The organism is Psychrobacter sp. PSi21, from assembly GCF_054960615.1.
The window spans coordinates 57672-173014 of sequence record NZ_JBHNYR010000004.1 but is presented as its reverse complement, the minus strand read 5'-3'; the positions used below and the strand labels follow the sequence as shown (position 1 = coordinate 173014).

At 47.7% G+C, this 115343-nt stretch carries 96 protein-coding genes, 1 other RNA gene and 1 pseudogene (2 of these 98 cut by a window edge); 55 read left to right on the top strand and 43 right to left on the bottom strand.

Going from position 1 to position 115343, the window contains the following annotated elements; genetic code table 11:
- The 4 genes from ACFI32_RS04380 to ACFI32_RS04365 form a co-directional block, all read right to left on the bottom strand.
- Positions 1-273 carry the 5' portion of a di-heme oxidoredictase family protein gene (locus ACFI32_RS04380; RefSeq protein WP_462625282.1) on the bottom strand. It extends 1200 nt beyond the left edge of the window, so only the first 273 of its 1473 coding nucleotides appear in the window; the start codon lies at positions 271-273; its stop codon lies off the left edge, out of view.
- Positions 274-438: 165 nt separating this feature from the next.
- Positions 439-2088 carry an RCC1 domain-containing protein gene (locus ACFI32_RS04375; RefSeq protein ID WP_462625281.1) on the bottom strand — a complete coding sequence of 550 codons (1650 nt, stop codon included), beginning with the start codon at positions 2086-2088 and terminating at the stop codon, positions 439-441.
- A 372-nt stretch (positions 2089-2460) separates the two neighbouring features.
- Positions 2461-3675, bottom strand: a complete 1215-nt coding sequence (gene corA, locus ACFI32_RS04370; protein WP_462625280.1) for a magnesium/cobalt transporter CorA — start codon at positions 3673-3675, stop codon at positions 2461-2463.
- Between the two features lie 78 nt (positions 3676-3753).
- The gene (locus ACFI32_RS04365; RefSeq protein ID WP_462625279.1) at positions 3754-4143 is read right to left on the bottom strand and encodes a DUF2237 family protein; all 390 of its coding nucleotides are present in this window, start codon (positions 4141-4143) and stop codon (positions 3754-3756) included.
- Positions 4144-4694: 551 nt separating this feature from the next.
- Between ACFI32_RS04365 and ACFI32_RS04360 the strand changes: the two genes are divergently transcribed.
- The 12 genes from ACFI32_RS04360 (at position 4695) to ACFI32_RS04305 (ending at position 20325) form a co-directional block, all read left to right on the top strand.
- On the top strand, positions 4695-6014 hold the full coding sequence (locus tag ACFI32_RS04360) for an ATP phosphoribosyltransferase regulatory subunit (protein WP_462625278.1): 1320 nt from the start codon (positions 4695-4697) through the stop codon (positions 6012-6014).
- A gap of 89 nt (positions 6015-6103) precedes the next feature.
- On the top strand, positions 6104-7393 hold the full coding sequence (locus ACFI32_RS04355; RefSeq protein WP_462625277.1) for an adenylosuccinate synthase: 1290 nt from the start codon (positions 6104-6106) through the stop codon (positions 7391-7393).
- 283 nt (positions 7394-7676) lie between these two features.
- Positions 7677-8108, top strand: a complete 432-nt coding sequence (gene ndk, locus ACFI32_RS04350; RefSeq protein ID WP_462625276.1) for a nucleoside-diphosphate kinase — start codon at positions 7677-7679, stop codon at positions 8106-8108.
- Between the two features lie 350 nt (positions 8109-8458).
- Positions 8459-9694, top strand: coding sequence for a dual-specificity RNA methyltransferase RlmN (rlmN, locus tag ACFI32_RS04345; RefSeq protein ID WP_462625274.1), 1236 nt, complete (start codon positions 8459-8461; stop codon positions 9692-9694).
- A 179-nt stretch (positions 9695-9873) separates the two neighbouring features.
- Positions 9874-10821, top strand: coding sequence for a type IV pilus biogenesis/stability protein PilW (pilW, locus tag ACFI32_RS04340; protein WP_462625273.1), 948 nt, complete (start codon positions 9874-9876; stop codon positions 10819-10821).
- Entirely contained in the window at positions 10812-11636 is an 825-nt protein-coding gene (locus ACFI32_RS04335; protein WP_462625272.1) for a helix-turn-helix domain-containing protein, read from the top strand. The genes pilW and ACFI32_RS04335 overlap by 10 nt, the downstream gene beginning before the upstream one ends.
- A gap of 192 nt (positions 11637-11828) precedes the next feature.
- Entirely contained in the window at positions 11829-12944 is a 1116-nt protein-coding gene (gene ispG, locus ACFI32_RS04330) for a flavodoxin-dependent (E)-4-hydroxy-3-methylbut-2-enyl-diphosphate synthase (RefSeq protein ID WP_462625271.1), read from the top strand.
- An 88-nt stretch (positions 12945-13032) separates the two neighbouring features.
- Positions 13033-14313 carry a histidine--tRNA ligase gene (gene hisS / locus ACFI32_RS04325; protein WP_462625270.1) on the top strand — a complete coding sequence of 427 codons (1281 nt, stop codon included), beginning with the start codon at positions 13033-13035 and terminating at the stop codon, positions 14311-14313.
- Between the two features lie 117 nt (positions 14314-14430).
- The gene (locus ACFI32_RS04320; RefSeq protein WP_462625269.1) at positions 14431-15219 is read left to right on the top strand and encodes a YfgM family protein; all 789 of its coding nucleotides are present in this window, start codon (positions 14431-14433) and stop codon (positions 15217-15219) included.
- A 96-nt stretch (positions 15220-15315) separates the two neighbouring features.
- The gene (gene bamB / locus ACFI32_RS04315) at positions 15316-16509 is read left to right on the top strand and encodes an outer membrane protein assembly factor BamB (RefSeq protein ID WP_462625268.1); all 1194 of its coding nucleotides are present in this window, start codon (positions 15316-15318) and stop codon (positions 16507-16509) included.
- 272 nt (positions 16510-16781) lie between these two features.
- Positions 16782-18224 carry a ribosome biogenesis GTPase Der gene (gene der, locus ACFI32_RS04310; RefSeq protein ID WP_462625267.1) on the top strand — a complete coding sequence of 481 codons (1443 nt, stop codon included), beginning with the start codon at positions 16782-16784 and terminating at the stop codon, positions 18222-18224.
- A gap of 178 nt (positions 18225-18402) precedes the next feature.
- The gene (locus ACFI32_RS04305) at positions 18403-20325 is read left to right on the top strand and encodes a sensor histidine kinase (RefSeq protein WP_462625266.1); all 1923 of its coding nucleotides are present in this window, start codon (positions 18403-18405) and stop codon (positions 20323-20325) included.
- A 122-nt stretch (positions 20326-20447) separates the two neighbouring features.
- Here ACFI32_RS04305 and ACFI32_RS04300 read toward each other — a convergent pair.
- The 4 genes and pseudogenes from ACFI32_RS04300 to ACFI32_RS04285 all read right to left on the bottom strand — a co-directional run.
- Positions 20448-20831 (bottom strand): annotated as a pseudogene (locus ACFI32_RS04300) (transposase family protein); the annotation flags it as partial.
- 8 nt (positions 20832-20839) lie between these two features.
- On the bottom strand, positions 20840-21280 hold the full coding sequence (locus tag ACFI32_RS04295) for a transposase family protein (protein ID WP_462625265.1): 441 nt from the start codon (positions 21278-21280) through the stop codon (positions 20840-20842).
- 67 nt (positions 21281-21347) lie between these two features.
- Positions 21348-22517 (bottom strand): D-alanyl-D-alanine carboxypeptidase family protein, encoded by a 1170-nt coding sequence (locus ACFI32_RS04290; protein WP_462625264.1) that lies wholly within the window; start codon positions 22515-22517, stop codon positions 21348-21350.
- Between the two features lie 360 nt (positions 22518-22877).
- Entirely contained in the window at positions 22878-23321 is a 444-nt protein-coding gene (locus ACFI32_RS04285; protein ID WP_462625263.1) for an MCR_0457 family protein, read from the bottom strand.
- 515 nt (positions 23322-23836) lie between these two features.
- On the opposite strand from ACFI32_RS04285, the gene surE reads away from it, so the two are divergent.
- The 15 genes from surE (at position 23837) to radA (ending at position 38455) form a co-directional block, all read left to right on the top strand.
- Positions 23837-24685, top strand: a complete 849-nt coding sequence (gene surE / locus ACFI32_RS04280; protein WP_462625262.1) for a 5'/3'-nucleotidase SurE — start codon at positions 23837-23839, stop codon at positions 24683-24685.
- Between the two features lie 81 nt (positions 24686-24766).
- Positions 24767-25522 (top strand): LysM peptidoglycan-binding domain-containing M23 family metallopeptidase, encoded by a 756-nt coding sequence (locus ACFI32_RS04275; RefSeq protein WP_462625261.1) that lies wholly within the window; start codon positions 24767-24769, stop codon positions 25520-25522.
- 284 nt (positions 25523-25806) lie between these two features.
- On the top strand, positions 25807-27054 hold the full coding sequence (locus ACFI32_RS04270) for an NAD(P)/FAD-dependent oxidoreductase (RefSeq protein WP_462625260.1): 1248 nt from the start codon (positions 25807-25809) through the stop codon (positions 27052-27054).
- A gap of 98 nt (positions 27055-27152) precedes the next feature.
- The gene (locus tag ACFI32_RS04265) at positions 27153-27491 is read left to right on the top strand and encodes a RidA family protein (RefSeq protein ID WP_462625315.1); all 339 of its coding nucleotides are present in this window, start codon (positions 27153-27155) and stop codon (positions 27489-27491) included.
- A 313-nt stretch (positions 27492-27804) separates the two neighbouring features.
- Positions 27805-28407: a 6-pyruvoyl trahydropterin synthase family protein gene (locus tag ACFI32_RS04260; protein ID WP_462625259.1), complete on the top strand. Its 603-nt coding sequence runs from the start codon at positions 27805-27807 to the stop codon at positions 28405-28407.
- The gene (gene tsaE, locus ACFI32_RS04255) at positions 28400-28894 is read left to right on the top strand and encodes a tRNA (adenosine(37)-N6)-threonylcarbamoyltransferase complex ATPase subunit type 1 TsaE (protein ID WP_462625258.1); all 495 of its coding nucleotides are present in this window, start codon (positions 28400-28402) and stop codon (positions 28892-28894) included. Before ACFI32_RS04260 ends, tsaE begins: the two co-directional genes overlap by 8 nt.
- A 58-nt stretch (positions 28895-28952) precedes the next feature.
- On the top strand, positions 28953-30629 hold the full coding sequence (gene mutL, locus ACFI32_RS04250) for a DNA mismatch repair endonuclease MutL (RefSeq protein ID WP_462625257.1): 1677 nt from the start codon (positions 28953-28955) through the stop codon (positions 30627-30629).
- Between the two features lie 30 nt (positions 30630-30659).
- On the top strand, positions 30660-31790 hold the full coding sequence (gene miaA, locus ACFI32_RS04245; RefSeq protein ID WP_462625256.1) for a tRNA (adenosine(37)-N6)-dimethylallyltransferase MiaA: 1131 nt from the start codon (positions 30660-30662) through the stop codon (positions 31788-31790).
- Between the two features lie 357 nt (positions 31791-32147).
- Positions 32148-32684 (top strand): RNA chaperone Hfq, encoded by a 537-nt coding sequence (hfq, locus tag ACFI32_RS04240; RefSeq protein ID WP_462625255.1) that lies wholly within the window; start codon positions 32148-32150, stop codon positions 32682-32684.
- A 186-nt stretch (positions 32685-32870) separates the two neighbouring features.
- The gene (locus ACFI32_RS04235) at positions 32871-33863 is read left to right on the top strand and encodes a KpsF/GutQ family sugar-phosphate isomerase (protein WP_462625254.1); all 993 of its coding nucleotides are present in this window, start codon (positions 32871-32873) and stop codon (positions 33861-33863) included.
- A 128-nt stretch (positions 33864-33991) separates the two neighbouring features.
- On the top strand, positions 33992-34552 hold the full coding sequence (locus ACFI32_RS04230) for a KdsC family phosphatase (protein WP_462625253.1): 561 nt from the start codon (positions 33992-33994) through the stop codon (positions 34550-34552).
- A complete protein-coding gene (gene lptC / locus ACFI32_RS04225) occupies positions 34549-35142 on the top strand; it encodes an LPS export ABC transporter periplasmic protein LptC (protein ID WP_462625252.1) in 594 nt (197 codons plus the stop codon). Before ACFI32_RS04230 ends, lptC begins: the two co-directional genes overlap by 4 nt.
- 191 nt (positions 35143-35333) lie before the next feature.
- On the top strand, positions 35334-35816 hold the full coding sequence (lptA, locus tag ACFI32_RS04220) for a lipopolysaccharide transport periplasmic protein LptA (protein WP_462625314.1): 483 nt from the start codon (positions 35334-35336) through the stop codon (positions 35814-35816).
- 178 nt (positions 35817-35994) lie between these two features.
- Positions 35995-36705 carry an LPS export ABC transporter ATP-binding protein gene (lptB, locus tag ACFI32_RS04215; RefSeq protein ID WP_462625313.1) on the top strand — a complete coding sequence of 237 codons (711 nt, stop codon included), beginning with the start codon at positions 35995-35997 and terminating at the stop codon, positions 36703-36705.
- Positions 36706-37012: 307 nt separating this feature from the next.
- Positions 37013-38455, top strand: coding sequence for a DNA repair protein RadA (gene radA, locus ACFI32_RS04210; protein ID WP_462625251.1), 1443 nt, complete (start codon positions 37013-37015; stop codon positions 38453-38455).
- A 133-nt stretch (positions 38456-38588) separates the two neighbouring features.
- Here the strand turns inward: radA and ACFI32_RS04205 are convergent, their stop codons facing one another.
- Together ACFI32_RS04205 and rodA are read right to left on the bottom strand one after the other, a co-directional pair.
- On the bottom strand, positions 38589-39203 hold the full coding sequence (locus tag ACFI32_RS04205; RefSeq protein ID WP_462625250.1) for a septal ring lytic transglycosylase RlpA family protein: 615 nt from the start codon (positions 39201-39203) through the stop codon (positions 38589-38591).
- Positions 39204-39962: 759 nt separating this feature from the next.
- On the bottom strand, positions 39963-41105 hold the full coding sequence (gene rodA, locus ACFI32_RS04200; protein WP_462625249.1) for a rod shape-determining protein RodA: 1143 nt from the start codon (positions 41103-41105) through the stop codon (positions 39963-39965).
- Positions 41106-41503: 398 nt separating this feature from the next.
- Here rodA and ACFI32_RS04195 point away from each other — a divergent pair, with 398 nt between their 5' ends.
- Both ACFI32_RS04195 and ACFI32_RS04190 read left to right on the top strand, forming a co-directional pair.
- The gene (locus ACFI32_RS04195) at positions 41504-42424 is read left to right on the top strand and encodes a D-Ala-D-Ala carboxypeptidase family metallohydrolase (protein WP_462625248.1); all 921 of its coding nucleotides are present in this window, start codon (positions 41504-41506) and stop codon (positions 42422-42424) included.
- A gap of 341 nt (positions 42425-42765) precedes the next feature.
- Entirely contained in the window at positions 42766-43272 is a 507-nt protein-coding gene (locus ACFI32_RS04190) for a hypothetical protein (RefSeq protein ID WP_462625247.1), read from the top strand.
- Positions 43273-43360: 88 nt separating this feature from the next.
- Here the strand turns inward: ACFI32_RS04190 and ACFI32_RS04185 are convergent, their stop codons facing one another.
- The 3 genes from ACFI32_RS04185 to ACFI32_RS04175 form a co-directional block, all read right to left on the bottom strand.
- Entirely contained in the window at positions 43361-44905 is a 1545-nt protein-coding gene (locus tag ACFI32_RS04185; RefSeq protein ID WP_462625246.1) for a M16 family metallopeptidase, read from the bottom strand.
- A gap of 61 nt (positions 44906-44966) precedes the next feature.
- Positions 44967-46451 (bottom strand): M16 family metallopeptidase, encoded by a 1485-nt coding sequence (locus tag ACFI32_RS04180; protein WP_462625245.1) that lies wholly within the window; start codon positions 46449-46451, stop codon positions 44967-44969.
- A gap of 184 nt (positions 46452-46635) precedes the next feature.
- On the bottom strand, positions 46636-46797 hold the full coding sequence (locus tag ACFI32_RS04175) for a hypothetical protein (protein WP_462625244.1): 162 nt from the start codon (positions 46795-46797) through the stop codon (positions 46636-46638).
- Between the two features lie 654 nt (positions 46798-47451).
- Between ACFI32_RS04175 and ftsY the strand changes: the two genes are divergently transcribed.
- Together ftsY and ACFI32_RS04165 are read left to right on the top strand one after the other, a co-directional pair.
- Positions 47452-48519 carry a signal recognition particle-docking protein FtsY gene (ftsY, locus tag ACFI32_RS04170; protein ID WP_462625312.1) on the top strand — a complete coding sequence of 356 codons (1068 nt, stop codon included), beginning with the start codon at positions 47452-47454 and terminating at the stop codon, positions 48517-48519.
- Positions 48520-48561: 42 nt separating this feature from the next.
- A complete protein-coding gene (locus ACFI32_RS04165; RefSeq protein ID WP_462625243.1) occupies positions 48562-49146 on the top strand; it encodes a methylated-DNA--[protein]-cysteine S-methyltransferase in 585 nt (194 codons plus the stop codon).
- A 258-nt stretch (positions 49147-49404) separates the two neighbouring features.
- Here the strand turns inward: ACFI32_RS04165 and feoB are convergent, their stop codons facing one another.
- The 3 genes from feoB to ACFI32_RS04150 form a co-directional block, all read right to left on the bottom strand.
- Positions 49405-51324 carry a ferrous iron transport protein B gene (gene feoB, locus ACFI32_RS04160; RefSeq protein WP_462625242.1) on the bottom strand — a complete coding sequence of 640 codons (1920 nt, stop codon included), beginning with the start codon at positions 51322-51324 and terminating at the stop codon, positions 49405-49407.
- Between the two features lie 100 nt (positions 51325-51424).
- Entirely contained in the window at positions 51425-51763 is a 339-nt protein-coding gene (locus ACFI32_RS04155; RefSeq protein WP_462625241.1) for a FeoA family protein, read from the bottom strand.
- Positions 51764-51966: 203 nt separating this feature from the next.
- Positions 51967-52716: a YebC/PmpR family DNA-binding transcriptional regulator gene (locus ACFI32_RS04150; RefSeq protein WP_462625240.1), complete on the bottom strand. Its 750-nt coding sequence runs from the start codon at positions 52714-52716 to the stop codon at positions 51967-51969.
- Positions 52717-53096: 380 nt separating this feature from the next.
- Here ACFI32_RS04150 and ACFI32_RS04145 point away from each other — a divergent pair, with 380 nt between their 5' ends.
- Positions 53097-53927, top strand: a complete 831-nt coding sequence (locus ACFI32_RS04145; RefSeq protein ID WP_462625239.1) for an ion transporter — start codon at positions 53097-53099, stop codon at positions 53925-53927.
- A gap of 31 nt (positions 53928-53958) precedes the next feature.
- On the opposite strand, the gene ACFI32_RS04140 is transcribed toward ACFI32_RS04145, so the two are convergent.
- Positions 53959-55260, bottom strand: a complete 1302-nt coding sequence (locus tag ACFI32_RS04140; protein ID WP_462625238.1) for an ABC1 kinase family protein — start codon at positions 55258-55260, stop codon at positions 53959-53961.
- Positions 55261-55365: 105 nt separating this feature from the next.
- Complete coding sequence (aroQ, locus tag ACFI32_RS04135) at positions 55366-55878, bottom strand: type II 3-dehydroquinate dehydratase (RefSeq protein WP_462625237.1); 513 nt, start codon at positions 55876-55878, stop codon at positions 55366-55368.
- A 578-nt stretch (positions 55879-56456) separates the two neighbouring features.
- Between aroQ and ACFI32_RS04130 the strand changes: the two genes are divergently transcribed.
- Together ACFI32_RS04130 and ACFI32_RS04125 are read left to right on the top strand one after the other, a co-directional pair.
- On the top strand, positions 56457-56672 hold the full coding sequence (locus tag ACFI32_RS04130) for a cold-shock protein (protein WP_462625236.1): 216 nt from the start codon (positions 56457-56459) through the stop codon (positions 56670-56672).
- A 213-nt stretch (positions 56673-56885) separates the two neighbouring features.
- Complete coding sequence (locus ACFI32_RS04125) at positions 56886-58073, top strand: DEAD/DEAH box helicase (protein ID WP_462625235.1); 1188 nt, start codon at positions 56886-56888, stop codon at positions 58071-58073.
- A 110-nt stretch (positions 58074-58183) separates the two neighbouring features.
- On the opposite strand, the gene ACFI32_RS04120 is transcribed toward ACFI32_RS04125, so the two are convergent.
- The 7 genes from ACFI32_RS04120 to ilvA all read right to left on the bottom strand — a co-directional run bounded on the left by ACFI32_RS04120 (position 58184) and on the right by ilvA (position 64306).
- Positions 58184-59071 carry a sulfite exporter TauE/SafE family protein gene (locus ACFI32_RS04120; protein ID WP_462625234.1) on the bottom strand — a complete coding sequence of 296 codons (888 nt, stop codon included), beginning with the start codon at positions 59069-59071 and terminating at the stop codon, positions 58184-58186.
- A gap of 104 nt (positions 59072-59175) precedes the next feature.
- On the bottom strand, positions 59176-59379 hold the full coding sequence (ccoS, locus tag ACFI32_RS04115; RefSeq protein ID WP_462625233.1) for a cbb3-type cytochrome oxidase assembly protein CcoS: 204 nt from the start codon (positions 59377-59379) through the stop codon (positions 59176-59178).
- A gap of 98 nt (positions 59380-59477) precedes the next feature.
- Positions 59478-60263 carry a YdcF family protein gene (locus ACFI32_RS04110; protein ID WP_462625232.1) on the bottom strand — a complete coding sequence of 262 codons (786 nt, stop codon included), beginning with the start codon at positions 60261-60263 and terminating at the stop codon, positions 59478-59480.
- Positions 60229-61341, bottom strand: coding sequence for a UDP-N-acetylmuramate dehydrogenase (murB, locus tag ACFI32_RS04105; RefSeq protein ID WP_462625231.1), 1113 nt, complete (start codon positions 61339-61341; stop codon positions 60229-60231). Before murB ends, ACFI32_RS04110 begins: the two co-directional genes overlap by 35 nt.
- Positions 61342-61493: 152 nt before the next feature.
- Positions 61494-62012, bottom strand: a complete 519-nt coding sequence (locus tag ACFI32_RS04100; RefSeq protein WP_462625230.1) for a low molecular weight protein-tyrosine-phosphatase — start codon at positions 62010-62012, stop codon at positions 61494-61496.
- A gap of 207 nt (positions 62013-62219) precedes the next feature.
- Complete coding sequence (locus ACFI32_RS04095; RefSeq protein WP_462625229.1) at positions 62220-62633, bottom strand: RNA-binding S4 domain-containing protein; 414 nt, start codon at positions 62631-62633, stop codon at positions 62220-62222.
- Between the two features lie 119 nt (positions 62634-62752).
- A complete protein-coding gene (gene ilvA / locus ACFI32_RS04090) occupies positions 62753-64306 on the bottom strand; it encodes a threonine ammonia-lyase, biosynthetic (protein WP_462625228.1) in 1554 nt (517 codons plus the stop codon).
- A gap of 246 nt (positions 64307-64552) precedes the next feature.
- Here ilvA and rpiA point away from each other — a divergent pair, with 246 nt between their 5' ends.
- Positions 64553-65215: a ribose-5-phosphate isomerase RpiA gene (rpiA, locus tag ACFI32_RS04085; RefSeq protein WP_462625227.1), complete on the top strand. Its 663-nt coding sequence runs from the start codon at positions 64553-64555 to the stop codon at positions 65213-65215.
- 132 nt (positions 65216-65347) lie between these two features.
- On the opposite strand, the gene argF is transcribed toward rpiA, so the two are convergent.
- The 3 genes from argF to dnaB all read right to left on the bottom strand — a co-directional run bounded on the left by argF (position 65348) and on the right by dnaB (position 69119).
- A complete protein-coding gene (argF, locus tag ACFI32_RS04080; protein ID WP_462625226.1) occupies positions 65348-66265 on the bottom strand; it encodes an ornithine carbamoyltransferase in 918 nt (305 codons plus the stop codon).
- Positions 66266-66419: 154 nt separating this feature from the next.
- Positions 66420-67526: an alanine racemase gene (gene alr, locus ACFI32_RS04075; protein ID WP_462625225.1), complete on the bottom strand. Its 1107-nt coding sequence runs from the start codon at positions 67524-67526 to the stop codon at positions 66420-66422.
- Positions 67527-67718: 192 nt separating this feature from the next.
- Positions 67719-69119: a replicative DNA helicase gene (gene dnaB, locus ACFI32_RS04070; protein ID WP_462625224.1), complete on the bottom strand. Its 1401-nt coding sequence runs from the start codon at positions 69117-69119 to the stop codon at positions 67719-67721.
- A gap of 387 nt (positions 69120-69506) precedes the next feature.
- Here dnaB and pdxA point away from each other — a divergent pair, with 387 nt between their 5' ends.
- From pdxA to ACFI32_RS04055, 3 genes are all read left to right on the top strand, one after another.
- Positions 69507-70616 (top strand): 4-hydroxythreonine-4-phosphate dehydrogenase PdxA, encoded by a 1110-nt coding sequence (gene pdxA, locus ACFI32_RS04065; protein WP_462625223.1) that lies wholly within the window; start codon positions 69507-69509, stop codon positions 70614-70616.
- Positions 70617-70833: 217 nt separating this feature from the next.
- Positions 70834-71718, top strand: coding sequence for a 16S rRNA (adenine(1518)-N(6)/adenine(1519)-N(6))-dimethyltransferase RsmA (gene rsmA / locus ACFI32_RS04060; RefSeq protein ID WP_462625222.1), 885 nt, complete (start codon positions 70834-70836; stop codon positions 71716-71718).
- A 59-nt stretch (positions 71719-71777) separates the two neighbouring features.
- On the top strand, positions 71778-72614 hold the full coding sequence (locus ACFI32_RS04055) for a symmetrical bis(5'-nucleosyl)-tetraphosphatase (RefSeq protein WP_462625221.1): 837 nt from the start codon (positions 71778-71780) through the stop codon (positions 72612-72614).
- A gap of 86 nt (positions 72615-72700) precedes the next feature.
- Here ACFI32_RS04055 and ACFI32_RS04050 read toward each other — a convergent pair whose 3' ends face one another.
- The 8 genes from ACFI32_RS04050 to ACFI32_RS04015 form a co-directional block, all read right to left on the bottom strand.
- Positions 72701-75169: a site-specific recombinase gene (locus ACFI32_RS04050; RefSeq protein WP_462625220.1), complete on the bottom strand. Its 2469-nt coding sequence runs from the start codon at positions 75167-75169 to the stop codon at positions 72701-72703.
- Between the two features lie 233 nt (positions 75170-75402).
- On the bottom strand, positions 75403-77187 hold the full coding sequence (locus ACFI32_RS04045; RefSeq protein WP_462625219.1) for an acyl-CoA dehydrogenase C-terminal domain-containing protein: 1785 nt from the start codon (positions 77185-77187) through the stop codon (positions 75403-75405).
- Between the two features lie 380 nt (positions 77188-77567).
- Positions 77568-79361 (bottom strand): acyl-CoA dehydrogenase C-terminal domain-containing protein, encoded by a 1794-nt coding sequence (locus tag ACFI32_RS04040; protein ID WP_462625218.1) that lies wholly within the window; start codon positions 79359-79361, stop codon positions 77568-77570.
- Positions 79362-79719: 358 nt separating this feature from the next.
- Entirely contained in the window at positions 79720-81417 is a 1698-nt protein-coding gene (locus tag ACFI32_RS04035; protein ID WP_462625217.1) for a putative bifunctional diguanylate cyclase/phosphodiesterase, read from the bottom strand.
- A gap of 69 nt (positions 81418-81486) precedes the next feature.
- A complete protein-coding gene (locus tag ACFI32_RS04030; RefSeq protein ID WP_462625216.1) occupies positions 81487-82368 on the bottom strand; it encodes a 16S rRNA (uracil(1498)-N(3))-methyltransferase in 882 nt (293 codons plus the stop codon).
- Between the two features lie 326 nt (positions 82369-82694).
- Positions 82695-83546 carry a methylenetetrahydrofolate reductase gene (locus ACFI32_RS04025; RefSeq protein WP_462625311.1) on the bottom strand — a complete coding sequence of 284 codons (852 nt, stop codon included), beginning with the start codon at positions 83544-83546 and terminating at the stop codon, positions 82695-82697.
- Between the two features lie 26 nt (positions 83547-83572).
- Positions 83573-84997: an adenosylhomocysteinase gene (gene ahcY / locus ACFI32_RS04020; protein ID WP_462625215.1), complete on the bottom strand. Its 1425-nt coding sequence runs from the start codon at positions 84995-84997 to the stop codon at positions 83573-83575.
- Positions 84998-85259: 262 nt separating this feature from the next.
- Positions 85260-87170 carry a TonB-dependent receptor domain-containing protein gene (locus ACFI32_RS04015; RefSeq protein WP_462625214.1) on the bottom strand — a complete coding sequence of 637 codons (1911 nt, stop codon included), beginning with the start codon at positions 87168-87170 and terminating at the stop codon, positions 85260-85262.
- A 323-nt stretch (positions 87171-87493) separates the two neighbouring features.
- On the opposite strand from ACFI32_RS04015, the gene ACFI32_RS04010 reads away from it, so the two are divergent.
- Entirely contained in the window at positions 87494-89431 is a 1938-nt protein-coding gene (locus tag ACFI32_RS04010) for a mechanosensitive ion channel family protein (RefSeq protein ID WP_462625213.1), read from the top strand.
- Positions 89432-89517: 86 nt separating this feature from the next.
- Here ACFI32_RS04010 and ACFI32_RS04005 read toward each other — a convergent pair whose 3' ends face one another.
- From ACFI32_RS04005 to ACFI32_RS03990, 4 genes are all read right to left on the bottom strand, one after another.
- Positions 89518-90249: a Smr/MutS family protein gene (locus ACFI32_RS04005; protein ID WP_462625212.1), complete on the bottom strand. Its 732-nt coding sequence runs from the start codon at positions 90247-90249 to the stop codon at positions 89518-89520.
- A gap of 83 nt (positions 90250-90332) precedes the next feature.
- Positions 90333-91214, bottom strand: a complete 882-nt coding sequence (gene trpC / locus ACFI32_RS04000; RefSeq protein WP_462625211.1) for an indole-3-glycerol phosphate synthase TrpC — start codon at positions 91212-91214, stop codon at positions 90333-90335.
- Positions 91215-91253: 39 nt separating this feature from the next.
- A complete protein-coding gene (gene trpD / locus ACFI32_RS03995) occupies positions 91254-92375 on the bottom strand; it encodes an anthranilate phosphoribosyltransferase (protein ID WP_462625210.1) in 1122 nt (373 codons plus the stop codon).
- Between the two features lie 85 nt (positions 92376-92460).
- A complete protein-coding gene (locus ACFI32_RS03990; protein WP_462625209.1) occupies positions 92461-93084 on the bottom strand; it encodes an anthranilate synthase component II in 624 nt (207 codons plus the stop codon).
- A gap of 593 nt (positions 93085-93677) precedes the next feature.
- Between ACFI32_RS03990 and glnA the strand changes: the two genes are divergently transcribed.
- Together glnA and ACFI32_RS03980 are read left to right on the top strand one after the other, a co-directional pair.
- Positions 93678-95087, top strand: a complete 1410-nt coding sequence (gene glnA, locus ACFI32_RS03985) for a type I glutamate--ammonia ligase (protein ID WP_462625208.1) — start codon at positions 93678-93680, stop codon at positions 95085-95087.
- Positions 95088-95342: 255 nt separating this feature from the next.
- Positions 95343-96059 (top strand): DUF4124 domain-containing protein, encoded by a 717-nt coding sequence (locus ACFI32_RS03980; protein WP_462625207.1) that lies wholly within the window; start codon positions 95343-95345, stop codon positions 96057-96059.
- Between the two features lie 120 nt (positions 96060-96179).
- On the opposite strand, the gene ACFI32_RS03975 is transcribed toward ACFI32_RS03980, so the two are convergent.
- Positions 96180-96896 (bottom strand): SIMPL domain-containing protein, encoded by a 717-nt coding sequence (locus ACFI32_RS03975; RefSeq protein ID WP_462625206.1) that lies wholly within the window; start codon positions 96894-96896, stop codon positions 96180-96182.
- Positions 96897-97371: 475 nt separating this feature from the next.
- Here ACFI32_RS03975 and ffs point away from each other — a divergent pair.
- From ffs to ACFI32_RS03920, 11 genes are all read left to right on the top strand, one after another.
- Positions 97372-97468, top strand: an RNA gene (gene ffs, locus ACFI32_RS03970) — signal recognition particle sRNA small type.
- Between the two features lie 221 nt (positions 97469-97689).
- Positions 97690-98286, top strand: a complete 597-nt coding sequence (locus ACFI32_RS03965) for a LemA family protein (protein ID WP_462625205.1) — start codon at positions 97690-97692, stop codon at positions 98284-98286.
- A gap of 46 nt (positions 98287-98332) precedes the next feature.
- Positions 98333-101086, top strand: a complete 2754-nt coding sequence (locus tag ACFI32_RS03960; protein ID WP_462625204.1) for a M48 family metalloprotease — start codon at positions 98333-98335, stop codon at positions 101084-101086.
- Between the two features lie 83 nt (positions 101087-101169).
- On the top strand, positions 101170-102048 hold the full coding sequence (locus ACFI32_RS03955) for a hypothetical protein (protein WP_462625203.1): 879 nt from the start codon (positions 101170-101172) through the stop codon (positions 102046-102048).
- 93 nt (positions 102049-102141) lie between these two features.
- Positions 102142-103245 (top strand): 3-phosphoserine/phosphohydroxythreonine transaminase, encoded by a 1104-nt coding sequence (gene serC / locus ACFI32_RS03950; protein WP_462625202.1) that lies wholly within the window; start codon positions 102142-102144, stop codon positions 103243-103245.
- 190 nt (positions 103246-103435) lie between these two features.
- The gene (locus ACFI32_RS03945; RefSeq protein ID WP_462625201.1) at positions 103436-104356 is read left to right on the top strand and encodes a LysM peptidoglycan-binding domain-containing protein; all 921 of its coding nucleotides are present in this window, start codon (positions 103436-103438) and stop codon (positions 104354-104356) included.
- Between the two features lie 319 nt (positions 104357-104675).
- Positions 104676-106496 (top strand): extracellular solute-binding protein, encoded by a 1821-nt coding sequence (locus tag ACFI32_RS03940; RefSeq protein ID WP_462625310.1) that lies wholly within the window; start codon positions 104676-104678, stop codon positions 106494-106496.
- Positions 106497-106582: 86 nt separating this feature from the next.
- Positions 106583-107362, top strand: a complete 780-nt coding sequence (gene gloB / locus ACFI32_RS03935; RefSeq protein WP_462625200.1) for a hydroxyacylglutathione hydrolase — start codon at positions 106583-106585, stop codon at positions 107360-107362.
- Positions 107363-107439: 77 nt separating this feature from the next.
- Positions 107440-108510 (top strand): microcin C ABC transporter permease YejB, encoded by a 1071-nt coding sequence (yejB, locus tag ACFI32_RS03930; RefSeq protein ID WP_462625199.1) that lies wholly within the window; start codon positions 107440-107442, stop codon positions 108508-108510.
- Entirely contained in the window at positions 108510-109526 is a 1017-nt protein-coding gene (locus ACFI32_RS03925) for an ABC transporter permease (protein ID WP_462625198.1), read from the top strand. Before yejB ends, ACFI32_RS03925 begins: the two co-directional genes overlap by 1 nt.
- Before the next feature lies 1 nt (position 109527).
- Positions 109528-111180 (top strand): ABC transporter ATP-binding protein, encoded by a 1653-nt coding sequence (locus tag ACFI32_RS03920; protein ID WP_462625197.1) that lies wholly within the window; start codon positions 109528-109530, stop codon positions 111178-111180.
- A gap of 114 nt (positions 111181-111294) precedes the next feature.
- Here ACFI32_RS03920 and folE read toward each other — a convergent pair whose 3' ends face one another.
- The gene (gene folE / locus ACFI32_RS03915; protein ID WP_462625196.1) at positions 111295-111891 is read right to left on the bottom strand and encodes a GTP cyclohydrolase I FolE; all 597 of its coding nucleotides are present in this window, start codon (positions 111889-111891) and stop codon (positions 111295-111297) included.
- A 325-nt stretch (positions 111892-112216) separates the two neighbouring features.
- Here folE and ACFI32_RS03910 point away from each other — a divergent pair, with 325 nt between their 5' ends.
- Positions 112217-113023, top strand: a complete 807-nt coding sequence (locus ACFI32_RS03910; protein WP_462625195.1) for an enoyl-ACP reductase FabI — start codon at positions 112217-112219, stop codon at positions 113021-113023.
- Between the two features lie 146 nt (positions 113024-113169).
- A complete protein-coding gene (locus tag ACFI32_RS03905) occupies positions 113170-113856 on the top strand; it encodes a YoaK family protein (protein WP_462625194.1) in 687 nt (228 codons plus the stop codon).
- Positions 113857-113958: 102 nt separating this feature from the next.
- Here the strand turns inward: ACFI32_RS03905 and ACFI32_RS03900 are convergent, their stop codons facing one another.
- Entirely contained in the window at positions 113959-114120 is a 162-nt protein-coding gene (locus ACFI32_RS03900; RefSeq protein WP_462625193.1) for a hypothetical protein, read from the bottom strand.
- 463 nt (positions 114121-114583) lie between these two features.
- On the opposite strand from ACFI32_RS03900, the gene ACFI32_RS03895 reads away from it, so the two are divergent.
- A protein-coding gene (locus tag ACFI32_RS03895) for an SLC13 family permease (protein WP_462625192.1) crosses the window boundary here: on the top strand, positions 114584-115343 show its 5' portion. Its footprint extends 662 nt past the window's final position; only the first 760 of its 1422 coding nucleotides appear in the window; it begins with the start codon at positions 114584-114586; its stop codon lies off the right edge, out of view.

Sequence of the window (115343 nt, the reverse complement as noted above, 5' to 3'; positions counted from 1 at the left end):
TAAAAAAGGCCGCGTGATATCGGCATCAATCGTCGCACTACCGCCAGCAGGAGACCAGTTGGTATCGGTCGGGTCATCTGTAGGATCAGGTATCGTTGGAACGGTCGGGTCGCTTGGATTGGGTACAGGACTGGTAGCCGTCTCATCTGAGCCGCCGCAACCAGTCAATATCGTACTTAAGCTTAGGAGTGCAGGGCATATTATACGAGTAGCAGGCATTGGTTTTGCAGGTTGTACTGGCAAAGTGCGCATGGTGTTAAAGGGTGAGAACATGGGGTTACCTAAGGATGGGTTACCTAAAAAACGTAGTGGACAGCCACAGTTATCTTGATCACCAATTACAAAGGCGGAATGGTCAAATCCGCCTTTGTATTGGGATATTACAAGCTAAGCAAAGCGGCCAAAAATAATGATAGTGTGAGGTATGGCCAAGCTTGATTATTGCTCCGCTGCTTGGCTTGGCAAATCAATAGGAATGGGCGTGTTATACATCCATATATTTGCAGCATCTTGACTGCCCAACGAGCCCTCAAAGCTCCAGCCCCAAGTGTACAATTGATCATTATGGTCTTGCGCAATAAAGTGCAATGCGCCCATTGCGATATTGTCAATATTGATCAGATTGGGCAGCTTGTCCGTCGGCTCATTTAAATCTTCATATACGGTGTTGCCAGCACTGTTGGTTTCTCCAAACATGCCCCAAGGGTAGAGCTTACCGTTAGTGAGTAAGACGTAGCTGGTATTGCCGTTGGCATAGATCTGCTGTACTTCTTTATCCTCAAACCATGGCAGCTTAGTGGGTGAGGTCACGGTGCTGTCCCAGACCTGAGTACTGCCAGCAGGCGGCGTTGCCTCATAACCAACTTGGCTTTGGGCGTTAAGACCCCAGCCGTATACTGAGTGGTGGTTGGTCAGTGCCAAGACATGATCACGTCCGGCGGCAATTTGTATGACCTTTTCATCATCGGTATTTGCCGCATCCGTACTTGCTTGAGTAGCAAGGCTATCTGTCACTGGCGCGATAACAGTGATCCGTACAGGCGTGGCCGTCACATTGTCACAGTCTTCAGAAGTTTTGCAGGCAGTACCGCGCCCAAGGTTGGCATAGTCATCGGTGCCCCAGCCCCAAACTTGCCCTTTATCATCGAGTGCATAAGAGCTATCAGAGCTTGCCGCTACTTGAATGATGCGGCCCACGTTATCGGCTTCTGAGAAGTCAACTTGTACGGGTACATTGCTACTGTCCGTTGTCCCATCTCCCAATTGACCCATTGAGTTTTTACCAAACGCCCAAACCGTGCCATCCTCTGTCAGTACAAGGTTGTGCCTGTAACCTGCGGCAATCATCACCGCATTGTCAATGTTATCGACTGCGCCAATGTCCAGAATACAATCATCGGTACGCACGCAGCTGCTGTGTCCAAGCGACCCACGTCCCAACTGTCCAGATCGATCATCGCCCCAGCTATAGACGCGTCCGTCCTCGGAAATAGCCAGTGAGTGATTTTGGTTAAAGCTAAGGCTGGCAAATGTGGTCTGCGCGGTATTGACAAGTGTCGGCGTGTTGGGGTGCTGCGGATTGAGGGCGTTGTCTAAGACCCGCGACGTGGCAGTGCCAATGCCTGATTGCCCAGACTTGTTGCGACCCCAGCTGTACAAATGTCCTTCTCTGAGCGCACCAGTATGCGCGTTACCTGCCGCTATCTTATCGCCTAAATACAAGGTTTTACTGACGTTCAAAAGATTGCCAGTAGTATCTGCTGCTGTTAGCGTGATCTTATTGTTGCCTGCTTTTAAGAAAATCTGATCTTCAAAATGTCCAGTACTGTCGAGCGGTATGTCGCGCGGCGCCTCATCGTTTAGCTGATAAGTGAGTGACGCAACACCACCATCATCTTCTACCATCCCAGCAATAGATACGGACGATATGGCAGTATGTCCGTTGGTAAAATTGTCGCCCGTGGTCAGTAGGGGCGGCGTGACATCAGGTAACGTGGTGGTGGTTGAGTCAGTATCATTACCGCAAGCGGTCAATAACATGGTCGTGGTAGCAAGTAAAAGAGCCTGAGTCAGACGGGAAAAGCGCATAAATACCTCAAGGGAGAATGATGATGAACACGATCGTGGCACCGCGAGTGTAAAAGACGAGTAACAATAAATGATAATAGTATTACAAATAAGACTCATTATCAATAAATAAGTAAAAATGACCGCTGCTAGAATGGCCATAGTGAAAACAGCATGATGAGCGCCGCCAGTGTAGTAGCGGCGCATTTTAGGTGGGACAAAGAGGGGGAGGTTTGATTATTTGTTAGTATCCATCACGGATACTCTATTGCACCAAATCAGTGTGTTGATGGTTTGTTGCCTTAATTTGGTGCAAAAATATCCATTTTAGGGCAAGGGGATGAATAGCCAACGAAGCCAACAGATAAAAAATAACGTCAACATCAATGACCACTACAACCAATGCGATTTTTTAAACTTGTAATACAAGTAGCTACACAGCACCGCGATCAATATCAAAATGACAAAGTAAGAATAACGCCAATGCAGCTCTGGCATAAAGTCAAAGTTCATGCCATAAATACCTGCCACAGCCGTAGGGACAGCCAAAATACCCGCCCATGCGGCAAGCTTACGCACCACTTCGTTTTGACCCATATTGACCATTGCCATATAGGTGTCCATCGCCACGCTCAGCATCTCGTTGATACCATTGACTGCATCAAGTGCACGCAGCAGGTGATCATTGACGTCGCGAAAGTAGGGCTTCGCTGCGTAAGGAAAAGAGGAGACCAAGTCGTTCTTTTTGTGATTGATAAAAAAGTTACAGATGTCTTGTACGGGCAGGATGACGGCGCGCATATGAACCAGCTGCGACTTGAGTTCGTACAGGTTTTTGAGGGTGTGTTTGCTAAACTCGTAGGTAAAAATATTGCGCTCTTGCTCACGCAAATAGCTGCCCAAGCGGTCGGTGATCGGAATATAGTTATCGACGATAAAATCCAAAATCGCGTGCAAGATAAAAATGGGCCCCATCCGCAGCTTTTCAGGGCGGCGATGGCAATGCTCGCGCACAGGTGCGTAGGAGTTTGACGGCCCAGTACGAATGGTAATGAGGTAGTTTTTACCCATAAAAATGGCGGTGGTGCCATAGCGAATCAGATTACCCTCAAGTTTTGCCGTTCGTACCACCAAAAAGATGGTGTCGTTATTGTAGTTTTCTACCTTGGCACGCTGATGATCGCCAAAGGCATCCTCAATCGCCAATTCGTGGAGGTCAAAGGCACTTTGCACCTCAGAGATGGTCTGAAAACTTGGGTCGTACAGCCCCAGCCAGATAAACTGATTGTTATTGGTCAGTGCTTTACTGACATCATCGAGCGCGACGGCATTGAGCTGCTTACCCGTTTTGCGCGAATAGGCATAGCAGTTGACCACCTCATTGGGATTGGATTGCTCAATATCCTCATAACGTTCGGACTCAGGGTCGTAGATGGTCATGGTCTCAAGCGTATTTTCAGGTGATGAGTCCGCATCACCATAGATATAGCTGTCAAGGTCGTTCAGATAAGCGTGCTCTTCGATAGTATCTTCGGTGAGATGATCGGTATTAGAATCAGGGACGATACGTGTGGTTGTTTTTATGGTGTGGTCGTCATCGCGGCTCATGCGTACATCCTTACCCTAAATCAAAGAGTGGTGATAATATATGTGGTGACAGACACATCACCATCAGATCGTGCTGATTTATAGCGCGTAGCGCTTCAATGTATCGATATCGACGAGCGTCAGCAGGCTCTCGTGACAGGCTTCAAGCTTGAGCGGCGGTGCCATATCAAAGTCCAAGGCTTCAACCCAGCGTAGCGCACAGATGCACCAGTAATCCCCTGGCTGCAGGCCTGCGAAATTATATTCTGGCAGCGGGGTGATCAAATCATTGCCGCGACTGGCCGAAAAGTTCAAAAACTCGCTGGTCATCTTGGCGCAGACAGTATGTTGTCCCACATCGCGATGACCAGTATGGCAAAAGCCATTGCGGTAGTAGCCCGTGAGCGGGTCAAAGCAGCAGCTGGCAAGTGCAGTGCCCAGTACATTGGCTTGGTTGTTTTCGGGACTTGGGTGATAGTCAGATGGCATAAACCCTCCAAAAATAAGCGGCATAAAAAAACAAACAAGCAGGAGCGTTTGTCTGTTTTGTGATAAAAAAGAACAGCCTAGCTATGGTCTGATAACGCGGTCTGATTGCGCCTGTATCGCCAGTGCCGAGCTGATGCGCTAGTGTACCATGAGTTAGGGGACTTATTATCACCCAGAAACGGTTAATCAGCACATCTGTCGTATAGACAAATTCGCCGTAAAAACCGCCCTCTGTATCGTGAAAACTCAGCGAATTGTACGCTGATAAACCCGACTAAATTGTGACTAGGAGAAACGTAATGGCTATGCTAAACTGAGGCGTAAAGTGCCTTGAACACTGATCATATTAATGTAGTCGCAATAACAGTCGCGCCATCATTCTAACCCATACTTATTTGTCTGCCCTTTTGGGTTACCTAATATTTTTGATGATAATTGGGTCTATGATGTTGTGTGTTAAAAACCTGCTGCGTCTACTATTATTGTAATTGTCATTATCCTCTTATCATGCCGCGTTTTTTGGTAAGCGATACGCCAAACAAGGATTTATTGTGTCTGCCAGTTCTGATTCTGCTACGCTCGCCCCTTCATCGACCACCCTTTCTGCCACTCAGCCGCAGGCGCATAGCGACTCACATGAGCACTCTCAGAGCAGTTCTGCGTCCAGTCGTTTGCCTTATTTGAGCAATTTTGCCGCTGAGGTTGCCAACAGTTGGCTGCTGCCAGATGGGGTGGTCGATGTGTTGTTTGAAGACGCGCAAAAACAAGAAGTCCTGCGCCATCAGTTGACCCAGCAGCTCATCACTCATGGCTACCAGTTGGTATGCCCGCCGATGATTGAGTATACCGAATCGCTGCTCAGCGAAGCATCAGAAGACCTTAAGCGTCAAACCTTCAAAATCATCGACCAGCTGACGGGTCGCTTGATGGGTGTGCGCGCGGATATTACCCCGCAGATTTTGCGTATTGATGCGCACCATGGTGGTGAGGGCATCGCACGCTACTGCTATGCAGGCCATGTGATTCATACCTTGCCCTCAGGGTTATTTGGTTCACGCACGCCGCTACAGCTGGGTGCAGAGATTTTTGGTTGTGCATCACTGAGCGCTGATATCGAGCTGGTTGATGTGTTATTTGGTATGATTGGTAGCTTACAGATGAGCGCGGTGCTGCACATTGACTTGGGTCATGTGGCGATATTCAAGCGCTTGTCAGTGCTTGCAGAATTGACGGATAACGACACTGAGCAGTTGATGCATCTGTATGCCAACAAAAACTTGCCAGAGCTAAAACGTGTCTGCCAGACGTTACCGATGGGCGGTGATTTTTATGCGTTAGCCCGTCATGGTCATGACATGAGTCAGCTGCTTGCTACGCTATCAGAAAAAGCGCAGCAAGATACGCTGATTGCGACAGCCGTTGATGAATTACAGCGCTTAAAAACCCATTTAGAGCAGCAGTGGCAGTGCCAAGTGAGTATTGATGTGACTGAGCTGTCAGGTTATCACTATCACACTGGCATTATTTTCAACGGCTATATCAATAACGAAACCCAGCCTTTGGTACGTGGTGGTCGTTTTGATGGTATGCAGCGCTATAGCGAGACGCCGCGTGAGGCGACTGGCTTTAGTATGGATGTCAGTCGCTTGTTGGCGCACATTCAGCTGGTTGCCCCTATGGTGGTCTTGGTTGACCACGCATCTGCAGCCTCAGCAAATACGGAACAGCAGCAGAGTCTGCACGCGCAAGTGGCGCTGCTGCGTCAGCAAGGCTATCGCGTAACCATGCCGCTTGACGACAGCGATCAGCCAGCTGGCATGACGCACCGATTGTCTCTGACAGATGGACTATGGCACCTGCAGGCCATCTAATTCGCCGTTAGGCCATTTACTTTTTTCATATTAGTCGACACGGTTGACTATATCGTACACACCTCAATACACAATGGTAAGGATTAAACATGGGTAAGAATGTCGTAGTTTTAGGTAGTCAATGGGGCGATGAAGGCAAAGGTAAAATCGTCGATTTGCTTACTGAAAAGGCATCAGCGGTTGCGCGTTTTCAAGGCGGTCACAATGCTGGTCACACCCTAGTTGTGGATGGCAAAACCACCGTCTTGCACCTTATCCCCTCTGGTATCTTGCGTGAAGGCGTCAAATGCTTTATTGGTAACGGTGTGGTACTGGCTCCTGATGCCCTATTAAAAGAGATGAAAGAGCTTGAGGCCAATCAAGTACCAGTTCGTGAGCGCTTGCGCATTTCACCAAACTGCCCGCTTATCATGCCTTATCACGTGGCACTCGACCAAGCTCGTGAAGCCAAGCGCGGCACTGGCAAAATCGGCACCACTGGTCGCGGCATTGGCCCTGCCTATGAAGACAAAGTAGCCCGCCGTGCGATCAAGCTTGCTGACTTGTTCCGTAACGATTTAGAAGAAAAGCTACGCAACCTGATTGGATACCACAACTTCCAGTTGACTGAGTACTACAAGGTTGAAGGCGTTGATTTTGACGAAACGTACAAGCTATGCCAAGAGTGGAAAGCTGAGATCACAGGCATGGTGACTGATGTGACCGAAGAGCTTGACCAGTTGCGCCGCGAAGGCAAAAACCTGATGTTTGAAGGTGCGCAGGGTACTTTGCTTGATATCGATCACGGTACGTATCCTTTTGTCACCAGCTCAAGCACCACCGCTGGCGGCGTATCAACGGGTACTGGTATTGGCCCATTGTACTTAGATTACGTTCTTGGTATCACCAAAGCCTATACCACTCGTGTTGGTAGCGGCCCGTTCCCAACAGAGTTGTTTGATGATGTGGGCGCACATTTGGCCAAAGTTGGTCACGAGTTTGGCGCAACCACAGGCCGTGCACGTCGCTGCGGTTGGTTTGATGCTGAAGCGCTACGCCGCGCGGTGGTACTCAACTCACTATCAGGCATCTGCTTGACCAAGCTTGATGTACTAGACGGCCTTGATGAAATTCGCATCGGTGTCGGCTATGATTTGCCTGAAACCGAGTGTGAAGGCGCGCATGATGCTGAGTTTTATGAAACCGTAACGCCAAAATACGAAACATTGGCAGGCTGGACTGAGTCGACTGTAGGCGTGACCAAGTATGATGATTTGCCTGAAAATGCCAAAATCTACATCAAGCGTATCGAAGCATTGATCGATTGCCCAGTAGATATCATTTCAACTGGCCCAGATCGCGAAGAAACCATCGTATTGCGCGACCCATATGATGCATAATTGATCACCCTGTAGTGTGACGCGTATGACAAATAACCCCAGTGCTGAGCAGTGGGGTTTTTGTCTATCCGCGTGGTGGCTTATGATGCTGGCTGACGGTTACCTTTTCGTTGCCTGTATTGTCAAATTACCGCTATCATTTATGGGCTTAATCATTATAATAGGCAGCAAGCACGCGCTGACCCTCTTATGTGTTAATAATCAAGCATATCGGCTGGGCCATGTCTGCGTGGTGAGCACCAACAATACCATTTTATTTTAATTTTTTTATTAGGAGCTTTACATGGCTAACGAACGTACGCTATCGATCATCAAACCTGACGCTGTTGCTGGCAACCACATCGGCGCCATCTATGACCGTTTCGAAAAAGCGGGTTTGACCATTGTTGGCGCAAAAATGCTACAACTGGACGACGAAAAAGCGGGCGGTTTTTACGCTGAGCACGCTGAGCGTCCATTTTACAACGACCTAAAAGCCTTTATGACTTCAGGCCCAGTATTGGTATCAGTACTTGAAGGTGACAACGCTATCGCGAAGCACCGCGAAATTATGGGCGCGACCAACCCAAAAGAAGCGGCTGAAGGCACTATCCGTGCTGATTTTGCGAGTAGCATCGACGAAAACGCGGTTCATGGTTCAGACTCAGCAGAGTCAGCACAGCGTGAAATCAGCTACTTCTTCAATGACGACGAAGTATGCGCTCGTACGCGCTAATGCCAGTATGATTGCCAGCCGATAACGCGGATGTGCTTTCACGCTTAGTATTGCCAAACGGCTTATATCCAATCGGGTATAAGCCGTTTGAGTTATAATAAAAATGGTTTTGGTACAAATCAGATTTGACGCCTGTGGTTGCCAGCTGGGGTTGTCGATTGAAATTTGCCCCATCTCACCTCATGATATGTAAGTGGCTATGCTAATAATAGCCTCGATACCAAACCACACGTTAGCAAGCCCTTATCAGCCCGCTGTGGTTACCGAGCACCAACACCTCGTGCTGATAGCGGCTTGCTTATGTTTTATGGGTTTTAAACCCCTCATTTTATGCCAATAGGTCACCGATTATGTCCACTGTTCAAACTGCCTCTCAGCCAACATCATCGCCTGCCAAGCGCGGTAATATTGCGCTTGTTGATGAAGCCCAAGCCAAAACCAACTTATTGGGGATGACGCCTGCGCAGCTGGCCGAATATTTCAAGAGTATTGGTGAAAAGCCGTTTCGAGCGACCCAAGTGATCAAGTGGATTTATCAGCATGGGGTGACAGACTTTGCGCAAATGACCAATTTGAGCAAATCACTGCGTGACAAGTTGACCACGCATGCGCATGTGACGCCGCCAAAAGTATTGCACCGCAAGTTTAGCGATGATGGCACGCGTAAATGGGTGTTTGAAGTTACTGGCGGTTCATTGGTTGAGACGGTGTTGATCCCCGCTGATGACAGCAAATCCAATGGCCGTAAAACCTTGTGTATCTCATCGCAAGTCGGCTGCGCGCTAGATTGTAGTTTTTGCAGTACCGGTAAGCAAGGCTTTGAGCGTGATCTCAGTGCCGCTGAGATATTGGGGCAGCTTTGGGTGGCCAATGCGTCTTATATGACCGATGAAAATGACAGCCTAGCGCATGTCGATCACAGTACATGGGAAAACCAAGTCACCAATGTGGTGATGATGGGTATGGGTGAGCCGCTGCTTAACTATCGTCCCGTGGTCAGTGCCATGGAGCTGATGCTAAGCGATCATGCTTATGGCTTGTCCAAGCGCCGCGTGACCTTATCTACCTCAGGTGTCGTGCCTAAAATGTATGATCTAGCAAAAGAAATCGATGTTGCATTGGCCATCTCATTGCATGCGCCAAATGACGCGCTGCGTGATGAGCTGGTGCCCATCAACAAAAAATATCCGCTAGATGAATTGATGGCAGCCGCCAGAAATTATGTTTATGACATCAATCCGCGCCACAAAAAACACGTTACCATCGAGTATGTGATGCTGGATGGTGTTAATGACAGCGACGAGCATGCCAAGCAGCTGGTGGCCTTGCTTGATGATCTGCCAAGTAAAATCAACTTAATTCCATTCAATCCTTTTCCGCATGCACCTTATGATAAGTCGAGCAACAACCGAATCCATGCCTTTAGCAACATCTTAAGTCAGGCAGGCTTTGTGTGTACCATTCGTCAGACGCGCGGTGATGACATCGATGCCGCTTGTGGACAGCTGGTGGGGCAGGTGGCTGATCGCACCAGACGCTCCGCCGCGTGGCAAAAAAGCATTCAAGAGCGTCAGGCCAGTGAGTAGGTTGTAGCAGCACTGAGATCAATCGTGAGCAATAGAGCGGTCATTACTGTCATTTTTATGTCTGGGTGGTAACAGAAATGTAGCCGAGTCAACTAAATTGTACTTAAAGGGGTCAAATCTATTAAACTGAGGGCTCGTTGAAACATGTACTGAATCACAGTTTTATGATGGCGGCTATAATGACTTCTAAACACTCTTATCAGATGAACTATCAACAAGATCATACCACCCACTTACCACACCTGTCTCAAAGTTGCGGCACCATAGCACGTGGCACTCATGGCGCGCGTAAAGGCCTGCTGCTGGCAGGTTTATTGACCAGCACTTTATTGGTCGGCTGTCAAACCGTGCCTGCCAATGACTTATCAAATATTGGCGCCTATCAAGGTTCATCATCGCCGCGCAGCGACCGTGCTCCCGACAAACAAGAGGTGGCACGCGTTCGTACGTCACTAGCCGCGCAGTACATCCGCCAAAACAAGCTTGATACCGCGCAGCAGCAGCTAGAAAAAGCGTTTGCTGCTGATAGCCGATATGCGCCAGCCTATGATATGATGGGCGTTTTGTTGCAAAAAGAAGGCAGCAAGGTCAACTTAGACAAAGCTGATAGCTACTTTAAAAAAGCCATCGCATTTGATCCTGAGTTTGAGCAAGCACGTAACAACTATGGCGTATATTTGTCGCAAATGAAGCGTTACCGCGAGGCGGCGGCGCAGTTTGAGATTGCAGGGTCAGCGCTGGGGTATGATGGACGTATTGGCGCTCTTGAAAACCTAGGCCGCACCTATCTAAAGCTTGACAATAGTCCTGCCGCTATCAAAGCCTTTGTGCGTGCGCTTGAGGGTAACCGCAATAGCTTGATTGCCCATATTGAGCTGGTGGATTTGTTGCTTGAGCAAAAGCGGATATTGCAAGCGCAAAACCTTTATGATGAAACCCTAATGCTCATCCGAGGGCAAGGCACCAGTCCGCGTATACTGTTACAAGGTATCAGACTGGCGGCCGCGCAAAACGATCAGCGTAGCCAGCAGCAGCTCTCGCAGCAATTGTTATCAGCATATCCTCTGAGCAGGGAAGCGAAACAACTAAAAACTTGGCTCAAAAATCCAGAGGCCCCATGGAAATGACCACGCCGCCAGCAGATAAGTCCACAAGCGAGCTAGGATCTTTTGGCAGTATGCTACAACAGGCACGTACCTCGCAGCAGATCAGTATTGACGAGGCGGCAGATGAGTTGTTCATTCTAAAGCGCCATCTACAAGCGCTGGAAACAGAAGATTTTGCGGCATTACCTCAGCATGTGTTTGCGCGTGGCTTTGCCATCAACTACGCCAAGTTTCTGCAGCTTGATACCGATCAGGTTGCTGAGCGTTTTGATGCCGCTTATCCTGACGCGCTCAAACCTAGCGCCGCGTCCGCCATAACCTTGCCGATGGCGCCAGTCGGCAGCTTGTCACGCAGCAGCGGTCGCCGTCTTCGTATCAACCCGTTTTTGATCGTGGCACTTATCGCGCTTGTGGCGCTGGCTGTATTTTTATTTAATATGGTCAATCAAGCCAGCAAAGACAACCAAGCTGACCTATCATCCCCAGAGGTTGTCAGTCTATCAGAGCAGGAACAAGGAGCCGCGCTGAGCAGCCAAGGCAGTAGTATCGGCGCTGCTGGGTCAGCGCTTAATTTGGATGCTGCTGAGACGGCTGAAGACGCGGCACTTGATATTAGTATCAATGATGCGGTGACGCTAACCGTTAAAGATGCAGAAGGTGACACACTATTGGCAGGCGATCAAAATCGTGGTGATTATCGCTTAAAGGGTACGCCACCGTTTGATATTACCATTGCAGATATCGATAAGGTAACGCTACAGCTGAACCAAGAAACGGTGTCTTTGGCGCAATATGCCACCGATGATAAGCAAGCCACGTTTAGCTTAGCGCCGTAACTGCTATTGAAGCAGCCTTATATACTTTTAAGGTACATTGACCACGCTGCAGATAAAGCTGCAATTTTTTACTGTTTTATGCAGCTAGGTTCACTATCATATGCGCATGACTGCGCTTATCGTCAGTCTTAATGATGGCTCAGATTACCGTTATTTATTATGTGTCCGCCTTTGGTTGGATAAGGATTTTATATGTCAACACCATCGCCTATTAAACGTCGTCCTACAAAAAAAATATATGTTGGTGATGTCGCGATCGGTGGCGATGCTCCGATTAGCGTACAGAGCATGACCAACACCGATACTTGTGATGTGGCCGCGACCGTCGCCCAGATCGAGCGCTGCGTTGAAGCTGGCGCTGACTTTATGCGCGTCTCTACGCCCACGATGGATACGGTTGACGCGTTTGGCGAGATTCGTAAACGTGTTAGCGTACCATTGGTGGCCGATGTGCATTTTGATCACAAAATCGCGCTCGCTGTGGCAGAAGCGGGCGCAGACTGCTTGCGTATCAACCCAGGTAACATTGGTAGTGATGCCAAAGTACGCGAAGTTGTGGCTTGCGCCCGCCATCATAATATTCCGATTCGTATTGGGGTCAATGCAGGTTCGCTCGAAAAAGACATTCAGCGCAAATACGGTGAGCCAACTGGCGAAGCCATGCTTGAATCTGCCATGCGTCATATCGACATCTTAGAGCGTTTAAACTTTGATCAATACAAAGTCTCTGTCAAAGCCAGTAACGTCTTTTTGACCTTGGACGCTTACCGCTTGCTGTCTGCCCAGATTGATAATCCGCTGCATTTAGGGGTGACTGAAGCAGGGGTATACCGTACAGGTACGGTCAAATCAGCCATTGCCCTTGGTGGTTTATTATTAGATGGTATCGGTGATACCATGCGTATCTCATTGGCCGCCGAGCCTGAAGAAGAGATCAAAATTGGCTTTGATATTCTAAAGTCGCTCAACATTCGCTCTAATGGCGTAAATTTTATTGCTTGTCCGAGCTGTTCCCGTCAAGAATTTGATGTGATTCGGGTGATGACCGCACTTGAATCTCGTCTTGAAGACGTGCGCGAGCCAATGGATTTGTCAGTGATTGGCTGCAAGGTTAATGGTCCCGGTGAAGCCAAAGAATCCGATATCGGTATTGTGGGCGCAGCACCAAAGTCATTGGTTTACCGTATGGGTCAAAAAAGCCATCTGATCGACACCGACAAGTTGGTTGATGAAATCGAAGCAATGGTACGCGCCCATGCCGATGATTTGGCAAAACAGCGCGAGAATGAGATCATTCGCGTCAAGTAACTCGTAGGGTTTGTCATTGCAAGACAGTCAGCACTATACCCAAAAAAACAACAACCATTGCGCCACTATGTGAGGATAAAAGCAAATCATGATTAAAGCGATCAAAGGGTTTAACGATATTTTACCAAGTCAATCGGCCGCATGGCTGCATCTTGAGTCGATTTTGGCGGATGTGCTGGGCAGATATGGTTTTGAGCATATTCGTCTGCCTATTGTCGAGCAGACTGATTTGTTTGCCCGTGCGATTGGCGGCGCGACGGACATTGTTGAAAAAGAGATGTATAGCTTTGCTGACAAATCAGAGCCACCAACGCCATTGACTTTGCGTCCAGAAGGAACGGCAGGGGCAGTGCGCGCTGTGATTGAGCATAATTTGCTACGCGGTGATACGCCCAAGCTGTGGTACATCGGCCCTATGTTTCGCTATGAGCGTCCGCAAAAGGGACGCTATCGTCAGTTTCATCAGCTGGGTGTTGAGAGCTTTGGCAGTGCGCTCCCTGATGCGGATGCAGAGCTGATCGCCATGACTGCGTTGATGTGGCAAGCGCTGGGGCTGCAAGATGAGCTTTGCTTGGAGCTTAACAGCTTAGGCGAGATTGATGAGCGCCGTGCGTACCGTGATGCGCTAGTAACTTATTTGACAGACAAGCAAGCGCAGCTTGATGATGACAGCAAACGCCGCTTGACCACCAACCCTTTGCGCATCCTTGATAGCAAAGATGCCAGTACGCAGGCGCTGTTAGCTGATGCGCCAAAGTTGGCTGACTTTTTGGGCGAAGACAGCCGTGCTCATTTTGAGCAGGTACAGGCCTATCTGACCGCACTGGGTATTGACTATGAGATCAACCCGCACTTGGTGCGTGGTTTGGATTATTATAATAAAACCGTTTTTGAGTGGGTGACCGACAAGCTTGGTAGCCAAGCAACGGTCTGTGCTGGTGGGCGCTATGATGGCCTGATCGGTCAGCTTAAATCAACGGGCAAAGACAAACCTGCCAAATCAGAGCCAGCCATTGGCTTTGCCATGGGGCTTGAGCGCCTGCTGTTGTTGATTGAAGCGGTCGCGCCGTTTGCTGAAACCAGTGCTTGCGACGTGTTTGTGGTGGCACATCCTGATGTTTATGATGCGGGCATGCGTTATGCGCAAACGCTGCGTTATAATCGCACTGATTTGCGCGTTAAAATGGCTAGCGCCACCAGTCTCAAAGCGCAAATGAAAAAAGCGGACAAATCGGGCGCTGCCTTGACCGTTATTTTGGCGCAGCAAGAGCTGGCGGATAACACCATCAGTATCAAAGACATGCGAAATGGTGAGCAGCAAACGGTCGCTCAAGATTGGCTGCTAGATACGGCTAATTTTTCAGTGTAACGCGGTCATTGGTGCATCAATAGCGCCAGCTTCATTGCATAGAGGGTATAAGCAGTGACGCTGGCCAGTTTTATCAACCGTACATTTTTAATCACTCGTTTTATCAGGTAAACAACCATGGTTCAGACTCCTAATTCGCCGCCAGCAGACAACTCGATGCAAGCGCTCAAGCAGTATGGCGGCTACATCGTCACCGCCATCATAGTGGCATTGGCAGGTTACTTTGGCTGGACATACTGGCAAGAAAACCATGCGCGTGTGGACACCGTTGCCGCCGATCATTATGCAGATATTCAAAAGCTTAATGAAGAAGTCAGCTTGGCCGCGCAAAACCCAGATCTTGAAGCCGATGCCAAAGCGGCACTAGAAACCAGTCGCACTGAGCTAAACCAAGATATTGATACACTGGTACAGACCCATGGTGACTCTGTTTATGCGTGGCAAGCATTGATGATCAAGGCACGTCAGCAGGCTGATAATAATGATTTTGAAGCCGCAGCAGCGACGCTCAAACAAGCCTTAGCAGTTGATTTAGGTGATGCAGGATTGAGCGCCATTACCCGTTTACGCTATGCTGAAGTGTTACTGGCATCAGGGGATGCAGATGCCGCCCTAGCTGAAGCCAACAACGACTTGCCAAGCTCGTTTGAAGCCAGTCAGCAAGAGCTGATGGGTGATATTTATATGGCTCAAGAAGACAAAGATGCCGCTATCCAAGCTTACAATAACGCTTGGGAGTTGCTGCGCGATCGTCAAGAGTCACGTGCAGTCTTGGCGCTAAAAATGGAAAGCTTAGGCATTGTGGCAGAACCTATCGAAGCGGAATCACCGTTGATACAAGCCGCTCCAGCGCCTGAGCAGCCAGTAGTGGAAGTTGCTGACACCCCTGAGTCAGCAGCACAATAAATCCACAAACGCGCATATTTATAACAATAATGTCACCCTATAGTGTCCATGTGATTCTATTAATGACTGTACACTTATTCGTAGTGAGAACTAATAATGACCCCATCTATTCGCCAAACCAAAACCGTTAAAGCGGCACTCATGAATGTGGCCGTATTGGCACTCATGAGCACCGCTGTTGTTGGCTGTAACCGCGGCATCAAACCTGTGGTCAATGATCCTGTTAAATTGGTACAAATCGCTCAGCCGATCAGCGTGCTGCAACCGGTGTTTAGTGTGGATATGGGCAACAAAAAAGCCAGTCGCAAAGATCCATTGGACCTGCGCGTTGGTTACGACAATGGTCAAATCGTCACCGCATCACGTGGCGGTGATTTGACAGGCTTTGACGGCAATGGTAATAGCTTGTGGTCGATCAATGTGGGTGATCAAATTACAGGCGGTGTCGCCGTCGATGCATTCAGTCATACGGCGATTGTCTCTACGCGTGACGGAAAAGTGTTGGCTATCGACACGGAGACCGGTGCCAAGCGCTGGCAACAGCAACTGTCAGGTACGGTACTCACACCCGCTCTAATCAGCAATAACCGCGTTATCTTATCTGCCAATGATGGCTTCTTACATGGTTTGTCATTACAAACGGGTCAGTCAGTATGGCAATTTGCCACTCAAGTACCTGCTATTAGTGTGCGAGGTAGCGCCGCACCGACTCTGCTTGATGACAAAACGGTGCTGCTCGCTACCGCTGATGGCCGCTTACATGCCATCACCACAGACAGCGGATTGCCGCAGTGGTCACGCCGCGTCGGTGTGGGTATGGGCAGTAGCGAAGTAGAACGGATGAGCGACGTAGATGGTCAGCCTATTGTGGACAACAACCAGCTGTTTGCAGTCAGTTATAGCGGTCAGCTGCTTGGGATTGATTTGGCATCGCGGCAAGTGATGTTTATGAATGAACTTGCCAGCTTGAAGGCGCTCGCGGTGAACAATCAGCAGGTGATTGGTACCAGCCTAGATGGCAATGTAGTGGCTTATAATCGCCGTAATGGCCAAGTGATTTGGGAAAGTGATGAGCTTGCCTACCGTCATTTGACCAACCCTGTGATGATTGGTAGCTATATTGCTGTGGGCGATTTTGATGGCGTGATCCATGTCTTTGATCCAGCAACGGGCAACATTGTCAGCCGCGTTCAAAGTAACGGGTCGCTCAGCAGTTTGCAGGCTCAAGGTAACTTACTCATGAGCCAAAGCGAGTCAGGCCACGTTAATATCTGGCAGCTGGCACGCTAGTTCTGCTGCCATGTTTTAAATCGACTGGGTTAAACGGTTAACAGCCACTTTTTACTCAGGGTACTGACGCGTACCATTGGTTTAATACCTTGTGCTGGCGCTGAGTTTCGCGTAATCTATGCGCCCTTATCTATCATGTGTTATCGGCGGCCAAGCATCTCGTTGTTGCCGATAGCTTGCGATATCTGTATTATTATTTTTATTATCATTCATTTAAGTTTGCGGTCATAAACAGCGCTGTTGTTGCCATTGTCCGTCACTGAGAGTAACGCATGAGTATCAAACCAGTGGTTGCCTTGATTGGTCGCCCAAACGTTGGCAAATCTACCTTGTTCAACCAGTTCACCAAAAGCCGACAAGCACTGGTTGCTGACCTGTCGGGTTTGACCCGAGATCGTCAGTATGGCGACGCAGAGTATGAAGGTAAGTCCTTTATTGTGGTAGACACTGGCGGCATTGGCGAGGCAGATGACGGTAGCGGTGACATCGACGACTATATGTCAGAGCAGTCGCATACGGCTATACATGAAGCAGATATTATCGTATTTGTAGTCGATGCACGTGTGGGCATGATCGGAGCAGATGCTGAGATCGGCAAATTTTTACACACCTTGGGCAAACCAGTCTACGTGGTTGCCAACAAAGTCGATGGCGTTCATGACTCAGCGCCAGCGGAGTTTTATGCGCTGGGACTGGGTGAGCCGTTCCCTATGGCTGCCAGTCACGGCCGCGGTGTGGGCAACTTGTTAGAAGCATTGACCGCTGATATGCCTGAGCAAGAAGCCTCTCATGAGCCTGATGGCTTAAAGCTGGCCATCATCGGTCGTCCTAATGTTGGTAAGTCTACACTGGTGAATCGCTTATTGGGCGAGGATCGTGTGGTGGTGTTCGACATGCCAGGAACGACGCGTGATAGTATTTATATTCCTTATAAGCGTGATGGCAAAAACTATGTGTTGATTGATACTGCTGGGGTGCGCCGTCGTGGCCGTATCGATGAAAAGGTCGAAAAATTCTCGGTTATCAAAACCTTGCAAGCGATTAAAGACTCAAACGTAACAGTGATCGTCATTGATGCTCAAGAAGGTATTGTGGATCAAGACTTGCACATGATAGGTTACGCGCTTGATGCTGGTCGTGCGTTGGTGGTTGCGATCAACAAGTGGGATGGTCTCAGTGATGTGCAAAAAGATGCCGTGAAGTTTGAGATGGAGCGCCGCTTTAGTTTTATACCATATGTCAAAGTGCACCTGATTTCAGCACTGCATGGCACAGGTGTGGGCAATCTGTATCCGTCGATCTTGCGCGCCTATCAGTCATCAATGTTTGAGGTCTCGACCAACCGCTTAACCCAAATCTTGCAAGACGCGGTTACTGCCAATCCGCCGCCAGCGGTATCTGGACGCCGAATCAAGCTGCGTTATGCTCACATTGGTGGTCATAACCCGCCAGTGATTGTGATACATGGTAACCAGACAGGCTCGTTGCCAAAAAGTTATCAGCGTTATTTGGAAAACCAGTTTCGTGGCGTGTTTAAGCTTGAAGGTACACCGCTGAATGTGGTCTTTAAGCTTAATGAAAACCCATATGCCAATCGTAACAGTACCCCAACCAAAGCCAAAGCACAGCAGCTGCGCCAGCGCAAACGTGTTCGCGACTTTAAAAAGGGTGACAAAAAAGCCTCACAGCGTCCGCCTAAAAAAGGTACAAAATAACATTGAGTTTTTCCTGTGAAATATCACTATTTATGGGCGCTATATTTCTGAAAATCCTGTATTTTTATAATGAATGGTCACGATAGCGGTCATTCATTATAAATAACCACGCAACTGTCCCGCAGTACATTTTTATCATGTAATATAGATCGACGTTACTTTTATTCAGTTACATGACATGCGTAAATACTCTAACAAAACCATTGCCACCTTTATTCAGCACTCTATCATCAGAACGGTGGTAGTGGCGGCCATGGTCGTCTCTTTACTGTCTTTTATTTACGGCTTCGTTCATCATTATCAAGAAAAACGTCTGCATATCCAGCAGCTTGCTGAGTTATTGGCACAAAATGCTGCGACACCAAATGGTGCGGATCTGGTCGCGGCGCAAGTGAATATGCTTCTAGACAGCGACCCCAGCATTCAAAGTATTGTTTTTTACAGTACTAATTATCCAGTCGCTACCTTTGATCAAGCCAGTATCGAGCAAACCAATAACGATTGGTACAATGCCTTACTGGCGCAGACCGTCAGCTTTAACCGTGCCGTGACCAGTCGAGAGTCACCAGAGCGCTCAGAAATTGGTACAGGAGATGCTATTGAGACCGCTCAGACGGCAGAAGTATCAGAGGTATCAGATCAAGCAACGCTACTGGGCTATATCAATATCACATTAGATATTAATACCATGCGTTTACAGTGGTTGCGTCGTGATTTGCTTTTGTGGTTGTTGACACTGACGCTGGGTATTGCGCTGGTTTGGTCGGTGCTGCGTCAGCTGAACTGGCCCTCGAAAGACATCACTGAGCTGACTAAAGTGTGCGAGATGGTCAGTACTGATCCGAGTATCAAACAATTGCCCGTCATTCAGCAGCGTTTTGAGTTCCAAGATTTAAGGCAAATTCGATTTGCTTTTATTGAGCTATTTAACCGTTTGGCGGCGGCTGATAGGAAAATTGCTGAGTTTGCCGAGCTAGAACAAACGCTGCGTGATAAAGATATCTCGCTGGATATTCAGCGACATAACTTTCAAAGTATGATTACCCATGAATTAAAAACGTCACTAAATGCCATCTCAGGTGGTCTGCAACTGCTGAATACCCAATACCTTAATGCAGAGCAAAAAGACATACTGGCGATTATTCAAAAGGGCAGTCATCACTTAGATACCACTCTTGAGCAAATCATTCAATTGAATAAAATAGAAAAAGGCCAAGTTGGGGTGCATATCAGTACCTTTAGCCCGCTACAGTTGCTTTCAGATCTCTTTACGGAGTTTGAGCCGATTGCCAAACAAAAAGAGCTGGAGCTCAGTCATCGGGTGCATCATACCGATTATGAGCTACGTGGTGATGTGAATAAAATCAAGCAAGTTCTGAGCACGTTAATAGAAAATGCGATCAAATTTACCCAAGTGGGTCAAATCACAGTTGACTCGCAGCTGAGCCATTTCAATGAGAGTGTTCGGTGGCAGCTGAAAGTGATTGATACAGGTATTGGCATTGATAGTAAGTATCTTGATGATATCTTCACCCCATTTTTTCAGGTCGATCCGAGCCGCACTCGTGAATATGAAGGTGCTGGAGTTGGGCTGCCTGTGGTCAAACAACTGTTACAATTACTCAATGCGTCCATCAAAGTTAACAGCAACTTCGGCTCAGGTAGTGAGTTTATGGTGATCATGCCATTACAAAACACCTATTACGCGGTAGAGCAGCAACAAAAACTGCTCTCAGAGCTTAGAGTCAGTTATTATTATAACCGTGATGACGTAGAGATGGTGGCGATGCTGCGAAATATTGGAGCGCATGTGGTTAGCCAGCAGTATCAAAAAGCGACGTTATCCATCACCCATATTGATATCATGATGATTGCAGCAGATATCCGTATAGAAAAGGCGATCCAGATTGCACGTCATATACGTGAGCATGAGGGTGATCAGCGCGCCATTATCGTTTATTGGTATCCACCGCACAAAACCGCTATGGCCAATGATTTTGAGTATATGCTCAAAGCAGTTGGTGTGGATTATTGCCAGCCTACGATCAGTGATAGTGATGCACTGTACTCATTGCTACAACAATGGCTGGGCTGGGTATAAGGCTTAGCGGTTATGTTATGGTGACCAGTAATTCATAATAAAAAACGCATCACTCCATAAGCGTGATGCGTTTTTTGCGATAAGTAATTTTTGCGTGGTATTCAATAGACCTCTTGCAAAAGTCATAGGTTAAGCTCGGAATTAACGATACCAGCAAACAGCTTCATTCTAAGATCATAGCGCTGACGACGGTTGCGATATTTATGAGCCACGATTTTGAACAACTTAATTAAGCCTATTTTGTGTTCAACCACAATACGGAACCTTGCCAGATAGTGATTGACCTGTTTGCATATCTCCAGTAACTGACCACCACGAGGTTTCTTAAATGGCGTGAAAGTTTGGTTATGTAGTTTTGCTAACCCCTGATAACCACTATCGGCTAATAGCTTAGCGTCAAAAGGCAACCAGTCAGCATAAGTATCTCTATAGAGCTTAAAATCGTGGATCGACCCTTTGGATGTTTGCACATCTAATATCAAGCCTGTTTGCCAATGAACAATAACCTGCGCTTTTAAGGTATGTTGTTTTTTCTTACCGCTATAGTAGTCTCTTTGGTTTTTTTTGGACGCTCAATTGGGGTTTCGGTCGCATCAACGATGACGACGCTCCAATTGATGTTCTCATCGATGCGACTAGGCAGTTTTTTGGGCAATTCAAACTGGTCGGTGTCAATCAGTATGTCCTCTACTTTACGAATGATACGGCTAGCTGAAGATTCATGAATACCAAAGTCCATACTGATATGATAAAGCGTGCGGTATTCACGCCAATAAGTCAGGGCTAGTAGTATCTGCTCCTTAAGACTAAGTACGCTTGGTCTGCCTGATTTAGTCTTTTGAGACTCATGCGCTTGCATGGCCTCAAGCATGTCATAAAAGGTGGCTTTATGAATGCCTGTATAGCGTTTAAAACCAGCGTCACTTTTTTTGAGTAGCTTATCTATGTTTGGCATATCTATTAAGTAAGTAGCGTTCAATAATATAAGTTGCGTCTTCCAACTACTTTTGCAAGAGGTCTAATCAAGCAAAGAATCCTTGTACCCAGCGCACGACATGTTGCCAAGCGCGATTAAAAAAACCAGATTGTGCCACATCGTCAGTGGCCACAATAGGCACGGCAGCTACGGCCTGACCATCGATTACTGCCATCATCTGTCCAATCTTCTGCCCTTTTTTAATCGGTGCTTCAATACTGTCAGGTACATCTACCACGGTAGTGATCTTATTTTTTTGGGCTTTGGTAGTCAGTACCTGCAAATGATCAGCGGTCGCCAGTGCAACCTCTTTATCTTCCCCAAGCCAGACTGGCAGCTTACTGACAAACTGTCCAGTAGGGGCTTTGGTAACCGTGGTAAAATGACCAAAACCCCAGTTTAGTAAGGCGCGCGACTGATCGGCGCGTGCTTGTGCACTTTTGGTACCCATAATCACCGATATCAGGCGCATCCCATCGCGATCACTAGACGCCACCAAGCAATAACCAGCTGCATTGGTATGGCCTGTTTTTAGGCCATCTACAGTTGGGTCTGTGGCAAGTAGTGCATTACGGTTACCTTGTGTGATGCCATTAAAAGTGAATGATTTTTCAGAATAAAGGTCATAATACTGGCCACTATTTTTGATAATCGCACGTGCCAATATGGCCAAATCACGAGCAGAGGCCTGATGACCTTCAGCGGGCATGCCTGTGGCGTTAACAAAGTGCGACTGCGTCATCCCCAGCTGCTTGGCCTGCTCATTCATGAGTGCTGCAAAAGAGGTTTCGCTTCCTGCGATATGCTCAGCCATCGCTTTCGAGGCGTCGTTGCCTGACTGAATGATGATGCCACGTAGCATATCGATAGCGCTGGCATTGGTATTGACTGGTACATACATACACGACTGAGTGCTGCTACCGCGGCACCATGCGTTTTCACTCATCAATATCGGTTCATCTTCTTTGAGATCCCCTGATGCCAAACGCTGCTCAATGATGTAGCTGGTCATCATTTTTGTCAGTGACGCAGGCGGTAGCGCTTGGTCGGCATTTTTTTGCGCTAAAATTTCCCCAGTATTATAGTCCATCAAGACATAAGCTTTGTTGTCTAGTTCTGGAGGTTGGGTGGCTGCATGGCTCACCATGGTACATACAGACACCATGATGCCAACAGTTAATGGCATTATATTTCGCTTCATACGTGTTACGCTCATAAATATACACCACATCATAAAAATCAATATATCTGGTTACTGGATAAGAGAGGGTACTTCTACACTCAATATCCAATCTAAAAAATAGATGTCTTATACCAAGGGCGATACCAGTCGCACTGCAGGTAAATAAGGCCTCAATCGCGCCCGCCAGAATAATCTAAAATATAACAGGCAGCAACAGACGATACAACCTGCGGTATTTGTCAATGGTAATCAGATACAAAAAAACTTACCGTGCCAGTGCGATAGAGGCGCGGTAAGTTGTTGTGTAGATACTTGTGTTCAGATTGAGGACATGCTCTAGGTATTGATAGTGACTGTGTTCAGTGTCTCCTCATCAATGCTTGTCAGCACTGTTTAAAATTCTGCGTTGGCTAAGTCTTCACATAACGCTTTATTATCTTGCTTGGAAAATCCCATTGTCCAGCTGCGAATACTTTGTAGAATCTGTCGATAATCTTGCTGAGTTGAGAGGTATTGAATGGCTGCTTTTGGGTCATCTAAAGAGGGCATTAATTCATGTAGTTGTACATTATATGATTTGTAAAAGCGCTGTTTTTGGTTGTTACTGAGCATAGGTGGACAAATTTCAGACAATACCTGCATAACTGCGATTTCGTGTTTGGTAATATTCATGCCAGACATATCAAGTGGAATGGTCGTTGGCGTTGTACTGGTACTGTTCGCGGCACTGGCTGTTTGAGACAATAACGCGATAGAGGTCATCAACCCAGCAAGGCCTACTTTGGATGCTGTTTTTGTTACAACAGAAACTATAGCTAATATCGATTGATTCTTCATTCGGTATCACACCCGCTTTGCATAATTTAATGAGGTTATGGTAATAGGAAAAAAAATAAAAGTCACATGATATATCGCTTGATGTGTAGATATCTTGTGACCTGAGCCTGCTGTATAGCAACATAACTGCTGTATCAGCAAGCAAGTTACTTGAGCCTTAAGCAAGCAAACCACATTGTTACGCATATTGTTGATTCTTGTAACAACACTATGCCCTACATGGTCTGAGTTTATGGAAGTAAGGCATTGGGGTATAATCGCTTTGACGTAGCGTTACTACAATAGATCACTGTCATCACATTATTGTGACTGACGGTGATGATCTTCCTTAAGCTTGAGGCGGTTTTTTGTTAATAGCTACCACCCAAAACACAACAACAGATTGAGGTAGCCATATAAAAATAAGTGTTATCAACGCAATACTGGCTGCCAATATAGGTTTATTATAACAATGATTGGCAATGAAAAAACACAGAACTAGATGAACGGTTTAGGAATATTGAGGCTCAATAACTATGAATTTTTTGATCAGTAATGATGATGGGGTGCATGCACCAGGACTACTGGCATTATATGAGGCACTTTCTACTATCGGCGCGGTGTACGTCGTCGCGCCTGAGACAGAGCAAAGTGGCTGCGCCAGCGCACTGCACATTTCTCAGCCGCTATACGTACAGAAGCTGGCCTCAGGATTTGTGGCAGTCAATGGCTCCCCTGCAGATTGTGTCTACTTAGCGCTACATGAGCTGTATCGTGATATCAGCTTTGATTGTGTCATTACAGGGATCAATGCGGGCGCAAACCTTGGTCAAGATGTGATGTACTCTGGTACGTTTGGTGCGGCGCTGACCGCGCAGCTGTTTGGCATACCAGCCATTGCCAGCTCACTGGTTGGTGGCGTGATCAAAGGTGACGGCCAAGATCAACTGGACGGCTATACAATTGCTGCTGATGAAATTGCCAAACTGATTAGCGAAACCGACATATTAGAAAAAATCAAACAACTGCCGTATCATGTGCTCAATATCAATGTCCCAAACGTGCAGATGGGTGCTATCAAAGGTCGCAAAATGACTCGTTTAGGCCACAATCGTTTGGCGCGCCCTGTACATCAGGTCGTTGACCCCCGTGGTCGTGATGCCTACTGGCTCAGTCTGCGTAAGTGTCAGCAGTCGCCGCAAGATAGCGCGTGCCAAGAGTCCCGTGCGCTTGTACAGAATGGGTCAACGACATTGCAGGTTGATACTGATAACCAAGCGGTCACATCAGGTTATATCAGTCTCTCACCAGTCAGGTTGCATCATGTTGCTGCATCAACATTGGCCTCACTATCAGATTTGGCATTACAAATGGCTGATTTTTAACTAAAGTATTGGTATGATTGAGCCTGCGATGTATGACAGCATCTGATGCTCGTGAGTAATATAAAAAACAGGAACCTTTGTATGAAAAAGCTAATATCTGGAGCGCCGCTAGCGACTGCCGTTATCGTCGGTTCAATCATGATGATGGCTGGCTGTGCCACCAAGCCCACCTATCAGACGTCGACACAATCAGGTCCTACGGTCACCACCAATGCCCAAGGCGTACCCAACTATTATCAAGTCAAACGTGGCGATACCGTCAGTCAGATTGCCTCAAAGTATAACCTGAACTATCGCCAGATTGGCGCGCTCAATAACTTAGATCGCAGATACACTATTTACACGGGCCAAAAGTTAAAACTTTGGGAAGGCGGACGCAGTCGCGCCACCAATAATCGTCCAGCGACTACTGTGCAGCCGACGATGAATACGCCAGCAACGCCCAGCTATGAAGACGCTACCAATGCCGCCTCAGGCTATGCCTATCCAACCGGCAATCCTGTCATCCGCAATTATGATGCACAGTCAGGTAATCTTGGCATGTGGTTTTCAGGGAAAGTGGGCGATCCAGTATTGGCCAGTCAGTCAGGTACCGTACTGTATGCAGGTAACGGCTTACAAGAATATGGCAACTTGATTATGATTCGTCATAGTGATGACTATATCACGGCCTACGCGCACAACAGCCAACTGCTGGTGAAAGAGGGTGATCCTGTGCAGCGCGGCCAGCGTATTGCCAGCATGGGCAGTAGCGGTCAAACCAATCAAGTGGGACTGGAGTTCCAAGTGCGTTTAAACGGTAATCCAATTGATCCTCGCGCAGTGCTTGGCCGTTAATAATCGCTCATTGATATGAGGCTGGCGGTTAGCGCCGTTGTATTGAATACCAAACCCATCATGATCTGTTATCGCGCCAGCAATAGGTGTTTGTAGCAGATAGATGATGGGTTTTTTGCGGTGTTTTTGTTGAAGAGTGAACCATTCATTACCAAAAGTAATGAGCAACAAAAAAAATTCGCAGATAGAGGTTTATTGTTGGCGCTAATGGCGTTACTATCTGCACCTGATAGCGTGCTATCATTTTCTTGTTTTCCTATCACTCGTTCTGAAAAGGATACTTTATGCGTTATGAGGTTATTGTTATTGGTGCTGGCATGGTTGGCACGTCAATCGCTTGGCATCTACAAAAGAATAATGCGCAGGTTTTGTTGTTAGATAAAAAACTACCTGGTTCTGAAACGTCTTATGGCAATGCAGGTCTGATTCAACGTGAAGCCATTCATACGCATCCGTTCCCACGCCAAATTTCAGAGATGATTCGCGTATTGCCCAACCAAGGCACTGATATTCGCTACCGTATCCCAGCGCTGTTTCGCTATCATCAAGCCTTGCTCCAATACTGGAAGTATTCAACGCCTAAGTCAGTCAAACAGATCGAATCTGAGTGGCAGACACTGATTGAACATTGTACCAGTGAGCATCAAGTGATGATCAGTGCCTCGGATGCTGAGGAGTTAATCACCCGTGACGGTTGGCTACAGTTGCATCGCTCTGAGGAAACATTACAAACCGCTGCAAAAGCAGCTGTTGATGCGCGTCAACAAGGGGTTGAGCATCGCGTACTTAGCCTAGAAGCGCTTAAAAAAGTAGAGCCAAACGCCAACTTTGATGGTTTTGTTGGTGCTATTCACTGGCTCAACTCTTGGCAGGTATCAAATCCAAGCGCTTTGGTGAAGGCCTATGCCAAAAGCTTCCAAGAAATGCAGGGCACGTTGACCGAAAGTGATGTCAAATCTATCACGCCTGAAAACGATGGCTGGAAAGTTGAGACTGACAAAGGCGTGTTTTATAGTGACAAACTGGTCATTGCAGCAGGACCATGGTCAAACCAGCTGATCAAGCCACTCGGCTATGACCTGCCGTTGTTCCCCATGCGCGGCTACCATCAGCATTTTACTATCGATGACAAAAACACCATTCATCACAGTATGTTTGATATGGATAAAGGGTTTGTGATGGGACCAATGCAGCAAGGTATTCGTATCACCACGGGGGCGGAGATGACCACCATGGATGCACCGAAAAACTTTGGTCAATTGCAAACGGTTCTCAAGCTGGCGCGCAAAATTCTACCGCTCGATAATGCGGTTGAAGATGAAGCATGGGCAGGGTCACGCCCTTGTATGCCAGATATGAAACCAGTCATTAGTCCAGCACATCAGCATGATAAGCTATGGTTTGCTTTTGGTCATAGTCATCAGGGCTTCACCCTAGGCCCTATCACTGGCCGTTTGGTTGAAGAAATGATCCATGACAAACCGCTCACGGTTAATGTCACGCCGTTTGATGCGCGCCGTTTTTCAAAGTAATCTGTAACATTGTTAAGTTATTAACAATCAAGCAGCCAGTCAGCCGTTATGAGCACTGGCTGCTTGATTTGAACCATTTTATTAAGGATAGATCCATGATCGAGAAGTTACATAGCAATCAACGCATGAGCAAAATTGTCATTCATAACCAAACCGTCTATTTGTGTGGTCAAGTGGGCAATGCAGAAGATGATATCAAAGCACAGACATTGACGTGCCTAGAAAAAATCGATAGCTTGTTACAAGAAGCGGGTAGCGATAAATCAAAAATGTTGTCTGTGACCGTATGGATCAAAGACATGGCCGACTTTGCGGCCATGAATGAAGTATGGGACAAGTGGTTTGAAGGCATTACGCCGCCTGCTCGTGCTTGCGGCGAATCTGCACTTGCGCGCCCTGAGTTATTGGTTGAAATGATTGTCACTGCCGCGCAGTAAACGGTTGGTGAACATAAAGGTTTGATTGCTCGTAGCAGTTAACACCAAAAAAGGACACGATATAAATATCGTGTCCTTTTTTTATGGATAAGTGATAGGTTGTTTTGAGCGTAGAGCAATGAATCAGTGCGATCTAAATGCGTCATTTGTAGCGGTCTGACTTAAATGAACGCGCTCAGCCATAAGCGCTTACTTACGGATACCTAGTGATTTGCTATAATATGCCTAATATATTGAATCTCCATAAGCTGATTATAAAATCAGTGATTCTTTTTTCTTATACAGTGCTGCTTGCAGCTTTGGTTGTTATATTATGCGTATTCGTAAACTGTTTAAATTTGAAAATGCCCACATCGTGCGTAACTGTAGCTCAGAGCGCTGCAAACACTCGATTCATGGGCACAGCTATCAGATTGAGCTGATATTGGAGGCCAAGCGTTTGGATCACGGCCAAATGGTCTATGACTTTGGGCTATTAAAATCCTCAATCAAAGACATCATTGATAGCTTCGATCACGCCATATGCTTTTGGAGCAAAGACGACCCTGAATATATTGCCGCTTGCAAAAAGTTCAGTGCGCGCTGGATCAGCTTGCCAGTATCACCGTCAGCGGAGCAGTTTTCACGGGTGATATTTTTTTGGGCGCAGCAGATATTGCAGCAAACCAAAATGCAAAACGGGGAGGCGGATGTCGAGGTATATTCGGTCATTGCTCACGAGACGGCCACAGGTTATGCGCAATGTTTTGCAGATGATGTGGCTAATGCTCAAATGGGCGAGTTACACTTGGATGAGTTCACCTTTAGTCCGCAAGTGCGCGCCGAATGGCATGATCCAGAGATGTATGACAAGCTCATCAGCGGTGAGCAGTTTATCAATCCAGAAGTGACCATGCAGGTGCAGCCCGATGTTTAATCAAGCCAAAAATACCGTCACGGTCAGCTTACGCTCAGAAGCAGACACGCAGCGACTGGCCGAGCAGTTGGCTGCGCTGTCCATATCGGGCAGCGTGTGGCTGGCAGGTGATTTGGGTGCTGGTAAAACCACATTGACCCGTTATTGGCTACAAGCGCTGGGGCATGAGGGTGCGGTCAAAAGCCCAACGTATACACTGGTCGAGCCTTATCATATCAAGCAAGATCATGGCAGTATTAAGCCTGTCTACCATGCCGACTTATACCGCTTACAAGACCCAGAGGAGTTGTCATTTATTGGCTTTGATGAGTATCTTGATGAGCCTGAGTCTTTAGTGATTATTGAATGGGCAAGCCGCGCTGAACATTATTTGCCGTCGCCTGTGCTACTGATTGAGATGACTCAAGCGGATGATGAATCGCGGCAGGTCATTTTAACAAAAACCCGGGTAGCGCAAGGGTTTGATCTTGCTGCCTTGCAGCTATAGCGTCTTACCATAGAGTATCAAAACATCACCCATACAAACAGGCCAATAACCAGTCTTTATGCCAAATCTATCCACCAGTGCTGACAGTACTGAAAGCGCCCGTATCAAAAAACTTTCACCCTTGCTGATCAACCAATTGGCAGCAGGGGAGGTGGTCACGCGCCCTGCCGCCGTGGTCAAGGAGCTACTAGAAAACGCAATTGATGCGCATGCTACCCAGATCGAGATTCATATCACGCAAGGTGGCATGGGGATGATCGAAGTGGTTGACAATGGCGTGGGGATTCATCCTGATGACATGGGAATGGCCATTACTCGCCATGCGACCAGTAAGGTGGCGGATGTGGCGCATTTGCAAGGCATCAGTACTCTTGGCTTTCGCGGTGAGGCATTGGCAGCCTGTGCGGCAGTGTCGCGCTTGAGCTTAAGCAGCAGTTATGACGACAGCGGTGTTGGCCGTCAGCTACAAGTCGCTGGCGTGTTGGCCGAAGCGCCGCAACTCACACTCATCACGCAGCAACGCGGAACCACAGTTCGCGTCAAGGATTTGTACTTTAATGTCCCTGCGCGGCGCGGCAATCTAAAATCGGTGGCCACTGAATTTAATCATATAGAGGCCATCGTGCGTGATATTGCCTTGGCGCACGCTGATATTACCCTGACACTATTTCACGACCACAAAAAGCGGCTGGCGCTCTTTGCCTCTGACTTACAAAGCAAGCTGCCGCTTGTATGTCTTGAGCAGGCATTGGGCCAAACGACGTTAAACGATGGCGCGTTAGAGATCAATATTGATTTATCCAGCTTATTACAGCAGGAGCCGGCCGCGATCAGTACACCCAGCCGTGACCGCACCGCGCATATCAGTGGCTGGCTGTGGCCACAACACACCGCAGCGACTGCACCCGCCAAACTGCTCTATATCAACGGCCGTTTGGTGAAAGAAGCCTTGATCAGCAATCAGCTGCGTCAACTGGCCAGCAGCGCTGAATATGCTAATTTGGGTTATGCTTTATATTTTGAGCTGCCGCAGCAGTGGATCAACGTCAATGTGCATCCCAGTAAACAACGCATCAAAATTAGCGCGCTAAACAATATCATGGCCCATCTGAGCCACAGCGTACGCTTAATGCTCAATCATAACAAACAAAATAGCCTAAGCAATAATAAACCAAATATTGTCAAAACAAACTTGCCACCTCAACAACGAGAAAAGACCGCTGATACATCGCCGTTCACGCCATATCAAGAGCGAGCAGTTAGCGCGCCAAAGCAGCTTTATCGAGTCTCCGACGTACTAAAGGCCTCTACGTTATCTCGAATACCAAAGCCTGTACCAGCTATACAAGCTGAGCCTGTTCATCATATAGATAACGAGGTACAAGCTGAAACGGTAAATATGCCGCAGTGTTTGAGTGTCATCACTCAGCGGCCAAGTGATGGTGGGAGTGATGATCTACCCTCACCGCCGTGGCTACTGTTTTGCTGTGCTGAGCAATATATGCTGATCAGTCTACATGATTGGCAACAGCACATGGGTATAGAGGGTGAGACGCAAATATTACCAACGGCGGCCGTCATCAATGAGCAGCTAAATACGCATCGAGCAGAGCGATCGGTTAACGGCGCACATGACTGGCCACAGCAGATGAATCAAGCGCTTAGCACGCAAGCCTTTAGCGTCATCAGCACTGAGCAGCTGCTGACATTTATGCTATCATCCCCGTCATTGTAACCACTGTCTAAAATATTCAAAGGCAAATGTATGCGTCCCGTAGCTGATCGTTTTTCTGATAATAGTGTGGTGTGTCTGATGGCACCGACAGCCAGTGGTAAAACGGCACTGGCTTATGAGTTATACGATACAGGGCGCTACGAGTTGATTTCGGTGGATTCAGCGCTCATCTACAACGACATGAATATCGGTACGGCCAAGCCAACAACTGAAGAGCTGGCACGCTATCCACATCATTTGGTCGACATCATCAGCCCGATGGACAGCTATAGCGTGGCTGAATTTGTCCGCGACGTGGCACGCTTGATTGAAGGCTGTCATCAGCGTGGCAAAATTCCGCTGTTGGTCGGTGGTACCATGATGTATTACATGGCGCTTTTAGACGGTTTGTCTGCCGTACCGGATAGTGATGAGGGCATACGCGCGCAAGTAGAAGCGTGGCGACAGGCAGAGGGTGTCAGTGCACTTTATGACTATCTGCAACATGTCGATCCCATCACGCATGCGCGGCTCAAACCCAGTGATACCCAGCGTATCAGCCGCGCGGTCGAGGTGTACCAGCAGACCCAGACACCGATGAGCGAATGGCAGCGCCAGCCCAAACACGCCTTGGCGCACAACCATGAGCAGCAGTGGCATGCGCTAGCGGTGTTGCCTGATCGGGATTGGCTGCATACGCGTATTGGTCAGCGCCTTGATATCATGTGGAGTGAAGGGTTGGTGGCTGAAGTTATCGCACTGCTTGAGCGCTATCCTTTAACGCCCAATCTTGCCTCGATGCGCTGCGTGGGCTACCGTCAAGTATTGGAATATTTGGTACACATTCAGCATCCTGTTTTTGATGCTGCTCATTTGGACAAAGCACAGTTTTATAGTGCTTTTGCGCCCATAGAAGATCATGCCGTGATACTTAAAACCATGAACAAACAGCAACAACAACGTGTACGCGCCATGCCAGTATCCGAGCAACCTGATGCGATTGCTTGTTATCAAATGCAAAATAAGGCACTATATGCCACAAGGCAGTTGGCAAAGCGGCAGTACACATGGCTGCGAAAAATCAGCCAGTTATCGATGCAATCTCCTGACTTACGTACCGAAAATGTACCAGCAGTAAAAACCTGTAATACCATGGCGCAAGCCGCCAGTTACCTGTGCTAGTTGCCAGCTGAATGTGGTGACATGTTGGACATGGGCAGTGATTGAGCAGAAAATAACTGATTGGTAAAGAATAACTGACAAGAAGTTTCAAATAACAATAACAAGAGCTGGTATAATCCAAAACTGCATAAGTAATTACAATTTTTTAATTATTCTTAATAATTGTTGGTAAATATTGATAGCCCGCTTGTTTTATAGCAAACGGGCTCATGATTGCCAGATAATGTATAATAAAAAAATGTCAAATAGGACGTATTTAGATACGTTTCACATATAAAGTTTATGGTGGTATCTGCCACCAATCATTATAATTAAATCAGTACTTATAATAAATGATATATACCTAGGAGAGAATTCATGTCAAAAGGACAAACCTTACAAGATCCGTTCTTGAACTCGCTGCGCAAAGATCGCATTCCTGTATCTATTTTTTTGGTGAATGGTATCAAGTTACAAGGCCAAATTGAGTCATTTGATCAATATGTGGTGCTACTCAAAAATACCGTCAGTCAAATGGTATATAAGCATGCCATTTCTACGGTTGTACCAGCGCGCAACCCACGCGGCAGCGGTACAACTGCACCTACCGGTAGCGGTATGCAAGGTCAAGGTGGGCCGATGGGCTATCAAGGTGGTATGGGTGGCGGCTTTGAGCGTGGTAGCAATATGGGCGGCGGTTTTGAAGAGCGCGGTTTTGCCAATCGCAGCGGCTTTAACCGTGGCGGTTTTAGTCAAGAGCGCGGTTTTGAGCGCGGCAGCTTTGGTCAAGATCGCGGTTTTGAACGTGGCGGCTTTGCTCAAGGCGCTGATCGTGATGTTAACCAACCCTCTGATAACGGTGACTACGACAATAAACCCAACGAAGACACCAATAACCGTGGTAATGAAGATTAACGATTGCTGATATAGTTCGTTATCTGCCCAAACCAAATGATATCAAAAGGCCCGCTAACTTAGTGGGTCTTTTTTGATGATGTGTGAGTATTATGACGCTGTGGTGACAGATTGTGCATCACATTATTAATGCGGCGTATAATATAGTAAAATAAACGACTGATTTATCACGTATCGAGCCCCGCTATGACCGCTGCTACCCGCGCATTACCGCACCAGCAATTTATTCACGACGCCATTGATGCCATCAATACTGAAAAAGCGGCACTGAGTCTATTGACCGCAGAAATTGATGATCGCTTTGCGCAAGCCTGCGATATTATTTTGGCTTGTGCAGGCCGCGTGGTGGTGACGGGTATGGGTAAGTCAGGCCTGATTGGCCGCAAAATTGCTGCCACCTTTGCCTCGACTGGTACGCCTGCGTTTTTTATGCATCCAGGTGAAGCTGGGCATGGTGATCTGGGCATGTTGGTACAAGGGGACGTATTGCTGGCCATTTCAAACTCAGGCGAGTCAGACGAGATCAAAATGCTGCTGCCCGTTATCAAGCGTCTGGGAATTCCGCTGATCAGTATCAGCCGTGACCAACGTGGTATGCTGCCACGCGCTGCAGATATTGCGCTAACACTGGGTAAGTCAGAAGAGGCGTGCCCGCTAAAACTTGCACCAACTTCGAGCACCACAGCGACGCTGGCGCTGGGCGATGCACTGGCTGTGGCACTACTGCATGCCCGTGATTTTACCTCAGAAGATTTTGCGCTCTCTCACCCTGCGGGCGCCCTTGGGCGTCAATTGCTCACCCGGGTAGAAGACTTGATGCATACGTCGGCGGAAAACTTGCCGCGTATCGACCAGCATGCGCCGCTACATGATGCGCTGTTTGTCATGTCAAACGGCAGACTGGGCATGACGGTCGTGACTGACGAAATGCAAAAAGTGGTTGGGGTTTTTACCGATGGTGATTTGCGCCGTGGTTTGGAAAAGGGTATTGATTTGGCCACGCCCATGCGTGAGATCATGATCAAAAATCCGCGTCAGGTGAATAAATCGATGCGTGCCTCAGACGCGCTGAGCGTGATGAATGAGCATGCCATTAGTCAACTGCTGGTGATGGACGAAGTAGGACATCTGGATGCCATCATTACCGTACATGACCTGCTACAAGCAGGGGTTAAATAACGTTTTGGCATGCGACTGAGTATAAATAATATTAATACTGCATCGCTAAAGGTTGGCTGCCAATGTGTGATATCAACAATAGATTCATAATGATCATTTTATAATTATTATCAGATAAGGGGCGATATATGCAAGACTTGATTACAAAGGCAGGCAAGGTAAAGCTTTTGGTGTTGGATGTTGACGGTATCTTATCGAATGGTCAAATTATTTATGATGCCAACGGTATTGAGACCAAAGCCTTTTCTGTGCAGGATGGCATTGGCGTAAAATCATTGGCGCGTTATGGCATTTCAACTGCTATCATCACAGGTCGCACCAGTAAAATGGTACAAAAACGCGCGGCTGAGCTTGGGGTAGATCATGTGGTACAAGGTCGTGATGACAAGCTGGTCGCGCTCAATGAACTGCTGGCTGATATCGACTTGACCCATGCAGACTGCGCTTATATGGGCGATGATTTGCCTGATATCAAAGCCATGCAAAGCGTTGGCTTCGCGGCGACCGTACCAAACGCGCATTCTGAAGTGGTCAACCGCAGTGATATGGTCACCACTCGTGCAGGCGGACATGGGGCAGTGCGTGAAGTATGTGATTTGATTTTAAAAGGTCACGACCATTATCAAGATTTTATTGCGCACTATATACTTGATGATGCCGCAAGTGCTGATAAGGATACGTCGCTGTGAATACCCGTGTTTTAGTGGTACTGGCCTTAATCATTGCTGGTATTGCAGGTTGGTTTTTTACCCAAGAAGGTGAGGTCAGTCCGCCTGTCAAGCTTGAGTCCTCCGAAGTGGACTATGAAGCGACCGATATTAAAGCCGTGCAAACGAACGATCAAGGGGATCTTGAGTATGAGCTGAATGCCGAATCGCTCAAGCACAACCCGCAAACCAATCAAGATGAGATGTCAGGCATCACCATGAACTGGGAGCCCTCTGAGACTCAGCGTTATCGCATTCAAGCGGGCCGTGCTGCCATCAATCAGCAAACTGGTGACTTGCAGCTCTCTGGCGGCTTTACCTTGATTAGCGAAGACAAAGTGGATCAAGAGCAAGGCGGCGGTATTGAACCTATAAAAGTGACTGGACAGAGCTTGCAAGGTAATACCAAATCAGGCGAAATTTATAGTAATGATCCTGTCAAGGTGGAACAAGGCATGAACCGTTTTGAAGCTGCCAGCATGACTGCCAATCTAGAAACGGGCGATTATGAGTTTGGGCAAGTGGCCGTCAGCTTTGACCCTGTGAAACGCCAAGACAAAGCCTTGTTTTAAAGGCTTCTGCCACCCATATAAATGCTATCTTATTCCTGATTGTTGCGCTGCGGCGTGTGCTTGGCTTGACCTTTATCCTATCCTCATTGTGAGAGTAATTGTTTATGAAATTTGATGTTTTGCCTACGGTGCGCCTAAGCACTCAGCACAAAAGCACCATACCGCACTATTTACGCGCTCTTTCGACCGTCATGTTGCTCGCGTTGCCGCTATATAGTCATGCGCTGCCATCTGATGCCAGCCAGCCTATCAAGCTACTGGCAGATAAAGCCACGTATAGTGAGCGTACTGGTGTGACCAGCTATTCCGGTAACGTCATCATCACGCAAGGGACGCTCAAGCTGACCGCTAATGACATTACCATGAATTTATCGCCGCAGCGCAGCATTAACTCGGCGGTAGCAACAGGTCGCCCAGCAACCATGCAGCAAGTGATTACGCCTGAAAAGGGACTGGCTAAAGGCCAAGCCAACAAAATTGACTACAATGCGGTCACTGGCATCATCACGCTAACAGGCAATGCAAAATTGACTCAAAATGGTGCCAGCTTTGCGGGTAATGTCATTCGTTATAGCCTAAAAGCGGGCGATGTCGAAGCCACAGCAGGCGGCAATCAGCGCGTTGAGTTGGTCTTTCCGCCTAGCGATAATAACGATCAGCGCGGTATTCGCTAAACCCATTAAGACCGCTAAATAAGCCTAGTTTGACAGCAAATAGACAGATGAGCCGATGTATGGTTTATCGCTGCGCCCACGTATGTAATCACACGAGTATGATATGAGTGAGAATGTGTCCCGTCCCATAGCCGAAAACCATAGTCATCATCAATCACAACCGACCACGCAGCTGGTGATGCAGCATTTGGGCAAACGCTACGGCAAACGCTGGGTGGTCAAAGATGTCTCGTTTTCGGTTGAGCAAGGCCAAGTGGTCGGGCTTTTGGGGCCAAATGGGGCAGGTAAGACCACCAGCTTTTATATGGTGGTTGGTCTGGTCAATATGGATAAAGGTCGGGTAACGCTAGGCGATATGGATCTGTCCAAATATGCCATGCACGAGCGCGCCCGTGCAGGTATTGGTTATTTGCCACAAGAGGCCTCTATCTTTCGTAAGTTGTCCATCGAAGACAATATCATGGCCATCTTGCAAACGCGTCGCACACTGAGTAACACCGAGCAGCGTCGAGAGCTGGAAAAGCTCATCGGCGAGTTTCATCTGGAGCATGTGCGCCATTCTTTGGGTATGAGCGTCTCTGGTGGTGAGCGCCGCCGCTGCGAAATCGCCCGTGCGCTTGCTGCAGATCCAAAATTCATCTTGCTTGACGAGCCGTTCGCAGGTGTTGATCCCATCTCTGTCGGTGATATTAAAGAGGTGATATTAACGCTAAAAAATCGCGGTATCGGGGTGTTGATTACTGACCATAACGTCCGTGACACCTTAGCCATCTGCGAAAAAGCCTATATCGTCTCTGAGGGCGCTATCATTGCTGATGGTACGCCGCAAGATATTTTAGATAATGAGCTGGTGAAAAATGTCTATCTGGGTAAAGACTTTCAGGTTTAATAATCTACTGAGTGCTTTATCGGTCTGGATGGTGCAGATCGCTGGCTGATCTTTATTGGTGGTCTATTTCTTCAACGATCGCCTATTTGCTTTTATCAACGACACGTCATGACTGTAGACGACAGTATATGACGTGTTTTTGCGTTTTGGCATTGCGGTTAATCACAGTTGCATTAAGATGGTAGCTGCCTGTTATCGATGATAAAAGCTGTCTTATAGATGCTGTCACTTTTAGCGTTGCATAATGTCATGTTGTTATTGAAAGGGTTGCTCTAGTTTTTATAGAACATCAATAGGTTTTTTATCTATGGCAAAAAATAAAAGTAGCTATGTCTGCCAGCACTGCGGGGCCCATTTTGGCAAATGGTCAGGGCAGTGTGCGGACTGCGGCGAATGGAACAGTTTGGTTGAAGCGCCCAATGTCAGCTTACCGCACCATAACAAAACCTCTGCTAAGCAGAGCAATAGCCGCGCCGCACCGCGTGGTGGCAATGCCAGTGCGCCTGCAGGCAACTATTCGGGATCGCACAGTGGAGTCATGCCCCTAAACGCGGTCAGTGTCACGTTGGACACGCGCTTGCCGACAGGGATCAGTGAGTTTGATCGGGCGCTGGGCGGCGGCTTGGTGGCGGGCTCTGTGGTATTGATCGGCGGAGATCCTGGTATTGGCAAATCGACTATCTTGCTACAAACCGCGACCAGTATGGCACGTGAGGACTCGTTGGCAGGCAGTGCGTTGTATGTCACGGGTGAAGAGTCGTTGGCACAAGTTGCGATGCGAGCTAAGCGTTTAGACCTGCCTGCCGATCGATTGAGAGTTCTGGCGGAGACCAACGTTGAGACCATTTGTGCTGCGTTAACTCAAGAGCAGCCAGCCATTGCCATTATTGATTCGATTCAGACTATTTATACCGATGCCATCAATTCAGCACCAGGCGGTGTCAGCCAGATTCGTGAGTCTGCTGCCATTTTGACCCGCTATGCCAAACAAACGGGTACCGCACTGTTCTTGGTCGGTCATGTGACCAAAGAGGGCACACTGGCAGGGCCGCGTGTGCTTGAGCACATGGTAGATACGGTGCTGTACTTTGAAGGACAATCTGACTCTCGCTTCCGCATGATCCGCGCCGTTAAAAACCGCTTTGGCGCGGTCAATGAATTGGGTATTTTTGGTATGACCGATCTAGGGCTTAAAGAAGTGGCCAATCCATCAGCGATATTTTTAAGCCGCTACGATAAGCCAGTTGCGGGTTCGGTGGTGATGGTCAGTCGTGAAGGCACGCGCCCACTGTTGGTCGAGGTGCAAGCACTGGTAGATGACTCTCAAGGGCAGCCAAGACGGATGGCGCTTGGCCTTGACTTTCAGCGCCTCTCAATGCTACTTGCCGTCATGCATCGTCACGGCGGCATCCACACCAGTGGGCAGGACGTCTATGTCAACGTGGTCGGCGGCGTGAAGGTGATTGAGACAGGATCAGACTTAGCAGTACTGCTGGCTTGTGCTTCAAGCATCAAAGAAAGACCGCTACCTTCCTCGCTTGCGGTATTTGGCGAAGTTGGATTGTCCGGTGAGATCCGCCCAGTGCCAAACGGTCAGGAGCGACTAAAAGAAGCCATGAAGCATGGCTTTACGCATGCCATCATCCCCAAAGCCAATGCGCCCGCTAAAAACTCGCCGCAGTTTAACGACATTACCGTGATTGCGGTAGAGCGCTTGGACGATGCGATTCAAAGCGCTTTTGAGTTATAACGGTTATTTACTGAATCGTTATAACTCAAAAAAGCCCCTGATATCAGGGGCTTTTTTTGATCTGGCACTTTTATGGTACTAAAGTGACTGTAATAAAGGTGATCACAAATAAAGGTAATCACAAGGCTCAATATTATGGCCCGGCGACACGCTCAATAGAAACGTTGCCGACGCCTTTACTGGTAATGCCCAACTGCTTGGCAGCACCGTATGACAGATCCAGTACACGGTTACCATGGAAAGGGCCACGGTCGTTCACTTTTACCACGACGCTTTTACCGTTGCTTTTGTTGGTCACTTTAACATAGCAGTTTAGCGGTAGTGAACGGTGCGCTGCGGTCAACGCATTCATATCGAAGGTATCGCCACTGGCAGTTTTACGGCCATGAAACTTACGACCATACCAAGACGCTAGACCAGTTTGCTTAAATTTGCTCACAGTCGTTGACGCCACAGCGGTCAAGCGCTCTAGAACATCTTCGTCGTTGGTCACTTGCGCGGTGTCGCTGGCAAGTAGCGGACTGCTCAGTGCCAAAGATGCTGGCTGACGGGCAGATTTGACCAAGCTTGATGCGCTATCATGTTGACGCGTCAGCTCACCAAGAACACGGTCGATGTGTGCGGCATTGTCTTGAGACAAGCTAGTCACCGCAGTTTTCGCTTCGACTGCTTGGGCAGTAGAGACCGCTGCAGTACCAGCAAACAAACATACTGACATTGTAAGTAAACCAGACAGACGTTTATTCATAAATACCTCTATAACTGATATTTTAACCTCTATGCTCATTATTCTGAGTGTGAACGCGTCATCTTCAATCTTGATGCGGTGAGTTCGTATTGCCGATACAGATGACCTACTGGGTCAATTGTGCTATATATCGCATCTTAGGCGGTGAATAAGCAAGTATGGCAATCATAAAGGGTGAAATATGGATAAGTTTCTTAATTGATTGTCATAAGAATACAAACGGTTGTAGATGCATATTCTTATGGCAAGCGCCAAAATCGAGTCAAACGGTTAATGTTATATCGTCTATATCAGGCGTTGGTTGTCAGCTGATACAGGGTTACGTAGCGCTTTGTTAATAATCCGTTACTTAGGTAGTACCTTTGAAAACTTAGATGCTCACTATACGGATAGGCTGCGACTTAAGTATAATTAAATGCTAACTTTTTTAGTGGCTGTGTATGGGTTGTGTATCACACCTCACAGTAGAAAGAGGGTAACGCAAATTTTTGTAAAAAACAAGGAATAAAAATGATGGGTACAAAATATAAAGCGTGGCTACGTTAGATGGTGGTAGAGTAGGTGTTCTATATATTTATTATAAATAACAATAAGTTAAATAAAATAGCAGCGATGCTATCAACCTGATATTGTTAAGATAATGTTAACGAAACTTGCGCTTTTGTGATGCTTGGCAACCATGATGGCAGCAATGGACGCTACTATTGAAAGTATATTATTTTTGGCCTGCCTCAGTCTTTGTTAAGCCTAAAACTAGGTTCAATTGGGCTTGTGAGTATGAATGGACATGAGCAAACCAAAACCTGCCATCAAGGTAACAATCGCCGTACCACCATAACTGATAAACGGTAACGGCACACCAACCACAGGCAAAATACCGCCGACCATGCCGATATTGACAAAGATATAAACAAAAAAGGACATTGCAATCGCACCTGCCAGTAAGCGGCTATAATGATCGGGATGACACAAAGCAATATATAGCGCTCGCCATAGCAAACAGGCATAAATCACCAGTAGCAGCAATACACCAAACAGACCAAACTCTTCAGAGAAAGCTGCAATGATAAAGTCAGTATGACCCTCTGGTAAAAAATCCAAATGCGACTGGGTACCCTCTAGATAGCCTTTACCTGATAATCCGCCTGCGCCAATCGCAGTCTTAGACTGGATGATGTTCCAGCCTGCACCTTGGGCATCGGCTTCAGGGTTTAATAGTGTCAATACCCGCGTGCGCTGATAGTCATGTAGCAAAAAATACCATGCAAAAGTGATAAAGGGTATAGATAGCGCGATAGCGGCGCTGATCATCCACCATGACAATCCTGCCAAGAACAGCACAAAGATGCCGCTGGCGGCGACCAGCAGCGAGGTGCCCAAATCAGGCTGTTTGGCAATCAGCAATACAGGCACGATGATGATGACAAGTGTGATGAGCACACTGGGTATCGAGGGCGGTAGCTCACGTTTGGACAAAAACCACGCGCACATCATCGGCATGCCCAGTTTCATAAACTCTGAGGGCTGCACACTGCCAAAACCTGGTATGCTGATCCAGCGCTGCGCGCCCATACGCACTTCACCAATCCGTTCGACCAATATCAGTAGGATGATGCCCAGCACATAAAGCACAGGCGTCATGATGCGATAAAAACTCGGCGGTATTTGCGCCATCACAAACATGACCGTAAAAGCCACCCCGTAGCTGATCATCTGCCTGATCACCAAACTCTCGCTTTGCGCCGAGGCGCTGTATAAGATGGTCAGACCAATGCAGCAAACGGTCAATAATAGCAACGTCATCCACGGATCAATATGCAGACGCTGCCAAAAAGAGGCATCACTGTCTGGCCCCAAATGTTGGCGTTGATAAGAGAAGCGATGCTGCGGCAGTGGGGACATAGAAATAAAAACTTATTGGAAAAGGGCAAGTTATACAGATGGCTACGCAGCAATAGGATAAAATCAGGGCAGGTATACCCGATGTATCTGATAGATTCTACACCATAACCAATACCGATTGCAGCGCACGTAACGTGAAGGTAATCAACGTCACATGATTGTCAAAAATGATGAGGATAAATGTTAATAACGCATCATTACAGGGCTGAATTAAGCAATAGTTTAGCCTGCCTATCAAAAATTTGATAGTATCGAAGCCATGTTTTTAGTGGTTATGACCCCCAATGATATCTGTCCGCCATCTTCTCTTTATACCTGTATCTGTGGCTGTACCCTCATTTATTTTGCGCCCTTATACCGAGGATAATATTAATTATAATCAATGCTATAGCAATAGGATGAATACTGCTCAAAAAATACGTAGCGCCATCAAACCGCTATTCCTTTTGATGATGATGGGCGGGAGTATTGGCACTCATGCCGCTATTATTAATAACGACACCACCCGTACGATCCAAGTTCGTCCCAGCAGTACAGCAAATATGCAGCCAAGCAGCAATAGCAGCAACAGCGATTATGGCAGCGATGACAATACGCATGCAGCACGTAACATCATGAGCGGCGGTGACAGTATGCAGGGATTGATCGCGCAAAAGCAGCGTGAGTTCGATGATGATGCCAGATTGTTGATAGAAGAAAACCAACGCGTAAATATCAATCGCCGCTCAGCCAACGTGTCATATCATACCAATGATGATAGCGGCAACCGTGCTCCAGATTTTAGTAGCTGGCTGAACCGCGATCGCTACCGCGCCCAGCAGGTGACCCGTTATCAGCGTTATCTAAGCACCCAAGTCGGTGCACAAAACGTCCCACCACTTGATCAGCTATTGACCACTGCACGCAGCTGGGAAAAATGCGGCTATGAGCCGTATCAGCTGCCGCCAGAAGCGCTGTGGTTAAACATCGTACCGACATTACGCCTCTACAGCGCGCTCAAAAGCCAAGGCATTTTGCCCCGCAGTACCGAGATTCGTTCGGTATATCGCAGTCCGTCACTCAATGAGTGTGCTGGCGGCGCAGAGAGTAGCAAGCATTTGACCGCAGGCGCTATGGATATTTGGGTACCTGATTACGAGGATAACCCGTGGCTATTGGGAAAGATGCAAGATGGTTTGTGTCAGTTTTGGCAATACCAAGGCCAGTCGCATGACTTCGGCCTAGGCTTATATGCTACAGGCGCGGTTCATTTGGATACTCAAGGCTACCGCAAATGGGGGTTTAACCATGCGACCAACAGCTCAGCCTGTCGTTACTAGGGCGTTTTTTTAGTTGAAACGATAGGCAGACAAATGAGATTCATATAACTGAACACTGTCTATGATATCGACCTAAAAAAGTTGCCTTTTGGCAGCTTTTTTTTGTGTGATGGTCACGAATATCTATTATGATTAAATCTGCAATATGGCAACGTGTCACCGTCAAAAGGTGGACTCAGGCAATCATTAGCGTTTGAATTATTGCCAATGATTGTTTATCCTTTGCGCTAACAGGTTATTTTTATTGCTTACAGGCGAGACTGCTTCGTCAAAGCATACCGCCAGATAAGCACCAGCATCCAAAACATAGATAATAGGTACACATGATAGGTAGGACAGAGGTGAGTTCGGTCTTTAAACTGCAAGCCCGCGTGATATTGTGGGTAAAAAAAACAACCGCACTACTCATTGGCGTGCAGCTTGCGGCCTGTAGCTCGCCTGAAATGACTGATAATGATGAGCATAGACGTCGTCAGCAGCAAGAAGTGGCCGCGATAAAGCGCAGTATCAATGACTATCATGCACGTTTGGCTTCTAATCGTGCCGACGTGTGTCCAAAGTTGGTTGAGCAGACAGTAAACCGCGCGGTTATCAACCGGTCAGCTGAGGTGATGACAGATGACTATTGTGATTATTTCTTATATCCCAATACCAATCAGTCTATTGATATGATGGTCAATAACGATCAAATCGAAGCGGTGCTTATCGTACCTAGCATACATGACTTTGCCAATGGCCCTTACACCGTGACTTCGTATGACAAGCATGTAATACGCTTATCATACGAAGGCCCTGCGTCCGAAGCCAAAAACATCACGTACGATGTTGAGATTCTGATTACAGACTAAAATAGCCTACATGCTTCTTTTTGTATCGCTGGTTGGTTGCCTTTGTTTTTTAACAATATCATCTTCTCACATTGATACCATTACCTCTTTACTTCGATGTTTTCCACGGATCATCTTGACCAACGGTGACGATTAAGAAGTTGTCTGGCGTTAAGGTATCACCTAGGGTTTGATTGATACCTGTCAGCGTCACATTGTCAATGCGGGTGGTATAGTCGGCAAGATAGCTGTCTGGCAGTTGATAAAAATTCATCATGCCAAGCAAACCATTGATACCAGCATTACTGGCAAAACTCATAGGGAAACTGTTTTTAAGGTTGTCTGTGGTCAGCTGCATCTCAGACGGGGTAATGCCATTCTCTAATGTATCATTAATCACCGCCAAGCTGGCATCAATCGCCGCGCGCGCTTTATCATTACGGGTCGAGAAGCTGATCTGATAGGGGCCACGTGCCAGCATGGGATTCATGCCGCCTGAGATACCATAAGTGTAGCCAAGATTTTGGCGCACCTCTGTCATCAGCCGCGCGTTAAAATCGCTACCTGCCATGACGTCATTACCGATTGCAAAGTTGGTTTGTTGCTGCTGCGCTTGTGGATCAGTGGCGCGCTTGTTGCCCAGCTGTCCCATTAGCACGGTGGTTTGGGTGCTGGGAAAGGGAACATGAATGTGCTGCGCTTTGGTTAGCGGTGTTGGCTCGGGTAGGGCGGCGGCTTTTTGACCTGCTGGCAGATTCGCGGTGAGGTTATCAGCCAGCGTTTTTGCCTGCTTGAGGGTTAGGTTGCCTGTGATGGCCAGTGACGCATTGGCCGCAACCAAATAGCGGTCTTGAAAAACAGTCAAATCTTGGCGGGTGAGGCTTGGGACACTATCGAGTGTGCCTGCTGATTGGTGGGCATACGGATGATCGCCATATAAAGCGTTGTTAAAGGCAATGCTGGCAAGACTGCTTGGATCTTGTTTTTGCTGCTGTAGGCCAACCAATAAACGTGCCTTATTACGCTCAAGAACTTGCTGATCAAAGGTGGGCTGCGTGAGCATCTGGGTCATCAAGTCAAGTGCGGGCGTAAGATGCGCGTCATCAGAGAGGCTGCGCAAGGAGACAACAAACATGTCTTTATAAGCGCTGCTATTGAGGTTTATTCCTAACGTTTCTACCGCGCGCGTAAAGTCATCTTCGCCGATCTGGCTTGTCCCTTGAGTGAGCATGGTTGCAGCCATATTGGCAATGCCAAAGCCTTGCTGACGTATACTGCCATCGCGGGCGCTACCTGCGTTAAAGCGTAGATCCACATCGACAATAGGCAGGGTGGTTGCACGCACAAAGGCCACTGGTACGCCTGATGTGGTGGTAAAGTGCTCAATTGTTGGTACAGTGAGTGGTAACGGTTTGACGTTTTTGACACTGCTTAAGGTAGATAACGCTGCAATTGGCGTATTGGCATCTACGGTTGCACTTGCGTCAAGATGGCGCTCGCCATATTCTGACGCGCTATGTGCCGATGTATTTGCTAAGGTTATGGACGCCATACTGATAGCGATGCCTACGCCCAGCACACGTAAGCGAGGATTGCGCTTTGGAGGCGTGGCGTTTGGTTTGGTAAGGGTATTATAGGTTTGCTCAGTCATCATGATCTTCTTATCATCGTGTTCTTATAAGGGCCGTGTGATGTGTCATGCCATTACTTGGTCATCATTGGCGGCTTGCTGGCTGGTTGTCGTCTGTGGTTTTTGCCGCCGACTGTGGGGGCACCACATGCATCACGGTTAAATTGTCGTTGACCAGATATTTTTTTGTTGCTGCCTGAATGTCTTTTACCGTCACGCCATCAAGTTTAGTGGGTAGATTGGCCAGCAGGCGATCATCAAGGCCGATAGATTGTAGTGAGCCAATCATTTGGGCTTGTCCTTGCATGCTGTCTTGAGCATAAATCAGCCCCGTGATGGTATTGGTTTTGGCGCGACTGATCTCGTCATTGGCGATGGGATCGGTGGCCAGCTTGTTGATCTCAGTGGTGATGGCTTGTTGCGCTTGTTCTAGGCTCACCCCTTCACGCGGTGTTGCCTGAATCAAAAACAGCCCATCACCGCGATCAAGCAGGTCATAAGAGGTTCCGACAGTCGCCAGCAGTCCTTGCTCACGTATCAAGCGGCTCTCTAAACGCGCTGATAGCCCACCATCTAATACATCTTGCGCCAGTGACAAGGCGTAGGCTTCTTTTTCGTTTTTCGCGGCTGTGGTGGATAGGCTGGGTACGTTATAGCCCATCATCAACACTGGGACTTGTACTGCTTGCTCTGAAGTCACTTCTTGATAACCATTGAACGGCGCTTGGCGCACGCTGGGGCGGTTGGGTAGCTCGCTGGTGGTCAGCTCACCAAAGTAGCGTTTGACCTGCGCTAAGACTTCTTTAGGTTGGACGTCGCCAACGATGACCAAGGTGGCGTTATTAGGCGCATACCACGTGCGGTACCAGTCTTTAAGCTCTGAGAGTGTGATCGACTCAAGTTCTGCCATCGGGCCAATCACCGACTCACCTTTGGGGCTATCAGGTAGCGCCAGCAGTCGAAAGGACTCGTAAGCTTTGGCTAAAGGATTGTCATCGGTACGCTGGCGACGCTCTTCCATCACCACCTGATGCTCTTTGGCAAAGGCTTTGGCATCAAAGCGCAAATTAGTCATACGATCGGCTTCCAGCTCAAGCGCTAATGGTAAGCGGTTGGCGGGGAACAGCTCGTAGTAGCCTGTATAGTCATAACTGGTAAAGGCGTTGTTGACCCCGCCAAACTTGGCAATCAAGCGCTCAAAGTCATCGCTGGACACCTTTGGTGTGCCCTTAAACATCATGTGCTCAAGCAAATGTGAGATGCCGCCTTTGTCTTTTGGCTCATCGGTTGAACCCACTTGGTACCATATCTGAGTCATCACCACAGGGGCGCGGTGATCTTCTTTAACGATGACTTTGAGGCCATTTTCTAATTGGTATTCATGACGGCCTGACATGTCCATCGCCAAAGCCTCTGGTGCATTGGTTTGATGATCAGTAGTTTTTTGCGTTGCGGCAGGATTCGTTGTCGTGGCAGTGGTATTGCTATGTAATGCGCTGGTTTGACAGGCGGATAAAGTAGCGGCAAGGGCAAGCGCACAAGCGACGCGTAAGGATACAGATGAGGACATGGTATTCTCTATGATTGATAATGACATCAGCGGCGCAAGCTGGGAGCATGTCCCAGTCAAACGCGATGCATAATAATGATATAAGCAACTGCAAACAATAGTAGCGCAAAGTGGGCAGTATACCTACTGCTGCCTACTATTTTCGATATAAAGAGTATCTATATAAAAAGGCGCGACAAGGTTATCATAATGACGTGTGCGCGCCGACCATCACACTGGCGGTTGGCTTAACCGCTGGTGTGGTGCTACAGCCTGTAGCCGTGAGCGTAAAGGCAACCACAATAGCAGATAAACACACTTCAAAGCGTTTTGAATATCGAGGTTTAGGGATTTGAGCGATTGGCATAAAAGATAGATTCCTAACAGATAAACGTGTGTAAGCATGGTTGGTGGACAAGGAACAACCAGCCAGCATCCATACCACCAAGCTTGTTGATATAAGGTATGCAAACTCTAGCGCAGCCTTTGTGATGCAGCGTCATATATTTGTGTCCAAACCTTAAGCAAAACTTTCTTATTATAAAAATGATACTACTGCCCGTATGGTTATCAGGGAGCTGAGCATCCTGCGAATTATGCTAAACTATGGCAAAAGATAAAAACGACTGTTAATGACAAACGCTGTGCCAGCGCTTACTGACATTATGCTAACTTTTAGGGCGACATTATGAACAATCCAAACAACAGCAATCGTGTGGTTATCAATCTTGATGGTGATCTTGATGATTTAGATGATGACATCACTTTACCAAGCTTACCCGCGCAAGCAGTACCTATCGTGGATGAGCCAGAAGCTCAGACCACACCAGATACCTTGATCAACGAGCGTCACGCAGACAAGTCGGTCAACAAAAACCCTGCCGACCATGAGCGCGTAGAGGATATCGCCCTTGGTGCACCGATCGTCTCAGCTGAAGTCGATAGCGGCACCGAAAGCACAACGCCCAGCATGCCAGAATCTGAGACACCGCGTACCAGCAATTCCTCTGCTGTGCCTGCCATGCCATTGCAAGAGCAATTGGGCGATAGTGCTGTACCTGCCGCGACCAATAATGCCATTGCCAGCATTACCACACCAGACAGTGACCTATCAGCTAGCCCTGCCGACGAGACTGAAGAAACTGGCGGTCGTCAGAAGGGCAGCTGGTTTAACCGTATGAAATCAGGCCTAACCAAGTCGCGCAAAAACTTAGCCGAAGGCATGGTCAATATTTTGATCGGTGGTAAAGAGATCGATGATGAATTGTTAGAAGAAGTCGAAGATCAACTGCTCGTTGCGGATATTGGGGTCAGTGCTACCAACCGCATCATCAAGAGCTTGACGGAACAGACGGCTCGTGGCGACTTGATTTACTCGCATTCTTTATACAAAGCATTGCAAAGCGAGCTGGTTGATATCCTTGCGCCAAAAGTGGCGCCTTTGGTGATCGATACCAGCAAAAAACCGTTTGTGATTTTGGTCGTTGGGGTTAATGGTGTGGGCAAGACCACTACCATCGGCAAATTGGCCAAACGCCTACAAGGTGAGGGTAAGTCGGTCATGCTCGCGGCAGGTGATACCTTCCGTGCAGCGGCGACCGAGCAGCTACAGATATGGGGTGAGCGCAACGATATTCCTGTGGTCGCTCAAGGCCACGGTTCAGACAGTGCTTCTGTGATCTTTGATGCCATGCAGTCGGCCAAAGCCAAAAATATCGACGTGCTGATCGCCGATACCGCAGGCCGCTTGCAAAACAAATCACACTTGATGGCTGAGCTTGAAAAAGTGGTGCGCGTGATGCGTAAGGCTGACCCTAGCGCTCCGCATGAAGGCATGATCGTACTGGATGCAGGCACGGGTCAAAATGCCATCAACCAAGTAGAAATCTTTAACCAAGCGGTACCGCTCACTGGTATCACCATCACCAAACTGGATGGTACGGCCAAAGGCGGTGTGGTATTCAATATCGCTGAAACCACTGATGTACCAATTCGCTATATCGGGGTCGGCGAGTCGATCGACGATTTGCGTGCCTTTAGTCCTAAGCAGTTTGTGGCGGCCTTGTTTGAGACTGATGATAAAGCGTAAAGTGGGTCAGAGTTTTTCTGATAAAGACGTTGGGAGTAAACAATGATCGTTACCACAGCAGCCTTTGGCTCCTATCAGCTAACCTTGATTGCACATAGTAATGGGCATACTGGTAAGCACAGTCGTCCCATGCTTGCCGAGGCCAACTGGCTGCTGGCAGGTAACGCTTGGCATCACTCAAAATCTATTCCTAAGCTTAAAAAGTATTATGGTCTGACAGATGGTGACTTTACCTTTATAGACAGTAATAGCCTAAGCATGAATGACCCTATACAAGCACTGTTAATAGAGACGATTTCCCAACTGCGAGACTACGCTGCTGGCACGCGTCAGATATTGGATTTACCTTTAGATTTTTCTATCGGTACTGCGTTTCAGCAACGCGTATGGCGCGCTTTACAAGGCATAGAGTATGGCGAGACCATCAGCTATGCCACGCTCGCGCAGCGCGTGGAGAGTCCCAAAGGGTTCCGTGCGGTGGCGCAAGCCAATGGCAAAAACCCTTTTAGTATTATCGTACCTTGCCACCGCGTGATTGCAAGCGATGGTAAGCTGGGCGGTTATACGGGCGGGCTGGATAAAAAAGTGTATTTGTTAGCGATTGAAGGGGTCAGTTGTCGCTCATAACGATTGGCGCATCGTTCGCCTCTTTAAGCCTCGCTATCTAAATGATGACACGCGCTAATAAAGCCCCAATGCAGATACCGCATTGGGGCTTTGTTACCTCTTAATATTGGTAGCGTATTTATGCTACTTGCCACATTTATTACAGCCAGAGCAGCCTTGAGACTTTTTAAATAAAATCTTTGTCCAGACGTAATAGATAGAGACCGCCACAATCAAAAATATTAAAAAATACTCTAACCATATGCTCATAATGATGCCTTAAAACCCTAAAACGCGTCCCGTTATTTGGTAAACGACCCATGCCATCGTATATGCCAAGACAAATAAATACCCTGTGATGACCAATGTTTGCTGCAACGATTTGGTCTCGCGGCGAATCACGGCGAGTGTTGCCAAGCACATGGGCGCATAGACATAAAATGCCAAAAAGGCAAATGCTGTCGCCAAGCCCCACTGCGCATGAATGATGGGGATCAAGGTCTGGTTAATCGCCTCATCACCCACACTACCGACCGCGTAGACCGTGCCGAGTGCGGCCACCACAACCTCACGTGCCGCAAGGCCGGGGATTAAGGAGATACACATCTGCCAAGTAAAGCCAATGGGCGCAAAAATAGGCTCAATCAAATGCCCCAGCATGCCAGCAAAGCTATAATCAATGGCAGGACCCGCTGCGTCAGTCGGGGCAGCGGGGAAAGTCACCAGCACCCATAAAATCACAGAAAGGGCAAAAATCACCGTACCTGCACGGCGCAAAAAGGTGCTTACTTTGTCCCACAGCTCGCCAGTGATGTGCTTGACGTTCGGCATACGGTACGTAGGCAGCTCCATCAATAAGGGAAACGCAGCGGATTCTGATTTTGCACTATGAAAATGCTTAAACAGCCATGATACCAATGCCGCAGAACAGGTTCCTGCAACATAAAGAACAAATAAGGTCAAACCTTGTAAATTAAAAATGCCCAATACCGTTTGGCTAGGAATCACGGCAGCAATAATCAGAGCATAAATCGGCAGCCGCGCTGAGCAGGTCAGCATTGGCAAAACGGCAATCGCCACCAGTCGCTCTTTGTGACTGGGGATGGTACGGGTCGACATCACCGCTGGCACCGCGCATGCAAAACCTGACAGCAGCGGAATAAATGAGCGCCCAGACAGTCCCACCTTTGCCAATAAGTTGTCCAGCAAAAAGGCAGCTCGCGGCAAATAGCCAGAGTCCTCCAAAATCAATAAAAACAAAAACAGCAAAGTGATCTGAGGGATAAACACGACAACACTGCCAACACCAGCGACAACCCCATCCACAATGAGACTTTGCAAAATGCCATCAGGCAGCCACTGCGTCAGTAGCGCACCGATACTGCCCACTACGCCCTCAATACCATCCATCAGCGGCGTAGCCCACGCGTATACTGCCTGAAAAATGATAAATAAGATTGCCAGTAAAATCATCACCCCGATGACTGGATGCAGGGTCAACTGATCTAAACGCTCATGCCATTTGGGCAGTCTCTGGGCGCGGGTTACCGCACGGCTCAATACCTCGTCGGCCTGTTGATACATCGCCTGAGTATCACATTGTGTATCAAAGAAATGAATTGGCTTGTCGCTACCTGAAATATAGGCGATCAGATCATTAGTGATCGTAAGTAGCTGCGCGCAGCCTTTACGTTTGATAGCCACCGTCTTGACAAAGGGTACGCCAAGCGCTTCTGACAGTATTGATTCATCGACGACCAGACCACGACTGTGCGCCACATCGCTCAAATTTAGGGCAACCACTATAGGCAGCCCTAAATTTTTTAGCTCAAACAGCATACGTAGTGACATACGCAAGTTGGTCGCATCCGCCACAAAAATGATCCCATCAGGGACAGCCTCGCCAACCATCTGACCAAACAGCACTTTACGCGTGACCTCTTCATCTAAGCTGGCAGTTTTTAAGCTATAAGTACCCGGCAGATCTAAAATATTGACTTGAGTATGACCGAGCAAGGGCGCACTGCGTTTATCGACAGTGACGCCAGAGTAGTTGGCGACTTTGGCTTTGGAGCCAGTCAGTATGTTAAAGGTTGCCGTTTTACCGCAGTTGGGCGCACCCACTAACGCCAGTGTTATCGGTTTGGTACTAGCAGTTGTATCGATAGTAGGTACAGTAAAAGATGCAGAGGAGGACATAAGCGAAGACACCGCCACTTAAAAATGAATAACAAAGAGTCTTATAGTTCACGCGAGCGGGCGGAACAGACTCAAAAAGAATGATTATGTGGGATGCAGCTTAGGTGACGGCGCGACACCTGATTTTTAGCAGCTCATCGGCACGTAAACTGAACTGGGCGCCAGTGCTGAGTTGCACAGCATAAGGTGGCTTACCAAAGAGGCCTTTGGCAACAATGTGAATGATGGTGTTGGGTAAAAAGCCCAAGTCTTGTAATCGCTGACTGATCGCAGAATCAATATCACCGAAGCGAGGATTGGCGATGATGTCATCGATGATAGCGGGTTGTCGTTTGTTTAGATCAAGCAATGAGCACACAGGTGAATGCGTGCTTTGGTGGTCTTCGGACTTCATTTTACTTGTCGCCACGGCACAATCGGATAGTGTGGTTACACTCATAAAGAATCCTTAGTTATCTGCATTTTTGCAAATAATAATAATTACTATTATTGTTTAACCAATTATATGCCTCGACAATCAGGAACACAACCACTGTAAAAAATGATTGCTATCAGCCGCGCACCAGAGGGCGCAATGCCATCTGGTACCTAAAAAGGGTGCTAGGTGACCCAATAGAAAGTGCGTGAATGATAACAGTTGGCTTAGCCTTCAAGCTGCGCCATAACGTCAGCAGAGAAGTTAACATTGGTATAAACTTCCTGCACATCATCAGCGTCTTCTAACATATCAATCATTTTTATGATTTTTTCGGCATCATCCACATTGTCGATTTCGGCCGCCGTCGAGGGCGACATGGTGACTTCTGCATTGTCAGAGGCGAAACCTGCGGCATTGAGCGCATCTTGGACTTGACCGAAGCTCTCCCATTCAGTGATGACCAGTAAACGCTCACCATCGTTTTCGATATCGAGCGCGCCTGCATCTAGGGCCACCAGCATGATGTCTTCTTCTAAGCTCAAATCATTAAACGTAATCTCACCGCGCTTGGTAAACAAGTAAGCCACTGACCCTGAGGTACCAAGATTACCATCATTTTTGGTAAAGGCATGACGTACTTCGCTGACGGTACGATTGAGGTTGTCAGTCATGGTTTCGACCAGTACAGCGACGCCGCCAACCCCGTAACCTTCGTAGCTGACTTCTTCCATATTTTCGTTATCACCGCCGCCTGTACCACGGTCAACAGCGCGGTTAATGGTGTCGCGCGTCATATTGACGGACAGGGCTTTTTCGATAACGGCACGCAGGCGTGGGTTTTTGTCAGGGTCGGGGTCGCCTTGCTTAGCCGCTGAGACGATTTCACGAATAATTTTGGTAAATATTTTACCTCTCACTGCATCCTGACGGGCTTTGCGGTGTTTGATATTTGCCCATTTTGAATGGCCTGCCATACTCTTTATCCTTAACTGTTACGGTTGGTGTGACTGCATACTGTGTATAAAACCCACTGTCGTGTACTCAGGCATTTTAATCGTCACGGACATGACATAGCAATACCCAGCGCTTGGCTCATTAATGTCGATTTGCGAGCAGCGCTTATCAACAGTGCCAGTCAAGCTTACGGGTAAGTAAACGAATGGTATGTTGTTGACAGCGGTTTTTTGCTACACTGTGGCTGTCTGCACGCAGTGTAGGGCGTTTTATTGGTGCTGAATATTATAAACCACTTATCGGCGGTTATACCAATCCAAGCTTACCCATACCCTGATGAGACCGCTCATTTTCTCTTTATCTTTGACATAGCCACTGACCTTGTGATGTTATTGCCGCCATGAAGCAACCAACTGCTGAAGCCATTACCAACCTGCGTAAGCGCATTCATATCATCATTGAAGGCACAGACACGCGCTTGGGTAAGATTTTTGATATCGTGTTATTGATTGCCATTTTGGCCAGTGTGGCGGTGGTGATGCTTGACAGTGTGCTGTATATGCGCTTGCAATATGGCACACTGTTTTTTTATGCCGAATGGTTTTTTACCATTTTATTCACGATGGAGTACTTGCTCAGGCTGTTTTCAGCGCCAAACCGCCTGCGGTATATTTTTAGCTTCTTTGGGATTGTGGATTTGCTGTCAGTGCTGCCCAGCTATCTCAGTCTGATGTTTGTTGGGGTGCAGTATCTGCTGGTGGTGCGGATCTTACGGATTTTGCGTGTGTTCCGTGTGCTCAAGCTCAAAGCGTACATGCAGCAAGCAGGTTTTCTGGCCTCAGCGCTTAAGACCAGCCAACAAAAAATCACGGTATTCTTCTTATCTTTAGTGCTGCTGGTAACGATTTTCGGCTCGGTGATTTACGTGGTTGAAGGGCCAGAAAATGGCTTTACCAGTATCCCGCTGTCTATTTATTGGGCAATTGTGACCATGACCACAGTCGGCTATGGCGATATGTCGCCCAAGACCCCACTTGGGCAAGCGATTGCATCGATGGTGATGATCACGGGTTACTCTATCATTGCGGTACCGACAGGTATTTTTACCTCAGAGCTGGCACGTAATATGCGCCCGCAGTTACAGCCTATCACTTGTCCTAACTGCGGCAAGTTCGGTCACGCAGTTGGCGCGACGTTTTGTGACCGCTGCGGTCATTCGCTACACGTATAATCCAGTCCGCCTATTGCGTGATTAACGCTGACTATACGGTGAGATAGTCATCAACCAGTGGCGACAGATCAATCTCCACGCCCAGATTGACCAAATTCCAGTATTGGCCTGACACGGTACGATCAAGCATCATCGTTACCGCTGAGGGCTGAAATTGTCCAAAATATTTTAACGATGTGCGCATTTGGGTGATCGCTTCGTGATGTACCTGACTGCTGCCAAAGTTGAAAGTGCCCTGATGATAAGGGGCAATGGACAAAGGCTTGAGACCGATAGACAGCCACTTTTGATAAAACTCACCGGGAATGTCCTTGTCGTCGTCACGGCGGATACCCAGCGCGATTAAATCCTGCTCAAGCGCGGTCACATCGCCTCTAATGGCATGCTGGGCAAAACGGCGAAACAGCTGTATCTCCTGATCGCTGTACGTACGGATGCTACCAAAATCATAAGCAATCACGCTACCATCTGGCCGAAAGGCAAAGTTGCCTGGGTGCGGGTCGCAGTGCATACGATACAAGCTAAACAGCTGACCTGCACTAAAGTGAAACAAGCGCTTGGCGATTTTTTGTTTGATGTCGTTATCCCATGTGGCAGCGACGCTGAGCGTGTCCCCCATCTCCTCAGTCAGCGTTAAAATGCGCTTTGAGGAATGGCTACTGATGACCTTTGGAATAATCAGTCCTGTATCATCTTCATGAAACGCGCCAAACACGCGTAAATTGTACGCCTCTTTGGTATAGTCCAGCTCGTCGTGCAGACTTTGGCGAATCTCATTAAAAAGCTGATCTTGTAGCTGGCGGCTCATGTTGAGCACGCCTGCGATTTTTAGTGCCATGCGCACTTGTTTTAGATCGCTATCGCAGTTTTCGTCGACATCAGGGTATTGCACTTTGACCACCACCTTTTGTCCAGAGGGCAAGGTGGCTTTGTGTACTTGACCGATAGAGGCAGCAGCAAAAGGCTGCTCAGCAAACTCTGTAAACAGCTCGTCAATAGGTGCGTCCAGCTCACGCTCAACTTGGGCGCGGATTTGCGCATATGGCATTGGCGGCGCGTCTTTTTGTAGCTTCTCAAGCGCGGTAGCAACTTCAGGTGGAAACACATCTTTATACTGTGAGGCGATTTGCCCAACCTTCATCACCGCGCCTTTCATCTCGCCAAGGGTCTCGGCAATCTGAATACCAACATCTTGCATCAGCTCAGAGCGCGCTTGTATCCGTTTTTCTTCATCGCTAGAGAGATGCTTTAATGAGTTTTTGGCGGCCTTACCGGCAATACTTGCGGTCATACCAGCAAGCTGCATAAAGCGTTTTCCGGAAGATTTTGCCATTCATATCACCATGTTTGAGTTATTGATTGAGTTTTTAATGAACAATGTCTGATATTTTAATCAAGCCGTGCAGATTTAACTAGCCTGCTTTGGTTACCGAGTTTATCAGGGATTGGACGTGGTTTGATAAAGATTGACCAGCCAGTAATCAAGCGCCATCTGATACCCCAGATGACCTAGTCCACAAATGACGCCAGTCGCCACATCACTCAAATAGGAATGATGGCGAAAAGGTTCGCGGCTGTGCACATTGGACAAATGTACTTCAATAAACGGTTTTTGCGTGGCCAAAATAGCATCCCGCAGTGCCACAGAGCTGTGAGTAAAGGCCGCAGGGTTGATAATAATGGCATCAACTTGCTCATCAGTATCAGCAAGCAAGCCGTGGTGCTGAATGGCATCGATCAGCTCGCCCTCATGATTGGACTGAATGGCGATAATCTCAACCGCTTGTGCAGCGGCGCTTGTACTCAATTGGCTGGTGATATCGGCTAGTGTGGTATGACCATAAATCTCAGGCTCGCGTTTGCCCAGCAAGTTTAGATTGGGGCCATTCACCAGTAGCAAGCGCCGCGTTAGTGGTGGTGTGTCTGAGGTGGTTGTATGGTTACGGCTCATTGTGATCTCTTATTATGTCAGGGCTATACATAGCATAAAACGCGATATATATATCATTGGTTGTATTTAGACGCCAAAAATCGGTAATCTAAAGCCATATTGGCTGATTTATTTTGACTGTAACCCTTTATCATAGCAGCTTGGCATGTCAGTGATAAAAAAATATCGTAAAAAACCTAAGAGTCGTCAAAATTGTGGTAAAAGACTTTATGTTGCTAAAAACCCGTGATATGATATTTTTTAAGCAATATATATTGCAAGTTTGTTACGGATGCGTTTTTAGGCAGTTCTCAAAAGACAGGCATCATTAGCAAATGCGGCAGGACAAGGTCGTCTCGCTTGAGAGAAGCTAGCGCGCGTCAAATACATCTACGAGTGGTGTGTCTGATACCGCCGATAGCAAATGTCACCATAGACTAAAATGGTGAATGTCTAAACGTGCTACACCTGTGAGCGGTTGTTAGGCAAATGGCATTTGGTCGATACTTTTATATTCTGATTCCATGATCTTAGTGCCCGTTTACATGCAATGTTGCAAAGGAAGTTGGGACTAAGCGTAATTTTTAGGAAATACTATTATGTCAGCTCGTGAACAAGGTACCGTAAAGTGGTTTAACGATTCAAAAGGCTTTGGCTTTATTCAACGTGACAGCGGTGAAGACATTTTTGTCCACTTCCGCGCCATTCAAGGCGACGGCTACCGCTCACTAAAAGATGGTGAAAAGGTTGAATTCAGTGTGGTAGAAGGTCAAAAAGGCCTCCAAGCTGAAGAAGTGACCAAACTAGACGCCTAATCGTCATAAGCTCGGTCGATACGTCATTGTTGCAGTTTAGCAATAATGATGGGTGAAACTGCTGCTATACTATCAAGTCAAGCCTGTCTTGTCCTACTGGTGCTACGCCCATGTGTGGCGTACTCGGTAGCATACAGACATTAGGCTTGGCTTTTTTTGTGTTTATACACAAGAGCTGCAACCGATGGTGATGAATATAAGGTTAATATCGTCATGGGTGCAGCCACCATACCAGATAAGGATAGTTTTTTGAGTCATTTTACAACATTTACCGATTTGCCATTGTCAGAGCCCACCATGCGTGCCGTTCAAGACTTGGGCTTTACCCAATTGACCGATATTCAAGCCCAAATTTTGCCGCATACGTTAGCACACCAAGATGCTATTGGGCAGGCGCAGACAGGTACAGGCAAGACGGCAACCTTTTTGCTGACCATTATTGAGACGTTGCTCAAACGGCCTTTTGGTGCAGATGAGGCACGCTATTTGGGCGAGCCGCGCGCCGTGATTATGGCGCCGACACGCGAGCTTGCGCAGCAGATATTTGATGACTGTTTGGCACTCAGTAAATATACCGCGCTGCACAGTGTGTGCATAATGGGCGGCACCAACTACGAAACCCAGCAGCACGAGCTTGAGCGTCAATATGTGGATATTTTGGTCGCGACCCCCGGTCGTTTGATTGATCTGATGCACAAAGGCATGGTGTATTTGGATCGGGTAGAGGTCTTGGTATTGGATGAAGCCGACCGCATGCTGGATATGGGCTTTATCCCTGATATCAAGCGTTTGGTCGGTCGTATGCCGCCCAATACTGATCGCCAAAGTCTATTGTTTTCTGCTACTTTTAATCAAGATGTGATGAACTTGGCTTATCGCTGGCTACATGAGCCGCAGTTTGTCGAGATTGAGCCTGAGCATAAAACCAGTGAGCTGGTGGATCAGCACTTTTATCTGCTGACCGAAGACCAAAAGTTGGCGGCGCTAGAAGGTATCTTAAATGACGAGTCGGTAGACAAAGTGATCGTGTTTGCCAATCGTAAAGATCAGGTCAAACGTTTGTATCACAAGCTGCGTCAAGGCCACAAAGTGGTGATGCTCTCAGGAGATGTGATTCAGCAAAAGCGCGAAAAATATTTGCAGCGTTTTAAAGACGGTCACGCTTCGATATTGGTGGCAACGGATGTGGCAGGGCGCGGCATTCATGTCGATGAGATCAGCCATGTGGTCAACTATACCTTGCCAGATCAGCCAGACGATTATGTGCACCGCATTGGTCGTACTGGCCGCGCGGGTCAAACAGGGGTGAGCATCAGCTTTGTCAGTGAAGATGACGCGTTTAACTTGCCTGCACTGGAGAAGCACTTAGATACCAAGTTTACTCTTGAACAGTGGCAATAGCCTCGTTACGGATCTGCTGATATTCAAAAGTCCGCAATGCCATGATGAACATTGCGGACTTTTTTAGGCTTGCTATTTATGTTATCTCAGATTGATAGATTGAGTACCACTTAATGGGCATGATCGTGTTCATGATCCATGTGCTCCATATCTGACATATCACTCATATCGTGCATACTATGATCCATTGCTGCGCCTTCTGAGCCATCAGGGCTGGTAGCCATATCATGGTGCATGTGACTCATGTCTTCTTCAGACATCATCGCCGCATGATCGCCATGCGTCATTTGACTGTGCGCGCCGCCATGTGCACCATGGCCACCATGCATGTTTGACATTACAATGGGTACAGCGATCACTGCCAGACCAGATGCCATCATAATCGCACCATTCATCTGACGTAAGCGCAAGCGTCCAATTTGATGACGCAGCCAGCCGACGGTCTCATGCGTGGCCACCAGCATCGGTATGGTTCCCAAACCAAAGGCAAACATCAGTACCGCACCAGTGAGCGGTTCATGACCGACGACCGCAATCAGTAGCGCCCCATATACCAAGCCGCAAGGCAAAAACCCCCACAGCAAGCCTGCCGTCAACGCACGTGGAAACGTATTTAGCGGAAACACTTTTTGGCGCAGTGGCCCCAAAGCTTGCCAAAAATGCATGCCCAATCGTTCAAGTTTGGACAAAAAGGGTGCGCCAAGCATGATCATGCCCACAAAGACCAATACCAATCCCAGTAAAATACGCGGCGTACTATTGCCTACCATAAGCGGCGCGAGTACCGTTGTGCCAACCAGTCCTGCGATCAGACCCAGCGTCGCGTAGCTGAGTAGTCGACCAATATGATAGGTCAGTACTAAGCCGCGTCTTTTGGCTGGACTGACGTCTTTCATTGACAGTCCAAATGCGGCAACCAGACCGCCGCACATGCCCAAGCAATGCGGCGAACCAAAAAACCCCATCAATAACGCCGCAACAAGTAAGGCTGTAGTCATGGGACATCGCTCCTAAAATGAATGAAGGTTAAGGGAGTAGGCATTATGTGCGCCGCTTTGTTGGCTGTCATCATCAATGATGCAGGGTTAAACGACTATCTTGTCTACTCGTCAGCACTGCGATCATTTGTGCTGTGCTCATGAGCTTGAACAACTTTGCGCCGATCCTGCCGATCTTCTAAAATGATGCGCTGAGAGGCGTTGTCTAAATCCTCGAACTGATTGGACTTTACCGCGTAGCGTACCGCCCAGATGGCGACTACAAATAGCATTAAGCTCAATGGAATTAGTAAAAATATGCTGAGCATTATAGACCTCTTGGCGAGCAATTTCACCTTATTATACGCCGATTGTAAACCGATGGCGGCGATAACTGCACTGTTATCGATAAAATATCATGGCTATGTCAGTCATCCGTTTTTGTTTTTTGGACTTTACCGCGCGGCGTTAATAATTGCTCAGTACTGACATCGTCAGCACTGCGACAATCAGGCTGAGGATGCAAGATATCGCGCATATAAGCGGCAATTTCATAAACAGCGCGCCGCGAATGGCTGAGATTTTGGGCAGGTGCTATCCAGTCACGCTCAACAGGTAAGGGCGCATTGATCGGTGTGGTATTGATGTTATTTAAGGCAAATTGCCGCCGCGCCCTTGCCATATGGTAGCTGTCTGTGACCAGATAGACATGATGTAATGGAATACGTTTGGCAGTAAAACGCGCATTCTCGCAGGTGTTCATACTGGCGTTTTCACTAATGATGCCGCTGATACCATGCTCGACAAGCCACTGTTTAAGCCACGGGGCTTCAGCACCGCTCAGTACCACAGGTAAAGGTAGGTCATGGTAAGCCGTCGCCGCTGCCCGCGCGCGCTGAAGACTATAGCTATTGAGTACGGTATTATTGTTTTTATCGTTGGTTAGACCGCCGCCAAGTACCACATAGGCAGTAGGTGGTGAGCTGCGCGCTGCACCCGTGACGGAAGGCAAAGGCAAGTGCCCCAAGATATAGACCACACTTCGTGAAAATAGCGGAGTAAACAAACTGATCAGTACAATGATGATGGTCGTGGAACCAATTATAAAAGTCATATTGATAATACGAAATACCTTGACCGTACGCTCAGCAGAACGCAGATAATAGCGCCATAATCGTTTAGACCACATACTCGCCATGCCCAATTGTCGCATTGCTGTTCACCCACACTGGCTCACGCGCCAAGGTGATGGCAAACTTGTCATAAACCGTCGCTGCGATATACTGCTGCGCGGTTGCCACGTCGGCTTGGGTGGCTTGATAAGGGGCATGGTTGGTCAGCACCAACGCTTGTTTTTTGTGGGTAAAAATCGGTGCAATACCGCCACCTTTAAGCCCTGCTTGCTCAATCAGCCAGCCAGCGGCTACCTTGACCATGGCGTCAGGCAGGTGGTAGCCGACGATATTCGGATAGATTGTTTGTAAGTCGGTGAACTGCGCAAGCGGGATAATAGGGTTTTGAAAAAAACTGCCGCAGTTGGGCAGTGCTTTGGGATCGGGCAGTTTTTGCTGACGAATGGTGATAATGGCGTGCATCACATCAGCAGGGGTAGGTTGGGTGCGGCTTTGTGCGTCGGCATGTGCTTGCGCTACCGTCTGCACATCGCCATAGCTGGCCAATACTCGCGCCGCATCCGTATGCAAGCGAAAGCCGACACGAGTGATCAGCCATGTATTGGGTTCACGTTTAAAACGGCTGTCACGATAGCCAAACTCGCACTCAGCCGCTGACAGCGTGTGCCATGTTTTATTCAGCAGATGGTAAGCCTGCACGTGAGTCAAACAGTCTTCGAGCTGCACACCATAAGCGCCAATGTTTTGCACAGGTGCCGCTCCCGTCAAACCGGGAATCAACGCAAGGTTTTCCAGACCATACCAGCCTTGGGCGACCGTATGAGTGACCAGCTCATGCCAGTTCTCACCCGCCATTACCTCAATGTCAACATACTCAGCACGTTGCTCTACAACGATAATACCGCGCATCAACGGACGCAAAACCGTGGCTTTTAACTGCGTAGGAAGCAGTACATTGCTGCCGCCAGACAGTACAAACCATGGCTGATCTGCCATCGACTGCGCATCATGAGGATGCATCAGTGCATCGAGCTGCGCCTCATCGGTCAAGGTGATGACGGTGTCAGCCTTGCAAGCAAGTGCCATGGTGTTGGCATGTGATAAGTCTGCTGCTCTATCACAGGTGGCGCTTGATACAGGGCTGGAGGCGACAGTCATAAAAGAACCTATGAAACAAAGAAGTGATGGAATAAGAGCCATCATTATAATAGATAGCCACTATAAATAGTGGCAAATGATTATTATAAAACTCAATCGTGAGGGGCGTTTTTCTTATCAATATGAGGTTACGAGATATCGTCAGGCGCTGCTTAAATCGCTTTCCAGCTTTCAATCCACGCTTGTGCGCTTGACTCAATACGCTCAATGACTTCTTCAAATGCGTCACCTTCACCGTGATAAGGATCAGGCACATCGTCACCACTATAGTTCGGGTCTTCTTCACTAAACAGTGCCAGCTTGGCAAGTGGTTTGGTTTCCGAATCAGCACCAGCATCGGCTGCGATAATGCCATCTTTGATGGCCTGCAAATCAGTCAGGTTTTGCGCATCCATTGCCAAGATCAAGTCAAAGTTGTGAAAATCATCGGCATTGACTTGGCGTGATACCAGCTTGCTAATGTTGTAACCATGTGACTTGGCATGACGCTGTGCTCTGATATCAGGGTTGTGCCCTAAGTGCCAGTCACCTGTACCTGCTGAGTCGACTTTCATCTTAAGCCCAGCAATGGCCGCTTGCTGGCGAAAAATCTCTTCTGCGGTGGGTGAACGACAGATATTACCCAAACAAACGACCAAAACGGAAGACGGGGTAGAGGCTTTAATCAGCATAGTATGACCTTTTGTCGCAATAAAAAAACATGCGATAACAAACCGCGACAAATCAGGCGGGATATTAGCATGCAGATGGCTTGAATCAAGCAGCGGTTAGAGTAACCGTTAACGCCTGTAATAACAAGGCATGAGACTGGACAATCAAGTCATTTAAGCTGTTCTTGCCATTATGATCGCTACTTGATCCGCCTCAAAATAGACGTATCAGTCCTGACTGTGTTTAAAGCGTTGCAAGTCACGGCGCTGCTTTTTATTGGGTTTATGGTCTGGACGGGCAAGGTTGGCCAGTTTGCGCTGCTCAGCATAATAGGCGCGGCGCTCTTCGCTCTCCTTGGTTTCTGAATAGAGCGCTTGGGCAGCGCTGGCGTTGCCGCGCTGTGCGGATAACGCTTCGACGGTGACCGTCTTTTCGGTCATTGCCGTTGCTGAGCCTTGACGAATGGTCAGCTCATCGCCCACGCTAATCTCTTTACTGGTTTTTACGCGGCTGCCTGCATAATGTACGCGTCCGCCTTCGATGGCTTGTTTGGCCAAAGAGCGCGTACGATAAAAGCGGGCTGCCCATAGCCATTTATCAATGCGCATTCGCTGTGCTTGTGTGTCATTCCCATTACTCATCAAAACCTCACTTGTGATAACTTTTTATGCATAGTGTCAACAATAGTGGTCGTCATCAATAGGCGCGGTAAGGTGTCCAGCACCGCGCCTATGAGCGATAAGTCATATATTGGTGCAGGTTACTTTAAAAACAACTGGTAACCGATATTGTCAGTGACTGCGATACAGTCGTAACCGATATCCAGCAGCGCGTCTTGTAGTAGGCGAGAGCTGCTCTCTGTCGCCTGCACGCCGACCAATACTCGACCTTCAGCCGCACCATGATTGCGATAGTGGAATAAGGTGATATTAAAGTCATCACCGAGCTTTTCCAAAAATGTTAAAAGTGCGCCTGGGCGCTCAGGAAAGCTGATTTTAAGCAGCTGCTCATTATCGACTTTGGCATGACCACCGATTAAGTGGCGGATATGTGATTTGGCAATGTCGTCATCGGTCAAATCATAAGCGGTATAGCCATCGTTTGCCAGTTGGTTACTGATAATTTGACGCTCTGTTTCGCCTTCCTTTAGCGCAATACCGACAAAAATAGTAGCAGGTTCCATCGAGTCTGGGGCACAATGGTTGGCGGCGCGGTAGTTAAACTCAGTGATGTTTCGGCCATGCAGACTGCGGCAGAAATTTAAAAATGCGCCTGTTTGTTCGGGGATGGTCACAGCGAAGATGGCTTCTTTTTTCTCACCGATTTCGGTGCGCTCAGCGATATAACGCAAACGGTCAAAATTCATATTGGCACCGCAAATAATGGCGGCGCAGTTTTTGCCTTTGAGATTGTTGGCATTGATGTACTTTTTCATACCCGCAACCGCCAAAGCGCCCGCAGGCTCAACGATGCTGCGGCTTTCTTCAAACACGTCTTTGACCGCTGCACAGACTTCATCATTGCTGCAAGTGACGACATTCGGCTCAACCACGGGACCTGAACCATCGCTTTTTTGCATGCGTACCACACCAAATGGCAGCTCACCGATTTGGGCAACCGCAACACCATCAACAAATAGGCTGACTTGCGGCAATTTGACACGCTCGCCAGTTTCAAGCGCCGCTTTTAGGCAGGCCGCGCCCGCTGGCTCAACCGCAATCACTTTGACATGTGGTGCCACTTCACCCAAAAAGGCAGAGACGCCTGAGATCAGACCACCACCGCCAACCGCAACGAATACGTAGTCCATGTTGCGCCACTGCTGGGTCAGCTCAAGACCGATAGTTCCTTGCCCGGCGATAACCAATTCATCGTCATAAGGCGGGATAAAGGTCAATCCTTCTTGCTCAGCGCGCTCAATGGCGTAGCGGTTGGTTTCATCAAAGCTGTCGCCGTATAGATCAACATTGCCCCCAAGCGCCTTTACTGCATTGACCTTGATGTCAGGCGTGGTGGTGGGCATGACGATCACGTTATTGAGCGATAATTTGCGCGCTGAATAAGCCACACCCTGCGCGTGGTTGCCCGCTGAGGCGCAAATCACGCCGCGTGCTTTTTGCGCATCGCTCAGCTGACTGATGCGATTGTATGCACCGCGCAACTTAAACGATTTAACAGGTTGTAGGTCTTCACGTTTAAAACGAATGTCATTGTCAAAACGCTGGGTCAGCTTGGGTGCAGGCTCGAGTGGGGTTTGAATGGCAACGTCATAAACGGTGGCTTGCAAGATGGCGCGGACCCAGTGTGACAGCATGATAACTCCTGAATAGATGGCTAACGAAATAGATTAGCCTATGCTGATTTTGGCTGTGTTGCAACATGCAATTGCAATTTTTCTATCCATCAGCTACCGCCTAAATAGGTAATGGCTATAAAATCTATGGCTTATAACAAAAAATGGCGATGAAAGATAGACTGGGCAAGGCGCTGACATCGGTTATAATAGCTGCGCGTCCATTCATTTTAGGATGCCAAAATTCCACGTTGCTAAGGATTGATAATGAGTAGTGATCAGCACGCACAAAAGCAAGCCGCTGCCAAGGCTGCATTGGCTTACATCGAAGATGATATGATATTGGGTGTGGGCACAGGCAGTACTGTCAACTGTCTGATTGAATTGTTGCCCACGCTGAGACTTGCTGGTGCCGTTGCAAGCTCACAAGTGACTGAAGACAAATTGCGCGCGCTGGGTATTGACATCGTTGACTTGAACTTTGCAGGTACGCTTGATGTTTATATCGATGGTGCCGATGAGGTCAATGCGCAGCTACAAATGGTTAAAGGTGGCGGCGGCGCGCTGACCCGCGAAAAAATCGTTGCCGCAGCATCAAACAAATTTGTCTGTATGGTGGACGAAAGCAAAACCGTTGACATTCTAGGACGCAGTTTTCCAATACCTATTGAGGTGCTACCACAAGCGCGCTCTTATGTGGCACGTCAGTTGGCACAGCTTGGTGGTGAACCCGTTTACCGTGAAGACTTTGTCACCGATTATGGTAACGTGATTTTAGATACGTATGACTTAGACGTCAGCAACCCGATCGCGTTAGAACAGCAGCTGAACAACATCGTCGGTGTGGTCTGTAACGGTATTTTTGCAGCCAACCAAGCTGATATCGTGTTGCGTGCTGGTAAGGATGGCGTGACCACGTTGACGCGCTAAACAATCAATAAGCTCAATACGGATGAGACTGGTATTTAATACAGCCAGATGCAACCATAGGTTTAAAGAACACATAAAAAAGGCAGAGATAACGATCTCTGCCTTTTTTAGTGCTGATAAGTAAGGCAGTACTTATAGCTTGATTTTGTCTTGTAACAAAAATTCCATCAATGCTTTTTGGGCATGCAGGCGGTTTTCGGCTTCATCCCATACCACAGAGCGTGGGTCATCGAGCATATCGTGTGAGATTTCCTCACCGCGATGCGCTGGCAAGCAGTGCATAAAGACCACTTCAGGATCAGCTTTATCCAGTAAGGATGGCGTCACTTGATAAGGGGCAAAGCGGCGAGCGCGGGTGTTTTGTTCCGACTCTTGTCCCATACTGGCCCAAACGTCAGTGACAATCAGGTTGGAGTCTTTTGCTGCATCTTGTACGTTTTCGACCAAACTGACACAGTGTGAGAAGCGCTCCATCAGTACAGGATCAGGCTCAAAGCCATAAGGCGCGGCCACGCGCAGCTCAAAGCCAAACTGGTTCGCTGCCTGCATGAATGAAGAGCACATGTTGTTGCCATCACCGACCCAAGTGACGATCTTGTTTTCGATGCTACCGCGATGCTCATAATAAGTCTGCATATCAGCCAACAGCTGACAGGGGTGAAATTCATCGGTCAACGCGTTGATAATGGGTACGCTAGAGTATTCAGCAAAAGTTTCGACCTTTTCGTGACCAAAGGTACGAATCATAATGATGTCGACCATGCTTGAGATGACGCGTGCAGAGTCTTCGATAGGCTCGCCGCGCCCGAGCTGTGTGTCATTTGGTGATAAGAAAATGGCGCTGCCACCAAATTGTCCCATACCCGTCTCAAAAGAAATACGCGTACGGGTTGAGGATTTTTCAAAAATCATGCCCAAGGTGCGACCAACAAAAGGCTGGTATACCTCGCCTGCGTGCTGCATGCGGCGTAATTCACTGGCACGCTTGATCAGCGCTTGTAGTTCTTGTCTGGTTAAATCCGATAAGGTCAAAAAATGGCGCAAACTCATAGCAATCCTAGCAGTCGATCACAGTCAATGAAGCGTCGTCAAAGCGTGGTTAAAATCGGTGATTAAGCGATTCTATATTGACAACAAACTTTTAGTATATCGCAATTACTTTTAATGTAAACGCCAATTTTATCAAAATCCGTCTGGAATAAGATTAAGCCAAAACACGAGTTGGTCGTGTGCTCAGTCGGCACAGCAGCTCATAGCCAATGGTGTTGGCGCAGTGGGCAACCTCATCGACATGCGGCACTGCGCCCCACAGCACCACCTTGCTATCAAGGGCAATGTCGATAGGCGCGGCGCTTAAATCAACCACAATCATATCCATCGCCACACGGCCGCGTACCATACAGCGGTAGCACTCGTTTGTGTGACCATCAACCACCGCGACATACGCGCACTCATCGACTACGCGTGGGTAACCATCGCCGTAACCGATGCTGACCAGTGCCACCTTGGTATCTTGCTCCGCGACCCAGCGGCTACTATAACCGATCGCTTCCCCTGCGCTGACTGTTTTTATGGCCATGATCTGGGCGCTAAATTCCATTACTGGTTGTAGGTTTAAGTCATCCGCACGCTGATCCGCCACAGGCGAGCTGCCATAGAGCATGATACCTGGACGTACCCAGTCGTGGTGATGCTCAGGATAGTTGACAATAGCGGCAGAGTTACATAGTGAGCCTTGGATATCGGCGCTGATGTGCTGTTGTAAGTGGCTTAACGTGTCATTGAAGCGCTGAATTTGTACAGCATTTAAGGGATGATCGTGTTGATCGGCATTGGCAAAATGGGTGGCCAAAATCAGCTGATAGCCTGCATCGTGTAACTGCTGGGCGGCCTCAATAACCCCTGTATCATCAAAGCCCAGACGGTTCATACCCGTGTTGTATTTAAGCCAAACCACGCTCGTTGCACTATGAGCGGGTGGCATGTTTTGCAGTGCCCATTCTAGTTGTGGTTTGTGATGAATCACGCAGCTCAAATCATGCTCAATCGCTTGTTGCCATTCATCAGCACTAAAGGCACCCTCGATCATACCAATGGTTTTGTCCCAGCCAAGCGTTCGTGCTTCTAGCGCCTCTTGTAGCGTTGCCACGCCAATACCATCCGCATGACTGAGTGCAGGTAGCACCGCTGCCACGCCATGACCGTAAGCATTGGCTTTCACCATTGCCAATACTTTGGCGTTTGGGGCGCGCTGTTTGACTTGGTTGAGGTTGTGGGTGAGGGCGGCACGGTTAATGGTGACAGTACGCATGGCAAGTTCTCTACTGGCAATAGGATAAAGGGGATGGCGTTTGGTGCGGCCTTGCTATTTACGGCACTTAAATACGTATGACTTGAGTGCGCGTGGCCGCCAGTGGCAGTTTATGAATTTTCATTGATATTTTAAAGTCATTTACGCAAGGCACATATAAATAAAAATGGTTGGTGATGCCGTTTGTTCGTTTTATTCATCATCAAAGCTGACGCCTTGATAATATTCAGGCGTCAGGTTGATAAAGCGGGTAAACTGACCTTCAAAGCCTAAGCGCACCGTACCAATCGGGCCGTTACGCTGCTTACCGATGATGATCTCTGCCACGCCCTTGATATCTGAGTTTTCGTTATAGACCTCATCACGGTAAATAAACATAATCAAATCGGCATCCTGCTCAATCGCACCTGACTCACGCAAATCTGACATGATCGGGCGCTTGTTTGGGCGGTTTTCCAAGCTACGGTTGAGCTGTGATAGGGCAATCACTGGACACTCAAGCTCCCGCGCCAAGGCCTTTAGACTGCGCGAAATCTCAGAAATCTCGCCCACACGGTTGCCATCTAGGCTGGGCACTTTCATCAGCTGTAGATAATCGACCACGATAGCGCCCAAACGGCCATCATGGTTTTTGGCGATACGGCGACAGCGTGAGCGCAGCTCAGAGGGTGGCAAGGCGGTACTGTCATCAATGTATAAATGCTTGGATTGCAAATGCTGGATCGCATTCATCATTTTTGCCCATTCGTCTTCATTCATCTGCCCTGAGCGCAAATGAGTCTGATTGATCGCGCCCCAAGAAGAAAGCAGACGCATAACGATAGATTCGGCGGGCATCTCCATTGAGAAGACTACTACAGGCAAGTCCTCATTAAACAAAACCCCTTCGGCCAAGTTCATAGCAAAAGTGGTCTTACCCATCGATGGACGCGCCGCTACGATAATCAAATCCCCCGCTTGCAAGCCTTGGGTTTTGTTATTCAGCTCAGCAAAGGGCGTTTGTAGACCAATCATGCCGTCGGGATTGGACTTGAGCTCTTGAATTTGGTCAATGACGTTGGTCAGTACCGAGGTAATCCCGACAGGGCCACGCTGCTCAGCGCGCTTGTTGTGCTGCTCATTGATGCTAAAGACTTTTGCCTCAACACGATCTAAAATGTCACTGACCGTCTGATCTTTGGGGTTGTAGGCAAGGCTGAGCATTTCATTACCTGTGGTGATCAGCTGACGCAGCGTTGACAACTCACGCACGCGCTGAGCATAGGCGGTGAGGTTAAATAAGGTTGCAGGGCTTTGGCTTAAAATATCCGCCATGTAGCTGTCACCGCCCGCGCTTTTGAGCAGTTGTTGCGCTTCAAGCCAGTCATGCACCATCACTGTATCGTAAGGCTCGTTGACCGCAGCGAGGTGCGCGATGGCATCAAAAATATGCTGATGTCGGCCTGCATAAAAATCATCTTTGGTGACGATATCGGCAATTTTGTCGTACGCCTCTTCGATGCTCATCAGCGAGGCCAGCAGCGCTTTTTCAATATCAATATTGTGCGGCGGTTGCTGATTGAGTAAGTCGTCGGTTTTGCTGGTATCTGCCATGAGTGCCTAAGAATGCCTAAAGTGTTTGAACAAAAATGAGGGTGCAACAATCAACAGCCTAGCACCAATAAATCGTGCGTATTGCTGATCAATTTGGTTACCCAATATGGGCAGAGTCATTGTTAAGTGACAACAATGAATGTACCAAAACCTGCGTAAATGGCAGTGTGATTGATGCTACAATCAAAAGCGAAAGTCTATCACATTATGGTTTTTTTTGCGGTGGCAATCGGCAATTTTATCTGCATAATACAGTCGTTTGTGACGCTCGAAAATAGTCCAAAAATAGTAATAAACAGGTGTTTGATTGCGATAATGATCGCCTTTGTTTTGCATACATGATGCATTAAATCACGCCCTAAAGACATTAAAAACAAGGACCCTCCAATGCAAAAATTACCACTATTGATCACCACAGGCGAGCCGGCAGGCATTGGTATGGACGTGGTGTTACTGCTGGCACAAGCAGGAAAACTGCAAGCGTTTGAGCGTCCCATTTGGGTACTGGCTGATGCTCTCGCGATGCAGGAACGCGCTGAAGATTTGTTGGCGGCAGGCATATTGACCGATATCCCTTCGTGGCAAACGCTCAAGGTTGATGCCGCCGGTACAGTAGGCGTTGATGGTGCGCTCAGCGCCACTTACGACCAGCAGGTCGCATCGGCTGACCCAGCAAGCACCAAACCTGTACCTGCCTTTACTTTGTTAAATGTGCCTTGCGCTGCGCCTGTGGTTGCAGGTCAAATTGACACCACCAATGCGGCAATGGTCGTCAAGCAGCTCGACATCGCGCACCAATTGGCCACCAACAAAACCGTAGCTGCCATTGTCACTGGCCCACTACAAAAATCGGCACTGATTGATGCGGGTATCAAACTGCTTGATGGGACAATGTTTAGCGGTCATACCGAGTTTTTTATGCAGCAAAGCGGCTGTGATAAAGTGGTGATGATGCTGGCCAATCCAGCGATGAGGGTGGCACTGGTGACGACTCATTTGGCACTCAAAGACGTGCCAGCGGCCATCACCACAGAAAATGTCAGACGAACCGTGCAAATCGTGCTCAGCGATATGCAAACCAAGTTTGGCATCCCTTCACCGCGTATTCTCGTGTGTGGCCTCAACCCGCACGCAGGTGAGGGTGGTCATTTGGGGACAGAGGAGATGACCATCATCAACCCAGTCTTACAGGCCTTTGCCCAAACTGGCGCTGATATCTCGCAGGCGATGCCTGCTGATACCCTGTTTACCACGCGTCATTTACAGCAGTGTGATGCGGTGATCGCCATGTATCATGATCAAGGATTACCTGTACTCAAGTCACATGGTTTTGGCGATACGGTCAATCTAACCTTGGGCTTGCCTTATATTCGCACTTCCGTCGATCATGGCACGGCGCTGGATTTGGCTGGACGCGGCGGGGCGTCTGCCAGCAGCCTACTACAAGCCATTATTATGGCCGATGACATGGCAAGCAAGGCATCGATATTGATGTGACGTGTCGCTATGAATGGCAGTATAAACATAACGTCATATCTGCCAAACGTCCGATCACCGACTGATTGTGAGCTGTGTTATACTGATTGGTTACCTATTGAAGATGCTGCTGCGGGCGATGACCGTGCTTACACGCCGCTTCAGCCGCCAGCTTGATAGCCACTTGCGCAGCATTTTACCCCTAATTTACTTCCCATTTATACATTAAGACTCTTTTATGTCCAAAACTTCATTTGATGCTCAAACCCTTTCTAATAGCCTACGTACTGCCAAGCACCAACCACGTAAACGCTTTGGTCAAAACTTCTTGCATGATGCCAGCGTGATTCGTGAAATCGTTGAAAGCATTCGCTTAGAGCGCGATGATAATTTGATTGAGATTGGCCCCGGTATGGGCGCATTGACGGAGCCGTTATTGGCGGAAGTGGACGCGATGACAGTCGTTGAGCTGGATCGTGACCTTGCCGACAGCTTGCGGATCCGCATTGGTGCCAACAGCCACCCCAATTTTACCATCATCAAAGACAATGCCATGCAGGTCGATTATCGCGAGCTGTATAGCCCAGAGCGCGGCAAACTGCGGGTGGTGGGCAACCTGCCTTATAACATCTCAACGCCGATACTGTTTCATCTGCTCAGTTACGCCGACATCATTCAAGACATGCATTTTATGCTGCAAAAAGAAGTGGTCGAGCGTATCACCGCAGACGTCGGCAGCAAAACCTACGGTCGCTTGTCGGTGATTATGCAATATTACTGCGATACCGACTATTTACTCACTGTACCCAAAGGTGCATTCAATCCGCCGCCCAAAGTAACCAGTGCTGTTTTTCGCCTATCGCCGCACATTCAAAAGCCAATCGTCGCCGATGATGAGGACTACTTTGCGATCGTGGTACGAGAAACGTTTAACCACCGCAGAAAAACCCTGCGTGCCATCTTTAAAAAATCAACACTACTGCCCACCCTGACTGAGGCGGATTTTGAAGCCTGCGCGCTTGACCCACAAGCACGCCCTGAGACTTTGAGCGTGCGAGACTTTGTGGCACTGAGCAATCAAGCCAAAGCTGTCGAAGCGGCGCAAGTAGAGGCAGGCGAGTAAGTAGGATAAACGTTTGAATTAGGGACATGCCCTAGCAATAGACAGCAATTTGAGGGATTATGAGTTTTCGTCATCAGTATGTTATCGGTGATCTGCAAGGATGCTATGCCGCGTTTCGTCAATTTCTCAGCGCCATCGACTTTGACCCCAACCAAGATAAGTTATGGTTTGCGGGTGATTTGGTGGCGCGTGGTGAGGATTCGCTCAGTACTTTGCGTGATGTCAAAGCATTGTGTGAACAAGGTGCCGCTGCCACGGTATTGGGCAATCACGACCTGAATTTACTGGCAGTATGGCGCGGCGCGACCAAACTTAGAAAAAAAGACCACACCGCACCGATTTTTACCGCAGCGGACTGCGATGAGCTGCTTAATTGGCTGCGTTTTCAGCCGATCTTGGCGTATCCAGATGAGCATACGGTATTGGTACATGCGGGTATACCACCGCATTGGTCGATTGATGACGCGGCTGATTATGCCAAACAACTAGAGAGACAGTTGCAAAGCAGCCTACCACAGTTAGACCGCATGTTGCCGCATCTATATAGTAGGCACGCCGATGTTTGGGATAAAAACATTCATGGGTTTGCCAAGATGCGGGCGATTGCCAATTATTTCACTCGCATGCGCTTATGCCAGCAAGACGGTATGCTGGAGTTTAGCTTTAACGCAGGCTTGAATCAGCCGATGCCAACCGATTTTTTGCCATGGTTTGAGTGGCAAGTGCCGCGCACGCGGAAGATATTGTTTGGTCATTGGGCAGCGCTTAAAGGTGAGGTTGACTTGCCCCATGCCCGCGCACTTGATGGTGGCTGCGTGTGGGGTAACTATTTGCTGGCGTACCGTTTAGGTGATGGCAAAGTGATCACCTCAAGTGCAGGTTGCGAAGCGCCTTAAACAGGCTAGGGCGGGATAAATGGCAGTCGTGTATTTAGCCCGCGCCGCCTATATGGCTACTGCCATCAGCCGTCCAAGGTGTCTCGTTACTGAGGCAGATTGGGCGGCTTTTTTGGTTTTGGTAGCGGCGTTTTGGCATCGCCGCTGGCTTTGCTGTCAGGGTCATCAGGGTCGGTGCTATCGGTTTCTGGCGCACGACTGTGTATGGTTTTGGTTGTCTGATCATAATGGATATCACTGGCGTAAGGCACATTATTCAGATCATCATCTATCAGCCCATCATCAAGATCAATAATGTTGATATAAGGGGTGTCGTAAGGATTGCCTTTGACGGTGGTGGTATCACCCATCTCTGACGTATTATTTTCGGTTTGCGGCGATTCATAATGAATATCGCTACTGGGTTGCTGGTTGTCTTTGCGCAGTGATTTTGGCAGTACTTTGACATCAGATAAACGTCTGACCACGTAGTTGCTGGGTAGCGGTTTGCCGCCTTTTTGCGCCACATGATCCTCAAAAATCATATGCCCTTGACTGTCGATACGCGCATAAGTCATAGGCTCATGCCGTGGCCAAAAAAAGTCTGAAGGGTGACTGAAGATATGACCGACAATCAAGCGGGTGAGACGACCCCATTCAAAGAAGCGCACTTCTTTAGAGCGTAGCGCGACAAACAGGGCCAATGAAAAGCTGACCAATAAGTTGACCACACCGATGAGCGCTACGCCAAGGATAGAGATGGCGATCAAATGCCAGCTCATCTCTGACGCTGATAGGTTAAACAATCCATGTGCTAAGTTGGCTGAGGCAAAGGCGATGTGACGGATGTCTATGGGTAAGCCGAACAGATAACCGATGGTGGCGGTACTGCCCAAAAAGACACCGAACAAAAAGTTACCCATGATGGCGCCTAAGTTGGCCTCGACAAAGCCGCCCAAACGGCTAAGCCACGAAGCAGGCATGAGTCGCTTGAGTAGCGGGTGGCGGCGAATGCGCGCGCCGACATGGTTGTAGACGGCTAAGTTGTCATAATAACCGGCGATCAATCCTGATAAAAACAAATACACCCCAGCAATGGCAGCATGCGGCAGCGCCAGTGAGCGAAAGGGGTCAAGATCATGCAGTAGATGTGCCGCTTTATCGGTGTCAATCATGGGCGTGCCAGTATATTGCAGCCACGCAAAAGAGATGATCAGTGCCAGTGGAATCGCCAGCATGATATTACCCATGATAGCGATAAACTGGGTACGCAAAATATCTACCACCAACTCGGAGAGCTTGGTCAGCTGATGAGATTTTTTGCCCGAGCCTTGCGAGATGGTCGAGGCAATGGCAGCTGCAGTCATGGCGGGCTGTTTGGTCGCAACGGTACCGTGAACGACATGAATAAACACAAAGCCCAAGCCATAAATCATGCTGTTGACAAAGGCGCGTCCCATCGGCGCCAATACCAGCTCGTATGACAAAATCTTGATGGTGGCCATAAAGGCGATAAAAAAGCCGCCGATGGAGGCTTTTTTGAACATCTTTTGGTAACCGCGCTTGTCGGTACTGATGTAGTGCTCACCAACACGGCTGGCATTTTCGGTGACTTTACGTGAGAGCAGCTTGGTATTGTTATCGATCAAATAACCAATACTGTAACGGCGGTTGGCGGTGGTGATGAGGCTTTCAATCAGCTCAATTAAGGCCTTGTCGCGGTTGTCTGTCGAGTCCGCGACCAGCTCGGTTAAGATGCGCATCCGCTGTAGGCTTTGGTCAAGGCGCAGCATCATATTAGTCAGGCGGATAGAGATGCCTGTCTTATAAATGCGTTTACGCACCGTGGCGACGATATCTTCGCACTGCTCAAGCATCACCAAGAGTGGCGCAGGATCGACCGCTTGCTCTGGCGTAATGTCAGTCAAGGTGTCCAGCTCGTGCGCTTGACGGTATTGATTGACAAACAGCACCGCTTCTTGATTTTGCGCCACAAAGGACGCCGAATAATTGAGTATTTGTGGGTAGGCTTCCATCAAGTCAGGGTGTAACCCCACGCCGCTAATGCGGTACGACAAGATCACAATCGCATTTAAGATGCTATTTTTGACGGTCGCCACTAAGTGCAAATGCGTATCGGCAACGCGCAGCAGCTCCACCAACTCATCCCACTTTTCTTTATCAATCAGTGCCAGCCAGCGTTCATCTTGGCGTTTATGAAAAAGATAAGCGATCAGCTCTACCACAGAGTCGTCTTGGGGCAGTAAGGGCAAAAAGCGATGACCGACCAAGCGGCGCAGGCTACTAAAAAAGCCCTGATCGGACATGATGCCTGTATCAGTATATAGCGCGATTTGGCGGTACTGAATAATCAGCTGTAGCACAAAGCTGGCCAAGCCATCGGCGTATTCAGGATGCTGACGCAGGGTATCAATCAGCGTTTGCATGTGCTGATTGGCTAGGGCAGGCTCTTTATCCGTGGCTCGCAGCTCATCAATCAAGCGCCTGAGTACCGACGGCTCGGGCACATCGCTCAGTGCGGTAATCTGCTGTAAGATACGTTTTATCTCTGACACATGGTACCCTTTATGATTATTAAATATGGTGATCAACACAGTAAAATAATTGTGACTGCTGATGGTGTTCGGCGGATAAGCCGCCTCTTTTTTTGGCAGTCATATGAACGTATTCTAATCATAACCGCGTGTGACTGCTGAGTTATTTTGTTAGCAAGTTTATTTTTGCCATAAAAAAGGACAGTTAAATAACTGTCCTTTTCCTCTTAAACACAGCGCTATATCAGCATAGATTAGCTGGCTGGCACGTTGAAGTAGTCCAAATCAAAATTCATCATTGGCTCGCTGCCTGCCTGCACCATCTGAGCGTGCGCCTCAATACGTGGCAATATGCGTCCGACAAAGTAGTCTGCAAGCTTGGCTTTGTTTTGATAAAACTCGCCTTCTTTGCCGTCTGCCGCTTCCACCATCATGGCAAACATATAAGCGTAGCATAGGTAGCCAAACGCATGCATATAATCTACTGCGCAGCCATTGATTTCATTTTTACGTGAGCCAATGTTGGTTAGAACCGTTTGTGTCAGGGTCTCAACAGTGTCTGCGGCGGCAAGCGTGGCGTCTTTGATGCCATGATTGGCTTGCATGTTACTGATATAATCGCGAATTTCTGCTAAGAAGTTGGTGATGTATTTGCCCTCGTTGCGCGCCACTTTACGACCGAGCAAATCAAGCGCTTGGATGCCGTTTGCACCTTCATAAATCTGAGCGATACGAGTATCACGAACGATTTGTTCCATGCCCCATTCACGAATATAGCCATGACCGCCAAAGCACTGCTGACAGTCCACTGTGGCTTCCAGTGCTTTATCGGTCAAAAACGCCTTAGCGACTGGGGTCAATAGTGCCACACGCGCTGCCGCTGCCTTAGCCGCTTCAGGGTCACTGCTGAATTTTTCGGTATCGAGCTGCTTGGCGACATACATGGCAAAACAACGTGACGCCTCGGCATTGGCTCGGGCGTTGAGCAGCATACGGCGCACATCGGCATGATGGATGATAGCATCGGCAGGTTTTTCAGGGCTTTGGATTTGTGTGTCACTGCGACCTTGACCACGCTCTATGGCATATAGTGCCGCGTTTTGATAAGCCAGCTCAGTGCCGCCAAGCCCTTGTAGGCCCATAGTGACACGCTCATAATTCATCATGATAAACATAGAAGAGAGGCCAGTATTTTCTGCACCAACCATCCAGCCTTTGGCGCTGTCAAAGTTCATCACACAAGTGGCTGACGCCTTGATACCCATCTTATGCTCAATGGAGCCTGCTGCCAGCGTATTGCGCTCACCCAAGCTGCCATCATCATTGACCAAAAATTTCGGTACGACAAACAACGAGATGCCTTTAGACCCTTCAGGTGCATTTGGGGTTTTGGCCAGTACCAAATGAATGATGTTTTCAGTTAAATCGTGCTCGCCGCCAGTAATAAAAATCTTCGTACCTGAGATTTGGTAGCTGCCATCATCGTTAGGGACGGCTTTGGTTTTGATGATCCCAAGGTCAGTGCCCGCGTGCGGCTCGGTCAAGCACATGGTACCCGACCACGTACCTGCGTACATGTTTTCAAGATAAATTTGCTTTTGTTCTTCTGAAGCCGCCGCATTCATACATAGTGTCGCGCCCACAGTCAGATTGGGATAAAGGGTAAATGATTGATTGGTGGTAAATAGCATCTCTTCGGTCAGCATGGTGACCATTTTTGGAAAACCTTGTCCGCCGTACTCCGGGTTGCCGCCAAGGCCTACCCAGCCTGCATCCGCGTATTGCTCATAGGCTTCTTTAAAGCCTGCAGGGGTCTTGACCACGCCATCGCCTTGATAGGCCGCGCCTTCTTCGTCACCGCTTTGGTTGATGGGCAGCAAGACATTTTTAGAAAATTTGGCCATTTCTTCTAAAATCATATCGACCGTTTCCATGTCCACATGAGATAGATTGTCATTGTTTTGCCAAAATTCATGCGCCTTGAACACATCAGTTAGGATAAAGCGCATGTCGTTGAGGGGAGCGTTGTAAACAGCCATAATCAGTCCTTTGTTTTGAATCATTAATATAAAATTGCTTAACGTCAGGCGGTAGCGCATCACTATTATTGTCTGTATTTATCCACGCTATTTGTCCAAGCGGTGATACTGCTATTATCAGGGCTAGCCCGTCTGAGCATAATCAAAGTCTAGCAAATTCATCTTTAAGCTTGTGTATCTCTTCGTGAATTGTGCGTACACCAAAAGTTTGCAGAAGGTGGTTTATAAAAAATGATGGGTTATAGATCGTCGGTGGCAGATAATAAAATCGGCAACATACCCAAGCATGCTGCCGATAGAAAATAAGTGACTCGTGGTGACTTGTGATAATTAGGGACACGCCCTAAACACTCAAACACGGCGCTCAGTAAAGCGATTGCTTAAAACGCGAACTGGTCTACGTCCATATCCATGTACGGCTCGACACCTGTACCGATACGCTGCACGTAGGTGCTGGTACGTGGTAGGAGCTTGGCAAAATAAAACTGTGCGGTTTTGATTTTGGCATCATAAAATGCGTGTTCGCCAGTACCATTAGCAATTGCCGTTTGTGCCACCAGCGCCATGCGCGCCCAAAGGTAGGCGAGGGTGACATAGCCGCTAAAGTATAAGTAATCCACCGCAGCACCGCCGACGGCCTCTGGCGTTTCGGTTGCTTGCATGCCAATACGTGCGGTCAGATCGCCCCACTCTTTGAGATGGCGGGCAAGCGGGCGGACAAACTGTCCCATCTCGTCGTTGTCCGCATGTTCTTGGCAGAACTCGCTGATGATGTTGGTAAAGTTGGCCAGCATCTTGCCTTGTGAGCCCAAGACTTTACGGCCCAATAAATCGAGTGCTTGGATTTCAGTCGTGCCTTCATAGAGGCAAGCGATACGAGTGTCGCGCACGTTTTGCTCCATGCCCCATTCGCTGATAAAGCCGTGCCCACCGTAGACTTGTACGCCATGGTTGGCAGCTTCTAAACCTGTCTCAGTCAAAAAGGCTTTGGCAATAGGGGTGAGCAAAGAGAGCATTTGATCGGCAAAGGTCAGTGCCTCGCCTTCACCTTTAGCCACGGTATCGGTGAAGTGTGATAAATAGTACACCAAGGCACGACCGCCCTCGGCAAAGGCTTTTTCGGTCAACAGCATATTACGTACGGCAGGGTGGACGATGATCGGATCAGCCACTTTATCTGGGGCTTTGGCACCTGAAAGCGCACGCATGGCAAGGCGGTCTTTAGCATAGCTGAGCGAGCCTTGAAACGCATATTCTGCAGCAGTGACGCCTTGAATGGCCGTACCAATACGGGCAACGTTCATAAAGGTAAACATGCACTGTAGGCCGCGGTTTTCAGGGCCAATCAGGTAGCCTGTTGCACCATCAAAATTCATCACACAAGTGGCTGACGCTTTGATACCCATTTTGTGCTCGATAGAGCCGCATGCCACCGCATTACGTTCGCCCAAGCTGCTGTCTTCGTTGACCAAAACTTTTGGCACGATAAACAATGAGATACCTTTGGTACCCGCAGGGGCGTTGGGCAAGCGCGCCAACACGATATGGACAATGTTGTCAGCCAAATCATGCTCGCCTGCTGAGATGAAGATTTTTTGTCCCGTGATGCGGTATGTACCGTCGCTGTTTGGTTCCGCCTTGGTACGAATAATGCCCAAATCAGAACCTGCATGGGCTTCGGTCAAGCACATGGTACCTGACCATTCGCCTGTGACCATTTTTTCTAGGTAAGTGTTTTTTTGTTCGTCAGTACCGTGGTGTTCAATGGTTTGAATCGCACCATGAGACAAGCCTGGATACATCGAAAATGACCAGTTGGCCGTACCCATCATCTCATTAATCACGGTCGAGACTGAGATGGGCAAATTTTGACCACCAAACGCTTCTTCTGCAGATAGGGCAGGAAAACCGAGTTCACAGTACTGAGTGTAAGCCTCTTTAAAGCCAGAAGGGGTGGTCACCACGCCATTGTCAAACTGGCAACCTTCAGCGTCGCCGCTTTGGTTGAGTGGAGACAGCTCATTTTCGGCAAAGCTTGCCGCCATCTCAAACAAGCTGTCCATCAACTCGCGATCTGTTTCTTGAAATTTTGGTAGGCTTTTGTAGTGGTTTTCGCTATCGAGTAGCTCATGCATGACAAATTGCATATCACGTAAAGGGGCTTTGTATTGCATAGTATAAAATCCTTTTTCAAAGGTATGAACAGCAGCATAATAACCAGCACCGTCACATCGGTGACTGCTTATTTATCATTGCTTGAGCATATAGCGATGCCGCCAATCATAAAAATGGTAATAAGAGCGCGTCAATGACGTATTGCCACTGCCAAGCATAGGGTAGGGGCGCTCCGTAAATTCACCATAAAAGATAGGCGTTCAGTCAGGATTATACAAGTTGCGTGCTAAAACTGATAAGTCATGAACCCATCTTGCATCCAAGCAATATTCAGCACTGATAAGGCGTGGTTGATAAATGAACTTTCAGTCAGAAAAACCAAAAGCATCGGGGGTGCACAAAACAAAACCTATTTTATTAAACTTTTGTTTTTTGAATGGTCAGCAGGTCAGTGGCGCTATTAGCAGGCATCGGACGGCCAAACCAGTAACCTTGACCATGTTGGCAGCCAATATCAACCAGTAGATCGCGCTGTGCTTCGGTTTCAATGCCTTCAGCAACCACACCCATATTGAGCGCTTCTGCCAGCATCAAAATTGCTTTGACAATAGCGTACTGTGTATTATCAGATACGATTTTAGAAACAAAACTTCTATCTACTTTTATAAAATCAAAAGCATAGTCTTGTAAATAGCTCAAAGACGCGTAACCTGTGCCAAAGTCGTCCAGTGCCAAATGCACACCTAAGTTTTTAAGATTGAGCAGTTGCTGTTTGACATGATTGTGACGCAACATGAGTGACGATTCGGTCATTTCAATATGCAGTTGCTCAGGTTGCATGTCATATTTGTCAAACAATCCGCAGACAAACGTGAAGAATTTAGGATGGCTAAATTCGGCAGCATCCGCGTTGATACAGATGTGCTGCGAGAAGCCCATCATTTGCCATGAGTGCAGCTGCTGCGCGATCTGATGCGCCATTTGACAAAACAATTCAAACGACAGTTTGTGGCGGATAATGGCATCAATAAAAGCGGCAGGACTGAGAATACCACGCGTCGGATGACGCCAACGTACCAACGCCTCAAAGCCCACGATATGGCCCGTTTTTAGATCGACTTTTGGCTGATAATAGGGCTCAAACTGATTTTGATTGATCGCGTTTCTGAGCTCAGATTCTAGTTTTAGGCGCTCATCATTATCGACATCAAGCTGCTCACTATACCAGCATATGTCATCGCCACCTTGTTGCTTGACGTGATGCAGTGCTTTTTCAGATTTGTTCAGTAGCGTCATCATTTGGCGGCTGTCTTCTGGAAAATAGCTGACACCAGCAGACAATTGCAAGTAGATGGGGTGCTTATGGGTAACGAAGGGTCGCTCACACATTTGCATGAGCTTATCCAACTCATTGCGCACCAAATTGGCATCATCAAACTCAAATAAGAACGCAAAATCATCCGCACCAAAATGTGCAAAGCAACGTAGATTATCCATTTCGAGCTCGTTAACCCGAGTTACAAATTGTTTGATCAAATCATCAATACTCTCTTGTCCCAAGGTATTGGCAAGCGTGCGATAGCGGTCGATGCTCAGACGCACGATCACCACTTCCAGATAGCTCTCTAATAATAGCTCACTGGTTTGACTCAAAAAGACTTTGCGATTGGGCAGGCCTGTGAGCTGGTCGTAGTTGAGTAGATGCGCGACTTTTTCTTGTGTCTGTACGATGGAGGACTCATCTTTGATCATCGCCACATGATAATAATCATCACCCAACGTGATGCGGCGAAAGGTCATTTGGCAGTTCAGCGTTTGTCCATAGCGGGTGGCCATCGAAAAACTGTTTTGATAGAAGCCATGTTCGTCTAGGCGATTGGCAATGTCTTTTAGGATCATTCGTTCTTTTTCGCTTAGAAATTCTGCTGCATAAATACCAAGGGGACGTTCAATTAAAAAGGCTTTGTCATAACCAATGACCATTTCATACTGGTGATTGACCCACATGTAGCGTAGGTTGGCGTCTAAGATAAATATCGCATCTTCAAGGCGATCGCAAAGCGCAGTCAGTAATTGTTGCCGGACAGTCTCTGAAAGCGGGACAAAAGTATTCATAAGATAGGCTCACAAAAATAACGCATGGGTTAAAGGTGTGTTAACAATAATTAGGTATTGATTGACAGTCTATTTGATACCAGCGATGCTTAGTGCATTTAACGTCGCCAATGCCACCACAGGTGCCGTCTCGGTGCGTAGCACACGGTTGCCAATCTGCCATGGCAAAAATCCAACGCGCTGCGCGTGGGTTTGCTCGTCTGGACTCAAACCACCTTCAGGCCCAATCAATAATTCAATATGTGGCATTTTTCGTGCCAACATGTCAGTCAGCTCTGGCGGTATGGCTGGTTGTCCTGTGGCGGGTACGCTCAGCATCACGCGCACATCAGGTTTTTGAGACAACATACGATAGTAATCATCTAGGCTGAACGCGGCGACCAGCGGTGAAACGGGAAGCGCGGCATCCATAGACGTATCAGCGCGATTTTGTAGCCAGTCGTTAATCGGCCTTGGTGCAATGATCAGCGGCGGTCGATTCAGTCCACATTGCTCACAGGCGGCGATAGCGACCTGTTGCCAGTGCAATAGCTTTTTGTCTACCTGTGCAGGTTTTAAAGATACCTCGCCATGATGACTGCTTAACAGCTGAATGGCGGTTACCCCAAGCTCCGTTGCCTTCTGAATGGCATAATCCATCCGATCACCGCGACTCATCACCAAGCCAATGGTGCTGGTCATAGCTGGGCTGCGATCACCCGATACATGCGCTAACAGTACCGCTGCTGCACTTTTCTTGCCGACTTCTGTCAGCTCTACAATATATTCGCCGCCGAAACCATCAAAAAAAACACCTTTTTCGCCAACATTTGCTCGTAAAACTCTACACCAATGATGAACGATATTTTCGGTTAAAACAACACGCTCACCAATATTTATTGCTGATAATGGTAAAATAGTGTCATTACCGCTAGTATTTGGCGCTTCAGTGGGGTAAAAAAAACGTCGCACGATGTAGATGACCTCGTCTGTCAGGATGAATGGTTGTCACAATAGATGACTATGAAAAAAGTATGAATGATACTGCTATGTTTGTATTTTGACAATAATATGAAATAACCACAGCAGCACAGAGGGAAATAACGCTAAAAACACTACAGTAAAGCAGATAAAAATGAAAGTTATTATCAGAGAATATCGGTTTATTCTGACGATCGTGTGTCTTTTTTAGTCTATCGATGAACATATTTTAGTCATTAGACCCGTCCTAAAAACAAAAAACTGGCATTCCTAGGAATGCCAGTTTTTTACAGGATACATTGTTGATCACAAAAGGTTCAGTCTACCAACCCTAAAGCTTCGACTAGACGCTTGTTGGGTTCGACCCTATTCATGCTATAAAAGTGCATGGCAGGCACGCCCTCAGCAATCAAGCGATCACATAAGCGGTAGACAACCTCAAACCCAAACTCTCGAATGGCACGGCGATCATCGCCAAAGTCAGCAAGCTGTTTGCGCACATAACGCGGAATGTCAGCGCCGCAGCTGTCGGCAAAGCGTACCAGACTGCTAGAATTGGTAATCGGCATAATGCCTGCGACTAAGGGCTTGGTGGTCATATCGATACCGCGCTTTTCCAGCGCGTCACGCAAATACAGATAGCTGTCTGCATTATAAAAAAACTGCGTGATGGCTGTATCAGCGCCTGCATGGTATTTATTGACCAAATTGTCAATATCAAAGGCAAAATTGCGTGCCTGCGGGTGCATTTCAGGGTAGGCGGCTACCTCAATATGAAAATGATCACCTGTCTGTTCACGGATGAACTTGACCAAGTCAAGGGCAAAAGGCAACTGCCCCATACCAACCTGACCTGATGGCAAATCACCGCGCAGCGCGACCAAGCGCTTGATTCCCAGTGCTTTGTAGTGATCGAGCAGCTCTGAGATTTCTGCCTTATCATCACCAATACAAGAGATGTGCGGCGCAATGTCTGTCTCACCGCGTATACGCAGTGCTTCGACAATGCTTAGAGTACGGCTACGCGTTGAGCCGCCCGCCCCATAAGTCACTGAAAAATAAGCGGGTGCCAGTTTGTTCAGTTCGTCATAGGTTCCCAATAGCTTTTCGTGTCCTTGTTCTGACTTAGCAGGGAAAAACTCAAAAGAAAAAGCGGGCTTACTCACGATCACACTCCTTGTGTTGTACCAATGATTTAGTACTTGTACTCGTTAGGCTTAAATGGCCCCTCAACAGGCACGCCTAGATAGTCGGCTTGTTCTGAGGTCAATTTAGTCAGTGTACCATTAAAACCAGCAACCATGGCAGCTGCCACTTCTTCATCCAACTTTTTCGGCAAGACTTTGACATATAAGCTGTCAAAACGCTCATCAGTTGGCAGCTGGGCAAATTTTTGCTCGAACAAATACATTTGCGCCAAAACTTGGTTGGCAAATGAGCCATCCATAACACGTGACGGATGACCTGTGGCGTTACCAAGGTTCACAAGGCGACCCTCAGCCAGCAAGATGAGGTAATCATTGTCATCGTCTGAGCGATACACTTGATGTACTTGTGGTTTGATTTCAGACCAGCGCCAGTTGTCGCGCATAAACTGGGTGTCGATTTCGGTGTCAAAGTGACCAATGTTACAAACCACTGCGCCAGACTTTAGCGCTGCCAGCATGTTTTTGTCACACACATGGTAGTTACCCGTAGTGGTGACGATCAAGTCGGTGTCTTCGAGCAGGCGGGTGTTGATGTTATCTGCACCGCCAGTGTTGTCACCATCGATGTAAGGAGACAGCACTTCATAGCCGTCCATACAAGCCTGCATGGCACAAATAGGGTCAACTTCTGAAACACGGACGATCATGCCTTCTTGACGTAGGCTCTGTGCTGAGCCTTTACCCACATCGCCGTAACCGATAACGAGGGCGCGGCGACCTGCCAAGAACATGTCGGTTGCGCGCTTGATGGCATCGTTTAAGCTGTGGCGGCAGCCGTATTTATTGTCATTTTTTGATTTAGTAACCGCGTCATTGACATTGATGGCAGGTACTTTGAGCGTGCCCTTATTCAACATGTCAACCAAGCGGTGCACGCCCGTGGTGGTTTCCTCTGAGATACCGTGGATGCTGTCGAGCATTTCTGGGTAGCTGTCATGGATCAGCGCGGTCAAATCACCGCCGTCATCCAAAATCAAATTGGCATACCAAAGCTCGTCTGACTCTTCACCGCCCACGTGTACTTGCTGACGCAGGCACCATTCGTACTCTTCTTCAGTCTCGCCTTTCCATGCATAAACAGGGATACCAGCGGCGGCAATGGCTGCGGCGGCGTGATCTTGAGTTGAAAAGATATTGCAAGAAGTCCAGCGTACATCAGCACCGAGCGCAACCAAGGTTTCGATCAATACGGCTGTCTGGATGGTCATGTGGATACAGCCGACGATTTTGGCGCCTTTGAGCGGCTGCTCGTCTTGATAACGACGGCGCAGACCCATTAGGGCTGGCATTTCGGCTTCGGCTAAAGTGATTTCACGGCGGCCATAGTCGGCAAGACTGATGTCTGCAACTTTATAGTCAGTGAAAGTGGGATCGATGGTATGGGCAGATGGGGTCGTAGACACTGCGTCCATAATATGCTCCTATCAGTGGTTAACGTATGATAAAAAGAATAAAAACGCAGGTGCCGTTGTTTTGCAAAAGAAGGCATCAAACCATCTGTGCTACCGAGCCTGACATAGAGAAATACGCTATGACGCAACACCTCTCGGCGCGGTTATTGTAATCGATAGTGCGCGCTTTGTCACCTACGCAAAAAAGGCCACCCGTAGGCGACCTTTTGGTTTATATATCGTTTGACAGTTGGTTTTGGCGGTCACTATCCACCGTCCGTATTTAGTACCAGTTGTATGTCAATGAGGTAAAGAAGTTGGTGCCATCGGTGTTATAGCCTGGAACGGTAACGTATTTTTCATTGGTTAAGTTGTTGAGACGTGCGCTCATAGAGAGGTTGTCTGACAGCTCGTAGTTACCGCTGATGTTTAGTAAGCCGTAATGCTCAACTTTTTGGATATCAGTGTTGGTGAGGTTGCCATAATAATTACCAACATATTCATATTCAGCGTGTACCTCTAGACTAGGTAGACGGTAGCCGACATACACCAAACCTTTGTGTTCAGGGCGAATGGGTAAGAAATTGCCATCGTTACTGCCGCCGCTGTTGTCTTTGGCTTGTTGGTAGTCATAGCTGCCACCAAACAGATAGTCATTCATTTCCCAATCAGAGGTCAATGACACACCTTCGATTTTGGCTTCGTTAATATTAATATTTTTTCTTTGGGAATTAGAATAAGCAATTAGGTTGTCCACATCATTGCGATAGCCGGTGAGGCGAGTGCTGTGATAGACGGTATTGTATTGAGCATCATACTGCGCAAATACTTCATAATTATCACTGGCTTCAGGCTTTAGATTAGGATTGCTTGAGTTTGGGTAATACAACTCATTAAAAACTGGTGCGCGGAAACCTTTGGCATAATTTGCACCAATGCGGAAATCTGGGCTGAGATGTATCGCGCCGCCTAGATTATAGGTGGTTTCATCATCATATTGTGAGTTATCATCATAGCGCACATTGACTTGGCCATCGAAGCGATCATTGGCAACCACATAGCCGGCAAAGGCACTTTTTACGTTACGGCTGTCTACGTCGTAATTAACGGTACTATCAATATCTTGTTCTAAATATTCTAGACCGTAGACACCTTGTCCCATGGCCAGCTTATTTTTACCGACTAAGGTGAATTGGTCTTGGGTGGTATCAAACACACCAGGATAGCCGTCAAAAGATTCAATCTTATCTGTAGAGCGACCATATTGTAGTTTGACGGAGGCATCAGGCATATATTGCCAATCAACGTACGCTTGCATGGCACCGTTTTCTTGATCTGAATAGACGTTGTCGATTGCACCGTTGTCATACTCGGTGGTTGATTTACTGTAGAGGCCGCTGGTACCCATCAGTAATTGGTCGCCAAAGCGATGATTTAGTGCGAAGCTAAAGTTGTCAGACTCAAAGCCATCATTGTCTTTATGGTACAAAGAATAACCTTGAACAGCATCAGCATTAGGTAATGTGGCATTGATGCCTTTGGTTTCGTTATGGCTGGCACCAAGACTAAACGTTGTACCTTGACCGTTGGTGACTTGTGCATTGGCGCCATAGGTATAATGGTCGTGTGAGCCAGCCCCTGCGGTCACAGAAAAATTGTTGTTGTAGACGTTACTGCCTTTGGTAAAGATTTGAATCACGCCGCCCATGGCATCTGAGCCATAAATACTCGAGCCTGACGCGCCGTACAACACTTCAATACGCTCGATTTGTTCGGCTGGCAGCAAATTCAGTGCTGCGCCGCCTGTGCTGATGGAACTGTAACGTATACCATCAATCAAAACCAAAATTTGCTTGTTATCATAACCGCGCATATAAAAGTTGGACACCGTGCCCAAGCTGCCATTTTTCTTAAACGTTACCCCCGGCTGACGTTGTAGGACATCAAGAGCGCTTTGACCCTGATAACGCTTGAGCTCTTCTTCATCAATCACACGAGTTTGGGCAATGGCATTGCTGATTTTGGTAGGGGTGCGGGTGGCAGTGACCACGATGGTATCCAGCTCAACGTGAGGCATCTCGTTATTATTGTTAGCCTCTGCTGCGTGTGCAGTCGCATTGACGGCCAGTATACCAAGGGCGCTGAGTACACACAGACGCAGATAAGGTGTAGAAGACAAAGGTGATAAAGCCATAATCAGTTCCAAAATGAGAAGATAACCGTACGAAAGCGACACTGATGCGTTACAAAAACAAGGTGACGCATCAAACTGCACTCATTATCTACAAAGTGTAACTATTTATAAACCAATTTAAACTAATGTTTCTTCACAGTAAGCTGAATACATTTCATGACTGATATATGGCCGCGTTTATCAATATTTATGTCAGCGTTATGCCTTCTGCCAGCGCTATATTGCCAAAAGCAAAGATTGTTGTGTCTGGTAGTTTTTATTCTCAGCCGAATGGCTTAAGATGCAAGGTAATATTTTAGGTCGATTTGGTTAAGAGGTTTGTTTTGTCTATTGAGCGTTGTCTAGGTGCCCTCGCATCTGTCTGTATCAAAGCGCCGCTTCGGGTGGTATCACTGTTGTTGCTGTCGCTAAGTCTAATGCTGCCAGCAGTGAGCCTAGCAGCAGAGGGCGGGATGCTTGGCTTAGGGGATAGTGGTAGTGAGGCGACAAGTGCTGAGAGCGGGAGTACCGCGCCAGACCCATTTGGCCGAGACACGCCGCGCCAGACTATACAAGGTTTTATTAGCGCGCTTGGTGATAATGACTATTTGCTGGCAAGTAATTATTTAAATTTGTCCAAAGCGGACAACCCTGCCACCGTAGTCAGACAATTTAAGCAGGCACTGGATGCTGGTGGCCGCTTTCAGACAGATTTGCAGTTGAGTAATGTTCCTGAAGGGAATTTGGCCGATCAACTGCCGCCCAGCCAAGAAAAGGTCGGTGAGATCAATATCGGTGATAAAAATATCTCGTTGCTACTTGAGCGCGTGGTGGCCAGAAATGGCGCGCAGTACTGGCAATTTTCTAAAGAAACGCTGACGCCGCTTGCGGATGTGATTCAAAATACTGAACCAACTTTGGTATCCCGTTATACCGCCGAATCTTTACAAGACAAAAAAGTATTTGGTTATCAGTTGACAGATTTGATCGCCACTATTGTCATCATTATTGGTAGTTTTATACTGACCTATGTGGCGGTATGGTTGTGGTATCACCTGATGAAGCTGGTATATCCACGTTTGCGTGGTAACCAACTACCACTGCCAAGCCGAGTGATTTTACCGCTGGCGGTGGTCATTATGGCCTTGATACTGTCAGAGGTGATGGTCTATGCAGGGGTGACAGTGATCCTGCGTGAGCCTGTCAATCGCTTCACTGAGATTGCCTCTTGGCTGGCAATGACGTGGTTGTTGCTGCGCGTGATAGATGCCATCTTTAGCCGCGCTGAAAACCTAAGCTATCGACGAAACCATATTGAGCGTGTGTCTATCTTAGGCCTGCTGCGAAAAGTCGTTAAAGCGTTATTGTTGATATTTGCTGTCATTGTCATATTTGGCAATTTGGGCTTTGATTTGACCACAGGTATTGCCGCTTTAGGTGTGGGTGGTTTGGCCTTAGCCCTTGGTGCCCAAAAGACCATCGAAAATCTCGTCGGTAGTGTGGTGGTGGTCGCAGACTCGCCAGTACGTATCGGCGATTATTGTAAGTTTGGCACGTATGAGGGTACGGTTGTGGATATTGGTATCCGCTCATCACGTGTGCGTACCTTATCACGGACGATTGTGACGGTACCTAATGGCGATTTTTCATCAATGCAAATTGAAAACTTCACCGCTCGTGATATGTTTCAGTTTTACCACAAGTTGTATTTAAAACGCACCGCCGATATTGAGGTGGTGTTCAAAATGGTCAAGGATTTAAATACGTTTATAAGTGAGCATCGTTTGACCAACCAAGAGTGGAATCAAGTCCATATCTCAGAGCTGCGCCAAGACTGCTACGTCGTTCAGTTTCAAGCCTATCTCAATGCAGCTGACGTGATAGAGTTTTATGACAAGCAAAACGAACTGTTCGTTGATGTACTAAACAAGGTATCCAAATACAAAGTGGAGCACGCCTTACCTACGCAGCAATTGATTGTCAATCAAAATGAGATTGATCATCATCGCGAAGATACGCGAGAAGAGGCTGTCAGTGATGAAGCCGCTGAGGATAATATTGACAACCATGATGATCAAGAGGGTAATCAACCCTCAAGTCAATCTGATCATGTGACAGTGGATAGCAAGCAGGTCAGTGACGACAATAAACAAGCCAGTCATCAGGTGTACTATCAGGACAACCTTGAAGCCATTGCCAAGCGGCATTTTAAACGCCTAAAGAAAACGATGGGCTTTGGCCAACCGCAAAAAAAGCATGCAACCGTGACTGATGAACAATAGCAGCAGGCATAATAAGCAACATAAAAAAGGACGGCACGTATGCCGTCCTTTTTTGTGATTGAGTGATCACGCTATGAGTCAGCCTATTATTCGCTGTCAGTTTTAGACTTTTTGAGCAGTACCAATACCGCACCATTACCACCATCTTTTGGTGGCGCTGAACAAAAGGCCAATACTTCAGGCAATTGGCGCAACCAGCCGTTCACACAGGTTTTCAAAATTGCTTCGCTGCCTTTGCCATGCACGATTTTAACGACAGTTTCATTGTTGTTCTTGGCTTGTACCAGCAACTGAGTCATTGCCGCGCGTGCCTCTTCGATCGTGCAGCCATGAATATCGACTGCGTCATACCAGCGCAGTTTACCTTGCTTGAGTTGCGTGAAAATTTTGTTTTGTAGCGTTGGCTGCTTGTATGATAAGACAGCTTCACCCGCGACAGGGTTAAGTAGCGCTTTCATATCAGATAAGCCTGCGCTTAGGTCGCCATCAGCATTGCCTTGCGCAGCGGCGCGTTTTGAGAGTGTGGTCGCATCAGGTTTGCTTGATTTGCCAGCATTTTGTTGTGTGCGAACGTTTTTATCTTCTAACGGATTAACGCCATGCATGGCTTGCATAAACAGCACTTTGTCATCATCGACATGTTCACTATCCAAGCGTTTGACTGCTTTTTTGACTTGCTTTTGGGTTGGTAGTGCGACAGGATCGGTAGGCTTTTGGTGCTCACCGTCAGTGGCTGTGGTGTCACGACCTTTGGAGAGTTGACCTTTTAGCTCTTTGAGTTGGTCTTGCATTTCTTTTGAAAATAGAGAATTTGCCATAGAAGTTAACGTATCTGATTAATGAGTGGATAAGGTAAAAAAACGGATGGATCTGATTGTCTGATAGACCGTAACGCCATACTTTACGCGCTCGTCGAGACGCTCGCAAGTACCGATTGTAACGCTTGACCAGGGTGGTCGGTCTTCATAAATTGCTCACCGATCAAGAAATGACGGATCTGATGATCCAGCATTAAGCGAATGTCATCACTACCATGAATGCCGCTTTCGGTAACGATCAGTGGCTTGGTTACATCAGTATCGCTGGTACGCTCGATATCTTCGCCCAGTGCTTGCAATAAGTGCTGCTGCAAATCTAGTGTCGTCTGCAAATCGACGTCAAAGGTGTTAAGGTTACGGTTGTTGACACCATAAATATTGTGCGCTGAACGCGGCAGTTGTAGAGCACGTTCAAGCTCAGAGTCGGTATGGATTTCGATCAGTACATCCATGCCAAGCTCGGTGCTTAGGGCGTGCAAGGTGCGTACTTGAACATCATCCAAACATGCCATAATCAAAAGCACGCAGTCGGCGCCCAGCAGATACGATTGATAAATCTGATAGACATCAATCATAAAATCTTTGCGTAAAACTGGTAGGGTACAGTTGGCACGCGCCTGTTTGAGATAGTCATCATCGCCCTGAAAATAATCACGATCGGTCAATACCGACAGACAGCAGGCGCCTGCCGCTTGGTATTGCTGTGCAAAAGTGATGGGGTCAAAGTTATGGTTAATGACGCCTTTAGAGGGTGAGGCTTTTTTGATTTCAGCGATGACGCCAATATCAGCGCCGCGCAGTGCTTCAGCAAAGCCGCGGCGTGGGTGCTGGTTGGCCTGTACTTGGGCTTTGAGCTCGGCAAGCGGTAATATGGACCGTGCCGCTTCAACTTCTTGCTGCTTGGTTGCCACAATACGCTGTAATACAGAGGGAATAGCCGCGTTTGCTTGGGTAGTCGTGGTCATGGTGGTGCCTTCATTGGGTCGGAGTAAGTCAACAGTGGGCTAGGCCGTGGTCACTAGCGTTTGTGTATAGTCGGCCAGTGTTTCAAGCTTGGCTAACGCCTCACCGTTGTTGATGACCGTTTGCGCACGTTTGACACCATCTGCATAAGTGGTGGTCACACCAGAGGTATAGATGGCTGCGCCTGCATTGAGTGCGATCATATCACGTGCTTTGAGTACGGCGTGGTCAGTGGTTTTTGTACCAGCCAGCGCTTGGCGTATCAGCTCAAGGCTATCACTCGGTGAGCTGACATCGAGTCCGAACAAGCTTTGCGATTCGATCCCCGCATCTTCGGGGTTCAGCTGATAGACAGTGACCGAGCCGTCTTTGAGCTCAGCGACCGTGGTTGACGTGGCAAGGCTGATTTCATCAAGACCATCTTTTGCTCCGACTACCATCACATGGCGTGCCCCAAGGTTTTGCATCACCTTAGCCAGTGGTTCACACAGCTCAGCGGTAAAGACACCAATGACCAGATTTGGAGTGCTGGCAGGGTTGGTCAACGGCCCCAAAATATTAAAAATCGTGCGTGCTTTGAGCTCGCGGCGGATGGGATTGGCGTGTCGCATAGCGCTGTGATGGTTGGGCGCAAACAAAAAGCCCACGCCTTGATTTTCAATACACATCCGCGCTTGATCTGGCGTCAACCCAAGACTGATGCCCGCTTGCTCAAGTAAGTCTGAGCTGCCAGATTTGGTGGAGACGCCGCGATTGCCATGCTTGGCGACTTGCGCACCGCCAGCAGCGGCGACAAAAGCGGACGCGGTGGAGACATTAAACAAGTTGGCACCGTCACCGCCTGTACCGACGATATCCACCAAATGCGGGCAATCTGTTGGTTCAATCTTATCGGCCAATTCACGCATGGCGCTTGCTGCCGCTGTGATCTCATCGATAGATTCGCCTTTCATGCGCAGGCCAGTCAATACCGCCCCCATCAGCGCATCGCTACATCGGCCTTGCATAATGATTAGCATCACTTGACGCATCTCATCAAAGGTCAGATCAATATGTTGAAAAATTCTGCCCAGCGCTGTGGTGAGTAATTTATGTATGTCGTCATCAGACATCTGGGTAATGTGTTCTGGTGTGAGGGCGTCCTCTGCTGTTGCTGTACTCATTATGGTCTCGCTTCAGTTATTTTATCTATGTGATTTCATTGTTATATAGGATGCTGTCAAATACAGCTGGATTGCTGCGCCACTATTAGCCCACTTGCGGCAGCTCATCAGCGCTTAATACTGCCAAATCATGCTGCTGCAAAAAGTTATTCAGCAGCTGATAACCCGCTTCACTCAATATTGATTCGGGGTGAAATTGTACCCCTTCAATCGCAAACTCACGATGGCGAAAGCCCATGATTTCTTCGATACTGTCATCGTTATTTTGAGTCCACGCCGTCACTTCCAAACAGTCAGGCAAATCGTTTTTATCCACTACTAAAGAATGATAGCGTGTCACTTGCGATGGACTAGGGAGGTTGGTAAACACCCCTTTATTATTATGATACACACTTGATAAGCGTCCATGCATCACCTGACCTGCTTTAATCACGTGACCGCCGAAAGCTTGCCCAATAGCTTGATGCCCCAAACAGATGCCCAAAATAGGAATCTCTCCCTGAAAGGTATCTATCACGGCCAAAGAGATGCCCGCCCGATCAGGGTCACAAGGGCCAGGACCAATCACAATCGCATCGGGTGCCAGTGCTTTGATGTCATCAATGCTCACCTGATCGTTACGCCAGACGGTGATGTCCTGCTGCAATTCACCGAAATACTGTACGATATTGTACGTAAAGCTGTCGTAATTATCGATCATCAGAATCATTATTGTTCCAACCTATAGGCTTTTATATATTGTTGAGTATTCAGTCACATCACGTGTGCAGTCAATGCGCTGTCACGCCGTGATGATAGGGTATCTTACCATTATTTATCGTGCTATCAAGCACTGCAAGGTAGCGCGACTTGAGTCATGCTGCCTTGATGATGGTATTTATTTGTCGCCCTGTGCAATAGTTATTAAATGGTGATAATAGTAAATTTGTAAACGCACCAAATAAGTGCGATTTCTTAAAAAACGCCCTATTTTGGTTCTGAAGCACCAAAAAGAAACAGGTAAATAACAGCTGTCTTACAAAAACACGTAAAATCCATTAATAAACGGCTATTTTGTCGTCAATCCGCCCTTGTTATAAATTGGCATAGCGTTTGCACCTATGGCTGCAATAGGATTTTACTTGATTTAAAATCAATAACAGTCCAGCATGGTTAGGCAAATATTGGTAGACTAATCTACGCAATAAGCAGGATCATAACGATGGACACAGCGCTAGGTGATGTAGCAGACACGCAAGATGCGTCACCACGCTACGAGGTCAACAAATAAAACATATACGACAATCATAAGGGAGACCATTCATGTCGAATAAACTACTAGATCTTATCCAATCCTCTAATGCGAAATGGGTTGATTTTCGTTTCACCGATACCCGCGGTAAAGAGCAGCACATCAGCTTCCCAGCATCGACTGTCGATGAAGATGTCATGGAAGATGGCAAAATGTTTGATGGTTCATCTATCGCTGGTTGGAAGGGCATTGAAGCGTCTGATATGATCTTGCGTCCTGATCCAGAGACAGCATTTATCGATCCGTTCTTTGATGCGGTTACTGTGGTTGTGACTTGCGATATCATCGAGCCATCAACGCTACAAGGCTATGATCGTGACCCACGCTCTATCGCCCACCGCGCTGAAGAATATTTAAAATCAACTGGTATCGGTGACACGGCTTACTTTGGCCCTGAGCCAGAATTCTTTGTCTTTGACGATGTGAAATGGTCAGTCGATATGTCTGGCGTGAGTCACAAGATCACAGCTGAAGAAGCCGCATGGTCGACCAATGAGTCGTACGAGTGGGGCAACATGGCGCACCGTCCACGTGTTAAAGGCGGTTATTTCCCAGTACCACCCATTGACAGCTCACACGACATGCGTTCTGTCATGTGTGAACGTATCGAAGAGATCGTTGGTGAAGGCCGCGTAGAAGTACATCATCACGAAGTGGCGTCTTGCCAGTCTGAGATTGGTGTTGCCTTCAACACGATGGTACGTAAAGCAGATGAAGTTCAGCAATTAAAATATGTGGTTCATAACGTGGCGCACCAGTTTGGTAAAACAGCGACCTTTATGCCAAAACCAATCGTTGGTGACAATGGTTCAGGTATGCACGTACATATGTCCATCTCAAAAGATGGTGTCAACACCTTCTCTGGCGATGAGTACGCGGGTCTGTCTGAAACGGCATTGTACTTCATTGGCGGTATCATCAAGCATGCCCGTGCGTTGAATGCGATTACCAATCCATCAACGAACAGCTATAAGCGCCTTGTACCGCATTACGAAGCACCGATTAAGCTTGCTTATTCAGCGTCGAACCGTTCAGCGTCTATTCGTGTGCCACACGTATCAAGTCCAAAAGCGGTACGTATCGAAGCGCGTTTCCCAGATCCAACGGCGAACCCATACTTAGCATTTGCAGCGCTACTCATGGCAGGCCTTGACGGTATCCAGAACAAAATGCATCCAGGTGAAGCTGCTGACAAGAACTTGTATGACTTGCCACCAGAAGAAGAAGCACAAATCCCAACGGTTGCAGAGAGTCTAGATGTTGCGCTACAAGCATTAAAAGACGATCATGACTTCTTGTTAAAAGGCGATGTGTTTACCAAAGACATGCTAGAAGCCTTTATCGCGCTGAAAGAAGATGAAGTACAACGTTTGAATGTCACTGTACATCCTGTTGAATTTGACATGTACTACAGCTGCTAATTGACAGTCTGCCTATAGCGGTGACGTGATAGGCAGATCATGATAAATACGCCAGAAGGCGCACCAAAGCATGCACTTTCTATTGTATTTACAGCAAAAAACCCCCAGTTAAGGATAACTTGACTGGGGTTTTTTATGAGCCATTGTCGCATTCTTTGAGAAATTATCAGTAAAATGCCGCATAATAGCCATGAACCCTACGCTTGCTGACTGGCATTGATGCGTGCTTATTTGACTTAATTAGGTGGACTGACGATGTACTTATTTTCCAAACGATCACAACCCTTGAGTGCCAAAAAGCGCGCTTCACTAAGCCTTTGTGCCAGTGTATTGACGGCTGCTGGTATGTTCTATGCGCCCATGCTGAGTGCCGCACCGATTTATAAAGTTGTGGATGAAGAAACAGGGCAGGTGACCTTTACCGATCGCCCGCAGTCATACGAGCAGCAGGCAGGCAAGCAGGTGAGTCAGACCAGTGTGAGTACAGGTGCCAGCAGTGAGGTGCCAGCACCAGTGACTGAAACCCGAGGTAACACTGACTTACCAGCACCTACGACCACAAGACCAACACGTAGCATCAACTACCAAATGGCGATGACTGAGCCCAGCACCGAGCGTGCTTATCAGCGCCCAGCACAAAGTATCGTCATTGCACTTGATGTGCAGCCTGCGCTGCAAAACGGTGATAACGTCAATATTTACTTGGATGATGAACAAATCGGGCAAGGTCTTAGTGCCTCTGTTGCGACAGTAGATTTGCAGCCAGGCGCGCACAATATTCGCGCGGTATTGACAACCACATCAGGACAAACGCGCCAACAAATCAGTCGCACCGTGTATGTCATTCAAAATACTATGATGCTGCAGCGTAAAAAGAAACTGGCTGAGCAGCTGCTTGCTTATGAGCGCCTGCCGTGGCACCAAAAGCTGTTGCTAAAAATGCGCGGCAATAATGATTCTACAGCGCAATAACGAAGGCTTGGTAGTAAAGCGGTTATCAGCGTATAAACAAAAGGGCAGACATAATAACCATGTCTGCCCTTTTTGTGACTTGTTTGCTGTGCTCATAATGATGCTGATTTACGCTGTCACTTATTTGCTCAGCTCAATGGTACCATCAGCGGTGACAGAAATGGTGCTATTACCTGATTCAAAATTTTGGCTGGGCACCGAGGCGTCAGCCATCTCAGCCTTCATACTCATACCGCGATACATGGGTACAGGATAGTTGTTGTTTGAGTTTAGATTGACGGAGACGATGCGGTAGCCGCGTGCGTTCCATGCCGTGGTGAGCTCGCGTGCCTGCTTTTGAAAGGCTTTTGAGGCATCAAGCATCAGCTGTTGTTCGACGCTGTCTTTTTTCTTCTCAGACACCCCAAAGCTTAAGTTATCCATGACCAAGGTCTCTTGCAAGTCGGCAATCAATTGACTGGTTGCGGTAAAGTCGGTGCTTTTTAGGTCAATATTGGCCTGTCCTGTCCAGCCGATGATTTTGTCATTTTTATCATAGCGCGGATAAGTACTTTGCTGGCCTGTGGTGACGGTAACGCTTGGATAGCGCTTGGCGACAGCCATTGCATTATTGACCACGGTGTTGATATTGGTTGCCAGTGTCTTGGCATTAGTGGCTTGCATTTTTTTGTATAGGCTGGCACGGACTTCGTCATTAGGGATTTCAGACTTGACTTGCGTATTGAAGCTGACTTGATTGTAGCCAGTGGTTTCTGCGTGCGCGCTGCCCATCATGGCAGTCAATAAGCAGGCAGCACCCGTGCAAGCAGCAAGTTTGTGGCGTAATGGGGTAGTCATAATCGTCTCCTTAATAAAATAGGGTCAAGCAATATGGTTAAAAAAATCCTCAATTAAAAAATAGATCATCGCGTTTTGTGAGTGGTGGTCACCCTCGATGCTGTCATGAGCAGTTGGGGTGATATACCACCAAACAGTGATTACCGAAAATCCTTTATCTAAAATAGCAAACACCAAACATCCATCTGTAATATTTTTGTCAGCATGGTTGCTGCGGTGTGTACGGCGCACAGGGTGGCTGTGTATTTTCTTAATTCGGTGACCGCTGGCTGATGATTATTGATACGGTTTATCATATCGTTCATGTTAATAGTAGCTGCTGCGTGGCGACTGTTTACTCATGGGTGGGGTATCATGACATGCCCAATGTGTGACGGTTAGACCTAGAAAAGGCCAAAAACGCAAATATTGCATTTATTTTACAGTAGGGGTTGCAATACTGAAAAATTCTTGTATAATTCGTGACTGGTGGCTCCATTGGTAGCCTCGCAACATTGTTCTATGAATCCCGCCAGGACCGGAAGGTAGCAACGGTAATAGATTTGATGTGTGCCGAGGATGTGCTGATGGAGTCGCTTTTTTGCCTGTTATTTGGTCAATTGCTCAGTAACGCATCAGAGTCAAACAGTCTCCCCAGTGTGGTGATATGCCCCAGTAATGATACTGGGCTTTTTTGTGCCCAAAATATACGTAGCGCGTCATCATTCTGTATGAATATTTAAGTTTTACTTATAACAATACGTTAAGATATAGCCTACTGATGTGGGTTAATAAAGTAGGCTTAGGACAGGTTATGAAGATATTTGTATGGTCATTCATTATTATTATGATACTGACGGTCGTTTTTGGCGTATCAATCTTTAATAGATTGGTACGTGCGCGCAATCAAGCCAAAAATGGTTTTGCTCAAATTGATGTACAGCTTAAGCGTCGTCACGATTTGATTCCAAATTTGGTAGAGACGGCCAAGCGTTATCTGACACATGAAGAAGAAACGCTCACGCGGGTCATCAGTGCGCGCAACCGTGCGCAAAGTTTGCAAGATGCCAGCGGTCATCAGCCTGAGTCACTAGAACATATGGCACTGTTCGCTCAAGCGGAAGGTTTGCTTTCAAAGGCACTGGGGCAGTTTTATGCCGTGGCCGAAGCGTACCCTGAGCTAAAAGCCGACAGTATGATCAAAGAGCTGATGGATGAGTTGACCAATACCGAAAATAGGATTGGTTTTGCGCGTCAGCATTATAATGACAGCGTGATGTTTTATAACAATGACCGCGAGATTTTTCCAAATAGTGTGATCAGCTCGATGTTTGGCTTTCGACCACTCAGTCCGTTGGTGTTTGCCGATAAAAAAACGATTGAGCAAGCGCCTGTTGTGGATTTTAGTTAGTGAAGATTGTGGGTAGATTGTGGCGGTGCGTAACCTGATGAAACAGATGGATTTTTTTACTGAGCAGCGTAGCAGAACACGGCGCAGCTTACTGCTGTATGGTCTGTTTTTTTTGTTTGTATTGGCACATATGCTGGTGGCGCTGGGCATCATGGCACTGTTGCTAACAGTATTTACCGATGGTATTTATCATTGGGTGATGGTCGTGGTGGTCGCGGGTATACTGCTTAGCTTTTTGCTGGGCAGTTATCTGGAATATCGTCGTTTGCGTGCTGGTGGACGAGCCATTGCTAAGCGTATTGGAGCAGTGCGCTTGTTTGTTGACCACAGCCAAGATGAGTGGGTGCATAGCGCAGGCGTGGCGCACCAACATGAACCTGCATCGCCTGTGCGTTATACGGTGCAGCATATTGCGGTGCGCGCGCAAGCAGATTTTCCACCTATTTATCGCCGCTATTATGAGTTTGCGCAGCAGATGGCCATTGCTTCAGGCGTTAGCATGCCCATATTGTATGTGCTGCCTAACGAGCAGGGGGTCAACGGCTTTGTCGCTGGTCGCCATGCCCATGATATGGTGATGGTGGTTACTCAAGGAGCGTTAGATAAGCTGTCTGATGAAGGGTTATATGGTCTGCTTGGACACGAATATGGGCACATCAAACACGGTGATGCCCGCTTTAATCTACAGTTGATGGTGGTGCTGGCGGGGTTGCAGCTGCTTTATGACTGGAGTGACCCTATTGTCAGTACTGCCACGCGCGCCCATTTTGGTGATCGATCAGAAACATCGTTACCTGCCGCTCAGCGTCATATTGATGCGCAAGCACGGTTTACCGAGGCACAAACGGCACATTTTACGACCCATGCCGAGTGGGTGGCGTATTGGCAGCAGTCGTCATCTGTGAGCCAGCACCAGACGCCGACACGGTTACAAGGGAGTACGCTTGGTTTTGGTCAGCCAATAGAGCGCAGTCCGTGGCGACTTTTGATTCATGGGCTGAGTTTCTCGAGCATGGCCAGTGCGCAGTTGATCAAGCACAGCTTTAATCGTGAGCGAGAATTACTGGCCGATGCTACTAGCGTGCAATTGACCCGATCCCCCGCGATTTTGGAGACGCTAAAGACGATTCATCAAGATGCGCTTGGTTCAAGGCTGTCGTATGTTGCCGATATGAATGGTCTGAGTCATTTTTTCTTTGCCAGTAGCGGTGCTGATCTGGGTGAGGTGTCTTGGTTTTCAACCCATCCGAGCTTGGCAGAGCGTATGCAAAGCATCAGCGCTGAGGATTATCAGGACTTCTCGCAGCAGGTGGCTGTTGACACACGCCGCCGCCAGCAGCAGATAAAAGAACTCTACGCCCAGCGCCGCCGTGGTGATTGGACAGATAGTATGACGCAGTCTAAGCCTCAGCCTGAGTTACCAAGTGATCAAGACGATGCTGAAGCGGGTCTGACATTTACCCCAGAGCAAGAGGTCATTGTCGATGGTCGTCTGCAAGTAGATCCAAAAGCAGTAGGGCTGGATCAGTTACTACAGCCTTGGCAGACACTGCCTCATGATAATCTGCCCAAAGATACAGCAGTGAGTGTGCATGATGTCAGTAAGGTGTCATTACCGCAGTGTGTGATTGATCACAGTTATCATCCCCTTGGTGCGCTGGCCTTGATTGAGGTGGTGCTACTGTGCCACCAAAGCCATGCGTTATCGACAGCAGCGACTTATGGGCTGGCTGGTATTTGGGGCATGCGGCCGACTCAATCGTCAACCGATACCCAGAAGACATCAGACAAGATACTGGCGCATACCATAGACCAATCGCTGCTAGAAGCTGTGGCTAATCTGGACCGCCGGCTCGATCATGGACTGATTGTTAAAGCATGTACGCAGCTTGGAAAGCATGACTTATCTGCCTCTGCAGTGTCACAGTCACAGCGTGATAGCGAGAACAGCCATCATCATCAAATCATACAAACGTATCAAAAGCAGCATAAATACCGCACTATGTTGCTGCGTTACCAGCAAGGATTGCTGACATGCTTGGAGCAGCAACTGGCAACGTCTTTGACCAATATGCTTGATTTTCATGATGATTCAAATACTGGCAGCACTAAGCATCAGCAGGTAGCGCCGCGATATGTCGTTCGTCCGCACATGCAGGCTTCGTTGCTGGCACTTTGGCAAGCATTGCAGTTACAAACTGTCTGGCCTGTATTGAATGATGTGCTGGGCGGTACGATGGCAGATGATGAGATGTCAGTCTCGATACAGGATCAACAAGATCAGCTTTTGCAAGCTGGGTTACAAGAGATCATGGCTCAGCTTGATCCGTCAGGACTGACATTTAAAGGGCTGGCTGCACCTGAGCGGGTGCTACTGATTTTGTTTGCATATCGTCTGTCAGTAGATGGTAGTAGCAGTGAAAGCAATAATGATGACAAGGCCAACTTTGTGCTGGACTTGCGGCGGCATGCGCGCTTAATTGACTTAGATATCAAGGCCGTAAGTGATGCCAATTTGCAATGGCTATTGCTGACCGCGCAGCATTTAAACAGCATTCAGCTTTTTGCATTGCTTGAGTGCATACCGACAAAGTGTGAGGCGCAGCAGCCCGAATCATCCATGAATGAGACCGCGAAGTTGCAGCAGAAAAGGGCGCAAATAGATTATAATACCTATCGGCGCTGGCTAAGCACCTTGCACACCATCATGTTACACGATACGATAATCAGCCAAGATGAGTACGACTGTTTGACAGCCTGCTCCCAGCGCTGGATTGGTACGCGCACATTGATAGACTGATGTCAGTATAGCGCCCAAACAGTGTGCCATCATTTGCGTTCCCAGTCTGTTTGAACACGCCGTAATTAGGACAATAGTACGCTATGAGTGACACCGCCCAGCAACGAGTACGACAGCGACAAAAGCAGCAGCGCCAAATTTTGGCCATGCTGGGTATTGAGCAATGGATACAACCGACGTCGCCAACCATGCCGATGCAACAGATTGCTGAGATGAGCACGGCGGCGCACATTGTACTCCCTACCGAGCTGAACGCTGCTGCACCAGTAACAACGATCGCTGCGCCTCCTGATGAGCAACCAAAGCAGGCACAATGGGCAAGTGATAACAACGGTCACGCTAATATCGAGCAAACAGATGGCGAGCAAAACCACGATGAAGCCGTACGATCTATCACTACGGCTGAATCAGTAGCTGATGCCAGTTATAGTGAGTACAGCGAATATGCCCCGGCTACGGATGATCATTTTGAGATCCTTGATTCCGAGACGCAGGCAGGCAGGGTCTTTAGTCTGGATAGCATTGATGAGCCGCCTGCTACGCACACGTCAGAAACCAGCAATGCCGATGTCAACAATGAAGCGGTTGTCGCACCTTTTACCTTACAAGGCGGCCGTTATGGTAACTGGATCGTACTGGTAGATATGCAAGCGTTACATAGTGACAGCCAAAAACTATGGCACAATATTGTCCAAGCGCTATCATTGTCTTGTGAAACCAGCTCATTTCCTATTTGCGCGGGTATGGATAGCGCCGAGCTTGCCAATGCCAGTCTTGCTGGTTACTTGTTTAAGATTGGCCGCCGTGATGATTTGGCAGTCGCCGCGCTAACCACATTGCCTGACAACCTTGCTCACCCACATTTGACCCCTGTGCCGACACTCGATGCGATGTTGGCTGATACCAATCTGAAGCGTGCGTTTTGGCAGCAGCTGTCAGCAGACACGGCGACAAGTTCATAATAATGAGCTGCTTAGCCATTATCATCAAGACTGACGTGATTATTCACCTACGTATCTTAACTTTTATCAACCCTCAACCTTAGGACAATCATCATGACCGCTACGTTTCACCGTTTACCCAATTTTTGTGCTGGCCCTGCCACCATGCCGACCGCTGTCTTAGCACAAGCGCAAGAGGATCTGCTGGATTGGCAGGGTCGTGGCATGTCGGTGATGGAGATGAGTCATCGCAGCAAAGATTATGTGGCGATCACTCAAAAAGCAGAAACCCAGCTGCGTCGCCTAATGGCTATTCCTGACAATTACAAAGTATTATTTTTACAGGGTGGGGCGAGCTTACAGTTTTCAGCCATACCCTTAAATTTATTAAATGGAGGTCGTGCTGATTATTTAACGACTGGTGCTTGGTCAGGCAAAGCGATTAAAGAAGCACAGCGTTACGCGGCACTGGGCTTAGGTGAAATCAACTTGGTCGCCACAGGGAAAAACAACAACTTTACTGATGTGCCTGATCCAAGTGGCTGGCAGTCCAGCGATGACGCTGCTTATTTTCATTACTGTGCTAATGAGACCATTCATGGTTTGCAAATATTTGAGCCACCAAAAGTCGGCGCGCCACTTATCGCTGATATGTCATCGTCTATCCTGTCTGACTCGATTAATGTTTCTGACTTTGGTATGATTTATGCGGGTGCCCAAAAAAATATCGGGCCTGCGGGTTTGGTGATCGTTATTATCCGTGAAGACTTGTTGGATCAAGCGAGCGAATGGTGCCCACTGCTAATGAATTATAAGCATCAAGCAGAGAAAGCATCCATGTCAAACACCCCAGCGACCTATTCATGGTACTTGGCGGGATTGGTTTTTGACTGGTTAGAAGATCAAGGTGGCGTGGCGGCGATTGGTAAAATCAACCAACAAAAAGCCAAACTTTTGTATGATACTATTGATCAAAGTGCTTTTTATAGCAACCCAGTTGCCAAGCAGTACCGCTCTATCATGAACGTGCCGTTTACGTTAGCAGACAGTGGTCTGGACGGTCTGTTTTTAGCAGAATCAGAGGCAGCTGGCTTGTTAAATCTGAAAGGACATCGCGACGTAGGCGGTATGCGTGCCAGCATTTATAACGCGGTACCGCTCGAATGGGTACAGCAATTGGTAGGCTTTATGCAAGATTTTGAGAAAAAATATGGTTAACTGAGTACTTGCTAAGTGATTCAGCGTGGTTTAGCGCGTGCTCACTGACCTTACGCAATAGCATATGGATTCATCGCGATATTGCGATTAAGACGATCGCCTCAGTGGTCGTCTTAATTTTTTGTCAAACCGCTTAATAGTCTATTAACCATCATAGGAAAAAACAACAATAGGCATTAAGGAGACAGTGATGAACGGTCAACAATCATATTCGACGTATAAAAACTGGATTAAGCAGTCAGTGGCCATCTTGTTTGGTGCGCTGATTTTTACGCAAGCTCAATCATCCACTCATCATATTGTTGAAGCGGGAGAGACGTTAAGCGGTATTGCAAAACAGTATAGTCTATCAAAAACGGCATTGATCGATGCCAATGGTTTAGAAGTTAGTCGCCTTAGTACTGGTCAGGTGCTTAACATTCCTCACAAAAATACCAAACATAACTTATATAGAGTCAAACGCGGCGATAGCTTGACAGGCTTGGCACAAAGATATGGTGTTGACCTCAATGAGCTGGCTCAAATCAACAAAATCAGCCCACAAGCAGGACTGCTCATCGATAGTACTCTGATCATACCTACTGCGAAAATAGCAACACCAACAGAGACCAATCTTGTTGCTGTCACCTCAGAAAAACCTGCTGCTGATAATGATGCTGAATCGACTCAAAAAAACGCTCAAGCTGCGCCGCCCCGCGTCAAAAAAGCAAAAAATTCTACCAGTGCGCCATCAGATAAACATCAAGTGAAATATGGCGAGACATTGTCAAAAATCGCAGCAATGTATCAACTGGATGTGCGCCGTTTGGCAGATGCAAACAATTTAGACGTGAATGATACCTTATATTTTGGTCGATATTTGGTTATTCCAAAAACGTCAAGTGAGTCAAGCAGTCGTCAACAGCGTACAACGACTAAGGTCACTGCCGCCCCGCGCACCTACACAGTACAACGAGGGGATACCTTAATGGGTATTGCCAATACCTTTAATACCAACTTTATGGAAATCGCCAAGCTGACGGGCGTATCCCCTTATGCTGAGCTAGAGATCGGTCAAAAACTTACGTTACCAAACGATGCGACAATAAAGGCTGCGGATAATACCTACTGATTTGAAGGGGCTTGATGCACTGGTACGGTTTTCTGCTGTTTGGCAAATGATTAGGTGAAAAAAGCGAAGTTTGTTATGATAAAAAACGGTGACGCCGCCATATTGGCTCGGGCGCAAAGTGATTATGATAACGACGATGATAAAAAAACGGCCTTTTTTTCTTGCTTATTTACCACGCAGCGCAGGCATACGCCAAGGCGTATATGCACCTGTTTGTGCATCGGATATAGGTCAGACCAGCACGCATTTTTTGCTGCATCAGCTCTTTAACGCTTTATTTAGCAAATCTTCTGTTATCAAGTATTTTCATCCCCGTTCGATGCTTGCGCGTACTTTATGTGCCACCGTGCTATTGCTTGCCCCGTTTATTGCTCATGCCGAGATCATTACCACTACTGCGCTTGGGCACAATAGTACTGCAGAGTATGCGCGCGCGCCGTATATGCCTTATGCCAACCCGAAAGCACCAAAAGGCGGTATGCTATCCTTAGACACACGCGGCACCTTTAATAGCGCCAATAGATGGATGACCACGGGTATTCCGATGGTAGGCACAGGCTATCTATATGATACCTTGATGACGGGCTCATTAAATGAAGCCTTTACCATGTATCCGCAGCTGGCAAGTAAGGTGACTTATGATCCTGACGATACCAGCTGGATCATTTATCATATCAACCCTAGCGCACGATTTTGGGATGGGTCGTCCGTCACCAGTGCTGATGTCAAAGCCACCTACGATGCCCTATTGACCAAAGGGCCAATGCATATTCGCAGTTACCTGAGCGATATCAAAGCCGTTCAAGTGGTCGATACCCATCAAGTCAAATTTGTATTTAATTCTGATGATAACAAAGAAATTTTACTTACGGTGGGTCAGTTTCCTGTCTTTTCTAAACCCTCAGTAGAGCGCGATTTTGAAAAAATCAGTTTGCAACCGCTGATGGGTAGTGGTCCTTACCAGCTTGGACGCGTTGATGTTGGGCGCTCGATTAATTATGTGCGTGATCCCAATTACTGGGGCCGTGATTTGATGGTCAATCGTGGCCGTTATAACTTTGATCGCATTAAATTTGTCTATTATCAAAGTGATGAGATTGCATTTGAAGGATTTAAATCAGGACAATATCGCTTTCGTCCTGAAAACCGCGCGTCCAATTGGGCCACAGGCTATAATTTTCCTGCGGTCAAAGCGGGACTTATTGTCAAAGAGCTGATTGACGATCACAATCCTGTGCCGATGCAGGGGCTGGTCATGAACCAGCGCCGCCCTTTGTTTCAAGATATCCGTGTGCGGCAAGCGTTGACCTTTGCTTATGATTTTGAGTGGATGAATAAAACCTTGTTTCATGGTCAATATGAACGTTTGCAAAGTTTTTTTCATCACTCAGAGCTGGCGGCAACAGGAACGCCATCAGCTGCTGAGATGAAGGTGTTAACGCCTCTACTGTCTAAGCTTGAACCGAGTCAGCGCCAAGCGGTACTGGCTGAGTGGCAGCTGCCGATCAGTGATGGTCAGGGCTTTAACCGTGAAGGGCTGCTAAAAGCGCGTCAGTTGCTGCTTGATGCTGGGTTTTATTATCATGATATGATGCTGTATCAACCAAGCGGTAAGCGCGCAAGTATTGAAATCTTGATGACAGGTGATACGCTAGATCGTGTGCTGTTGCCTTATGTTCGTAACTTGCAACGCTTGGGCTTTGATGCAAGCCTGCGCCAAGTGGATGCACCGCAGTATACGGAGCGGATGCGCCGTTTTGACTATGATATGGTAGTCGATGTCTTTCAGCAAAGTCTGTCACCAGGCGCTGAACAGGCTGGGTATTGGGGCAGCCGTGCGGCTGATGAAGACGGCAATCAAAATACCATTGGTATCAAAAACTCAGCCATCGACAGTGTGATTGAGGACTTGGGTAATGCTGATAGTCGTGAGCAAATCGTACTTTACACGCAGGTTCTCGACCGTTTGCTGCGCTCAGGGTATTATCTGGTACCGCTATACGGTCGGTCGGCCACCCCTGTGGCTTATTGGGATCAATACCGCCATGTCAAAACCCTACCAACCAATGCCGTTGGTATTGATTACTGGTGGTCAGATAAGGACGCTGAAGCACGGATCAATCGCTATTTGGGCCAGTGATAGCCCGATAACAAAATATAAGAACAGATCGCGCCCTAACATTCATTGATAAAAAAATAATAGACCCTGTGTCGTAAGGACTGAACATGAGTATTCGTATCCATCCCATTAAGGCATTTAGTGATAACTACATTTGGACTTTGATTAATGAGAATAACAAGCAGGCCATTGTCATTGACCCCGGTCAAGCAGCGCCTGTGACTACCTACTTGGAGGCGGAAGGGCTGGAGTTGACTGCGATTTGGATCACACACCATCATCATGACCATACTGGCGGTGTTGCTGAGCTACAAGAATACTTTCCCATGACGCATATCGTGGCGCATGGCGAACACGGACTTCAAGAAGATCAAACCATCAAAGACGGCAGCACGGTCAGTTCATGGGGTTATTCCGCGCAGGTTTGGGATGTGTCAGGCCATACTGCAAGTCACATGGCTTATATTGTAGATATCGATGGTCACAAGCATTGCTTTTGTGGTGATACGTTGTTTAGCGGTGGCTGCGGCCGCGTCTTTTCGGGCACGATTGAGCAGCTTTATGACAGCCTTGAGCGTCTAGACGAGTTGCCTGCAGAGACGCGCTGCTACCCCGCCCATGAATATACCGCCAACAATTTGCGCTTTGGATTATCTATTGAACCTGATAATGCTGCGATGCAGCAGGCCTTGGCGCAAGCACAACAACAAACAGAACAAGGCGTGCCAACGCTGCCAGTCACCATCGAGCACGAACGCGCAGTCAATGTGTTTTTACGCACAGAACAGTCCAGTGTGATCGCAGGTGTGAGGGCTTTGACCGCTTTGGATGATGATAAACCACTAACGGTATTTGCCGCCTTGCGTGAGCTGAAAAATAACTTTTAAATAAAGATGATAAAGTCATCTCTTTAGGCGTCAGCGCTGCGGTACATCGTGGGTTTGTTATTTAGGAATTATGCATCATGGGTCGATATATCTTAAAACGACTGCTACTCATATTACCGACGTTATTTTTGATATTGTTGGCCAATTTTGTGATCGTGCAAGCGGCTCCTGGTGGTCCTGTTGAGCAGCAAATCGCCTTGATTGAGCAAGGCGCAAAAGACAATGCACTCAATGCCAATGTTGGGGCAGGATCCGCAGGGGGGAGCGATAGTAATTATCAAGGCACGCGCGGACTGTCTGATGAGATGGTCGCGGCGATCAAGGCACAATACGGTTTCGATAAATCGGCACCTGAGCGCTTTTGGATCATGCTCAAAAACTATGTCCAGCTTGATTTTGGCAAGTCATTCTTCAAGGGGCAGCCTGTTACCGACTTGATTGTAGAAAAGCTGCCCGTTTCGATATCACTTGGTCTTTGGAGTACGCTGCTGATTTATCTGATTGCGATACCACTGGGTATTTATAAGGCAATGCATCATGGCTCAGGTGTCGATAAAGCGACGGCCATGCTGCTGGCAATAGGACATGCGATACCAGTATTTGTATTCGCCGTGATCTTGCTGGTGTTTTTTGCAGGTGGAAGCTACTGGAATATTTTTCCGCTGCAAGGACTGACATCAGAAAATTTTGATCAGTTATCGCTCATCGGCAAAATAAAAGATTACTTTTGGCATTTGGCTTTGCCGCTGCTGGCAAGTACGGTAGGCGGTTTTGCAGGTTTGACCTATTTAACCAAGTTTAGCTTTTTAGAGGAGCTGGGCAAGCAGTATGTTCTGACCGCACGTGCCAAGGGGTTACGCGAACGGCAAGTGCTGTATGGGCATGTGTTTCGCAATGCTATGCTGATTATCATTGCGGGTATTCCCGCGGCAATTGTGGGTATCTTTTTTGCCAGCAACTTTTTGATTGAGATTATCTTTAAATTGGATGGTCTAGGTCTGCTTGGCTTTGAGGCCATTCAGCAGCGTGATTATCCAGTGATTTTTGGAACCTTGTTTATTTTTACCTTGGTGGGTTTGCTGTTGCAACTGGTGAGTGACTTGAGTTATCACTTGGTTGATCCACGTATTGATTTTGAGGGGCGCTGATGTTGAATCCGATTTGGCAAGCGCGCCTAAACCGTTTTCGTCGTAATCGCCTGGGCGTGGTCTCGCTGCTGGTTTTTTTGGTGATTTTTACACTGTGTATGCTCGCCAATGTGATTGCCAATGACAAGCCGCTGATCGTCAAGTACCAAGGCGATTATTATTTTCCCGTACTCAAAGCCTATCCTGAAACGACTTTTGGCGGGGTTTTTGAAACGCAGGCCAATTATAAAGACCCTGTGGTGCAGTCGCTCATTGAAGCGGATGGCTATTATGTCATGCCGCCAATTGCCTTTGCTGACCAAACGCCCAATGTCGAGCTGGGTTTGCCATATCCTGCACCGCCCAACAGCCAAAACTGGCTTGGTACCGATGACATGGGCCGTGACGTATTGGCGAGAATTTTATATGGTATGCGGATATCTCTCTTGTTTGGGTTGGCCTTGACGCTGGCTGGGGCGCTGATTGGGATCATCGTTGGGGCAATCCAAGGCTACTATGGCGGCTGGGTTGATCTGGCAGGCCAGCGGTTTATGGAAGTCTGGGGCGGGATGCCGCAGCTGTTTATGATTATTATTTTGGTCAGTTTATTTAGTCCCAGTATTACGATACTGTTTGCTATGATGCTACTCTTTGGCTGGATGGGACTGGTGGGGCTGGTGCGTGCTGAGTTTTTACGTGCGCGTAACTTTGATTATGTGCGGGCCGCGCGTAACTTGGGCGTGTCCGATTACCAAATCATGTACAGGCATATTTTGCCTAATGCACTGGCCTCCAGCCTCTCGCAGCTGCCATTTATTTTGACTGCAAATATCATTGCGCTGACTGCGCTGGACTTTTTGGGTTATGGTTTGCCGCCAGGTTCACCGTCACTTGGGGAGCTGATGGTGCAAGGCAAAGACAATTTAGAAGCGCCATGGTTGGCATTGTCAGGATTCTTTAGCCTGACCATCATGCTGTCGTTACTTATTTTTATTGGCGAAGCGCTACGTGATGCGTTTGATCCGAGGCGCTCTTGATATGACCACCATACCGCATACCATAATGAATAACGATACCCGCGTGGCTTCAGCGCCCGTATTGACAGTCGATGGTTTGAGCATCAAGACGAGAAAAGGTGCTACCTTGGTAGATAAGCTGTCTTATCAGTTGCATCAGGGACAAACACTAGCCATCGTGGGCGAATCAGGCTCAGGGAAGTCGATTGCCAGCTTGGCACTGCTGGGGCTATTACCTACCAGCTTAACCGTAACAGGTACGGCAACACTGGCAGAGATTGGCGCGTTACCCTTAACGGACAGTCAGAGTGATGGTGCACTGTGGCGCACCATTCGTGGTCAAAAAATTGGCATGATATTTCAAGAGCCAATGACCGCGCTCAATCCGCTGCATACGGTCGCCAAACAAATTGCAGAATCGCTGCGTCTTGCTGGTGTATCCAAAAAACAGTGGCCAGCGCGCAGCTTGGCGTTACTACAAGACGTAAATATCACGGCACCTAAAGACAAGCTCAAGCGTTACCCTCATGAGCTGTCTGGCGGGCAACGCCAGCGGGTGATGATCGCTATGGCGCTGGCGCAGCAACCTGATATCTTGATTGCTGATGAGCCGACGACGGCGCTGGATGTGACCTTACAGCACGAGATTTTGACGCTGCTGGATCGCTTAAAGCGTGAGCACAATATGGCGATGGTGCTGATTAGCCACGATTTGAATTTGGTTAAACGCTATAGTGATGACGTCATTGTCATGCAGCGAGGTCAAGTCATTGAGCAAGGCGACACTGCAAATATATTTCACCAACCCAAAGCCGAATATACCCGCATGCTGATTGAGCAAGATTTTGGTCAAGCATTGTCGTTACCCGAGGGGGATGAGAATTCATCCGTGCTATTGGTGAACGATCTACAAGTACAGTTTTCTGCAGAAAAAAGCCTATTTGGTGGTACGAAGCGCTGGTTTGATGCGGTAAATGGTCTCAATATGCAACTGACTGCAGGGCAGGCCATCGGGATCGTGGGCGAGTCGGGATCTGGCAAAACCACCACTGCGCTTGCGTTATGCCGCTTGCTGAGTCATCAAGCACGGGTACAAGGCACTGTGCGCATTCATGGGCAAGACATGCTGGCACTATCAAAGTCAGCGCTGCGTCATTCTCGTGCCAATGTGCAGATGGTTTTTCAAGATCCCTTTGCCAGTATTAACCCGCGCATGACAGTGATGCAAATTATCGAAGAAGGCTTACTGGTGCAAGGGATAGACAAGGCCACCCGCGAGAAAGCGGTGCTTGAAAGCTTGACCACAGTACATCTGCCAACTGCTTTTGCCACACGCTATCCCCATGAGCTGTCGGGCGGTCAGCGTCAGCGGGTGGCACTGGCGCGTGCGCTGGTGATGCAGCCACGCCTGTTGATCTTGGATGAGCCAACCTCGGCGCTAGACAGCAGCACACAAGTGACAGTGGTTGAGTTGCTGCGAGAAATACAGGCCACCAGACAGCTCAGCTATGTGTTTATCAGTCATGATCTCAAAGTCGTGCGTGCGCTTTGTCAACATATTATGGTACTAAAGGATGGGGTCTGCGTCGAAGCGGGAGCGACAGAGACTATCTTTGCGCAGCCAAACCACCCTTATGCCAAGCGCTTATTGCAGGCAAGTATGGGCGCGCCTTAAGCTTGATAAAATAGCTCTGTTAAAAAAAGGACGCCGAGGCGTCCTTTTTTTGGTGAAGCTGATGAAAGCACCGATACAACTGGAATAGCCTACAAGGCTACCTTATGGTGGGCGTTAAAATGATGGCTGTCGTTTGGGCACTGCTCCCAAAAACTCATTGCGTGCCTGATTGTCATGGACAAATTCGCCCAGCATTGCGGTACTGCGGGTAGTGGAATGCTGCTTATTGACACCGCGCATCATCATACACATATGAGCGGCATCCATCACCACAGCCACGCCGCGACAACCAGTGACATCCATGATGGTTTGCGCCACTTGTTCGCTGAGGTTTTCTTGAATCTGTAGGCGACGCGCAAACATATCGACAATGCGCGCAAACTTTGACAAACCAAGCACTTGTCCATTGGGTAAATAGCCAATATGAGCGACGCCATGAAATGGCAGCATATGGTGCTCACAGAGTGAGTGAAATTCAATATTTTGTACCAACACCAACTCGCGATTGGTCGATGGGAACACAGCATCATTGACCACATCACTTAGGTTTTGATGATAGCCTTGCGTTAAGTAGGCAAACGCTTTTGCTGCTCGCATAGGGGTTTCAACAAGACCTGGACGCGTCAAATCTTCACCTGTCGAGCTGATCAATTGACGGTAAGAATCAACGCTTTCTTGGTAATCTGAGACTATTGTTGGGGTGTTACTCATAAGTTTGGCAGCCATCCAAAATGTGGGTATAGCTTAACGGTAAATCCTATTTTGTAAAGGATTTTTGTAAAAATTGTGCAAGCTGGAAGAGGTTGTGATTATACTTGAAATCCGCTCAACTTCATACCGTTGTCAGTCAGCGCTTGCGTCAAGCCAAAAGCTTTTTATACTGCCACACGCGGTATAGTTTACGACTGTTTACTTAATTTGATTCGTGTATAATGAGATATCTGTATTTTTGATTGTACTTTTTACTGTATTGCTGAGTCTCAGCAATAGTTATTTACCCTACCGATTGGATTTCATCGGTACATAAGGAGCGATTATGCTACTTCAAGGACAGCGTTTTGTCGTCACTGGTATCGCCAGCAAACTCTCTATTGCATGGGCGATTGCTGAAGCACTACACCGTGAGGGCGCGTCTTTAATCTTGACCTATCCCAATGACAAAATTAAAAAACGTGTGGACATGGCAGCCGAGCATTTTGAAGCAGACTTGGTCGTCGAGTGCGATGTGGCCTCTGATGACTCTATTGACGCATGCTTTGCTCAAGTAGCTGCGCATTGGGGTGATGGTATTGATGGTATCGTTCACGCCATTGGTTTTGCACCGATGGATCAGCTGGATGGCGATTTTACCAATGCGACCACACGTGAAGGCAGCCAAATTGCTCATGACATTTCAAGCTATAGCTTTGTTGCACTTGCCAAGGCAGGCCGTGAACTATTGGCCATGCGTCATGGCTCTATGCTGACCTTGACTTATGAAGGCAGTATTTCAGTATTGCCAAACTATAATGTCATGGGCATGGCAAAAGCCAGCCTTGAGTCTAGTGTGCGCTATTTGGCCACCTCGCTTGGCGGCGAAGGCATTCGTGTCAATGCTATCTCAGCAGGTCCAATTCGTACTTTAGCAGCCAGCGGTATCAAGTCATTCCGCAAAATGTTAGACATCAGCGAAAAAATCGCCCCGCTACAGCGTAACGTCAATCAAATGGAAGTGGGCAATGCCGCCTTGTTCCTCTTGTCGCCGTGGGCCTCAGGCATTACTGGCGAAATCTTATTTGTCGATGCTGGCTTTAACACGGTTGCCATCAGTGAGCAATTGATGACGATCGGTGACTCAGAGTAGCTGCGTATCCGTCACAATGATGGTGTGTCATAGCGGCTTGTGCGTAACAGATAATCGTGTATAACCCAAAAAAAGACAGCCAAGCGGCTGTTTTTTTTGGTTATACTATGAGCTTTTGTGGCCAAATAGACCCTTAGGCGGTGCTGATGATCACTAAGCTACCAAGATGGATATTGTGGGGCGGGGCAGTCTTAGCCTTTAGTGCAGGCTGCGTCAATACCGCTGCATTGATAGGTTTTACCAGTCTATCGGTGTCGCATGTAACAGGCAATGTTAGCCTCTTTGCTGCGGCTATTGCGCATTTTGATGGACGTAGCCTATTATATATTGGTGCCTCATTATTGTCGTTTTTGGCGGGAGCCATATTAAGCGGCTTTGTCATTGGGCAGACCTCACTTAAGCTCGGACGACGCTATGGCCGTGCGCTTTATATCGAGGCGGCGCTGTTGTTCTTAAGTTACCTACTATACCAAGATCATGATTATTTGGGTCAGTTAACCGCAGCGATGGCATGCGGTCTACAAAACGCCATGGTGGCCACTTATAGCGGTGCAGTGATTCGTACCACGCATTTGACGGGACTGACTTCTGATATGGGGGCTGCCATCGGTAACTGGCTGGCAGGACGGACAATCAGTAAGCCGACACTCGGTTTCCAAGCCATTATTTGGTACTGCTTTTGCGGTGGGAGTGTGGTTGGTGCCTTTGCCTACGCACATGTGGGTTATGCAGCGCTATTGATACCCAGCAGTATTGTCTTGATTACAGCGCTGCTCTATAGCCATGCGTCAGAACACTTGCCTGAAAAACGCGAAGAAAAACAGCCATCATAGCGGCGTAAATATGATGACTGCTTAAAAAGAAGGTCAATATGGATTCTGATTAAACATATGCTGGGTATTTTTTGGTATGATCTACGTCGCTAGCAGTATCAGTTATTGATCGTCGTCTTCATGATTTTCGTGCTCATGCATACCTTGCATCATGTCAAGTGCCGAGTCATCCGTGCGCTGCTGGTCTTCTTTGGCCAGTGCGTCTTGGTTGATATCTTTTGGCGCCATTTTGGTGGTAACGTCAGTTTTATTTGGGTTTGTCATGACATACTCCTGATGGTTTTATTTATTGTCTTTATGATAAATATACTATTTAATGAGGATCGCCTGCCACGATATGATTGCTATCGCTACAAAGTATTGGCCGATTAACTGAGTATGTGACATCGTTTTTAGCTTGTATAGCAGTAAATGATAGTGATTTGATAACTTTGTGTAACTGATAAATAAGATAAAAAATAGATATATATGTCTAAACACCTGATAGTTAAATAGGTTTTACTATCAGTAATATGCTTTTTTATCAATAAAGTGGCTAAATAGCGATTATAACGTGACGTTATAATGTTAATAAAATGTATTTAGAATAGAAATGACGCGACCATAAAAAATTCCGATATACTGACAAAATTTTAACGAATTTAGTACTGATACAATACTATTTTGTGACTGATGCATATTGGACTTTTTAATTTGACGACCTCTCTGAATACGATAAGGATAATTTATGTCAGAGCAAAAATTAGATGGCCATCTGCCTAATGATGGTAACGAGTATCTGTTTACAGATACATTCCCAAAGGGAACGGGAAAAGGGCTGATTATAGTCGTAATTGCGGCGATCATTAGTTTTGTTATTTATAATGTATTACCATTTGAGGTCAGTGCCAATAAAGGGTTGGCAATGCTGTTCTTCATCGGCGTGTTGTGGTTGACTGAGGCGATACACGTCACTATCACTGCGCTTTTGGTGGTTGTAGTAGGGGCATTGATTAATATTCCTGATTTCGATGCCAAAATAGGATTACAAAGCTTTTCTAGCCCCATTATTTATCTGTTTTTTGGTGGCTTTGCGTTGGCAGCAGCGCTTCATGTGCAAAAGCTCGATAGAAAAATTGCGCTAAAGATTTTATCGATGTCTGGCGGTAAGCTGGGTACAGCGGTATTATTGATTTTTGGTGTGACTGCCTTTTTGTCTATGTGGATTTCAAACACGGCTACCACGGCGATGATGCTACCGCTGGCACTGGGTATCTTGACTCAAGTGGACAGTAAAGAAGACCGTGGTACCTTTGTCTTTGTACTACTCGGTATCGCTTATTCAGCAAGTTTGGGTGGTTTGGGTACAATTGTTGGTTCGCCGCCGAATGCCATTGCCGCAAAAGCGCTTGAGATTACGTTTGTTGATTGGATGAAGTTCGGTATCCCAATGATGTTGCTATTGTTACCTGTGCTTTTGGGTACCATGTATTTCGTATTAAAACCCA

Coding starts and splice junctions, on each gene's coding strand:
- dnaB (WP_462625224.1), bottom strand. CDS start 69,119: ATGGCAGATACCAGCAAAACCGACGACTTACTCAATCAGCAACCGCCG.
- miaA (WP_462625256.1), top strand. CDS start 30,660: ATGCGTCCCGTAGCTGATCGTTTTTCTGATAATAGTGTGGTGTGTCTG.
- ACFI32_RS04150 (WP_462625240.1), bottom strand. CDS start 52,716: ATGGCAGGCCATTCAAAATGGGCAAATATCAAACACCGCAAAGCCCGT.
- serC (WP_462625202.1), top strand. CDS start 102,142: ATGACCGCTACGTTTCACCGTTTACCCAATTTTTGTGCTGGCCCTGCC.
- pdxA (WP_462625223.1), top strand. CDS start 69,507: ATGCAAAAATTACCACTATTGATCACCACAGGCGAGCCGGCAGGCATT.
- ACFI32_RS03975 (WP_462625206.1), bottom strand. CDS start 96,896: ATGACTACCCCATTACGCCACAAACTTGCTGCTTGCACGGGTGCTGCC.
- ACFI32_RS04275 (WP_462625261.1), top strand. CDS start 24,767: ATGAAAAAGCTAATATCTGGAGCGCCGCTAGCGACTGCCGTTATCGTC.
- lptB (WP_462625313.1), top strand. CDS start 35,995: ATGCAGCATTTGGGCAAACGCTACGGCAAACGCTGGGTGGTCAAAGAT.
- ACFI32_RS03980 (WP_462625207.1), top strand. CDS start 95,343: ATGTACTTATTTTCCAAACGATCACAACCCTTGAGTGCCAAAAAGCGC.
- ACFI32_RS04055 (WP_462625221.1), top strand. CDS start 71,778: ATGAGTTTTCGTCATCAGTATGTTATCGGTGATCTGCAAGGATGCTAT.
- ACFI32_RS04375 (WP_462625281.1), bottom strand. CDS start 2,088: ATGCGCTTTTCCCGTCTGACTCAGGCTCTTTTACTTGCTACCACGACC.
- corA (WP_462625280.1), bottom strand. CDS start 3,675: ATGAGCCGCGATGACGACCACACCATAAAAACAACCACACGTATCGTC.
- ACFI32_RS04305 (WP_462625266.1), top strand. CDS start 18,403: ATGCGTAAATACTCTAACAAAACCATTGCCACCTTTATTCAGCACTCT.
- folE (WP_462625196.1), bottom strand. CDS start 111,891: ATGAGTAACACCCCAACAATAGTCTCAGATTACCAAGAAAGCGTTGAT.
- ACFI32_RS03990 (WP_462625209.1), bottom strand. CDS start 93,084: ATGATTCTGATGATCGATAATTACGACAGCTTTACGTACAATATCGTA.
- glnA (WP_462625208.1), top strand. CDS start 93,678: ATGTCGAATAAACTACTAGATCTTATCCAATCCTCTAATGCGAAATGG.
- ACFI32_RS03940 (WP_462625310.1), top strand. CDS start 104,676: ATGCTTGCGCGTACTTTATGTGCCACCGTGCTATTGCTTGCCCCGTTT.
- ACFI32_RS04110 (WP_462625232.1), bottom strand. CDS start 60,263: ATGCGACAATTGGGCATGGCGAGTATGTGGTCTAAACGATTATGGCGC.
- ACFI32_RS04165 (WP_462625243.1), top strand. CDS start 48,562: ATGATCGTTACCACAGCAGCCTTTGGCTCCTATCAGCTAACCTTGATT.
- surE (WP_462625262.1), top strand. CDS start 23,837: ATGAATTTTTTGATCAGTAATGATGATGGGGTGCATGCACCAGGACTA.
- ACFI32_RS04365 (WP_462625279.1), bottom strand. CDS start 4,143: ATGCCATCTGACTATCACCCAAGTCCCGAAAACAACCAAGCCAATGTA.
- alr (WP_462625225.1), bottom strand. CDS start 67,526: ATGCGTACTGTCACCATTAACCGTGCCGCCCTCACCCACAACCTCAAC.
- rpiA (WP_462625227.1), top strand. CDS start 64,553: ATGAGTAGTGATCAGCACGCACAAAAGCAAGCCGCTGCCAAGGCTGCA.
- ACFI32_RS04335 (WP_462625272.1), top strand. CDS start 10,812: ATGGAAATGACCACGCCGCCAGCAGATAAGTCCACAAGCGAGCTAGGA.
- ACFI32_RS04235 (WP_462625254.1), top strand. CDS start 32,871: ATGACCGCTGCTACCCGCGCATTACCGCACCAGCAATTTATTCACGAC.
- ACFI32_RS04185 (WP_462625246.1), bottom strand. CDS start 44,905: ATGATGACTGAGCAAACCTATAATACCCTTACCAAACCAAACGCCACG.
- ilvA (WP_462625228.1), bottom strand. CDS start 64,306: ATGCTGTCACACTGGGTCCGCGCCATCTTGCAAGCCACCGTTTATGAC.
- ACFI32_RS04155 (WP_462625241.1), bottom strand. CDS start 51,763: ATGAGTGTAACCACACTATCCGATTGTGCCGTGGCGACAAGTAAAATG.
- ACFI32_RS04295 (WP_462625265.1), bottom strand. CDS start 21,280: ATGCCAAACATAGATAAGCTACTCAAAAAAAGTGACGCTGGTTTTAAA.
- ACFI32_RS04230 (WP_462625253.1), top strand. CDS start 33,992: ATGCAAGACTTGATTACAAAGGCAGGCAAGGTAAAGCTTTTGGTGTTG.
- bamB (WP_462625268.1), top strand. CDS start 15,316: ATGACCCCATCTATTCGCCAAACCAAAACCGTTAAAGCGGCACTCATG.
- ndk (WP_462625276.1), top strand. CDS start 7,677: ATGGCTAACGAACGTACGCTATCGATCATCAAACCTGACGCTGTTGCT.
- rsmA (WP_462625222.1), top strand. CDS start 70,834: ATGTCCAAAACTTCATTTGATGCTCAAACCCTTTCTAATAGCCTACGT.
- ACFI32_RS04015 (WP_462625214.1), bottom strand. CDS start 87,170: ATGGCTTTATCACCTTTGTCTTCTACACCTTATCTGCGTCTGTGTGTA.
- ACFI32_RS03945 (WP_462625201.1), top strand. CDS start 103,436: ATGAACGGTCAACAATCATATTCGACGTATAAAAACTGGATTAAGCAG.
- ACFI32_RS04095 (WP_462625229.1), bottom strand. CDS start 62,633: ATGAGTAATGGGAATGACACACAAGCACAGCGAATGCGCATTGATAAA.
- ACFI32_RS04140 (WP_462625238.1), bottom strand. CDS start 55,260: ATGGCAAAATCTTCCGGAAAACGCTTTATGCAGCTTGCTGGTATGACC.
- feoB (WP_462625242.1), bottom strand. CDS start 51,324: ATGTCCTCCTCTGCATCTTTTACTGTACCTACTATCGATACAACTGCT.
- ACFI32_RS04035 (WP_462625217.1), bottom strand. CDS start 81,417: ATGAATACTTTTGTCCCGCTTTCAGAGACTGTCCGGCAACAATTACTG.
- ACFI32_RS04175 (WP_462625244.1), bottom strand. CDS start 46,797: ATGCCAATCGCTCAAATCCCTAAACCTCGATATTCAAAACGCTTTGAA.
- rlmN (WP_462625274.1), top strand. CDS start 8,459: ATGTCCACTGTTCAAACTGCCTCTCAGCCAACATCATCGCCTGCCAAG.
- yejB (WP_462625199.1), top strand. CDS start 107,440: ATGGGTCGATATATCTTAAAACGACTGCTACTCATATTACCGACGTTA.
- ACFI32_RS04320 (WP_462625269.1), top strand. CDS start 14,431: ATGGTTCAGACTCCTAATTCGCCGCCAGCAGACAACTCGATGCAAGCG.
- trpD (WP_462625210.1), bottom strand. CDS start 92,375: ATGAGTACAGCAACAGCAGAGGACGCCCTCACACCAGAACACATTACC.
- ACFI32_RS03920 (WP_462625197.1), top strand. CDS start 109,528: ATGACCACCATACCGCATACCATAATGAATAACGATACCCGCGTGGCT.
- trpC (WP_462625211.1), bottom strand. CDS start 91,214: ATGACCACGACTACCCAAGCAAACGCGGCTATTCCCTCTGTATTACAG.
- ACFI32_RS04125 (WP_462625235.1), top strand. CDS start 56,886: ATGGGTGCAGCCACCATACCAGATAAGGATAGTTTTTTGAGTCATTTT.
- radA (WP_462625251.1), top strand. CDS start 37,013: ATGGCAAAAAATAAAAGTAGCTATGTCTGCCAGCACTGCGGGGCCCAT.
- hfq (WP_462625255.1), top strand. CDS start 32,148: ATGTCAAAAGGACAAACCTTACAAGATCCGTTCTTGAACTCGCTGCGC.
- ACFI32_RS04285 (WP_462625263.1), bottom strand. CDS start 23,321: ATGAAGAATCAATCGATATTAGCTATAGTTTCTGTTGTAACAAAAACA.
- ACFI32_RS04180 (WP_462625245.1), bottom strand. CDS start 46,451: ATGTCCTCATCTGTATCCTTACGCGTCGCTTGTGCGCTTGCCCTTGCC.
- ahcY (WP_462625215.1), bottom strand. CDS start 84,997: ATGGACGCAGTGTCTACGACCCCATCTGCCCATACCATCGATCCCACT.
- ACFI32_RS04205 (WP_462625250.1), bottom strand. CDS start 39,203: ATGAATAAACGTCTGTCTGGTTTACTTACAATGTCAGTATGTTTGTTT.
- gloB (WP_462625200.1), top strand. CDS start 106,583: ATGAGTATTCGTATCCATCCCATTAAGGCATTTAGTGATAACTACATT.
- ACFI32_RS04120 (WP_462625234.1), bottom strand. CDS start 59,071: ATGACTACAGCCTTACTTGTTGCGGCGTTATTGATGGGGTTTTTTGGT.
- tsaE (WP_462625258.1), top strand. CDS start 28,400: ATGTTTAATCAAGCCAAAAATACCGTCACGGTCAGCTTACGCTCAGAA.
- murB (WP_462625231.1), bottom strand. CDS start 61,341: ATGACTGTCGCCTCCAGCCCTGTATCAAGCGCCACCTGTGATAGAGCA.
- ACFI32_RS03900 (WP_462625193.1), bottom strand. CDS start 114,120: ATGACAAACCCAAATAAAACTGACGTTACCACCAAAATGGCGCCAAAA.
- ispG (WP_462625271.1), top strand. CDS start 11,829: ATGTCAACACCATCGCCTATTAAACGTCGTCCTACAAAAAAAATATAT.
- ACFI32_RS04145 (WP_462625239.1), top strand. CDS start 53,097: ATGAAGCAACCAACTGCTGAAGCCATTACCAACCTGCGTAAGCGCATT.
- pilW (WP_462625273.1), top strand. CDS start 9,874: ATGACTTCTAAACACTCTTATCAGATGAACTATCAACAAGATCATACC.
- ACFI32_RS04270 (WP_462625260.1), top strand. CDS start 25,807: ATGCGTTATGAGGTTATTGTTATTGGTGCTGGCATGGTTGGCACGTCA.
- ACFI32_RS03955 (WP_462625203.1), top strand. CDS start 101,170: ATGAGTGACACCGCCCAGCAACGAGTACGACAGCGACAAAAGCAGCAG.
- ACFI32_RS04040 (WP_462625218.1), bottom strand. CDS start 79,361: ATGCAATACAAAGCCCCTTTACGTGATATGCAATTTGTCATGCATGAG.
- ccoS (WP_462625233.1), bottom strand. CDS start 59,379: ATGCTCAGCATATTTTTACTAATTCCATTGAGCTTAATGCTATTTGTA.
- ACFI32_RS04045 (WP_462625219.1), bottom strand. CDS start 77,187: ATGGCTGTTTACAACGCTCCCCTCAACGACATGCGCTTTATCCTAACT.
- ACFI32_RS03965 (WP_462625205.1), top strand. CDS start 97,690: ATGAAGATATTTGTATGGTCATTCATTATTATTATGATACTGACGGTC.
- aroQ (WP_462625237.1), bottom strand. CDS start 55,878: ATGAGCCGTAACCATACAACCACCTCAGACACACCACCACTAACGCGG.
- hisS (WP_462625270.1), top strand. CDS start 13,033: ATGATTAAAGCGATCAAAGGGTTTAACGATATTTTACCAAGTCAATCG.
- lptA (WP_462625314.1), top strand. CDS start 35,334: ATGTTGCTCGCGTTGCCGCTATATAGTCATGCGCTGCCATCTGATGCC.
- ACFI32_RS04130 (WP_462625236.1), top strand. CDS start 56,457: ATGTCAGCTCGTGAACAAGGTACCGTAAAGTGGTTTAACGATTCAAAA.
- ACFI32_RS04195 (WP_462625248.1), top strand. CDS start 41,504: ATGAATACTGCTCAAAAAATACGTAGCGCCATCAAACCGCTATTCCTT.
- ACFI32_RS03925 (WP_462625198.1), top strand. CDS start 108,510: ATGTTGAATCCGATTTGGCAAGCGCGCCTAAACCGTTTTCGTCGTAAT.
- ACFI32_RS04100 (WP_462625230.1), bottom strand. CDS start 62,012: ATGCTGATTAAAGCCTCTACCCCGTCTTCCGTTTTGGTCGTTTGTTTG.
- der (WP_462625267.1), top strand. CDS start 16,782: ATGAGTATCAAACCAGTGGTTGCCTTGATTGGTCGCCCAAACGTTGGC.
- mutL (WP_462625257.1), top strand. CDS start 28,953: ATGCCAAATCTATCCACCAGTGCTGACAGTACTGAAAGCGCCCGTATC.
- rodA (WP_462625249.1), bottom strand. CDS start 41,105: ATGTCCCCACTGCCGCAGCATCGCTTCTCTTATCAACGCCAACATTTG.
- ACFI32_RS04355 (WP_462625277.1), top strand. CDS start 6,104: ATGGGTAAGAATGTCGTAGTTTTAGGTAGTCAATGGGGCGATGAAGGC.
- ACFI32_RS04290 (WP_462625264.1), bottom strand. CDS start 22,517: ATGAGCGTAACACGTATGAAGCGAAATATAATGCCATTAACTGTTGGC.
- ACFI32_RS03905 (WP_462625194.1), top strand. CDS start 113,170: ATGATCACTAAGCTACCAAGATGGATATTGTGGGGCGGGGCAGTCTTA.
- ACFI32_RS04260 (WP_462625259.1), top strand. CDS start 27,805: ATGCGTATTCGTAAACTGTTTAAATTTGAAAATGCCCACATCGTGCGT.
- ftsY (WP_462625312.1), top strand. CDS start 47,452: ATGCCATTGCAAGAGCAATTGGGCGATAGTGCTGTACCTGCCGCGACC.
- argF (WP_462625226.1), bottom strand. CDS start 66,265: ATGAGTTTGCGCCATTTTTTGACCTTATCGGATTTAACCAGACAAGAA.
- ACFI32_RS03960 (WP_462625204.1), top strand. CDS start 98,333: ATGGATTTTTTTACTGAGCAGCGTAGCAGAACACGGCGCAGCTTACTG.
- ACFI32_RS04005 (WP_462625212.1), bottom strand. CDS start 90,249: ATGGCAAATTCTCTATTTTCAAAAGAAATGCAAGACCAACTCAAAGAG.
- ACFI32_RS03910 (WP_462625195.1), top strand. CDS start 112,217: ATGCTACTTCAAGGACAGCGTTTTGTCGTCACTGGTATCGCCAGCAAA.